105 protein-coding genes (1 of these 105 only partly in view) are annotated in these 111,876 nt (G+C 68.4%); 59 read left to right on the top strand and 46 right to left on the bottom strand.

The features are described from left to right. The 8 genes from recX to BDO18943_RS09180 all read left to right on the top strand — a co-directional run. Window positions 1-311, top strand: the 3' end of a protein-coding gene (gene recX, locus BDO18943_RS09215) for a recombination regulator RecX (protein WP_175022042.1). 562 nt of this gene lie to the left of the window's left edge; 311 of the gene's 873 nt are visible here — the last part of the coding sequence; its start codon lies off the left edge, out of view; its stop codon occupies window positions 309-311. Between the two features lie 146 nt (window positions 312-457). After that, window positions 458-1,066: a DUF2889 domain-containing protein gene (locus tag BDO18943_RS09210; RefSeq protein ID WP_175022041.1), complete on the top strand. Its 609-nt coding sequence runs from the start codon at window positions 458-460 to the stop codon at window positions 1,064-1,066. 68 nt (window positions 1,067-1,134) lie between these two features. After that, complete coding sequence (gene sucC, locus BDO18943_RS09205; protein WP_043190750.1) at window positions 1,135-2,301, top strand: ADP-forming succinate--CoA ligase subunit beta; 1,167 nt, start codon at window positions 1,135-1,137, stop codon at window positions 2,299-2,301. Window positions 2,302-2,370: 69 nt separating this feature from the next. After that, on the top strand, window positions 2,371-3,252 hold the full coding sequence (gene sucD, locus BDO18943_RS09200) for a succinate--CoA ligase subunit alpha (RefSeq protein WP_006477916.1): 882 nt from the start codon (window positions 2,371-2,373) through the stop codon (window positions 3,250-3,252). 156 nt (window positions 3,253-3,408) lie between these two features. After that, entirely contained in the window at window positions 3,409-4,113 is a 705-nt protein-coding gene (locus BDO18943_RS09195; RefSeq protein ID WP_175022040.1) for a TerC family protein, read from the top strand. Window positions 4,114-4,211: 98 nt separating this feature from the next. Further along, on the top strand, window positions 4,212-4,808 hold the full coding sequence (locus BDO18943_RS09190) for a pilin (protein ID WP_043190753.1): 597 nt from the start codon (window positions 4,212-4,214) through the stop codon (window positions 4,806-4,808). Window positions 4,809-4,961: 153 nt separating this feature from the next. Beyond that, window positions 4,962-6,740 carry a PglL family O-oligosaccharyltransferase gene (locus tag BDO18943_RS09185; protein ID WP_175022039.1) on the top strand — a complete coding sequence of 593 codons (1,779 nt, stop codon included), beginning with the start codon at window positions 4,962-4,964 and terminating at the stop codon, window positions 6,738-6,740. A gap of 454 nt (window positions 6,741-7,194) precedes the next feature. Then, window positions 7,195-7,545, top strand: a complete 351-nt coding sequence (locus BDO18943_RS09180; protein WP_089451216.1) for a TonB family protein — start codon at window positions 7,195-7,197, stop codon at window positions 7,543-7,545. A 118-nt stretch (window positions 7,546-7,663) separates the two neighbouring features. Here BDO18943_RS09180 and BDO18943_RS09175 read toward each other — a convergent pair whose 3' ends face one another. Together BDO18943_RS09175 and moaC are read right to left on the bottom strand one after the other, a co-directional pair. Further along, window positions 7,664-8,872: a hypothetical protein gene (locus tag BDO18943_RS09175; protein WP_175022038.1), complete on the bottom strand. Its 1,209-nt coding sequence runs from the start codon at window positions 8,870-8,872 to the stop codon at window positions 7,664-7,666. A 97-nt stretch (window positions 8,873-8,969) separates the two neighbouring features. Continuing rightward, window positions 8,970-9,458, bottom strand: a complete 489-nt coding sequence (moaC, locus tag BDO18943_RS09170) for a cyclic pyranopterin monophosphate synthase MoaC (RefSeq protein WP_043190762.1) — start codon at window positions 9,456-9,458, stop codon at window positions 8,970-8,972. A 270-nt stretch (window positions 9,459-9,728) separates the two neighbouring features. Between moaC and BDO18943_RS09165 the strand changes: the two genes are divergently transcribed. Further along, the gene (locus BDO18943_RS09165; protein WP_175022037.1) at window positions 9,729-11,423 is read left to right on the top strand and encodes a M48 family metalloprotease; all 1,695 of its coding nucleotides are present in this window, start codon (window positions 9,729-9,731) and stop codon (window positions 11,421-11,423) included. Window positions 11,424-11,462: 39 nt separating this feature from the next. On the opposite strand, the gene BDO18943_RS09160 is transcribed toward BDO18943_RS09165, so the two are convergent. The 6 genes from BDO18943_RS09160 to BDO18943_RS09135 all read right to left on the bottom strand — a co-directional run bounded on the left by BDO18943_RS09160 (window position 11,463) and on the right by BDO18943_RS09135 (window position 16,023). Continuing rightward, a complete protein-coding gene (locus tag BDO18943_RS09160; RefSeq protein ID WP_175022036.1) occupies window positions 11,463-12,050 on the bottom strand; it encodes a DUF2946 family protein in 588 nt (195 codons plus the stop codon). Further along, window positions 12,043-13,080, bottom strand: a complete 1,038-nt coding sequence (locus BDO18943_RS09155; RefSeq protein ID WP_043190246.1) for a hydrolase — start codon at window positions 13,078-13,080, stop codon at window positions 12,043-12,045. The genes BDO18943_RS09160 and BDO18943_RS09155 overlap by 8 nt, the downstream gene beginning before the upstream one ends. Window positions 13,081-13,114: 34 nt before the next feature. Next, window positions 13,115-13,561: a nuclear transport factor 2 family protein gene (locus tag BDO18943_RS09150; protein ID WP_006749968.1), complete on the bottom strand. Its 447-nt coding sequence runs from the start codon at window positions 13,559-13,561 to the stop codon at window positions 13,115-13,117. 115 nt (window positions 13,562-13,676) lie between these two features. Then, complete coding sequence (gene waaF / locus BDO18943_RS09145; protein ID WP_043190244.1) at window positions 13,677-14,714, bottom strand: lipopolysaccharide heptosyltransferase II; 1,038 nt, start codon at window positions 14,712-14,714, stop codon at window positions 13,677-13,679. Between the two features lie 140 nt (window positions 14,715-14,854). Next, the gene (locus BDO18943_RS09140; RefSeq protein ID WP_009694969.1) at window positions 14,855-15,049 is read right to left on the bottom strand and encodes a zinc-finger domain-containing protein; all 195 of its coding nucleotides are present in this window, start codon (window positions 15,047-15,049) and stop codon (window positions 14,855-14,857) included. Window positions 15,050-15,099: 50 nt separating this feature from the next. Then, window positions 15,100-16,023: a branched-chain amino acid transaminase gene (locus tag BDO18943_RS09135; protein ID WP_089451211.1), complete on the bottom strand. Its 924-nt coding sequence runs from the start codon at window positions 16,021-16,023 to the stop codon at window positions 15,100-15,102. A 206-nt stretch (window positions 16,024-16,229) separates the two neighbouring features. Here BDO18943_RS09135 and BDO18943_RS09130 point away from each other — a divergent pair, with 206 nt between their 5' ends. From BDO18943_RS09130 to BDO18943_RS09120, 3 genes are all read left to right on the top strand, one after another. Beyond that, a complete protein-coding gene (locus BDO18943_RS09130; RefSeq protein WP_043190241.1) occupies window positions 16,230-16,985 on the top strand; it encodes an AzlC family ABC transporter permease in 756 nt (251 codons plus the stop codon). Continuing rightward, the gene (locus BDO18943_RS09125; RefSeq protein WP_043190239.1) at window positions 16,982-17,305 is read left to right on the top strand and encodes an AzlD domain-containing protein; all 324 of its coding nucleotides are present in this window, start codon (window positions 16,982-16,984) and stop codon (window positions 17,303-17,305) included. The genes BDO18943_RS09130 and BDO18943_RS09125 overlap by 4 nt, the downstream gene beginning before the upstream one ends. A gap of 280 nt (window positions 17,306-17,585) precedes the next feature. Then, on the top strand, window positions 17,586-18,782 hold the full coding sequence (locus tag BDO18943_RS09120; protein ID WP_011353068.1) for a phosphoglycerate kinase: 1,197 nt from the start codon (window positions 17,586-17,588) through the stop codon (window positions 18,780-18,782). A gap of 157 nt (window positions 18,783-18,939) precedes the next feature. Here BDO18943_RS09120 and BDO18943_RS42955 read toward each other — a convergent pair whose 3' ends face one another. Beyond that, entirely contained in the window at window positions 18,940-19,068 is a 129-nt protein-coding gene (locus tag BDO18943_RS42955) for a hypothetical protein (RefSeq protein WP_260865387.1), read from the bottom strand. Between BDO18943_RS42955 and pyk the strand changes: the two genes are divergently transcribed. From pyk to BDO18943_RS09090, 6 genes are all read left to right on the top strand, one after another. Beyond that, window positions 19,067-20,503 carry a pyruvate kinase gene (gene pyk / locus BDO18943_RS09115; protein WP_043190263.1) on the top strand — a complete coding sequence of 479 codons (1,437 nt, stop codon included), beginning with the start codon at window positions 19,067-19,069 and terminating at the stop codon, window positions 20,501-20,503. The genes BDO18943_RS42955 and pyk overlap by 2 nt on opposite strands. Before the next feature lie 301 nt (window positions 20,504-20,804). Continuing rightward, window positions 20,805-21,869: a class II fructose-bisphosphate aldolase gene (gene fba / locus BDO18943_RS09110; RefSeq protein ID WP_011353066.1), complete on the top strand. Its 1,065-nt coding sequence runs from the start codon at window positions 20,805-20,807 to the stop codon at window positions 21,867-21,869. Window positions 21,870-22,090: 221 nt separating this feature from the next. Continuing rightward, window positions 22,091-22,981: a phosphoribosylaminoimidazolesuccinocarboxamide synthase gene (locus BDO18943_RS09105; protein ID WP_175022035.1), complete on the top strand. Its 891-nt coding sequence runs from the start codon at window positions 22,091-22,093 to the stop codon at window positions 22,979-22,981. Window positions 22,982-22,997: 16 nt separating this feature from the next. Beyond that, complete coding sequence (gene purE / locus BDO18943_RS09100) at window positions 22,998-23,519, top strand: 5-(carboxyamino)imidazole ribonucleotide mutase (RefSeq protein ID WP_043190233.1); 522 nt, start codon at window positions 22,998-23,000, stop codon at window positions 23,517-23,519. 80 nt (window positions 23,520-23,599) lie between these two features. Then, entirely contained in the window at window positions 23,600-24,796 is a 1,197-nt protein-coding gene (locus BDO18943_RS09095; protein WP_043190230.1) for a 5-(carboxyamino)imidazole ribonucleotide synthase, read from the top strand. 11 nt (window positions 24,797-24,807) lie between these two features. Then, on the top strand, window positions 24,808-25,836 hold the full coding sequence (locus BDO18943_RS09090) for an L-threonylcarbamoyladenylate synthase (protein ID WP_175022034.1): 1,029 nt from the start codon (window positions 24,808-24,810) through the stop codon (window positions 25,834-25,836). Between the two features lie 110 nt (window positions 25,837-25,946). On the opposite strand, the gene BDO18943_RS09085 is transcribed toward BDO18943_RS09090, so the two are convergent. The 3 genes from BDO18943_RS09085 to dacB all read right to left on the bottom strand — a co-directional run bounded on the left by BDO18943_RS09085 (window position 25,947) and on the right by dacB (window position 30,014). Further along, entirely contained in the window at window positions 25,947-27,074 is a 1,128-nt protein-coding gene (locus BDO18943_RS09085; RefSeq protein WP_175022033.1) for an SGNH/GDSL hydrolase family protein, read from the bottom strand. A 95-nt stretch (window positions 27,075-27,169) separates the two neighbouring features. After that, window positions 27,170-28,084, bottom strand: a complete 915-nt coding sequence (locus tag BDO18943_RS09080) for a sterol desaturase family protein (RefSeq protein WP_175022032.1) — start codon at window positions 28,082-28,084, stop codon at window positions 27,170-27,172. Window positions 28,085-28,481: 397 nt separating this feature from the next. Further along, window positions 28,482-30,014, bottom strand: a complete 1,533-nt coding sequence (dacB, locus tag BDO18943_RS09075; RefSeq protein ID WP_175022031.1) for a D-alanyl-D-alanine carboxypeptidase/D-alanyl-D-alanine endopeptidase — start codon at window positions 30,012-30,014, stop codon at window positions 28,482-28,484. Between the two features lie 186 nt (window positions 30,015-30,200). Here dacB and BDO18943_RS09070 point away from each other — a divergent pair, with 186 nt between their 5' ends. The 6 genes from BDO18943_RS09070 to BDO18943_RS09045 all read left to right on the top strand — a co-directional run bounded on the left by BDO18943_RS09070 (window position 30,201) and on the right by BDO18943_RS09045 (window position 35,571). Next, window positions 30,201-30,863 (top strand): response regulator, encoded by a 663-nt coding sequence (locus tag BDO18943_RS09070; protein ID WP_039360640.1) that lies wholly within the window; start codon window positions 30,201-30,203, stop codon window positions 30,861-30,863. Window positions 30,864-30,866: 3 nt separating this feature from the next. After that, on the top strand, window positions 30,867-32,213 hold the full coding sequence (locus tag BDO18943_RS09065) for an ATP-binding protein (RefSeq protein WP_175022030.1): 1,347 nt from the start codon (window positions 30,867-30,869) through the stop codon (window positions 32,211-32,213). Window positions 32,214-32,313: 100 nt separating this feature from the next. Beyond that, window positions 32,314-33,801, top strand: a complete 1,488-nt coding sequence (locus BDO18943_RS09060) for a DegQ family serine endoprotease (RefSeq protein WP_175022029.1) — start codon at window positions 32,314-32,316, stop codon at window positions 33,799-33,801. Between the two features lie 104 nt (window positions 33,802-33,905). Then, window positions 33,906-34,343, top strand: a complete 438-nt coding sequence (locus BDO18943_RS09055; protein ID WP_043190209.1) for a carboxypeptidase-like regulatory domain-containing protein — start codon at window positions 33,906-33,908, stop codon at window positions 34,341-34,343. Between the two features lie 132 nt (window positions 34,344-34,475). After that, entirely contained in the window at window positions 34,476-34,835 is a 360-nt protein-coding gene (locus tag BDO18943_RS09050; RefSeq protein WP_089451204.1) for a DUF427 domain-containing protein, read from the top strand. Window positions 34,836-34,863: 28 nt separating this feature from the next. Beyond that, window positions 34,864-35,571, top strand: coding sequence for a CoxG family protein (locus BDO18943_RS09045; RefSeq protein ID WP_175022028.1), 708 nt, complete (start codon window positions 34,864-34,866; stop codon window positions 35,569-35,571). Window positions 35,572-35,613: 42 nt separating this feature from the next. Here the strand turns inward: BDO18943_RS09045 and BDO18943_RS09040 are convergent, their stop codons facing one another. After that, on the bottom strand, window positions 35,614-36,627 hold the full coding sequence (locus BDO18943_RS09040) for a helix-turn-helix domain-containing protein (protein WP_175022027.1): 1,014 nt from the start codon (window positions 36,625-36,627) through the stop codon (window positions 35,614-35,616). Between the two features lie 152 nt (window positions 36,628-36,779). On the opposite strand from BDO18943_RS09040, the gene BDO18943_RS09035 reads away from it, so the two are divergent. Further along, complete coding sequence (locus BDO18943_RS09035; RefSeq protein ID WP_175022026.1) at window positions 36,780-37,457, top strand: cysteine hydrolase family protein; 678 nt, start codon at window positions 36,780-36,782, stop codon at window positions 37,455-37,457. Between the two features lie 91 nt (window positions 37,458-37,548). Here BDO18943_RS09035 and BDO18943_RS09030 read toward each other — a convergent pair whose 3' ends face one another. Continuing rightward, window positions 37,549-38,190: a TetR family transcriptional regulator gene (locus BDO18943_RS09030; protein ID WP_043190193.1), complete on the bottom strand. Its 642-nt coding sequence runs from the start codon at window positions 38,188-38,190 to the stop codon at window positions 37,549-37,551. A gap of 401 nt (window positions 38,191-38,591) precedes the next feature. Here BDO18943_RS09030 and BDO18943_RS09025 point away from each other — a divergent pair, with 401 nt between their 5' ends. Genes BDO18943_RS09025 through BDO18943_RS09015 form a run of 3 tightly spaced genes read left to right on the top strand, consistent with a single transcriptional unit; the run spans window position 38,592 to window position 44,608 of the window. Then, entirely contained in the window at window positions 38,592-39,869 is a 1,278-nt protein-coding gene (locus tag BDO18943_RS09025) for an efflux RND transporter periplasmic adaptor subunit (protein ID WP_175022025.1), read from the top strand. Between the two features lie 15 nt (window positions 39,870-39,884). Beyond that, entirely contained in the window at window positions 39,885-43,085 is a 3,201-nt protein-coding gene (bpeB, locus tag BDO18943_RS09020) for an efflux RND transporter permease BpeB (RefSeq protein WP_175022024.1), read from the top strand. Beyond that, a complete protein-coding gene (locus tag BDO18943_RS09015) occupies window positions 43,085-44,608 on the top strand; it encodes an efflux transporter outer membrane subunit (RefSeq protein WP_175022023.1) in 1,524 nt (507 codons plus the stop codon). Before bpeB ends, BDO18943_RS09015 begins: the two co-directional genes overlap by 1 nt. Before the next feature lie 401 nt (window positions 44,609-45,009). Here BDO18943_RS09015 and BDO18943_RS09010 read toward each other — a convergent pair whose 3' ends face one another. After that, the gene (locus BDO18943_RS09010) at window positions 45,010-46,386 is read right to left on the bottom strand and encodes a nucleobase:cation symporter-2 family protein (RefSeq protein ID WP_043190182.1); all 1,377 of its coding nucleotides are present in this window, start codon (window positions 46,384-46,386) and stop codon (window positions 45,010-45,012) included. Between the two features lie 439 nt (window positions 46,387-46,825). Here BDO18943_RS09010 and BDO18943_RS09005 point away from each other — a divergent pair, with 439 nt between their 5' ends. The 3 genes from BDO18943_RS09005 (at window position 46,826) to fghA (ending at window position 50,541) form a co-directional block, all read left to right on the top strand. Beyond that, window positions 46,826-48,292: a xylulokinase gene (locus tag BDO18943_RS09005; protein ID WP_175022022.1), complete on the top strand. Its 1,467-nt coding sequence runs from the start codon at window positions 46,826-46,828 to the stop codon at window positions 48,290-48,292. Window positions 48,293-48,569: 277 nt separating this feature from the next. Further along, window positions 48,570-49,676: an S-(hydroxymethyl)glutathione dehydrogenase/class III alcohol dehydrogenase gene (locus tag BDO18943_RS09000; protein ID WP_011353045.1), complete on the top strand. Its 1,107-nt coding sequence runs from the start codon at window positions 48,570-48,572 to the stop codon at window positions 49,674-49,676. A gap of 16 nt (window positions 49,677-49,692) precedes the next feature. Continuing rightward, the gene (gene fghA, locus BDO18943_RS08995; RefSeq protein ID WP_175022021.1) at window positions 49,693-50,541 is read left to right on the top strand and encodes an S-formylglutathione hydrolase; all 849 of its coding nucleotides are present in this window, start codon (window positions 49,693-49,695) and stop codon (window positions 50,539-50,541) included. Between the two features lie 112 nt (window positions 50,542-50,653). On the opposite strand, the gene BDO18943_RS08990 is transcribed toward fghA, so the two are convergent. Genes BDO18943_RS08990 through BDO18943_RS08975 form a run of 4 tightly spaced genes read right to left on the bottom strand, consistent with a single transcriptional unit; the run spans window position 50,654 to window position 53,756 of the window. Then, entirely contained in the window at window positions 50,654-51,436 is a 783-nt protein-coding gene (locus BDO18943_RS08990; RefSeq protein WP_027789245.1) for a metal ABC transporter permease, read from the bottom strand. After that, entirely contained in the window at window positions 51,429-52,319 is an 891-nt protein-coding gene (locus BDO18943_RS08985) for an ABC transporter ATP-binding protein (protein ID WP_175022020.1), read from the bottom strand. The genes BDO18943_RS08990 and BDO18943_RS08985 overlap by 8 nt, the downstream gene beginning before the upstream one ends. A gap of 14 nt (window positions 52,320-52,333) precedes the next feature. Further along, entirely contained in the window at window positions 52,334-53,248 is a 915-nt protein-coding gene (locus tag BDO18943_RS08980; RefSeq protein WP_175022019.1) for a metal ABC transporter solute-binding protein, read from the bottom strand. A 46-nt stretch (window positions 53,249-53,294) separates the two neighbouring features. Then, on the bottom strand, window positions 53,295-53,756 hold the full coding sequence (locus tag BDO18943_RS08975) for a Fur family transcriptional regulator (protein WP_011353040.1): 462 nt from the start codon (window positions 53,754-53,756) through the stop codon (window positions 53,295-53,297). 329 nt (window positions 53,757-54,085) lie between these two features. On the opposite strand from BDO18943_RS08975, the gene BDO18943_RS08970 reads away from it, so the two are divergent. From BDO18943_RS08970 to BDO18943_RS08935, 8 genes are all read left to right on the top strand, one after another. Next, complete coding sequence (locus BDO18943_RS08970) at window positions 54,086-54,862, top strand: L-iditol 2-dehydrogenase (RefSeq protein WP_043190168.1); 777 nt, start codon at window positions 54,086-54,088, stop codon at window positions 54,860-54,862. 96 nt (window positions 54,863-54,958) lie between these two features. After that, a complete protein-coding gene (locus tag BDO18943_RS08965; RefSeq protein ID WP_175022018.1) occupies window positions 54,959-55,915 on the top strand; it encodes a sugar kinase in 957 nt (318 codons plus the stop codon). Next, window positions 55,903-57,255 carry a D-tagatose-bisphosphate aldolase, class II, non-catalytic subunit gene (locus BDO18943_RS08960; protein WP_175022017.1) on the top strand — a complete coding sequence of 451 codons (1,353 nt, stop codon included), beginning with the start codon at window positions 55,903-55,905 and terminating at the stop codon, window positions 57,253-57,255. Before BDO18943_RS08965 ends, BDO18943_RS08960 begins: the two co-directional genes overlap by 13 nt. Before the next feature lie 58 nt (window positions 57,256-57,313). Then, window positions 57,314-58,639: an ABC transporter substrate-binding protein gene (locus BDO18943_RS08955; RefSeq protein WP_175022016.1), complete on the top strand. Its 1,326-nt coding sequence runs from the start codon at window positions 57,314-57,316 to the stop codon at window positions 58,637-58,639. Between the two features lie 99 nt (window positions 58,640-58,738). Continuing rightward, window positions 58,739-59,692 (top strand): carbohydrate ABC transporter permease, encoded by a 954-nt coding sequence (locus BDO18943_RS08950; protein ID WP_175022015.1) that lies wholly within the window; start codon window positions 58,739-58,741, stop codon window positions 59,690-59,692. After that, window positions 59,689-60,540, top strand: a complete 852-nt coding sequence (locus BDO18943_RS08945) for a carbohydrate ABC transporter permease (RefSeq protein WP_011353034.1) — start codon at window positions 59,689-59,691, stop codon at window positions 60,538-60,540. Before BDO18943_RS08950 ends, BDO18943_RS08945 begins: the two co-directional genes overlap by 4 nt. Beyond that, window positions 60,537-61,223, top strand: coding sequence for an HAD family hydrolase (locus tag BDO18943_RS08940; RefSeq protein WP_043190153.1), 687 nt, complete (start codon window positions 60,537-60,539; stop codon window positions 61,221-61,223). Before BDO18943_RS08945 ends, BDO18943_RS08940 begins: the two co-directional genes overlap by 4 nt. Before the next feature lie 58 nt (window positions 61,224-61,281). After that, a complete protein-coding gene (locus BDO18943_RS08935) occupies window positions 61,282-62,391 on the top strand; it encodes an ABC transporter ATP-binding protein (protein ID WP_175022014.1) in 1,110 nt (369 codons plus the stop codon). Between the two features lie 13 nt (window positions 62,392-62,404). Here BDO18943_RS08935 and BDO18943_RS08930 read toward each other — a convergent pair whose 3' ends face one another. Further along, entirely contained in the window at window positions 62,405-63,289 is an 885-nt protein-coding gene (locus tag BDO18943_RS08930) for a LysR family transcriptional regulator (protein ID WP_175022013.1), read from the bottom strand. A 114-nt stretch (window positions 63,290-63,403) separates the two neighbouring features. Here BDO18943_RS08930 and BDO18943_RS08925 point away from each other — a divergent pair, with 114 nt between their 5' ends. Both BDO18943_RS08925 and BDO18943_RS08920 read left to right on the top strand, forming a co-directional pair. Next, window positions 63,404-64,600, top strand: a complete 1,197-nt coding sequence (locus tag BDO18943_RS08925; protein WP_175022012.1) for a serine hydrolase domain-containing protein — start codon at window positions 63,404-63,406, stop codon at window positions 64,598-64,600. Further along, window positions 64,597-65,808: an MFS transporter gene (locus BDO18943_RS08920; protein ID WP_175022011.1), complete on the top strand. Its 1,212-nt coding sequence runs from the start codon at window positions 64,597-64,599 to the stop codon at window positions 65,806-65,808. The genes BDO18943_RS08925 and BDO18943_RS08920 overlap by 4 nt, the downstream gene beginning before the upstream one ends. A gap of 35 nt (window positions 65,809-65,843) precedes the next feature. Here BDO18943_RS08920 and BDO18943_RS08915 read toward each other — a convergent pair whose 3' ends face one another. The 4 genes from BDO18943_RS08915 to BDO18943_RS08900 form a co-directional block, all read right to left on the bottom strand. Beyond that, window positions 65,844-66,857 (bottom strand): sugar-binding transcriptional regulator, encoded by a 1,014-nt coding sequence (locus tag BDO18943_RS08915; protein ID WP_175022010.1) that lies wholly within the window; start codon window positions 66,855-66,857, stop codon window positions 65,844-65,846. Between the two features lie 44 nt (window positions 66,858-66,901). Then, window positions 66,902-68,383, bottom strand: coding sequence for a xylulokinase (gene xylB, locus BDO18943_RS08910; protein ID WP_175022009.1), 1,482 nt, complete (start codon window positions 68,381-68,383; stop codon window positions 66,902-66,904). 83 nt (window positions 68,384-68,466) lie between these two features. Then, a complete protein-coding gene (gene dalD, locus BDO18943_RS08905; RefSeq protein WP_175022008.1) occupies window positions 68,467-69,861 on the bottom strand; it encodes a D-arabinitol 4-dehydrogenase in 1,395 nt (464 codons plus the stop codon). 222 nt (window positions 69,862-70,083) lie between these two features. Continuing rightward, window positions 70,084-70,995: a LysR family transcriptional regulator gene (locus tag BDO18943_RS08900; protein ID WP_175022007.1), complete on the bottom strand. Its 912-nt coding sequence runs from the start codon at window positions 70,993-70,995 to the stop codon at window positions 70,084-70,086. A gap of 97 nt (window positions 70,996-71,092) precedes the next feature. On the opposite strand from BDO18943_RS08900, the gene mdlC reads away from it, so the two are divergent. The 4 genes from mdlC to BDO18943_RS08880 all read left to right on the top strand — a co-directional run bounded on the left by mdlC (window position 71,093) and on the right by BDO18943_RS08880 (window position 76,805). Beyond that, complete coding sequence (gene mdlC / locus BDO18943_RS08895) at window positions 71,093-72,700, top strand: benzoylformate decarboxylase (RefSeq protein ID WP_175022006.1); 1,608 nt, start codon at window positions 71,093-71,095, stop codon at window positions 72,698-72,700. 29 nt (window positions 72,701-72,729) lie between these two features. Further along, window positions 72,730-74,181, top strand: a complete 1,452-nt coding sequence (locus BDO18943_RS08890) for an aldehyde dehydrogenase (RefSeq protein WP_175022005.1) — start codon at window positions 72,730-72,732, stop codon at window positions 74,179-74,181. A 14-nt stretch (window positions 74,182-74,195) separates the two neighbouring features. Beyond that, complete coding sequence (locus BDO18943_RS08885) at window positions 74,196-75,140, top strand: ketopantoate reductase family protein (protein ID WP_175022004.1); 945 nt, start codon at window positions 74,196-74,198, stop codon at window positions 75,138-75,140. Between the two features lie 267 nt (window positions 75,141-75,407). Continuing rightward, the gene (locus BDO18943_RS08880) at window positions 75,408-76,805 is read left to right on the top strand and encodes an MFS transporter (protein WP_175022003.1); all 1,398 of its coding nucleotides are present in this window, start codon (window positions 75,408-75,410) and stop codon (window positions 76,803-76,805) included. Window positions 76,806-76,835: 30 nt separating this feature from the next. On the opposite strand, the gene kynA is transcribed toward BDO18943_RS08880, so the two are convergent. From kynA to kynB, 3 genes are all read right to left on the bottom strand, one after another. After that, window positions 76,836-77,768 carry a tryptophan 2,3-dioxygenase gene (kynA, locus tag BDO18943_RS08875; protein WP_175022074.1) on the bottom strand — a complete coding sequence of 311 codons (933 nt, stop codon included), beginning with the start codon at window positions 77,766-77,768 and terminating at the stop codon, window positions 76,836-76,838. 78 nt (window positions 77,769-77,846) lie between these two features. Next, window positions 77,847-79,100, bottom strand: coding sequence for a kynureninase (gene kynU / locus BDO18943_RS08870; protein ID WP_241017885.1), 1,254 nt, complete (start codon window positions 79,098-79,100; stop codon window positions 77,847-77,849). A 24-nt stretch (window positions 79,101-79,124) separates the two neighbouring features. Further along, window positions 79,125-79,766, bottom strand: a complete 642-nt coding sequence (gene kynB, locus BDO18943_RS08865; RefSeq protein WP_043190116.1) for an arylformamidase — start codon at window positions 79,764-79,766, stop codon at window positions 79,125-79,127. A gap of 130 nt (window positions 79,767-79,896) precedes the next feature. Here kynB and BDO18943_RS08860 point away from each other — a divergent pair, with 130 nt between their 5' ends. Then, on the top strand, window positions 79,897-80,397 hold the full coding sequence (locus BDO18943_RS08860; RefSeq protein WP_006477992.1) for an Lrp/AsnC family transcriptional regulator: 501 nt from the start codon (window positions 79,897-79,899) through the stop codon (window positions 80,395-80,397). On the opposite strand, the gene BDO18943_RS08855 is transcribed toward BDO18943_RS08860, so the two are convergent. The 3 genes from BDO18943_RS08855 to BDO18943_RS08845 form a co-directional block, all read right to left on the bottom strand. Next, window positions 80,384-80,890 (bottom strand): flavin reductase family protein, encoded by a 507-nt coding sequence (locus BDO18943_RS08855; RefSeq protein WP_043190113.1) that lies wholly within the window; start codon window positions 80,888-80,890, stop codon window positions 80,384-80,386. The genes BDO18943_RS08860 and BDO18943_RS08855 overlap by 14 nt on opposite strands. 302 nt (window positions 80,891-81,192) lie before the next feature. Beyond that, window positions 81,193-81,858 (bottom strand): hypothetical protein, encoded by a 666-nt coding sequence (locus BDO18943_RS08850; protein ID WP_175022002.1) that lies wholly within the window; start codon window positions 81,856-81,858, stop codon window positions 81,193-81,195. Further along, on the bottom strand, window positions 81,855-83,261 hold the full coding sequence (locus tag BDO18943_RS08845) for a selenium-binding family protein (protein WP_175022001.1): 1,407 nt from the start codon (window positions 83,259-83,261) through the stop codon (window positions 81,855-81,857). Before BDO18943_RS08845 ends, BDO18943_RS08850 begins: the two co-directional genes overlap by 4 nt. A gap of 582 nt (window positions 83,262-83,843) precedes the next feature. On the opposite strand from BDO18943_RS08845, the gene msrA reads away from it, so the two are divergent. Beyond that, window positions 83,844-84,404 (top strand): peptide-methionine (S)-S-oxide reductase MsrA, encoded by a 561-nt coding sequence (msrA, locus tag BDO18943_RS08840; protein WP_043190104.1) that lies wholly within the window; start codon window positions 83,844-83,846, stop codon window positions 84,402-84,404. Between the two features lie 22 nt (window positions 84,405-84,426). Here msrA and BDO18943_RS08835 read toward each other — a convergent pair whose 3' ends face one another. The 3 genes from BDO18943_RS08835 to pdxH form a co-directional block, all read right to left on the bottom strand. After that, the gene (locus BDO18943_RS08835) at window positions 84,427-85,716 is read right to left on the bottom strand and encodes a DUF72 domain-containing protein (RefSeq protein WP_175022000.1); all 1,290 of its coding nucleotides are present in this window, start codon (window positions 85,714-85,716) and stop codon (window positions 84,427-84,429) included. 23 nt (window positions 85,717-85,739) lie between these two features. After that, entirely contained in the window at window positions 85,740-86,960 is a 1,221-nt protein-coding gene (locus BDO18943_RS08830; RefSeq protein WP_175021999.1) for an SAM-dependent methyltransferase, read from the bottom strand. Between the two features lie 121 nt (window positions 86,961-87,081). Then, window positions 87,082-87,726 (bottom strand): pyridoxamine 5'-phosphate oxidase, encoded by a 645-nt coding sequence (gene pdxH, locus BDO18943_RS08825; RefSeq protein ID WP_175021998.1) that lies wholly within the window; start codon window positions 87,724-87,726, stop codon window positions 87,082-87,084. 128 nt (window positions 87,727-87,854) lie between these two features. Here pdxH and BDO18943_RS08820 point away from each other — a divergent pair, with 128 nt between their 5' ends. Continuing rightward, window positions 87,855-88,712: a tRNA threonylcarbamoyladenosine dehydratase gene (locus tag BDO18943_RS08820; RefSeq protein ID WP_175021997.1), complete on the top strand. Its 858-nt coding sequence runs from the start codon at window positions 87,855-87,857 to the stop codon at window positions 88,710-88,712. 115 nt (window positions 88,713-88,827) lie between these two features. On the opposite strand, the gene trxA is transcribed toward BDO18943_RS08820, so the two are convergent. After that, window positions 88,828-89,676, bottom strand: coding sequence for a thioredoxin (trxA, locus tag BDO18943_RS08815; RefSeq protein ID WP_043190090.1), 849 nt, complete (start codon window positions 89,674-89,676; stop codon window positions 88,828-88,830). Between the two features lie 52 nt (window positions 89,677-89,728). After that, a complete protein-coding gene (locus tag BDO18943_RS08810) occupies window positions 89,729-90,610 on the bottom strand; it encodes a pirin family protein (protein ID WP_175021996.1) in 882 nt (293 codons plus the stop codon). Between the two features lie 260 nt (window positions 90,611-90,870). Between BDO18943_RS08810 and BDO18943_RS08805 the strand changes: the two genes are divergently transcribed. Then, window positions 90,871-91,749 carry an EamA family transporter gene (locus BDO18943_RS08805; RefSeq protein WP_175021995.1) on the top strand — a complete coding sequence of 293 codons (879 nt, stop codon included), beginning with the start codon at window positions 90,871-90,873 and terminating at the stop codon, window positions 91,747-91,749. Between the two features lie 54 nt (window positions 91,750-91,803). Here the strand turns inward: BDO18943_RS08805 and BDO18943_RS08800 are convergent, their stop codons facing one another. Both BDO18943_RS08800 and tsaE read right to left on the bottom strand, forming a co-directional pair. Further along, entirely contained in the window at window positions 91,804-93,330 is a 1,527-nt protein-coding gene (locus BDO18943_RS08800; RefSeq protein WP_043190086.1) for an N-acetylmuramoyl-L-alanine amidase, read from the bottom strand. Then, on the bottom strand, window positions 93,312-93,866 hold the full coding sequence (gene tsaE / locus BDO18943_RS08795) for a tRNA (adenosine(37)-N6)-threonylcarbamoyltransferase complex ATPase subunit type 1 TsaE (RefSeq protein WP_175021994.1): 555 nt from the start codon (window positions 93,864-93,866) through the stop codon (window positions 93,312-93,314). Before tsaE ends, BDO18943_RS08800 begins: the two co-directional genes overlap by 19 nt. 17 nt (window positions 93,867-93,883) lie before the next feature. On the opposite strand from tsaE, the gene queG reads away from it, so the two are divergent. From queG to xerD, 3 genes are all read left to right on the top strand, one after another. After that, entirely contained in the window at window positions 93,884-95,119 is a 1,236-nt protein-coding gene (gene queG / locus BDO18943_RS08790) for a tRNA epoxyqueuosine(34) reductase QueG (protein WP_175021993.1), read from the top strand. A 64-nt stretch (window positions 95,120-95,183) separates the two neighbouring features. Next, complete coding sequence (locus BDO18943_RS08785) at window positions 95,184-95,651, top strand: methylated-DNA--[protein]-cysteine S-methyltransferase (RefSeq protein ID WP_175021992.1); 468 nt, start codon at window positions 95,184-95,186, stop codon at window positions 95,649-95,651. Further along, window positions 95,651-96,601 carry a site-specific tyrosine recombinase XerD gene (xerD, locus tag BDO18943_RS08780; protein ID WP_043190077.1) on the top strand — a complete coding sequence of 317 codons (951 nt, stop codon included), beginning with the start codon at window positions 95,651-95,653 and terminating at the stop codon, window positions 96,599-96,601. Before BDO18943_RS08785 ends, xerD begins: the two co-directional genes overlap by 1 nt. Before the next feature lie 48 nt (window positions 96,602-96,649). Here the strand turns inward: xerD and BDO18943_RS08775 are convergent, their stop codons facing one another. Next, a complete protein-coding gene (locus BDO18943_RS08775; RefSeq protein ID WP_175021991.1) occupies window positions 96,650-98,212 on the bottom strand; it encodes a class I adenylate-forming enzyme family protein in 1,563 nt (520 codons plus the stop codon). A 241-nt stretch (window positions 98,213-98,453) separates the two neighbouring features. On the opposite strand from BDO18943_RS08775, the gene ybaK reads away from it, so the two are divergent. Both ybaK and plsY read left to right on the top strand, forming a co-directional pair. Further along, window positions 98,454-98,945, top strand: a complete 492-nt coding sequence (ybaK, locus tag BDO18943_RS08770) for a Cys-tRNA(Pro) deacylase (protein WP_175021990.1) — start codon at window positions 98,454-98,456, stop codon at window positions 98,943-98,945. A gap of 108 nt (window positions 98,946-99,053) precedes the next feature. After that, the gene (gene plsY, locus BDO18943_RS08765) at window positions 99,054-99,692 is read left to right on the top strand and encodes a glycerol-3-phosphate 1-O-acyltransferase PlsY (RefSeq protein ID WP_043190071.1); all 639 of its coding nucleotides are present in this window, start codon (window positions 99,054-99,056) and stop codon (window positions 99,690-99,692) included. An 80-nt stretch (window positions 99,693-99,772) separates the two neighbouring features. On the opposite strand, the gene BDO18943_RS08760 is transcribed toward plsY, so the two are convergent. Next, window positions 99,773-100,258 (bottom strand): YajQ family cyclic di-GMP-binding protein, encoded by a 486-nt coding sequence (locus tag BDO18943_RS08760; RefSeq protein ID WP_043190069.1) that lies wholly within the window; start codon window positions 100,256-100,258, stop codon window positions 99,773-99,775. 137 nt (window positions 100,259-100,395) lie between these two features. Here BDO18943_RS08760 and murB point away from each other — a divergent pair, with 137 nt between their 5' ends. Beyond that, a complete protein-coding gene (murB, locus tag BDO18943_RS08755; protein ID WP_175021989.1) occupies window positions 100,396-101,445 on the top strand; it encodes a UDP-N-acetylmuramate dehydrogenase in 1,050 nt (349 codons plus the stop codon). An 89-nt stretch (window positions 101,446-101,534) separates the two neighbouring features. On the opposite strand, the gene argF is transcribed toward murB, so the two are convergent. Continuing rightward, the gene (gene argF / locus BDO18943_RS08750) at window positions 101,535-102,464 is read right to left on the bottom strand and encodes an ornithine carbamoyltransferase (RefSeq protein WP_043190066.1); all 930 of its coding nucleotides are present in this window, start codon (window positions 102,462-102,464) and stop codon (window positions 101,535-101,537) included. Window positions 102,465-102,878: 414 nt separating this feature from the next. On the opposite strand from argF, the gene BDO18943_RS08745 reads away from it, so the two are divergent. Then, window positions 102,879-103,199: a DUF3579 domain-containing protein gene (locus BDO18943_RS08745; protein WP_043190063.1), complete on the top strand. Its 321-nt coding sequence runs from the start codon at window positions 102,879-102,881 to the stop codon at window positions 103,197-103,199. A 153-nt stretch (window positions 103,200-103,352) separates the two neighbouring features. Here the strand turns inward: BDO18943_RS08745 and rpsT are convergent, their stop codons facing one another. Then, complete coding sequence (gene rpsT, locus BDO18943_RS08740; protein WP_011352994.1) at window positions 103,353-103,625, bottom strand: 30S ribosomal protein S20; 273 nt, start codon at window positions 103,623-103,625, stop codon at window positions 103,353-103,355. A gap of 304 nt (window positions 103,626-103,929) precedes the next feature. Between rpsT and murJ the strand changes: the two genes are divergently transcribed. Both murJ and BDO18943_RS08730 read left to right on the top strand, forming a co-directional pair. Further along, window positions 103,930-105,480: a murein biosynthesis integral membrane protein MurJ gene (gene murJ / locus BDO18943_RS08735; protein WP_222106656.1), complete on the top strand. Its 1,551-nt coding sequence runs from the start codon at window positions 103,930-103,932 to the stop codon at window positions 105,478-105,480. Window positions 105,481-105,488: 8 nt separating this feature from the next. After that, window positions 105,489-106,331: a SirB1 family protein gene (locus BDO18943_RS08730; RefSeq protein ID WP_175021987.1), complete on the top strand. Its 843-nt coding sequence runs from the start codon at window positions 105,489-105,491 to the stop codon at window positions 106,329-106,331. A gap of 65 nt (window positions 106,332-106,396) precedes the next feature. Here BDO18943_RS08730 and BDO18943_RS08725 read toward each other — a convergent pair whose 3' ends face one another. From BDO18943_RS08725 to lpxK, 5 genes are all read right to left on the bottom strand, one after another. After that, window positions 106,397-107,155 (bottom strand): SDR family NAD(P)-dependent oxidoreductase, encoded by a 759-nt coding sequence (locus BDO18943_RS08725; protein WP_175021986.1) that lies wholly within the window; start codon window positions 107,153-107,155, stop codon window positions 106,397-106,399. Window positions 107,156-107,584: 429 nt separating this feature from the next. Beyond that, a complete protein-coding gene (gene adk, locus BDO18943_RS08720; protein WP_043190056.1) occupies window positions 107,585-108,247 on the bottom strand; it encodes an adenylate kinase in 663 nt (220 codons plus the stop codon). Window positions 108,248-108,455: 208 nt separating this feature from the next. Next, a complete protein-coding gene (kdsB, locus tag BDO18943_RS08715; protein ID WP_059665170.1) occupies window positions 108,456-109,247 on the bottom strand; it encodes a 3-deoxy-manno-octulosonate cytidylyltransferase in 792 nt (263 codons plus the stop codon). A 111-nt stretch (window positions 109,248-109,358) separates the two neighbouring features. Continuing rightward, window positions 109,359-109,553 (bottom strand): Trm112 family protein, encoded by a 195-nt coding sequence (locus BDO18943_RS08710; protein WP_010090898.1) that lies wholly within the window; start codon window positions 109,551-109,553, stop codon window positions 109,359-109,361. Continuing rightward, on the bottom strand, window positions 109,534-110,562 hold the full coding sequence (gene lpxK, locus BDO18943_RS08705) for a tetraacyldisaccharide 4'-kinase (protein ID WP_043190050.1): 1,029 nt from the start codon (window positions 110,560-110,562) through the stop codon (window positions 109,534-109,536). Before lpxK ends, BDO18943_RS08710 begins: the two co-directional genes overlap by 20 nt. A gap of 450 nt (window positions 110,563-111,012) precedes the next feature. Between lpxK and xseA the strand changes: the two genes are divergently transcribed. Then, window positions 111,013-111,876 (top strand): exodeoxyribonuclease VII large subunit (gene xseA, locus BDO18943_RS08700; protein ID WP_175021985.1); only part of this gene is annotated, 864 nt, incomplete at its 3' end.

The raw sequence follows: 111,876 nt of genomic DNA, 5'->3' as shown, positions 1-111,876 counted from the left end.
GCTGGCTGTCCGACGCGCGCTTTGCCGAGAGCCTCGTGCATCGTCGCGCGTCGCGCGTTGGTGTCGCACGCATCGTCAGCGAGCTGAAGCGTCATGCGGTGGGCGACACGCTCGTCGAGGAAGTGAACGCGCAACTCCGCGAGACCGAATGGGCGCGTGCGCAGGCAGTCTGGCGCAAGAAATTCGGTGCACTGCCGCAAACGCCGGCCGAGCGTGCGAAGCAGGCGCGCTTTCTCGCCGCACGCGGCTTCTCGAGCGCGACCATCGTGAAGTTGCTGAAGGTCGGCGACGATTTCCTGATCGACGACTGACCGCGCCGATCGCGCGCATGGCGCGCGATTTTGCTGCAACGCAACCACTTCCGGACAGGCGGGAATACCCGCCGTCGCGTCAAGCTGTCTCAAATACCCAATATGCTAAAATCCACGGGTTTTCCTCTTCGGCCTCAACCTCCAGCATGCCGCTATCCGAGCCCGTGCCCCGTCAGTTGCGACATCAACGCGCAATCCGAGCGGAAGCTTACGAGCGCGGCGACGGCTTGTGGGACATCGAAGCCTGCCTGACCGACCACAAGCCGCGCGATGTCGCGCTTGCGTCGGGCATCCGGCCCCAGGGCCTGCCGATCCACGAACTCTGGCTGCGCGTGACTATCGATCGTGACCTCAATGTCGTCGACGCCGAAGCGTCTTCGGAATGGGTTCCCTATCCCGGTCACTGTCAATCCGCCCCTCCCGCCTATCGGGCCCTCATCGGGCTCAATCTCTTCCGCAATTTCCGCCGCAACGCGAACCGGCTGCTCGCCGGCGTCGCAGGCTGCTCCCATCTCACCGAACTGTGCGCCGTGCTGCCGACGGCAGCGATCCAGGCGTTCGCCGGTGATGTGTGGAACGTGCGCGAAGAGGGCGGCGAAGGGCCGGATCATGACGGCGCACACGACGAAGCGCCTTTCCAGCTCGGCCGCTGCCGGGCGTTGCGGTTCGACGGTGAGGTCGTGCGGCAGTACTACCCGCGCTGGTATGGCGCGAGCCGGCCGGACGTGCCCGGTGATGGCAGCACGAAGGAATGAACGGAAATCATTCGAAGAAGCGTCTAAAGCGACTTTTCATCCAACTCTCAGACTGAAGGGAATCACGCATGAAGATTCACGAGTACCAGGGTAAGGAAATCCTGCGGAAATTCGGAGTCGCGGTACCGCGCGGCAAGCCGGCGTTCTCGGTTGACGAGGCCGTCAAGGTGGCAGAAGAGCTCGGCGGCCCGGTTTGGGTCGTGAAGGCTCAGATTCACGCGGGTGGCCGTGGCAAGGGCGGCGGCGTGAAGGTGGCGAAGTCGATCGAGCAGGTTCGTGAATACGCGAACCAGATCCTCGGCATGCAGCTCGTCACGCACCAGACCGGTCCGGAAGGCCAGAAGGTCAACCGTCTGATGATCGAAGAAGGCGCTGACATCAAGCAGGAACTGTATGTCAGCCTCGTCGTCGATCGCGTGTCGCAAAAGATCGTTCTGATGGGTTCGAGCGAAGGCGGCATGGACATCGAGGAAGTCGCCGAAAAGCACCCGGAACTGATCCACAAGGTCATCGTCGAGCCGTCGACGGGCCTGCTCGACGCTCAGGCCGACGATCTCGCCGCGAAGATCGGCGTGCCGGCTGCTTCGATTCCGCAAGCGCGCGCGATCCTGCAAGGCCTGTACAAGGCATTCTGGGAAACCGACGCATCGCTGGCCGAAATCAACCCGCTGAACGTCTCGGGCGACGGCAAGGTCACCGCACTCGACGCGAAGTTCAACTTCGACGCGAACGCGCTGTTCCGCCACCCGGAAATCGTCGCTTACCGCGACCTGGACGAAGAAGATCCGGCTGAAATCGAAGCGTCGAAGTTCGACCTCGCGTACATCTCGCTCGACGGCAACATCGGCTGTCTCGTGAACGGCGCAGGCCTGGCAATGGCGACGATGGACACCATCAAGCTGTTCGGCGGCGAGCCGGCGAACTTCCTGGACGTCGGCGGTGGCGCGACGACCGAGAAGGTCACCGAAGCGTTCAAGCTGATGCTGAAGAACCCGGATCTGAAGGCGATCCTCGTGAACATCTTCGGCGGCATCATGCGCTGCGACGTGATCGCGGAAGGCGTGATCGCCGGTTCGAAGGCCGTGAACCTGAACGTGCCGCTCGTCGTGCGCATGAAGGGCACGAACGAGGACCTCGGCAAGAAGATGCTGGCCGATTCGGGCCTGCCGATCATCTCGGCGGACAGCATGGAAGAAGCTGCGCAGAAGGTCGTCGCGGCTGCCGCAGGCAAGTAAGCGCGCGCTAATGAACACGCATGGCGGCGCGGTTCGCTCGCGACGCCAATCGAACAGAGGTCAAAATACATGTCGATTCTGATCAACAAGGACACGAAGGTCATCACGCAGGGCATTACCGGCAAAACCGGTCAGTTCCATACGCGCGCCTGCCGTGAATACGCAAACGGCCGCGAAGCATTCGTCGCGGGCGTGAACCCGAAGAAGGCCGGCGAAGACTTCGAAGGCATTCCGATCTACGCAAGCGTCAAGGAAGCGAAGGCAGAAACCGGCGCGACCGTGTCGGTCATCTACGTTCCGCCGGCAGGCGCAGCGGCTGCGATCTGGGAAGCGGTCGAAGCCGATCTGGATCTCGCGATCTGTATCACGGAAGGCATCCCCGTCCGCGACATGATCGAAGTGAAGGACCGCATGCGCCGTGAAGGCCGCAAGACGCTGCTGCTCGGGCCGAACTGCCCGGGCACGATCACGCCGGACGAGCTGAAGATCGGCATCATGCCGGGTCACATCCACCGCAAGGGCCGCATCGGCGTCGTGTCGCGTTCGGGCACGCTGACGTATGAAGCGGTTGCTCAGCTGACGGCACTCGGCCTCGGCCAGTCGTCGGCAGTCGGTATCGGCGGCGACCCGATCAACGGTCTGAAGCACATCGACGTGATGAAGATGTTCAACGACGATCCGGACACGGATGCGGTCGTGATGATCGGCGAAATCGGTGGTCCGGACGAAGCCAATGCGGCAGAGTGGATCAAGGACAACATGAAGAAGCCGGTCGTCGGCTTCATCGCTGGCGTCACGGCGCCTCCGGGCAAGCGCATGGGCCACGCCGGCGCGCTGATCTCGGGCGGTGCGGATACGGCCGAAGCGAAGCTGGAAATCATGGAAGCGTGCGGCATCACCGTCACGCGCAACCCGTCGGAAATGGGCCGTCTGCTGAAGAAGGCGCTGTAATATTTCCCCTGGGTTCGTCCTGCAGAAAACGCCGGCTTTGCCGGCGTTTTTTGTTATGCTCGCGCAATGAATTCGTAAGCACCGGGCATGCATCGCGCATGTGCCGGCGATGAACCGGGCCGCCTGCAAGGCGGCCGCCGTCCTGCCCGTCACGCCATGCTCGAATTCCTGACGTCGCTCCACTGGGGCGCCGTACTCCAGATCGTCATCATCGATATCCTGCTCGGCGGCGACAACGCGGTCGTGATCGCGCTCGCCTGCCGCAACCTGCCCGCGAACCAGCGGCTGCGCGGTGTCATCTGGGGCACCGCGGGGGCGATCCTGCTGCGCGTCGCGCTGATCACGTTCGCGGTCGCGCTGCTCGACGTGCCGTTCCTGAAGCTCGGCGGCGGGTTGCTGCTGCTGTGGATCGGCATCAAGCTGATGGCGCCGGCCGCCGACGCGCACGACGACATCAAGCCGGCCAGCCGGCTGTGGGACGCGGTGAAGACGATCGTGATCGCCGATGCGGTGATGAGCCTCGACAACGTGATCGCGATCGCCGGCGCGGCCGAGCAGGCCGACCCGTCGCACCGGATCGCGCTGGTGATCTTCGGGCTCGTCGTCAGCGTGCCGATCATCGTGTGGGGCAGCACGCTGGTGCTGAAACTGCTCGACCGTTTCCCGATCGTCGTGGCGTTCGGTGCCGGGCTGCTCGGCTGGATCGCGGGCGGGCTGATCGTGAACGACCCGGTCGGCGACCGCTGGCCGGTGCTCGACACGCCGGAGGTCCTCTACGGCGCGAGCATCGCAGGCGCGCTGTTCGTCGTGGCGATCGGTTACACGCTCAGGAAGCGCCGCGACGTACCGCACGCGCACTGACTATTGGCCGTCCGGCCGACTGCCGGATTCACGGCCCGCTGGCTACGATCGAGACGCCTGCCTTTACCGGCAGGCGTTTTTCGTTTCCGGAGCCTGCCATGTTCGAAGCCTTTTCCATTTCCCTGTTCCGTCGCGTGGCCGCCGATCTGCGGCGCGCGAACCGGCCGTCGCCGCGCTGGCGGCCGGCCGGCTTCACGCTGATCGAACTGATGATCGTGCTGGCGATCGTCGGCGTGATCGCAGCCTATGCGATTCCCGCGTACCAGGATTACCTGGCGCGCTCGCGCGTCGGCGAGGGGCTCGCGCTCGCGTCGTCCGCGCGGCTTGCCGTCGCCGACAACGCGGCAAGCGGCACGAGCCTCGATGGCGGCTACAGCCCGCCGGCCGCGACCCGCAATGTCGAATCCGTCGCGATCGACGGCGCGACCGGCCAGATCACGGTCGCATTCACCACGCGCGTCGCCGCGGCCGGCGCCAATACGCTGGTGCTCGTGCCGTCGGCGCCCGACAAGGCCGATGCGCCCACCGCGCGCGTGCCGCTTAAAAAGGGCGCGATGCAGGCCGGTGCGATCGCGTGGGAGTGCTTCGCCGCCGGCAAGGATGCGTCGTCGTTGCCGGCGCCGGGGGCCGGGCCGTTGCCGGGCGACGCCGCGACGCTGCCTGCGAAATATGCGCCGGCGGAGTGTCGCGCGTAGTGCCGGCGGCGGGGCAGGGCGGCGCGGGCAGCATGCCGGCCGCCGCTTCCGCCGGCCCGGGCGGTCATCCCGCGTCGGGTCGCGGCGCGAAGGCCCCGCACAGAGGGGGGAAAGTTTTGTATAGTGCGCCGGTTGCTGACATCCGGTTCGCTCATGCCCTCCACTTTTTCCCGTTCGTTGCCGCTCGTTGCACTGGCTGTCGCCCTGATCGTGCCGTACGCAATCACGAATCACACGTATCCGATCCCGACCTTCTATTCCGAGTTTTCCGCGCTGGTGCTGTATCTGCTGGTGGGGGTGTCCGTCGTGCTGCTCGCGCGCACGGGTCGCCCGGCCGAGCCGTTTGCGGCGCCGGCCGCGTTCGTCGCGCCGCTCGGGTTCGCCGTGGTGCTCATCGCGCAGGTCGCGCTGATCCCGCTCAAGGTGCCGTCGATGAACTGGCTGGCGGTCGGCTATCTTGCCGCCGCGCTGGTCGCGATGCAGGCCGGCTATGCGCTCGCGCGCGACGGGCTGGCCGAGGCCGTGTCGCGGATGATGGCCGGTGCGCTGCTCATCGGCGGCGTGTTCGCGGTCGGAACCCAGATCGCGCAGTTGTTCCACCTCGAGTCGGCGCTGTCGCCGTTCGTCGTGATGTACAACGTCGCGGTCGATCGCCGTCCGTACGGCAACATGGCGCAGGCGAACCATCTGGCCAGCTACATCGCGTTCGCGCTCGCCGGCGCCCTGTATCTCGTGCAGACGCGCCGGCTCGCGGTATGGGCGTGGTTCGCGCTGTCGATCGTGCTGTCGGTCGGTCTCGCGCTGACGGTGTCGCGCGGGCCGTGGCTGCAGGTCGGGGTCATGGTCGTCGCAGGCTTCTGGATGGCGTGGCTCGAATCGCGTCGTGCGCCGGGCAATGCGCGCGCGTGGCTGATCCCGGTCGTGCTCGCGGTGGCATTCATCGCGGTGAACGTCGCGGTGCGCTGGGCCAACGTGCACTATCACCTGAATCTCGCGGAATCCGCGGCCGACCGGATGCGCGACGCGGGGCAGATTGCGCCGCGTCTCGCGCTGTGGAAGTACGGGCTCGCGATGTTCCGCGAGCATCCGCTGCTCGGCGTCGGCTGGGGCGAGTTCCCGTCGCACCAGTTCGCGCTCGTGCGTTCGCTCGGCGGCGTCGAGATTGCGAACAACTCGCACGACATCTTCATCGACCTGCTCGCGAAGTCCGGCCTCGTCGGCTTGGGCGTGCTCGTCGTCACGCTCGTGACGTGGTTTGTGCGTGCGGTGCGCGCGCCGCAGTCGAGCATGCGCGTGTTCGGCTTTGCGCTGATCGGCATCCTGTTGATGCACGCGCTGGTCGAGTATCCGCAGCAGTACATGTTCTTCCTGTTGCCGGCGATGTTCGTGATCGGGCTGCTCGACGTGAAGCCGCTGCGCATCCTGCCGGGGCGCGCAGCGTTCGGGTTGTTCGCGGTGCTGTCGGTCGGCGGCGTGCTGGCGGCGGTGCCCGTGCTGCGCGACTACCAGCGCGCGGAAGTGCTGTATTACGGCAGCGATCCGGCCGCGCAGTACCGCGATGCACCGTCGCTGCTGTTCGGCGCGTGGGGTGAATACGGCGCGGCCACGCTGCTGCCGATTTCGGCGGACGACCTGCCGGCCAAGCTCGCCGCGCATGAACGCGCGATCGCGCTGCTGCCCGGCGAGACGGTGCTGCGCCGCTATGCGGCGCTGCAGGCGCTGGCGGGCCGCAACACCGATGCGCTCGACACCGTCGCGCGCCTGCACGTGTTTGCGAAGGAGTTGAAGGACTGGCCGCAGCAACTGGCGGCGCTGTACAAGCTGTGCGATCAGCAGCCGGCGCTGAAGCCGTTCAAGGCGGCGGTCGTCGCGAAATACGGCGAAGTGCCGGCCGATGCGGCCGACGACGAGGACGACGACGATTCGGATTGATGCGTGCCGCGCCTGCCGGACGGGGAATGCCGGCATGTGCCGCGCGGTGAGGAAGTCGTAGTGTGCGTCGGGCCGAACTGCCGGGCGCGAACCCGGCGAATCCGGCCGCGTAGCGATTACCTCGCGGATTGCGCGGATTCTGGCTGAACGCGCGGCGATTCGCGTCAACCATTGTCAAATCACCGCCGCTTTCCGGGTGGCGCGTGCACAATGCGCGAAAGCGCGTGCGTACCGGCTCGCATAGGGCCTGGGCCGGCGTCAGCACAAGCAGTACCCCGGCCATCCGGGAGGTTCACCACGCAGGATCGCGGCCGGGCATCGATCGGCTGTGCGGCCGTAACGGGGCGCCGGTCCGAAGGCCGCGGCGCAGTGTGACGCACGCGGTGCGGCCGGGCGATGTTCCCCGGTGCGCGGCGCGTGTGTCCGGAACAGTGCTCAAGAACGATATTCGACCATGGCTATTCGCTCGACCTACCTGATCCTGCCCGCCGTCGCGATGCTGTTTTCCGGCTGCGCGATGCTGTCGTCGTCGCAGGAAAGCAAGCTGACCTGCCACATTCCGCGTGCCGTCTATCCGGATACCGCGAAGCCGCTCACGCGCCCGGCGACCGTACTCGTGCGCGCGCTGATGACGACGTCCGGCGAGGCGCAGAACGTCACGGTGACCACGAGCAGCCGCAATGCGGCGGCCGATCGCGCGGCCATCGACGCGATGACGCACGCGACCTGCGTGCAGACGGGCGCGACCGCGAACCCGTTCATGCTGACCCAACCGTTCGTGTTCGAGCCGCAGCGCGGCCAGTGATGGGCAGGCGGTGCGGCCTGCGTGCGGGTTGCCGTCCGGCTTCGCCGCGGCCACCCGCACCGTTTCGCTCGGCCGCCGACAGTCGATGCGCGCGGCCGTTGTGGCGCGCGCCCGACGTTCAGTGCTGCGGCATCAGGTTCGCGCCGCGGCAAGCCGGCTCGGCCGCCGTGCTCAGCCCGAGCAGCGTGAACCCGTTGCGCTCCTGGCGAATCAGCGCATAGTGCCGCGCGACCGTTTCTCCGGTGTTGCCCGTCAGATCGAGTTCGACCTGAAAGCGGTCCTTGCTGTCCGAGCAACTGCGCACCGGGCCGTACGCGAACCCCCTGTCGGCAGTCTTGCTGGCCTTTTCGAACACCTGTCGGCCTTTCAGCGCGGCCGCTGCGGCGGCGGGCTCGCTCCATTCGCGCGCCAGCGCATCGTCCGCCTTCAGCCATTCGTCGACGAAATCGCGGCCGTTGAGCGCAACGGGCTGTACGCGCTGCACGGTGCCGCCGTCGACGCGATAGCGGAAGACGCCCGGCCGCGTCATCACATCGCTGTCCTTCGAGCCGACCGTCGCCCGCACCTCGAAGCCGTCGGGGCGCACCTTGAAGCGGATCGGGTTTTCGTCGAGCACGTAGCTGTTCTCGGAATGGAACACCGTGCGCTGCACGGCCGAGCCGTTGGCCGGCGCGACCACGTCCACGGCGAACTGGCTCCAGCGCGACGCGCACCACGGCGTGCCGTGGACGACCGCGACCTGCCCGCCGGGTAGCGCCGAGAACCAGAAGCCGGCGCCGTACGCGCCGCCGATGTCCTTGTAGTCGCCGGCCTGCCAGCGCAGCACGCGCCGCCAAGCACCGTTTTCCCAGGCGTACGCGGTCAGCACGTTGTCGTCGCCGCATGCGATGTCGAAACCGGCGCGCACGAAAAGCAACGGGCGCGACGTGCCGCCGCGTTCGACGCCGACGTCCGGATTGCGGCCGAATGCCGATTCGCCATCTTTAAACTGGGTAGTGGGTTGGGCGGGCACGCCGAGCGTGGTCGCGAGCGTGCGTTTCAGCGCGGCCGGGTCGACCTGTTCGTCGCTGCACGCGAGCCGCGCGTCGATCGCGCCGACGAGCGCCTGCTTGTACGCACGCAGCGCGTCGCGCAGCGGTGGTGCAATGTCGACGCCGCCGCCGTCGCTCGGCGGAACGCGGATCTGCTGGACGCGATGCTGCGTGTCGATGGCCGCGCGCGCGGCGGTGTCGGCGGCGGGGCAGGTGCCGGCGGCCGATGCGGCGGCCGGCAGCAGGGCGAGCGCGCACAGCAGTGCCGCGCCGTATTTCAGCGTGTGGGTCTTCATTTGTGATGTGTTTTTCTGGCTCTTTATCGTTCGAACGGGACATCGTTACGGCCGACGATGCCCCGTGAATGGCTGCTGCTGCGGCCGCCGCTGGCATTCAACCCGCCGTGTCTTCCGCCTTCCAGTCCCCCGACTTCCCGCCGCGCTTCTCGCGCACGCTCACGTCGGTGATCACCATCCCGCGATCGACGGCCTTGCACATGTCGTAGACGGTCAGCAGCCCGACCTGCACGGCGGTCAGCGCTTCCATCTCGACGCCGGTCCGGCCGAACGTCTCGACCTGCGCGACGCAATGGACGCCCGGCAGCGCGTCGTCGAGTTCGAAGTCGACGGCTACGCGCGTCAGCGCGAGCGGGTGGCACAGCGGGATCAGGTCGGCCGTGCGCTTGGCGCCCTGGATGGCCGCGATGCGCGCGACGCCGAGCACGTCGCCTTTCTTCGCCTTGCCGTCGCGGATCAGCGCGAAGGTGGCCGGCAGCATCCGGATCGTGCCGCGCGCGATCGCGATGCGTTGCGTTTCCTGCTTGCCGCCGACGTCGACCATGTGGGCGTGGCCGGCGGCGTCGAAATGGGTGAGTCCTGACATGTCTTCCTCTAGTGGAACGGAGTGCGCGAGCACGTCCCTCGATCCGGCGTCGCGATCGGGCGGGGCATCGAATCTCGTCTCTGCGCCGCGAGTCGATCCAACGTTTCAACGGGCGCCTATCATAGCAGTGGCATTCGCGGCGCCGGGTGCGCAGATGGCACCCATGCCGCACGGGACAGTCACGCTGCCGCCGGTACAATGACCCGAATATTCAGACCAAACGCCGCGATGCGCGCCCGGCGCGCGGGACGGCGTCGTTTTCATCCTGCCATGCGTGTCAAACAGTTGCTTGCCGTGTCGCTGTCGGCGGTGCTCGCGTTGCCGCCGAGCGGCCATGCGCAGCGCGCGTCCGCGCCGCCGCTCGAATCGGCGGCCGACGGCGCCCGGTCGATTTCCACCGTGCCCTCCGGCATCGCGCCCGGCGTGTTCGGTACGTACGGCGGCGCGGAGAGCCGGTTTTCGGACACGGGCGGCACATCGGCGCCGGCCGCGAGCCTGCGCGCGCCGCTTCGCGCGCTCGAACTGCCCGATCTCGGCGACGGCTCCGGCGGGTCGCTGACGCCGCAGGCCGAGCGCCGGCTCGGCGAGCGTGTGATGCGCGAAGTGCGGCGCGATCCCGACTATCTCGACGACTGGCTCGTGCGCGACTACCTGAACGCGATGGCGGCGCGGCTCGCGGCCGCCGCGGCCGCGCGCTTCATCGGCGGCTACACGCCGGACTTCGACCTGTTCCCGGTGCGCGATCCGCAGATCAACGCGTTCTCGATGCCGGGCGGCTTCATCGGAATCAACAGCGGGCTCGTCGTCACGACGCAGACGGAGTCGGAGCTTGCGTCGGTGGTCGGCCACGAGATGGGGCACGTGCTGCAACGGCACATCGCGCGGATGATCGGTGCGAGCGAGAAGACCGGCTATACGGCGCTCGCGACGATGCTGCTCGGCGTGCTGGCCGGCGTGCTCGCGAGAAGCGGCGACCTCGGCAGCGCGATCGCGGTGGGCGGGCAGGCGTATGCGGTGGACAACCAGCTGCGCTTCTCGCGTTCGGCCGAGCGCGAGGCCGATCGCGTCGGCTTCCAGTTGCTTGCGGGCGCGGGCTACGACCCGTACGGGATGCCGGGCTTCTTCGAGCGGCTCGACCGCGCGTCGATGGGCGATGCGGGCGTGCCGGCGTATGCGCGCACGCACCCGCTGACCGGCGAGCGGATCGCCGACATGGAGGATCGCGCGCGTCGCGCGCCGTACCGGCAGCCGCGCCAGTCGCCCGAATACGGGTTCGTGCGTGCGCGGCTGCGGGTCCTGCAGAACCGCGCGCCGACCGACATCGCGGCCGAGGCGCGCCGGATGCAGTTCGAGATCGACGATCGCACGGCGCCGAACGTCGCGGCGAACTGGTACGGCATCGCACTCGCGAACGCGCAGCTCGGCGAGTATGACGCGGCCGGCAAGGCGCTCGCGTCGGCACGCACCGCGTTCGACGCGCGCGAGCGGCGCGAGGGCGATCCGGCGACGGGTTCGCCGAGCCTCGACGTGCTGGCCGCCGACATCGCGCGCCGCGCGGGGCGCGCCGACGACGCGGTGCGGCTTGCTGCGCTCGCGCAGCGGCGCTGGCCGGCGTCGCACGCCGCGATCGTCGTGCATCTTCAGGCATTGATCGCCGCGCGCCGTTTCGCCGAAGCGCAGGCGCAGGCACGCGCGCAGGCAAATGCCGACCCCGAGCAGCCGGACTGGTGGGACTATCTCGCGAAGGCGAGCGATGGCAAGGGCGACGTGCTGGCGCGGCGCCGCGCGCTAGCGGAGAAGCTCGCGCTCGACGGCGCATGGCCGTCGGCGATTCGCCAGCTGAAGGATGCGCGCGACGCGAAGGACGTGTCGTTCTACGAGCAGTCGATGATCGGCGCGCGGCTGCTGGAATTCGAGGCGCGCTACAAGGAAGAGCGCGAGGACGAGAAGAACGGCCGCGGGTAGCGGCCGCGACGCGGCAAACGCGGGCGAAGCCGCCGCGGGTCAGGTACTTGCGCCGGCCTCGCCGCGTGCCTGTTGCGCCGGGCTTGCGACGTAGCCGAACCGGGCGGGGACGTCCGCGCAGACAATGCTGCCGAGCGGCAGCGTGCGGCTGTCGCGCCAGCGCAGCACGGGCGGCGCGGTATCGAAATCCGCGTGATCGGCGAACAGCCCGAGATCATGATCGTGCAGCGCCGCGATGCGCGGCGGCGTACCGGCCGCGCGAAACAGTACGCCACCCGCGTCGTCGAGCCAGGCCTCGTCCGGTTCGAACGGCGTGCCGGTCTGGTCGGCGAGCGTGAGCTGCCCGTCGCGCTCGGCGAGCCGGACGACCCACGGCGTATAGGCGAGCTCGACGTACACGCGCTGCGGCCCGTTCTGGAAGAACCACTGGCCTTGCGCATCGCATTCGTAGTTGCGGCCAATGAACGCGTTCAGCGCCGCATGGCGGATCGGCGAGCCGAGCTCGCCGGCCGCCTGCGCCGCGTCGTCGCGCAGCCGCCATTCGCCGCGCCGGTCGAGCAGCAGCCAGCCGGTACAGTGCGGCACGTTCGGCCATTTGGCGAGGGCCTGCCGGACGATGTCATCCATGGTCGACGAATTTGGAGCAATAGCCGAACACCCGCGCCGACAGCCAGTCGAGGCGGCCGGGGAACGGCCCGGTCATGAATCCCGCGTGCCCGCCGGCCGCGGGCTGGTCGAGTTCGACGGCCGGCGATACGTCGGCCGGGCCGGGCAGCGCCGATTCAGGCAGGAACGGGTCGTTGCGGGCGTTGAGGAGCAGCGTCGGTACGTCGATCGCGGGCAGCAGCGGCCGTGTCGTCGCCTTGGTCCAGTAGTCGTCCGCATCCGCGAAACCGTGCAGCGGCGCGGTCACGATCTCGTCGAAGTCGCGCATCGTCACGGCCTGCAGCATCGCTTCGCGGTCGAACAGCCCCGGATACTGGTCGAGCTTCGCGAGCGCCTTGCGCTTGAGCGTCTTCAGGAAGCTGCGCGTGTAGATCATCGCAAAGCCTTGCGACAACGCGCGCCCGCCGGCGTGCACGTCGATCGGCGTCGAGATCGCGGCGGCCGCTCGCAGGATCGACGTGTCGCTGCGATGCTCGCCGAGCCAGCGCAACAGCACGTTGCCGCCGAGCGACACGCCGGCCGCGACCAGCGGCCCGCGATGCTGCGCGGCGAGCCGGCGCAGGATCCAGTCGACTTCGGCGCTGTCAGCGAGATGGTAGAAGCGCGGCTGGCGGTTGATCTCGCCGCTGCAACTGCGGAAGTGCGGCACGACGGCGTGCCAGCCCTTCGCACGCGCGGCGGCCATCATCGCGAGCGCGTAGTGCGAGCCGGAGCTGCCTTCGAGGCCGTGGAACAGCACGAACAGCGGCGCATCGGGCGCCGGCGCCGCGCTGTCGAGATGCGCGACCCAGTCGAGATCGATGAAATCGTGGTCGGGGGTTTCCCATCGCTCTCGTCGGTAAGCGACGACGGGGCGTCGCGCGAACAGCGCGGGCACGATGGTTTGCGCATGGCTGTTGGGCAGCCAGCGTGGTGCGCGATAGCGCAGTGTGTCGTCGTCGGGGGCCGGGGCCCCGGTCAGCGGCGAGGTGGGCGGAGAAGCCGTACTCATGATCGCCCCGCGTATGCGTTGCTTCGTCTTTTCGTCAGTGCAGCGGACCCTGCCCGTGACGGATCTTCGCGGCGAATTGTCCGGCCGCTTGTTCAGGAATCGGGCTCGCGTGAATATGCGCGATGCGCCACTCGCCGCGTTCGTGAATCATCACGTACGTGGCGAAAACCATGTCGGGTTCGGCCGTCAGGTCGGCCTGCTGATGCGCTTCGGCGATCGTATAGACGACCGTGCCGAGGCTGTCGTACACGCGGATGTCGAGCGGCTCGATCGTCACGGGGCGCGTGGCGAGCCGGTTGGCGAGCCCGCTGCGGATCTGGTCGAGGCCGTGCAGATGCTCGCCGTCCGCCCATACGCAGCTGGCGAAATCCTCGTCGATCCACAATCCCAGCAGCGCGTCGAGATTGGCATCGGCGACGGCCTGGTAGTAGGCGTTCAGCGTATCGGCGGCGGCTTCGAAGAGGCGGGCAAAACGTGGCATCGGGGTTATCTCTCGCGCGCGTCGCGCGCCGTATTCAGCACGGCGGCCCGGATGGAGCCGCCGTACACCGGTGAATCGGATTGCCCGGCGCGTCGTGCGACGCTGCCGGCCAGGGTCAGCGTTGCCCGACGAGCATGCCGCGCAAATCGCCGAATACCTGCTCGGGACCGAGTTCGCGCAGGCACTTCAGGTGGCCGAGCGGGCACTCGCGTTCGAAGCAGGGACTGCATTCGAGATGAAGCCATTGTACCTTCGCCAGATCCGACAGCGGAGGGGTGTGGCGCGGATCGGTCGATCCGTACAGCGCGACGAGCGGCCGGCGTAGCGCGGCCGCCACGTGCATCAGCCCCGAATCGTTGGTGACGACCGCGTTCGCGCGCGCGATCAGCGCGCACGCTTCCGACAGCGACGTCTGCCCGCACAGGTTGCGCACGTTCGGCGCGTGGTCGGCGATGGCCTGCGCGGCCGCCGCATCCTTCTGCGAGCCGAGCGCGACGATCTGCGTGTACGGGAACGACTGGTGGACGATGTTGGCGAGCGACGCGAAGTGCTCCGGCGGCCAGCGCTTGGCCGGGCCGTATTCCGCACCGGGGCAGAACACGACGAGCGGCTTGCGCGTGTCGAGATTGAAGCGCGCGGACACGCGCGCCGTCTCGTTCAGGTCGGCGTCGAGGCGCGGCGGCGGCAGCGTCTTCATCGACTCGGGCAGCTTCGCGCCCGGCGCGTATGCGAGCGCCGCGTAGTGGGCCGTCATCGGCGGCCGCTCGCCCGACTTGTCGGGGTTCGCGTGCCGCACGTTCAGCAGCCCGTAGCGGTGCTCGCCCGTGTAGCCGACCCGCAGCGGGATGTTCGCGAGCCACGGGATCACCGCGGATTTCAGCGAATTCGGCAGCACGTACGCCGCGTCGTAGCCGACGTCGCGCAGGTCGCTCGCGAGTTGCCAGCGGCGCAGCATCTGCAGCTTGCCGTGCGCGAGATCGGTCGCGTAGACATCGTGGATCTCCGGCATCCGCTCGAGCACGGGCGCGACCCACGAGGGCGCGACGGCATCGATTGCGATGCGGGGATGGTTTTTCTTCAGCAGCGCAAAAAGCGGCTGCGCCATCAATGCGTCACCGATCCAGTTCGGTGCGATAACCAGCGCTCGACGCATCAGGTCGACTTCCGATGTCGTAATGAAGCACGGCGCTCAGGCGCCGCGTTCGGGTTGCCAGAATGGAGAAGGGCGGCGCGCCGGGGATCCGGCTGCGCCGCCTTGCGGGTCGGCGGGCCTGCAAGCCCGGCCGCCGGGGCTCAGTGGCCCTTGACGACCTCGCCGTCGCGCAGCTTGTAGCGCGTGCCGCAGTACGGGCAGCGCGCCTCGCCGTGCGAGACGTCGATGAAGACGCGCGGGTGCGCGCTCCAGCGTGTCATGGCCGGGTTCGGGCAGTACGCGGGAAGATCCTTGGCCGTCAGCTCGACCAGCGGCATTTCCTTGATTTCACTCATGAGACTTTCTCTTATCACTCTTTTGTGGGGCGGTCGGTGGCGCGGCGCGCTCAGACCTTCGTCAGCCAGTGCGCGTACTTCGCGTTCTTGCCCGACACGATATCGAAAAACGCCGACTGGAGCTTTTCGGTGATCGGGCCGCGCGCGCCGCTGCCGATCGTGCGGTTGTCGAGCTCGCGGATCGGCGTGACTTCGGCGGCCGTACCGGTGAAGAACGCTTCGTCTGCCGTGTAGACCTCGTCGCGCGTGATGCGTTTCTCGATCACCTCGATGCCGGCGTCGCGCGCGAGCGTGATGATCGTGTCGCGGGTGATGCCGTCCAGGCACGACGCGAGATCGGGCGTGTACAGCTTGCCGTTGTTCACGAGGAAGAAGTTCTCGCCGGAGCCTTCCGACACGTAGCCGTCGACGTCGAGCAGCAGTGCCTCGTCGTAGCCGTCGGCGGTTGCTTCCTGGTTCGCGAGGATCGAGTTCACGTACCAGCCCGACGCCTTCGCGCGCACCATCGACACGTTCACGTGGTGGCGCGTGAACGACGACGTCTTCACGCGGATGCCCTTCGCGAGCCCGTCCTCGCCGAGGTATGCGCCCCACGGCCACGCGGCGATCGCGACGTGGATCGTGTTGCCCTTGGCCGACACACCGAGCTTTTCCGAACCGACCCAGATGATCGGGCGCAGGTAGCACGACTCGAGCTTGTTCTCGCGCACGACTTCGAGTTGTGCGGCTTCGAGCGTTTCCTGGTCGAACGGCACGTCCATCTGGAAGATCTTCGCCGAATTCAGCAGACGTTTCGTGTGCTCGCGCAGGCGGAAGATCGCGGTGCTGCCGTCGGCCGTCTTGTATGCGCGCACGCCTTCGAAGACGCCCATGCCGTAGTGCAGCGTGTGGGTCAGGACGTGGATCGTGGCATCGCGCCAGTCGATCAGCTTGCCGTCCTTCCAGATCTTGCCGTCGCGGTCGGCCATTGACATAGGATTCTCCTGGAAGCAGTGAGGTGCAGCGGGTTATGTGCAGCGTTGAGCCGGAAAGACGCTTATTTTAGCGTCATTTGGCGTCGACCCGGTCGGCCGGCGCAGGGCCGGCGCTATAATCGCCCGGTACCGATTCCAATAATGACGGGCCGTGCCGGCAGGAGGCGCCGCCGCCCCGACGAACCGCCCGCTGCGGCCCGTTTCCCATGCTCGCTCGATTGTCCGCCACCGACCGCTTCGCGCTGATCCAGGGCGCACGCGACTATTCCCCGACGTTGATGGCGATTTTCTCGTGGGGGCTCGTCACGGGCATCGCGATGAGCAAGTCGGTGATGACGCTCGGGCAGGCGAGCGCGATGTCGCTGCTGGTCTACGCGGGCTCGTCGCAGCTCGCGGTGCTGCCGCTGCTCGCCGCGAAGCTGCCGATCTGGACCATCCTGCTCACGGCCGCGATGGTCAACACGCGCTTCGTGATCTTCAGCGCCGGGCTCGCCCCCCATTTCTCCTACCTGCCGCTGTGGCGGCGCCTCGCAATCGGCTATTTCAACGGCGACGTGATCTACCTGCTGTTCCAGAAGCAGGGCTTCGCGAACGGCTACGTGCCGGGCAAGGAAGCGTACTTCTGGGGGATGGCGCTCGCGAGCTGGGCGTCGTGGCAGGTGTCGTCGCTCGCCGGCATCCTGCTCGCGAGCTTCTTTCCCGCGAGCTGGGGGCTGGAGCTGGCCGGCACGCTCGCGCTGATCCCGATCATGGTGTCGGCGGTCGCGAACCGCTCGACGCTCGCGGCCGTCGCGGTGGCCGGCGTCGTGTCGCTCGTCGCGTTCGACCTGCCGTACCGGCTCGCGCTGCCGCTCGCGGTGCTCGCCGCGCTCGCGGCCGGCAGCATGGCCGACTTCTTCGTCGAGCGGGCCGACTGGCGGCGCATCCGCACCGAAACCGTGCATGACAAGGAAATCGAATGAGCGCGACCGACATCTGGATCGTCATCATCGGGATGACGATCGTCACGGCGGTCACGCGCGCGTTATTCCTGATCGGCGGCGAGCGCACCGTGCTGCCCGAGCGCGCGCAGCGCGCGATGCGCTACGCGCCGGCGGCGGCGCTAGTCGCCGTCGTGCTGCCCGACGTGCTCGAAACGCCGGCCGGGCTGTCGTTCGCGCTGTCCAACCATCCGTTCTACGCGGCGCTCGCCGGCCTCGGCTGGTTCTTGTGGCGGCGCAGCATGCTCGGCACGATCGTCGTCGGGATGCTCGTGTTCACTGTACTGCGCCTGATCTTCTGATGAGCCGCCCGGGCAGGCCCGCCGGGCACCGGCCGCTCGCGCGGATGCATTGCTGCGTTGCGGCAATGTGTCCGTTCCCGCGCGCGATCCCAAATAGGCGGAATTCGCCGCCCGCGGGGCAGTCTGCCGGGTGGATCGGCTAGAATGCCCGTTCGAGATTTTTTACCCGTGCGCGTCATGCGAACCGCCAGCCACGGCCGCATCCGGCGCCCTTTCGCGGCAGCCCGCGCACGTCCAGCGTGAACCCCCTTTCCCCATCCACTACTTCAATCTGTTCAACATGAGCCAAGTCAAGCGTCTTACCGACCTGATCGCCGCCGGCCAGCTCGCCGGCAAGCGGGTATTCATCCGCGCCGACCTGAACGTCCCGCAGGACGACCAGGGCAACATCACCGAAGACACGCGCGTGCGCGCGTCCGTGCCGGCCATCCAGGCCGCGCTCGACGCCGGCGCGGCCGTGATGGTCACGTCGCACCTCGGCCGCCCGACCGAGGGCGAATTCAAGCCGGAAGATTCGCTCGCGCCGGTCGCGAAGCGCCTCGCCGAGCTGCTCGGCCGCGACGTGCCGCTCGTCTCGAACTGGGTCGAGAACGGCGTGAACGTCGCGCCGGGCCAGGTCGTGCTGCTCGAGAACTGCCGCGTGAACAAGGGCGAGAAGAAGAATTCGGACGAGCTCGCTCAAAAGATGGCGAAGCTCTGCGACGTGTACGTGAACGACGCGTTCGGCACCGCGCACCGCGCGGAAGCGACCACCCACGGGATCGCGAAGTACGCGCCGGTCGCGTGCGCGGGCCCGCTGCTGGCCGCCGAACTCGACGCGCTCGGCAAGGCGCTCGGCAACCCGGCCCGCCCGCTGGTGGCGATCGTCGCCGGCTCGAAGGTGTCGACCAAGCTCACGATCCTGAAGTCGCTGGCCGGCAAGGTCGACCAGCTGATCGTCGGCGGCGGCATCGCGAACACGTTCATGCTCGCGGCCGGCCTGTCGATCGGCAAGTCGCTCGCGGAAGCCGACCTCGTCAACGAGGCGAAGGCGATCATCGACGAAGCGCGCGAGCGCGGCGCATCGGTGCCGATCCCGACCGACGTCGTGACGGCCAAGGAATTCTCGCCGACGGCCGTGGCCACGGTGAAGCAGGTCGCCGACATCGAAGCGGACGACATGATCCTCGACATCGGCCCGGATACCGCCAAGGCGCTCGCGAGCCAGCTCGAGAAGGCCGGCACGATCGTGTGGAACGGCCCGGTCGGCGTGTTCGAGTTCGACCAGTTCGGCAACGGCACCAAGACGCTCGCGGAAGCGATCGCCAAATCGTCCGCGTTCTCGATCGCGGGCGGCGGCGACACGCTCGCGGCCATCGCGAAGTACGGCATCCATGACCAGGTCAGCTACATCTCGACGGGCGGCGGTGCCTTCCTCGAGTTCCTCGAGGGGAAGAAGCTGCCGGCAGTGGAAGTGCTGGAAACGCGGGCGGCCTGAGCGTGGCGGCGCGCGCAGGGGTGACGAAGGCCGCGCGCTCCGCGAAAGCGGAGCAGCCGGCCGGCGCGGGCAAGCGCAAACGCGCGCCCGCGCGGGCGAACACCGCCCCGCGCGCACCGGCGGCCGCCGGCGACGCGGCCGAGCAGCACCACGAGATTCAGAACAAAGCGATGCCGGGCGCAAGCACCGGCACGCCCCCCGGAACGGCCGCCGCTGGGCCCGCCGTTTCCGGCTCTCGCAGCGTTTCACCCAGCGCATCCACCTTGATCCAGATGAGGAGTTTCATGCAGCGCGCCACCAAGATAGTCGCCACGATCGGCCCGGCTTCCAGTTCGCCGGAGATTCTGCTGCAGATGATGCAGGCGGGCCTCGACGTCGTGCGGCTCAATTTTTCGCACGGCACGGCCGACGATCACCGCCAGCGCGCCGAGATGGTGCGCGAGGCCGCCCGCAGGGTCGGCCGCGAGATCGCGATCATGGCCGACCTCCAGGGCCCGAAGATTCGCGTCGGCAAGTTCGAGAACGGCAAGACGACGCTCGAGCCGGGCCAGTCCTTCATCCTCGACGCGGGCTGCGAGATGGGCAACGACGAGCGCGTCGGGCTCGACTACAAGGAACTGCCGCGTGACCTGCGCACGGGCGACCTGCTGCTGCTGAACGACGGCCTGATCGTGCTGACCGTCGAGCGCGTGCTCGGCGACGAGATCCACACGATCGTCAAGGTGGGCGGCGAGCTGTCGAACAACAAGGGCATCAACCGCCAGGGCGGCGGCCTGTCGGCGCCCGCGCTGACCGCGAAGGACATGGAAGACATCCGCACCGCGATGTCGCTCGGCGCGGACCTGGTGGCCGTGTCGTTCCCGAAGAACGCGACCGACATGGAAATGGCGCGCCAGCTCGCGAACATCGCGGGCGCGCCGTACGGCATCAAGCCGAAGATGATCGCGAAGATCGAGCGCGCGGAAGCGATTCCGGCGCTGCAGAGCATTCTCGACGCGTCCGACGGCATCATGGTCGCGCGCGGCGACCTCGCGGTGGAAGTGGGCAACGCGGCCGTGCCGGCGCTGCAGAAGCGCATGATCCGGATGGCGCGCGAGTCGAACAAGCTCGTGATCACCGCGACGCAGATGATGGAATCGATGATCCACGCGCCGGTGCCGACGCGCGCGGAAGTGTCGGACGTCGCGAACGCGGTGCTCGACGGCACCGACGCGGTGATGCTGTCGGCCGAGACGGCCGCCGGCAAGTATCCGGTCGTCACGATCGAAACGATGGCGGCCGTGTGCGTCGAGGCGGAAAAGTCGGAACACGTCGAGCTGGACAAGGATTTCCTCGATCGCACGTTCACGCGGATCGACCAGTCGATCGCGATGGGCGCGCTGTTCACCGCGTACCACCTGGGTGCGAAGGCGATCGTCGCGCTGACCGAATCGGGCGCGACCGCGCTGTGGATGTCGCGCCACTACACGCACGTGCCGATCTTCGCGCTGACGCCGCGCGTCGGCAGCGAGCGCACGATGGCGCTGTACCGCAACGTGACGCCGCTGCACGTCGACTTCAACAGCGACCGCGATTCGGCGCTGCAGGCGGCGCTCGAAATCGTCGTCAAGCAGGGCTACGTGCAGCACGGCGACATGGTCGTGCTGACCGTCGGCGAGCCGATGGGGCAGGCGGGCGGCACCAACACGCTGAAGATCGTGCGGGTCGGCGAGCACTATTGAGCACCGGCCGGGCAGCTGCCCGGCCCAAAAACCGGCGGCCGAGGCAATCGGGCCCCGATTTTTGACGAAAGCCGCGCGGGGTCGCATGCCCCGCGCGGTTTTTTTTCTTTTTTGCCCGCTTTGTGCCGTGCGAACGTAACAAATTGCGAGTGGGCGCCACCGGGCGGTCGGAATCGGAGGCGCTTCGCGATAAAATGCGGCTATTCGACGCTCAGCCGCGCCGCGCCACCCCGGGTTCGAACGGGAGCGAGCGCCGCGCCGGCGTCAGGGCGCACCGGTTTTCATTCCAAGGAGTTCCACAATGCCTCTCGTATCAATGCGTCAATTGCTGGACCACGCGGCAGAGCACGGTTACGGCCTGCCGGCCTTCAACGTGAACAACCTGGAGCAGGTCCAGGCGATCATGGCGGCGGCGGACCAGGTCGGCGCACCCGTGATCATGCAGGCATCGGCCGGCGCGCGTAAGTATGCGGGCGAGCCGTTCCTGCGCCACCTGATCGAAGCAGCGGTCGAGTCGTATCCGCACATCCCGGTCGTGATGCACCAGGATCACGGCCAGTCGCCGGCGGTCTGCATGGCCGCGATCCGCAGCGGCTTCACCAGCGTGATGATGGACGGTTCGCTCGAAGCCGACGGCAAGACGGTCGCGTCGTATGAATACAACGTCGACGTGTCGCGCAAGGTCGTCGAGATGGCGCACTCGATCGGCGTGACGGTCGAAGCCGAACTCGGCGTGCTCGGCTCGCTCGAGACGATGAAGGGCGACAAGGAAGACGGCCACGGCGCGGAAGGCACGATGACCCGCGAGCAGTTGCTGACCGATCCGGAGCAGGCCGCCGACTTCGTGAAGCTCACGCAGTGCGATGCACTCGCGATCGCGATCGGTACGTCGCACGGCGCGTACAAGTTCTCGAAGAAGCCGACGGGCGACATCCTGTCGATCCAGCGCATCAAGGAAATCCACGCGCGCATCCCGAACACCCACCTCGTGATGCACGGTTCGTCGTCGGTGCCGCAGGAACTGCTGGCCGAGATCCGCGAATTCGGCGGCGACATGAAGGAAACCTACGGCGTGCCGGTCGAGGAAATCCAGGAAGGCATCAAGCACGGCGTGCGCAAGATCAACATCGACACCGACCTGCGTCTCGCGATCACCGGTGCGATCCGCCGCTACCTGTTCGAGAACCCGGGCAAGTTCGATCCGCGCGACTACCTGAAGCCCGCGCGCGAAGCGGCGAAGCAGGTGTGCGTCGACCGCTACCTCGCGTTCGGCTGCGAAGGCCAGGCCGGCAAGATCAAGCCGGTGTCGCTCGACAAGATCGCCGAGCAGTACAAGTCCGGTGCGCTCGCACAGGTCGTGCGCTAAGACTGTAGTACGATTGCCGCGCCGAAAGGCAACGGCAAGGCTGTCCGGCCGGATCTGATCCGGCCCCGCAGCCGTTCCGTCCGGCCGAACGAGGGCCGGCCGGCAATCGCCCGGGCGCTGTCGCCCGGCCGGTTCGCCGACGTATTGCAAGACCGCCGTTCCCGCCTGCCGCGGGGAACGGCGTTTCCCTTTTTGTTTGGCTCCTTATCTGCGAAAAGACGATGTCTACCCTCTACGAATCCACGCTCCGCTCGCTGCCGCTCCTCGGTCGCGGCAAGGTCCGCGATAACTACGCGGTCGGCAACGACAAGCTCCTGATCGTCACGACCGACCGCCTGTCGGCATTCGACGTGGTGATGGGCGAGCCGATTCCGAACAAGGGCCGCGTGCTGAACCAGATGGCGAACTTCTGGTTCGACAAGCTCGCGCACATCGTGCCGAACCACCTGACGGGCGACGCGCCGGAAGCGGTCGTCGCGGCCGACGAGGTCGAGCAGGTCAAGGGCCGCGGCGTGGTCGTCAAGCGACTCGAGCCGATCATGATCGAAGCGGTCGTGCGCGGCTACCTGGCCGGCAGCGGCTGGAAGGAATACCAGGCGTCGGGCGCCGTGTGCGGCGTGCAGCTGCCGGAAGGCCTGCAGAACGCGCAGAAGCTGCCCGAGCCGATCTTCACGCCGGCCGCGAAGGCCGAGATGGGCGAGCACGACGAGAACATCACGTTCGAGGAAACCGAGCGCCGCATCGGCACCGAGCTGGCCGCGACGATCCGCGACATCTCGATCAAGCTGTACAAGGAAGCGGCCGACTACGCGGCGACGCGCGGCATCATCATCGCCGACACGAAGTTCGAATTCGGCCTCGACAACCACGGCAAGCTGTACCTGATGGACGAAGCGCTGACGGCCGATTCGTCGCGCTTCTGGCCGGCCGACCAGTACCAGGTCGGCACGAACCCGCCGTCGTTCGACAAGCAGTTCGTGCGCGACTGGCTCGAGGCGCAGCCGTGGGGCAAGACGGCGCCGGCGCCGGCGCTGCCGGCCGACGTCGTCGAGAAGACGGCCGCGAAGTATCAGGAAGCGCTCGAGCGCATCACGGGCCAGGCGCTCGTCTGAGCGGGGAACAGAACACATGAGTGAAGTCCAGACTGCCCACACGCACAGCGCGCCGCTCGTCGGCGTGCTGATGGGTTCGAGTTCCGACTGGGACGTGATGAAGCATGCAGTTGCCATCCTGCAGGAATTCGGCGTGCCGTACGAAGCGAAGGTCGTGTCCGCGCACCGGATGCCCGACGAGATGTTCGACTATGCGGAGAAAGCGCGTGAGCGCGGGCTGCGCGCGATCATCGCGGGCGCCGGCGGCGCCGCGCACCTGCCCGGCATGCTGGCCGCGAAAACCACGGTGCCGGTGCTCGGCGTGCCGGTCGCGAGCAAGTACCTGAAGGGTGTCGATTCGCTGCACTCGATCGTGCAGATGCCGAAAGGCGTGCCGGTCGCGACGTTCGCGATCGGCGAGGCCGGCGCCGCGAATGCCGCGCTGTTCGCGGTGTCGATCCTGTCCGGCAATTCGGTCGATTTCGCGAACCGGCTCGCCGCGTTCCGCGTGCGCCAGAACGAAGCCGCGCACGCGATGGTGCTGCCGCCGCTGGAATGACGGCGCACCGGCGGCCGCGCGTCGTGGCTGCCTGACCTCCCCACTGCGGCGGGCAGCGCCCGCCGCGACCGACCACTGACATGACCGCAACTCCTGATTCCGTTTCCCCGATCCTGCCCGGCGCGTGGCTGGGCATGGTCGGCGGTGGCCAGCTCGGCCGCATGTTCTGCTTTGCCGCCCAGTCGATGGGCTATCGCGTCGCCGTGCTCGATCCCGATCCGACGAGCCCTGCCGGCGCGGTCGCCGACCGCCACCTGCGCGCCGCGTATGACGACGAAGCCGCGCTCGCCGAACTGGCCGACCTGTGCGAGGCTGTTTCGACGGAGTTCGAGAACGTGCCGGCCGCGAGCCTCGATTGCCTCGCGCGCACGACCTTCGTCGCGCCGGCCGGCCGCTGCGTCGCGGTCGCGCAGGACCGGATCGCGGAGAAGCGCTTCATCGAAGCGTCGGGCGTGCCCGTTGCACCGCACGTCGTGATCGAATCGTCGGCCGCGCTCGCCGCGCTCGACGATGCCGCGCTCGACGCGGTGCTGCCGGGCATCCTGAAGACGGCGCGCCTCGGCTACGACGGCAAGGGCCAGGTGCGCGTGAGTACCGCGCAGGAAGCGCGCGACGCGCATGCGGCGCTGAACGGCGTGCCGTGCGTGCTCGAGAAGCGCCTGCCGCTGAAATACGAAGTGTCGGCGCTGATCGCGCGCGGCGCGGACGGCCGCTCGGCCGCGTTCCCGCTCGCGCAGAACGTGCATCACAACGGCATTCTCGCGCTGACGGTCGTTCCGGCGCCGGCGGCCGATGCCGCGCGCGTCGAAGAGGCGCAGCAGGCGGCCGTGCGGATCGCCGATACGCTCGGCTACGTCGGCGTGCTGTGCGTCGAATTCTTCGTGCTGGAAGACGGCTCGTTCGTCGCGAACGAAATGGCGCCGCGCCCGCACAACTCCGGCCACTACACGGTCGACGCGTGCGCCACGAGCCAGTTCGAGCAGCAGGTGCGCGCGATGACGCGCATGCCGCTCGGCAACCCGCGCCAGCATTCGCCGGCCGCGATGCTGAACATCCTCGGCGACGTGTGGTTCCCGAACGGTGCGGCGGCCGATGCCGTCACGCCGCCGTGGGACACGGTCGCGGCGATGCCGGCCGCGCACCTGCACCTGTACGGCAAGGAAGACGCACGCGTCGGCCGCAAGATGGGCCATGTGAACTTCACGGCCGAAACGCGCGACGAAGCCGTTGCCGCGGCCACCGCGTGCGCGCAGCTGCTGCGCGTGCCGCTCGACTGAGGCGCCAGCCGATGTCCATCGATCTCCCGAACTCCGTGACGGCCGCGCAGATCGACGCGGCCGCCGCGCTGCTCGACGCGGGCCAGCTCGTCGCCTTTCCGACCGAAACCGTCTACGGGCTCGGCGGCGACGCGGCGAATCCCGAGGCCGTCGCGCGCATCTATGCGGCGAAAGGGCGGCCCGCGAACCATCCGGTGATCGTGCACCTGCCGCCGGGCGGCGATCCCGGCTACTGGGCCGACGCGCTGCCGGCCGACGCGCAGGCGTTGATCGATGCGTTCTGGCCGGGCCCGCTGACGCTGATCCTGAAGCGCCATGCGCGCATTCCGGACGCCGTGAGCGGCGGGCAGGATTCGGTCGGGCTGCGCTGCCCGTCGCATCCGGTTGCGCAGGCGCTGCTGGCCGCGTTCAGCGCGCGGCGCGGCGGACATGGCGGCGTGGCCGCGCCGTCCGCGAACCGGTTCGGCCATGTGAGCCCGACCACCGCGCAGCACGTGCGCGACGAATTCGGCGACACCGTGCACGTGCTCGACGGCGGCGCATCGGAAGTCGGTATCGAGTCGACGATTCTCGACCTGTCGCGCGGCTTCCCGGCGCTGCTGCGTCCGGGCCACGTGACGCCGCAGCAGATCGCCGACGTGCTCGGTCGCGCGCCGCGGCTGCCGGACGGCAGCGATGCGACCGCACCGCGTGCGTCGGGCACGCTGAAAGCGCATTACGCGCCGCGCACGCCGCTCGCGCTGCTGCCGTTCGATGCGCTCGAGCCGTTGCTCGCGGCCGCGCAGACCGGCGGCGAACGCGTCGCGCTCGTTGCACGCGCATCGCGCGCGGGACGCTGGGCGCAGGCCGACGGCGTGCATTTCGTCGCGGCGCCGGAAGATCCGTCCGCGTATGCGCGTGAGCTGTACGGGATGCTGCGTGCGCTCGACCGCGCGCAGGTCGCGCGGATTCTCGTCGAGAAGCTGCCCGAGACCGTCGAATGGATCGCGGTCAACGACCGGCTCGGCCGTGCGGCCGCGGCGTTCGAAGCGACCGAATGACGAAGGGGCGCGGCTGATGCGACCGTCGCCGCGCCGATTGCCCCGCGCATGAAAAAACGCCCGACCGGCGAACCGGTCGGGCGTTTTCGTTTGGGCGCGTGGCCGGCGGCTTACTTGCCGACGCCCGACGCCGCGATCTTCGACTGGACGAACTGCGCGAACAGCGCGTACAGGTGCGTGGTCGGGTGGACCGTGTCGGCGAACATGTAGGTCTGGTCCGCGTTGGCGGCCGTGTAGGTCTGCGGCGAGCAGAACAGCGACGAGCCGAATGCGGTTGCGTTCGCGACGCCGTATTGCGTTGCTGCCGCGACCATCGCCTTCAGGTTGCACCCGGTATCGGTGTTCGATACGGTGAAGCCGTTCGCCTGGTAGTTCGCGAGGATGCCGTCCTGCCACGTGAACGTGTCCATCAGCACAAACTTGGTCGTATCGACCTTGAGCGCCTGCAGCGTCGCGGCGAGCGTGCCGTTGAACAGCATCGACAGTTGCGTGAGGGTCGTCTGCGTGCCGCCTTGCAGCGCGAGCGGCGTGCCGCCGATGTCCGGCACGTTCGACACGAACACGTGGGTCGCGCCGGCGGCGACGATCTGCTGGACGATGCCGGCAAGCTGCTGCGCGGCCAGCCCGATGTTCTGCTGCAGTTGCGTCGGCGTGATCGCGCCCGCCTGCAGCGCCGCGACCTGATAGAAGATGTCGTTCGCGCCGCCGTTGAGCAGTACGATCTGGCCGGCGTTGAAGCTGCCGTGCTGCGACACGTATTGCTTGACCTGGTCGGCGATCGGCATCGTGGTCGCCTGTGCGTAGTCCGCGTTCGGCACGCTCGCGTCCGCGTGGCCGAGGCCCGGCTGCTGCGTCACGCGTGCGCCGCCCTGAGCGTAGCCGAGGCCGCCGGTGGCCTGCAGCGGCACGCCGAAACCGCCCTGGTTGGCCGGCTGCAGCGTGTCGCCGTAATACTGCGCGACGTCCTGCGTCCACACCTGGCCGGGGTTCGTCGTGAAGCGGCCGCCGCCGAAGCCGAGCTTGATCTGCGAGTAGGTGCCGGCGTCGGACAGGCTGTCACCGAACGACACGATCTGCATTTTCACGCCCGACGGCGGCGTGTTCGACGCGCTGTTGTTGTCGTCACCGCCGCCACCGCACGCGGCGAGCAGCGCGAGCGCGGCGCCGGCGATCGCGACTTGCGCGGTGCGCAGCATGCGTTGCCGGGTGCGGGTAGGTGCGTGTTGTTGTGTCTGCATCGTTCGATCTCCTCGTAGATATGGCCTGATGTGTTTCTCATCTGCCGTGTGCCTGCTCGGTTCCGGGCTGCACGGCGGCCGTTGGCTGAAACGGTTTATTGGTCGCGCGCAGCCGCAAGCGGCACGGTGCGCGGATCGGGGTTCGCGGCCTCGGCAATCTGCGCATGATAAGCGCTCGCCCATTCAGGCGGGCCGAAAATCGCGCGCAGCTTGTTGCGCCAGCCGTCGACGCGCAACGCGTCGCCGGCCATCGATACCCACTCGTGGAACGTCGCGACGAGCGGGTTGTTCGAGCCGAGCCGTTCGACGATCCCGTACTGCGGCGGATCGTCGGGCGTTTCCTCGACATAGCTGCCGAACAGGCGATCCCAGATCACAAGGACGCCTGCGTAATTGCGGTCGATGTAGCGCGGATTGCGCGCATGATGCGCGCGGTGGATCGACGGCGTGTTCAGCACGTATTCGAGCCAGCCGAGCTTGCCGATCGCCTGCGTGTGCACGAAGAACTGGAACGCGAGGTTGATCAGCACGATGCCGACGACCTGTTGCGGCGGAAAGCCGGCGAACGCGAGCGGCAGCCAGAACACCCACATCCCCGCGACCGGGTACATCAGGCTCTGGCGGAACGCGGTCGAGAAATTCATTCGCTCCGACGAGTGGTGCACGACGTGCGCGGCCCACAGCCAGCGCACGCGATGGCTCGCGCGATGAAACACGTAGTAGAGGAAATCCTGCGCGACGAACAGCACTGCGAATGACAGCCAGCCGTCGTGCCACGTGACCAGCCGATAGTGCCGGTAGCAGTACGCATAAACGGGGATCACGAACAGCCATGCGAGCTTGTCGGCGCCCTGGTGCATCAGCGCGAGCGCTGCGTTGCACAGCGTGTCGCGCCACGCATAGACATGGTCCTGCGCACGAGTGCGGGCGAGGTGCCAGGCCTCCCACGCGATGCAGAGCAGGAAGACGGGCGCCAGCGCGAGCAGAAGCAATTCGACGTCGAATCGCATGGGCGTGTCTCCTTCTTTCCCCTGCAAGCCGTGAGGCCGGGCGTGTGGCCCGTTGTAGATATCAGTCAGGCCAACAGCCTACGCAATCGCCACGCGCTAGGCGAGGGGGGAGCGTAGAGGGTTCCCTCTGAGGACAGGGTTTCTACGGAAACCGCGCGGCGCGGGGCCGGGCGGTGCGGCCCTGTTTTGTGGGCGCGGTTGGCGTGCGGTGCGTTGCGCACCGGTGGCGGCTACCGTTTCAAACCGGGGAGAGCGGAATTCCGTGTGCGGCGGCCCCGGCAGGCCGTGCCGCCCGCCTGCAGGGGCGACCCGCTGCGCGGTGCCGCCCCGTGGCCGGCGCAGGTCGGCGCGAGCGGGCCGCCGGCGCCGCCGCATCGTGTCGCTGCGCGCTGAAACGTCAGTGCGCGCCCGCGTAGATCCACTCGAGCAGCGTGTCGTGCGCGGCGCGCGCGGCTTCCGCGTGATCGTTGTTGATGAAGCTGACGACGATGTAGCTCTGGCCGTCGGCGCCGGCGACGTAGCCGGCGATCGCGCGCACGTCGCGCAGCGTGCCGGTCTTGATGTGCGCGTTGCCGAGCACGCCGGCGTTGGTGAGGCGGTTCTTCATCGTGCCGTCGATGCCCGCGATCGGCAGCGAATCGATGAAGGTCTGCGCAACAGGGCTTGCGTTCGCGGCCTGCAGCAGTGCGGCGAGCGACAGCGCGCTCATGTGCTCTTCGCGCGACAGGCCCGAGCCGTTTTCGAGCAAGAGGTCAGGCATCGCGATGCCGTTCTTCTGCAGGAACGCCTGGATCACGCGGCTCGACTGTTCGGGCGTCGCGGGCGGCTTGCCGCTGACCGCGCCGATCGTCAGGAACAGGTTGCGCGCCATCACGTTGTTGCTGAACTTGTTGATGTCGTAGACGATGCTGCCGAGCACCGGGCTGTGATGCACGGCGAGGGGCCGCGCGGTGGTCGGCACCTTGCCTTCGCTCACCGGCCCGGCGATCGTGCCGCCGTCCTGCTGCCACAGCGCAAGGAAGCCGCGCGCGAAGAACGTCGTGTGATCGAGGATCGCGAGGTTGGTCGTGTGCGCGCCGCAGCGCAGCGGATAGTCGCCGGCGAACGAGGCGGTCATGATCCCGCTGCCAGCCGTCAGCGTCGGGCGCGCGGCCGCGGCGGCCGCGCTGCACGAGCCCGAGCCTTCGACCAGCTGGTTGTCGATCGACAGGTCGGCGAGTGGCGGCAGCACGTCGACGGCCACCTTGCCGTCGTCGCCCGGCGTGACGGTGAACGATATGGCCTTGAATGCGTACAGCAACGGATCGGGGCCGACGTTGTACGGCGCGCTTGCGTCGTCGTCGAACGAAGGGAGATCGCGCGTCGACGCCGCGAAGTAGCTCTTGTCGAGCACGAGGCCGCCGGCCACGCGCTTGACGCCGGCCTTGCGGAGCTTGTCGACGAGGTCGATCAGCTCTTCGGGCACGAGCTTCGGATCGCCGGTGCCCTTGATGTACAGGTTGCCCTGCAGCGTGCCGTCAGGGTCGATCGTGCCGTCCGTGTAGGCGGTCGTGCGCCAGCGGTAGTCGGGGCCGAGGATCGACAGGCCCGAGAAGGTCGTCACGAGCTTCATCGTCGAGGCGGGCATCATCGGCCGGCTCGCGTTCCACGCGATCAGCGGCTCCGGATCGCCGACGCGCTCGACGACGACGCTCATCGCCGACGCCGGCACCTTCGCGCGCTGCAGCGCGACGAGCACGGACGCCGGCAGGCCGGCCGCACGCGCGGCGGGCGACACGACCGGGGTCTTGCGCGCTTCCTTGTGGGATTTCTTGCGGGCCTGCGCGGACGGCGCGAACGCGAGGGCCGTGCAGGTGGCGACGACGGCGGCGGCCCGCAGGCAGACGCGGGCGCGGGGGGCGAACCGGGTGGACAGATCGGAAATCGGCATGGGCGAATACGGGAGAAGCACGACGTTCGGGCAGGGCGCGCGCGGCGCCAAAGCGCACATTGTAGAGACAAGTCCGGACAGGCCCCTTGCAATCCGCCTTTCTGTTGCATTGCACCGTGCCGCGCACGCGATTCGCGGCGCTACAATGGTCGCCGTGTTTCACTCGCCCGATGGATGCCTGTCCCGATGCGGATTCTGCTTGTCGAAGATGATCGAATGATTGCCGAAGGCGTGCGCAAGGCGCTGCGCTCGGACGGCTTTGCGGTCGACTGGGTGCAGGACGGCGACGCCGCGCTGACGGCGCTCGGCGGCGAGACGTACGACCTGCTGCTGCTCGATCTCGGCTTGCCGAAGCGCGACGGCATCGATGTGCTGCGCACGCTGCGCGCGCGCGGGCTGGCGCTGCCGGTGCTGATCGTCACCGCGCGCGACGCGGTGGCCGATCGCGTGAAAGGGCTCGACGCGGGCGCCGACGATTACCTCGTCAAGCCGTTCGACCTCGATGAACTGGGCGCGCGGATGCGCGCGCTGATCCGCCGCCAGGCCGGGCGCAGCGAATCGCTGATCCGCCACGGCGCGCTGACGCTCGATCCCGCTTCGCACCAGGTGACGCTCGACGGCGTGCCCGTCGCGCTGTCCGCGCGCGAGTTCGCGCTGCTCGAAGCGCTGCTCGCACGGCCCGGCGCGGTGCTGTCGAAGAGCCAGCTCGAGGAGAAGATGTACGGCTGGGGCGAGGAGATTGGCAGCAACACGGTCGAGGTCTACATCCACGCGCTGCGCAAGAAGCTCGGCTCGGACCTGATCCGCAACGTGCGCGGGCTCGGCTACATGGTCGTCAAGGAAAGCTGACGCGTGAGGTCGATTCGTCATCAATTGCTGATCTGGCTGCTCGCGATCGTCGTCGCGGGCGTGGGTATCGCGGGCTGGCTCATCTACCGGCAGGCGCTCGCCGAGGCGAACGAGCTGTTCGACTACCAGTTGCAGGAAATCGCCGCGGCCTTGCCGTCCGAGCCGTTCTCGCAGGTGTTCGGCTCGCGCACCAACGGCGACGAAGGCATCGTGATCCAGATCTGGAACCGCAACGGCGTGCTGATGTACTTCTCGCATCCGCGTGCGCCGATCGCGCCGCGCGCGGAGCTCGGCTTCTCGACCGAGCGCACCGACCGCGGCGAATGGCGCGTGTACGGTGCGATCGTCGGCGACAACGTCGTGCAGCTCGCGCAGCCGCTGTCGGTGCGCAACCGGCTCGCGGCGAACGTCGCGCTGCGCACGCTGTGGCCGCTGATCGTGCTGCTGCCGTTCCTCGGCGCGGCCGTGTGGGTGATCGTCGGGCGCGGGCTCGCGCCGCTTGGCCGCGTGACGCGCGCCGTCGAGGCACGCCGGCCGGAAGCGCTCGATCCGCTGCCCGATGCGCGCCTGCCGCTCGAGGTGCAGCCGCTCGTACGGGCGCTGAACGGGCTGCTCGCGCGGCTGTCGGCCGCGCTCGACACGCAGAAGGCCTTCGTGGCCGACGCCGCGCACGAACTGCGCACGCCGCTCGCGGCGGTGCAGATCCAGGCGCAGCTCGTCGCCCGTGCGAAGGACGATGCATCGCGCCGCGAGGCGGTCGCGGATCTCCAGGATGGCGTATCGCGTGCGACGCGTCTCACGGAGCAGCTGCTTGCGCTCGCACGCGCCGAGCCGGATGGCGCGACGATGCGTGAGCCGGTCGACCTGCAGGGGCTGCTCGCCGAATGCGTGGCCGCGCTTGCGCCGCTCGCGCAGCGGCGCGACATCGATCTCGGCTTCGAGGAAACGCGCGCGGCGAGCGTCGTCGCGGACGTCGGCGCGCTGCGCGTGATGTTCGGCAACCTGCTCGACAACGCGGTGAAGTACACGCCGGACGGCGGCCGCATCGACGTGTCGCTGACCCGCGACGCGGCCGGCCGCGCATGCGTGCAGATCGGCGACAGCGGGCCCGGCATTCCGGCCGACGAGCGCGAGCGCGTGTTCGACCGCTTCTATCGCGACAGCTCCGCGCGAGCGCGCACCGACGTGTCGGGCAGCGGGCTCGGGCTCGCGATCGTCAAGCGCGTGGCCGCTCAGCAGGGCGCGACGGTGTCGCTCGGCGACGCGGCCGCGGGCGGCCTGCTCGTCAGCGTCGTGTTCCGCGACGCGGAGATGCGGGCCGAGGCGCCACAGCCGTCCGAATCCGTGTGAAGAACGGTGCCGGAAGGGCGTCGGCAGCCGCTTAGGGCTGATTAAGCCTCCTTTAAGTCAGGGTCGTTACGCTGCGTCCTAACAAAGAGGAGGTCCTACGATGAACACCCGATTCCTTGCGCGCGGCGCCGTCGCGGTCGCCGTGGCGGCCGCCCTGTCCGCCGCTTATGTCGCCGGCACCCACCGTGCCGATCCGCAGATCATCACGCCGGCGCAGGCCGCCGCGCTGATGCCGGCCGAAGCGGCCGCCAAGACCGGCATCCCCGATTTCTCCGGGCTCGTCGAGACCTACGGCCCCGCGGTCGTGAACATCAGCGCGAAGCATGTCGTGAAGCAGGTGTCGCGACGCGTGCAGCAGCAGCCGCAACTGCCGATCGATCCGAGCGACCCGTTCTACCAGTTCTTCAAGCACTTCTACGGCCAGGTGCCGGGCATGGGCGGCGACGCGCAGCCGGACGACCAGCCGAGCGCGAGCCTCGGTTCCGGGTTCGTCATCAGCTCCGACGGGTACATCCTCACCAATGCGCACGTGATCGACGGCGCGAACGTCGTCACGGTCAAGCTGACCGACAAGCGCGAATACAAGGCGAAGGTCGTCGGCGCGGACAAGCAGTCCGACGTCGCGGTGCTGAAGATCGACGCGAGCGGCCTGCCGACCGTGAAGATCGGCGACCCGGCGCAGAGCAAGGTCGGCCAGTGGGTCGTCGCGATCGGTTCGCCGTACGGCTTCGACAACACGGTCACGTCGGGCATCATCAGCGCGAAGTCGCGCGCGCTGCCGGACGAGAACTACACGCCGTTCATTCAGACCGACGTGCCGGTGAACCCCGGCAACTCGGGCGGCCCGCTGTTCAACCTGCAGGGCGAGGTGATTGGCATCAACTCGATGATCTACTCGCAGACGGGCGGCTTCCAGGGCCTGTCGTTCGCGATCCCGATCAACGAGGCGATCAAGGTCAAGGACGAGCTCGTGAAGACGGGCCACGTGAGCCGCGGCCGCCTCGGCGTCGCCGTGCAGGGGCTGAACCAGACGCTCGCGAGCTCGTTCGGCCTGCAGAAGCCGGACGGCGCGCTCGTCAGCTCGGTCGATTCGAACGGCCCGGCCGCGAAGGCCGGCCTGCAGCCGGGCGACGTGATCCTGTCGGTCAACGGCTCGCCGGTTGCCGATTCGACGTCGCTGCCCGCGCAGATCGCGAACCTGAAGCCGGGTTCGAAGGCCGACCTGCAGATCTGGCGCGACAAGTCGAAGAAGACGATCAGCGTGACGCTCGGCGCGATGGCCGACGCGAAGCTCGCGTCGAATGACGGCGGTCCGGTCGAACAGGGGCGCCTGGGTGTCGCGGTACGTCCGCTGTCGCCGCAGGAGCGCAGCGCCGACAACCTGTCGCACGGCCTGATCGTGCAGCAGGCCGGCGGGCCGGCCGCCAACGCGGGCATCCAGCCCGGCGACGTGATCCTCGCGGTCAACGGCCGCCCGGTCACGAGCCCCGAGCAGTTGCGCGACGCGGTCAAGGGCGCGGGCAACAGTCTTGCTCTACTGATCCAGCGCGATAATGCACAGATCTTCGTGCCGGTCGACCTGAGCTGACCGGCCACGGCCGACGGCCGGCCAGGCCGGCCGCGGCGGGCGCCGCCGCCGTTCGAACGCGTGACGCTGCGCCCTGTATGTGTTCCGACCCCAAGGAGGGAGCCATGCAATATCTACGCAACGTGTCCCGATTTGCCGTCGCCGCGGCGCTGGTCGCCGGCCTCGCAGCCGGTGCGACCGGCGCGTACGCGCAGTCGGACGGCTTGCCCGCCGCGCGCCAGCAGGGCGACGTCACCTTCGTGTCCGGCGGCGTCGGGCAGGACGAATCGACGGCGTTCCAGCGCAACGAGCCGATGTGGCCGCTGGCGCTGCGGTTCACCGGCAAAGGCGGCGAGTTCCTGGCCGACGTCCATGTGCGGATCGTCGACGGCAAGGGCGATGAGGTGCTGAAGACCGACGCGCGCGGGCCGTACATGCTCGTGAAGGTGCCGCCGGGCCGCTATACCGTGCATGCGTCGTACCAGGGCAATGAGGAATCCCGCGCCGTCACGGTCGGCGCGAAGGGCGGCGCGAAAACCGCATTCCAGTGGAGCGCCCAGTAGCCCGCCGCGCGCGGCCCCGGGCGGGGTCGCGCATTCGGCAGCGGTTTCGCCCATAATGAAAGCCACGGCACGCGTGCCGTGGCTTTTTCGTTTCCTGAGTCCGGTCTGGCCGGGCCGCCCCAAGGAGAAACGATGTCCGATGCAGCCGACCCTCGTCTCGAAATCGTGCCGAACCGCCATCGCGTGCGCGTGATCCATCGCGGCATCACGTACGCCGATTCGCACGGCGCGCTGACCGTGCGCGAAACGGGCCTGCCGGACACCCACTACCTGCCGCGCGGCGACGTCAACATGCGCCGGCTCGTGAAATCGGGCGTCACGTCGGCCTGTCCGTTCAGGGGCCAGGCCGTGCACTTCGACTTGCAGACGGAAGACGGCGTGATCGAAAACGCCGCATGGAGTTACGAGGAACCGGAGGAGGCCGCGTCGGCGCTCGCGCACTACGTCGCCTTCGACGCCGCACGGATCGACAGTCTCGTCGAGACGTCCTGATGCGGCGCGCGTTCATCGGGGAGGCGTCATGGAACTGAACGACACATTACGCGTACCGCTCGCGCCGCCTGTCGTACAGGAGGCGTTCGAGGATCTCGCGTTGCTGCGCGCGAGCTTCGAGCATTGCGAATCCTTCGAGAAGCATGCGCATGGCGAGTTCGCGCTGACGATCACGGTGCCGCTCGGCCCGCTGCGTGCCCGCTACGACGTGCGGGCGCATGCGGCCGCCGAGCAGGGCGACGCGGAAGGGCAGCCGCGCCGCGTGCTCAACTTCAAGGCGCGGGCCGACGGGCTCGGCGCGCTGCGCGGTCAGGTCGAACTCGTGCTGATGCCGGATGACGACGCGAACGCCACGCGCATCGAGTACGTGGTCTGGGTGACAGCGAGCGGCCCGCTCACCGAGCTGCCGGGGCGGCAGATCGAAAATACGCTGCGCGAATGGACCGACGATTTCTTCCGCGAATTCTGCGCGGTCGTCCAGGCGAAGCACGGCCTCGCACCGAATCGCGCACGCTCGGCCGCGCCGCGGCGCCAGCATGTGTTCCTGCGGCCGGCGGCGCTGGTGGCCGCGACGAAGCGTGCGTTGCCGCCGCACCTCGGTGGCGCGCTGACCGGGCGCGCCGCCAGCGCGCTCCCGCATCGCGGCTCCGGCACGGTGCCCGTCTGGGGTTGGGCCGCGATGATCGTCTTCGTCGCGCTGCTGCTTTACGCGGCGCGCTGGATCAACGGCGGCTGAACGGCCGGACGGTTCCGCGGCAAGGCCCGCCCGCCGCGCGCGTTACCGCACGACATCGGCGCCGGCTCCGGCGCCGCGAAATTCCCTTCGATACGCGGACGGCGAGGTGCCGAGCGCGCCCGCGAAATGCTGGCGCAGCGACACGCTCGACCCGTAGCCGGCCGCCTGCGCGATCGCATCGATCGACTGCCCGGTGGTTTCCAGCAGATGCTGCGCGCGCGCGAGCCGCTCGGCCTGCAGCCACGCGGTGACGGTCGTACCGGTTGCCTGGCGGAAGTGGCGCGTGAACGTGCGCCGGCTCATCAACACGCGTTCGGCGAGCGAATCGACGCTGTGCGCGGCGTCGAGGTGGGCGCGTACCCAGTCGAGCAGGCCCGCGAGCCGCGCGTCGCGCGGGTGCGCGGCGACCGGTTGCGGCACGTATTGCGCCTGCCCGCCCTGGCGGTGCGGCGGGATTACGAGGCGGCGCGCGATCTGGTTCGCGGCGTCCGAGCCGAAGCGCCGCCGCACGACGTGCAGGCAGCAGTCGAGCCCCGCGGCCGTGCCGGCCGACGTCATCAGGTTGCCGTCGTCCACGTACAGCACGTCCGGATCGAGCTTCACGCGTGGAAAGCGTTGCGCGAAGTCGTCGGCCCATGCCCAGTGCGTGGTGGCCGGGCGGCCGTCGAGCAGGCCGGCCGCGGCGAGCACGTAGGCGCCGAGGCACAGCCCGACGAGCTGCGCGCCACGCGCGGCGACCGCGCGGACCGCGTCGACCAGCACGTCGGGTGGCGCTTCGTCCGGATCGCGCCACGCCGGCACGATGACGATGTCCGCGTCGTCGAGCCCGTCGAGCCCGTATGGCGCGGTGATCGTGAAGCCGCCGGTCGTCGACAGCGGGCCGCGTTCGGCCGAGCAGACACGGAACTCGAATACGGGCGACGCGGCCGCATCGCGTTCCTTGCCGAACACGACGGACGGCACCGACAGGTGGAACGGGCTGATGCCGTCGTACGCGATCACGGCAACGACGGTCGGAACCGGCGGGGCGGGCCGGGTGGACGAGGCGGCGGTCATGGCGGGCTCCGGAATGGCGATGGCCCGATTTTATCGAAGAATGGCTATCGGGCCACTGTCCGCGCGAGCGATGCGCGCCGACAATGCATCGCATCGCGCCGCTGGCCGTCCCGTTCCGGGGCGGGGCCGCGCCCCCGGACCAGGAGCCCGCCATGTCGAACGCCGTCCCGCATTCCGCTGCCCATTCCGTTTCCCGCCCGACTTCCCGCCGCGCGCTGATCGTGATCGACGTCCAGAACGAGTACGTGACGGGCAACCTGCCGATCGAATACCCGCCGCTCGACGTGTCGCTCGCGAACATCGGCCGCGCGATCGATGCCGCGCATGCGGCCGGCGTGCCGGTGATCGTCGTCCAGCACGTCGCGCCGACCGGTGCGCCGATCTTCGCGCCCGGCTCCGACGGCGTCGCACTGCACGCGGTGGTCGCCGGCCGGCCGTACGCGCACCTGATCGAGAAGCAGCAGGCCAGCTCGTTTGCCGGGACCGACCTTGCCGAATGGCTCGAGGCGCACGGGATCGACACGCTCGCGGTGGCCGGCTACATGACGCACAACTGCAATGCGGCGACGGTCTATCACGCGGCGCACGCGGGGCTGAATGTCGAGTACCTCGATGACGCGACGGGCGCACTGCCGTACGAGAACGAAGCGGGCGCGGCGAGCGCCGAGGAGATTCACCGCGCGTACGGGGTGGTGTTTCAGTCGAATTTCGCGGCCGTGATGTCGACCGACGCGTGGATCGCCGGACTGGCCGGCGTACCGATGCCGAAGCGCGATTCGGTCGTTGCGTCGAATCGGCGGGCCCGCGCGCAGCGCGCGAAGGCGGCCTGAACCGGACGGGGAGGAGGAGGGGGCGGCGCGTTGGCGAGGTTGCCGCGCCGCCCGATGAAACGAAAGCCGCGGGCGAACGCGCGTCACGCGGTCAGTCGTCGTCCTTCAGCATCGCCGGGCTGTAGCGCAGCATGTCGAAACAGCCGTCGACGAGCTTTTCCGCATGCCGCTCGCCATCGATCTCGTCGGGCAGCATCAGCGTGTCGCGCACGAAACCGCTGACGAGCGTGTGCAGCATCAGCGTCGCACGCCACGTATCGAGCCGCTCGGGCAGCAGCTTGAGCCGCACGGCCGCCGCGAGATCGGCGTCGATCGCGTGCAGCGCCTCGCTCATCCCCGCGCGGTTGCGCTGCAGCAGCGGCTCCAGATCCGCGACGTACTCGCACTTCATGAACAGGATGCTGAACACGCGGCGCAACTGCGCGTCGCGCTGCACGCCGAGCAGGCACCAGATCAGGATCTGGCGGATCTTCTCCAGCGGATTGCCGCCCGGTGCGTCGAGCGGCATCCGCTTCAGTTCGTCGATCGGCAGAAACACGCGGTCGAACATCGCGTCGAACAGTTCGCTCTTGTTCGCGAAATGCCAGTAGATTGCGCCACGCGTCACGCCGGCGTGCTGGGCGATGTCCGCGAGCGACGTGTGCGACACGCCCTTCTCGAAGAACACGTGTTCGGCGGCGTCGAGAATGCGATTGCGCGTCTCGAGCGCCTCCTCCTTGGTACGTCTGACCATGTGCAGGCCTGATTGGATCGATCGTAGGTGAATATAGGGTCTGCAACCCTCGTCGCCGTCTGGGAGACGGGCTATGCTTGCGACTGGTAACAATTCGTAAGACTGGACAGTCGGCTGGGCATAAACGGGCTTTTTACATACATTCATGAATGTATATACAATACCACCCTACGATCGAATGACCCAAGTGGCAATCAGTTAATATCCCACTCTGCTGATTCCCGCCAAAGTACCAGTCCGCAGTGCGGGGCAACCTGTTGGCACGGAGGTTTCGTGCCGCTTGCTGTATCTAGCAGTCCAGTAATTCAGGTGTTCGATCTGCGCCGTGAGGCGCATCCGTGTTGCGCTCCCTCCGGTCGGGTGCGGCACTTATTCCATTGGTTATACACAGAGGTCGCTCCATGCGCGTCGAACGGGTTCCATACCGCTTAATCACTGTCGCGACGGCCGCCGTTTTCCTGGCCGCGTGCGGGAAGAAAGAATCGGCACCGCCGCCGCAAACGCCGGAAGTTGGCGTCGTCACTGTCCAGCCGCAAACCGTACCGGTCTTCACCGACCTGCCGGGCCGCACCAGTGCGTTCCTCGTCGCGCAGGTCCGCGCACGGGTCGACGGCATCGTGCTGCGCCGTGAATTCACCGAAGGCACCGACGTCAAGGCCGGTCAGCGCCTCTACAAGATCGACCCGGCGCCGTACGTCGCCGCGCTGAACAGCGCGAAGGCGACGCTCGCGAAGGCGCAGGCGAACCTCGTCACGCAGAATGCGCTGGTCGCGCGCTACAAGGTGCTGGTGGCCGCGAACGCGGTCAGCAAGCAGGACTACGACAACGCGGTGGCCACGCAAGGCCAGGCCGCGGCGGACGTCGCGGCAGGCAAGGCAGCGGTCGATACCGCGCAGATCAACCTCGGCTATACCGATGTCGTGTCGCCGATCACCGGCCGCGTCGGCATCTCGCAGGTGACGCCGGGCGCGTACGTGCAGGCAAGCCAGGCGACGCTGATGTCGACGGTGCAGCAGCTCGACCCGGTGTATGTGGACCTCACGCAGTCGAGCCTCGAGGGCCTGAAGCTGCGCCAGGACGTGCAGAGCGGCCGCCTGAAGACGAGCGGCCCGGGCGCCGCGAAGGTGTCGCTGATCCTGGAAGACGGCAAGACCTATTCGGAGCCGGGCAAGCTGCAGTTCTCGGACGTGACGGTCGACCAGACCACCGGTTCGGTGACGATCCGCGCGGTGTTCCCGAACCCGGGCCGCGTGCTGCTGCCGGGCATGTTCGTGCGTGCACGGATCGAGGAAGGCGTGAACGAGAACGCGTTCCTGGTGCCGCAGATCGGCGTCACGCATGACCAGAAGGGCCAGGCGATCGCGATGGTGGTGAACGCCGGCAACAAGGTCGAGCCGCGCCCGCTGAAGACGACGGGCATGCAAGGCGCGAACTGGATCGTCGAAGGCGGTCTGGAAGCCGGCGATCACGTGATCGTGCAGGGTGTCGACAAGGTGCGCCCGGGTGCGACCGTGAAGACGGTCCCCGCGCAGCTCGCCCCGGCGGCCAATGCCGCACCGGGTGCGGCTGCCGCCACCGCCGCGCCGGCTGCCGCCGGTTCCGGCGCCGCTGCCGCTTCCGGTGCTGCCGCATCGGGCGCTGCGCCGGCGAGTGCTGCCGCTGCTTCGAGCGCGCAATAACAGGGAGCCTGTTTCATGGCAAAGTTTTTTATCGATCGCCCGATCTTCGCGTGGGTGATCGCCATCATCCTGATGCTGGCCGGGGTTGCGGCGATCTTCACGCTGCCGATCTCGCAGTATCCGACGATCGCGCCGCCATCGATCCAGATCACCGCGAACTACCCGGGCGCTTCCGCGAAGACGGTGGAAGACACGGTGACGCAGGTGATCGAGCAGCAGATGAGCGGTCTCGACAACTTCCTGTACATGTCGTCGACCAGCGATGACTCGGGCAACGCGACGATCACGCTGACCTTCGCGCCGGGTACCAACGCCGACATCGCGCAGGTTCAGGTGCAGAACAAGCTGTCGCTCGCGACGCCGATTCTGCCGCAGGTCGTGCAGCAGCTCGGTCTTTCGGTGACGAAGTCGAGCAGCAGCTTCTTGCTGGTGCTCGCCTTCAACTCCGAAGACGGCAGCATGAACAAGTACGACCTCGCGAACTTCGTGGCGTCGCACGTGAAGGATCCGATCAGCCGGTTGAACGGCGTCGGTACCGTCACGCTGTTCGGCTCGCAGTACGCGATGCGGGTCTGGCTCGATTCGAACCGCCTGACGAACTACGGCCTCACGCCGGTCGACGTGTCGACCGCGATCGCCGCACAGAACGTGCAGATCGCAGGCGGCCAGATCGGCGGCACGCCGGCCACGCCGGGCACCATGCTGCAGGCGACGATCACCGAATCGACGCTGCTGCAGACGCCCGAGCAGTTCGGCAACATCCTGCTGAAGGTCAACCAGGACGGCTCGCAGGTTCGCCTGAAGGATGTCGCGAAGATCGAACTCGGCGGCGAAAACTACAACTTCGACACGAAGTACAACGGTCAGCCGACCGCGGCACTCGGTATCCAGCTCGCAACCAACGCGAACGCGCTCGCAACCGCGAAGGCCGTGCGCGCGAAGATCGACGAACTGGCACCGTTCTTCCCGCACGGCCTCGTCGTGAAGTACCCGTACGACACGACGCCGTTCGTGAAGCTGTCGATCGAGGAAGTGGTCAAGACGCTGCTCGAAGGTATCGTGCTGGTGTTCCTCGTGATGTATCTGTTCCTGCAGAACCTGCGGGCGACGATCATCCCGACGATCGCGGTGCCGGTCGTGTTGCTCGGCACGTTCGCGATCATGTCGATGGTGGGCTTCTCGATCAACACGCTGTCGATGTTCGGCCTCGTGCTCGCGATCGGCCTGCTGGTGGACGATGCGATCGTGGTGGTGGAGAACGTCGAGCGGGTGATGGCGGAAGAAGGCCTGTCACCGAAGGAGGCGACCCGCAAGGCGATGGGCCAGATCACCGGCGCACTCGTCGGCGTGGCGCTCGTGCTGTCGGCGGTGTTCGTGCCGGTGGCGTTCTCCGGCGGGTCGGTCGGCGCGATCTATCGTCAGTTCTCGCTGACGATCGTGTCGGCGATGGTGCTGTCGGTGCTCGTCGCGTTGATTCTGACGCCGGCACTGTGCGCGACGATCCTCAAGCCGATCCCGCAAGGGCATCACGAAGAGAAGAAGGGCTTCTTCGGCTGGTTCAACCGCACGTTCAACAACAGCCGCGACAAGTACCACGTCGGCGTGCACCACGTGATCAAGCGGTCGGGCCGCTGGCTCATCATCTACCTGGTCGTGATCGTCGCGGTCGGCCTGCTGTTCGTGCGCCTGCCGAAGTCGTTCCTGCCGGATGAAGACCAGGGCCTGATGTTCGTGATCGTGCAGACGCCGTCGGGCTCGACGCAGGAAACGACCGCGAAGACGCTCGCGAACATTTCCGACTACCTGCTGAAGGACGAGAAGGAAATCGTCGAATCGGCGTTCACGGTCAACGGCTTCAGCTTCGCGGGCCGCGGCCAGAACTCCGGTCTCGTGTTCGTGCGCCTGAAGGACTACTCGCAGCGTCAGCATGCGAACCAGAAGGTGCAGGCGCTGATCGGCCGGATGTTCGGGCGCTACGCGGGCTACAAGGACGCGATCGTGATCCCGTTCAACCCGCCGTCGATTCCTGAACTCGGTACGGCTGCCGGCTTCGACTTCGAGCTGACGGACAACGCGGGTCTCGGCCACGATGCACTGATGGCCGCGCGTAACCAGCTGCTCGGGATGGCCTCGAAGGATCCGACGCTGCAGGGCGTGCGTCCGAACGGCCTGAACGATACGCCGCAGTACAAGGTCGACATCGATCGCGAGAAGGCGAACGCGCTCGGCGTGACGGCGGATGCGATCGATCAGACGTTCTCGATCGCATGGGCGTCGAAGTACGTGAACAACTTCCTGGATACCGACGGCCGGATCAAGAAGGTCTACGTGCAGGCAGACGCACCGTTCCGGATGACGCCGGAAGACCTGAACATCTGGTACGTGCGCAACGGGTCGGGCGGGATGGTGCCGTTCAGCTCGTTCGCGACCGGTCACTGGACGTACGGTTCGCCGAAGCTCGAGCGCTACAACGGTGTGTCGGCGATGGAAATCCAGGGTCAGGCCGCACCGGGCAAGTCGACCGGTCAGGCGATGGCCGCGATGGAAGGGCTCGCGAAGAAGCTGCCGGTCGGTATCGGCTATTCGTGGACCGGCCTGTCGTTCCAGGAAATCCAGTCCGGCTCGCAGGCGCCGATCCTGTACGCGATCTCGATCCTCGTCGTGTTCCTGTGTCTCGCGGCGCTGTATGAAAGCTGGTCGATCCCGTTCTCGGTGATCATGGTGGTGCCGCTCGGCGTGATCGGTGCACTGCTGGCGGCAACGATGCGCGGCCTCGAGAACGACGTGTTCTTCCAGGTCGGCCTGCTGACCACCGTGGGCTTGTCCGCGAAGAACGCGATTCTGATCGTGGAGTTCGCGCGCGAACTGCAGGTGACGGAGAAGATGGGGCCGATCGAGGCCGCGCTGGAAGCAGCGCGCCTGCGGCTGCGTCCGATTCTGATGACGTCGCTCGCGTTCATTCTCGGCGTGATGCCGCTCGCGATCAGCAATGGCGCGGGTTCGGCCAGCCAGCACGCGATCGGTACGGGCGTGATCGGCGGGATGATCACGGCGACGTTCCTCGCGATCTTCATGATCCCGATGTTCTTCGTGAAGATCCGCGCGATCTTCAGCGGCGAGAAGGAAGACGTCGACGAGGCGCTGCGCCTGGCTCAGGAGCACTCGCACCACGAAGAGAAGCCGGGCAACGGCGACGAAGGCAACAAGGGACAGTGATGATGCAAAAACACGCTTTGACTGCAATCGCGGTCGCGCTCTTCGCCACGGGCTGCACGATGGCGCCGCATTACAAGCGGCCCGATGCACCCGTCGCGCAGGCGTACCCGGCCGGCGGCGTCTACGCGACGCAGCCGGGTGCGGCCGGCGCGCGCAGCGCGAACGGCCAGGCGGCGACCGCCATCGGCTGGCGCGAGTTCTTCGTCGATCCGCGCCTGCAGCGGCTGATCGAGATCGCGCTGAAGAACAACCGCGACCTGCGCGTGTCGGTGCTGAACATCGAGGCGGCGCGCGCGCAGTACCAGATCACGCGCGCGGGCCTGTTCCCGACGCTCGATGCGACAGGTACCGGTAATCGTCAGCGCCTGCCGAATGCGCTGTCGGTGGCGCCGGGCCGGAACATCACGACGACCTACAACGTCGGCCTGTCGGCGTCGTGGGAACTCGACCTGTTCGGCCGCGTGCAGAGCCTGAAGGATCAGGCGCTCGCGCAGTATCTGGCGACCGCGTATGCGCGGCAGGCGTCGGAGATCTCGCTGGTGTCGCAGGTGGCCGATCAATACCTGACGCTGCTGTCGACCGACGATCTGCTGAAGGTCACGGAAGACACGCTGAAGACGGCGCAGGCGTCGTACGATCTGACGAAGCTGCAGTTCGACAACGGCACGGGCTCCGAGCTCGAGCTGCGTCAGGCGCAGACGGTGGTCGAGCAGGCGCTCGCTAACCAGCAGGCGCAGGCGCGTGCGCGTGCGCAGGCGCTGAACTATCTGGTGCTGCTGATCGGCGAGCCGCTGCCGGACGATCTGCCGGCGGGCATGCCGCTCGACGCGCAGAACCTGCTGACGGACGTGCCGGCTGGCCTGCCGTCCGACCTGCTGACGCGTCGCCCCGACGTGATGCAGGCCGAGCAGTCGCTGCTGGCCGCGAACGCGAACATCGGCGCGGCACGCGCGGCGTTCTTCCCGAAGATCTCGCTGACGGCCGCGTTCGGCACGGCGAGCCCGACGCTGGGCGGTCTGTTCAAGGCCGGCACGGCGGCCTGGTCGTTCGCGCCGAACATCGCGCTGCCGATCTTCGAGGGCGGTGCGAACATCGCGAACCTCGATCTTGCACACGTGCAGAAGCGCATCGAGATCGCGAACTACGAGAAGGCGATCCAGTCGGCGTTCCGCGACGTGGCGGACGGGCTGGCCGCACGCGGCACGTACGACCAGCAGATCGCGGCGCTGGAGCGCAACGAGCACGCGCAGCAGCGACGTTTCGACCTGTCGGACCTGCGTTACAAGAACGGTGTCGACAGCTACCTGTCGGTGCTGACCGCGCAGACGGACCTGTACACCGCGCAGCAGTCGTTGATCAACGCGCGTCTGGCACGCTGGACCAACCTGGTCAACCTGTACCGTTCGCTGGGCGGCGGGTGGATCGAGCGGGCCGGCGAGACGCCGCGCGCGCCGGATGCACCGGTCGACTACGACAAGGCGGCCGCTCCGGCGCCTGCGTCGGCGGCGGCGACGAACGGGTAAGCAAGTGCAAGGAAAGGGCAGGCGCGGTTTACCGCGCTTGTCCTTCGAACCGGCGGTATGCGGAAACGAAAACGCCACGGATGAAAATCCGTGGCGTTTTCTTTTGTGCGCTCGAGTCATGAGGGGCAAACACGGGCGGGGTGGCGATGCGTGCATCGAACGCCGGTGCAGCCCGTTGCGTCGGGCACGTCGCGCCGCGCGACCATCCGGCATCCGGCATCCGGCATCCGGCATCCGGCATCCGGCATCCGGCATCCGGTGCCGCGCCGTCGGCGGCAACCCTTCAAGCGCGATGGCGGACCGTCCGATCGCCGAGCGTCGTCCGCACCCCAAAGCAAAACGCCACGGCATGCCGTGGCGTTTTTCGTTACCGCTTCGCGCCGTCGTCCGGCGCGTGGCGATCAGTGATGCACGTCGGCCGGGCGGCCGTCGAAGTCGTGTCCGGTGCGGCGGATGTCGCAGCGCGCGTCCTTTTCGCCTTTCACGCCGTTGAACACGATGTTCAGGATCACGGCCGTCGCCGATGCCAGCAGGATGCCGCTGTGCAGGATCGGGGCGAGTGCCGGCGGCAGCTTCGAGAAGAAGTGCGGCGACACGACCGGCACGAGACCCATGCCGACGCTCACGGCGACGATGAACAGGTTGTGCGTGTTGTTCACGAAGTCGACCTTCGACAGCACCTTGATGCCGTTCGCCGCGACCATCCCGAACATCACGATGCCCGCGCCGCCGAGCACGAACGGCGGCACCGATGCGACGACCTGCGCCATCTTCGGGAACAGGCCGAGCAGCACGAGGATCACGCCGCCGGTGGCGCACACGAAACGGCTCTTCACGCCCGTCACGCCGATCAGGCCGACGTTCTGCGAGAACGACGTATGCGGGAACGAGTTGAAGATGCCGCCGATCAGCGTGCCGAGGCCATCGACGCGCAGGCCGCGCACGAGGCGCTCCTGGTTGACCGGACGATCGACCATGTCGCCGACCGCGAGGAACATGCCGGTCGATTCGATGAACGTGACGAACATTACCGTGACCATCGTCGCGATCGACAGCGGGTCGAAGTGCGGCAGGCCGAAGTGGAACGGCATCACGAAGCCGACCCACGGCGCGTGCGCCACGCCGTCGGTGTTCACGCGGCCGATCGCGAAGGCGATCGCGAAGCCGGCGACGATGCCGAGCAGCACCGAGATGTTCGCGAGGAAGCCGCGGCCGTACTTGTTGATCAGCAGGATCAGCGTGAGCACGAGCAGCGACAGGCCGAGATAGACGGGGCTGCCGTATTCGGGGTTGCCGACGCCGCCGGCCGCCCAGTTGATGCCCACTTCCATCAGCGACAGCCCGATCACGGCGATCACGGTGCCGACGACGACTGGCGGGAAGAACCGCAACAGCTTGCCGATCATCGGCGCGAGCACGATGCCGATGATGCCGGCCGCGATGGTCGAGCCGAAGATATCGAGGATGCCGAGGCCGGGGTTGGTGCCGATCGCGATCATCGGGCCGACGGCCGCGAACGTGCAGCCCATGATGACGGGCAGGCGGATCCCGAAGATCCACAGGCCGAGCGTCTGGATCAGCGTGGCGATGCCGCACGAAAACAGATCGGCGCTGATCAGGAACGCGATCTGGTCTTTCGGCAGCTTGAGCGCGCCGCCGACGATAAGCGGCACGGCGACAGCGCCGGCGTACATGACGAGGACGTGTTGCAGGCCAAGCGTTACCAGCTTGCCGGTCGGCAGCACCTCATCGCACGGATGGACCGTGTTCGATTGCATCTGTCTCACTCCATGATCTTGTTTTCGGGGTGATACGAAATTATTCGGAATGAATCCATGCAACAAGAGTGCTGGGTTCTATTCCGTTCTTTGCTGGTTCGATATGCCAATTCGGCATGGAGCAGGGTGTCGATCATCGGGAAACTGCCGCAGGAGTGAGGTTTCCCGGTTTTATAGCCCTTCAAAATAGCGCGGGCCCCCATGTCAAATATAGGCCGCCTTATGGTGTGTATCGGGCGGGTGGCATAGTGGCAAAAAGTGCCTGGGAAAAATCGTGCCGGGTTAACCCGCGAACGGCCGCTTTTGCACGCAAGGTGCAGCCGGGTGGAACCCGGCCGGCGACCGCACTTTCGACCTGCTTCGACGACGGCAAAAAACGGGGCGCGCATCGCGATCCCGTTATCATCGACATCCGTTCATTCGAATTCGCTCTCACGTCATGCGCCTGCTCGGAATCGACCTCGGCACCGGCTCCGTCAAACTCGTCACGCTCGATGCCGACGGTGTCGAGCGCGCGGTCGCGAGCGAACCTTATGCGCTGTCGTCGCCGCAGCCCGGCTGGGCCGAGATCGCGCCCGATACGTGGTGGCAGGCGCTCGTGCGCGCGGCCGCGCGGCTGCCGGCCGACGAGCGCGCGCAAGTGGCGGCGATCGGGTTTTCGGGGCAGATGCATGGCGTCGTGCTGATCGATGCGGCCGGGCAACCGGTGCGGCCCGCGCTGCTGTGGCCCGACACGCGCGCGGTGCGCGAAGCGGATACGGCCAGCTGGCCCGATGCCGGTTTGCCGGTCGCCGGACTGCCCGTCGCACCGAATCCCGTCGCACCCGGCATGGCCGGCCCGCTGTTGCGCTGGCTGGCCGCGCACGAACCCGATGCGCTGCGCGCCGCCCGCTGGGCCGTGCAGCCGAAGGACTGGTTGCGCATCGCGCTGGGCGGCGACGTTGCGGCCGATCCGAGCGATGCGTGCGCGACCGCGCTCGCGACGCCCGACGGTGCATGGGATCTCGCGCTGATCGACGCGCTCGGCTTGCCGGCGGACCGCTTCGCACCGGTCCATCCGTCGACCGCGCGCTGCGGCGTGCTCGGTGCACCGGCTGCCGCGGCACTCGGCCTGCCGGCCGGCGTGCCGTTGGCGACCGGCGCGGCCGACACCGCCTGCGCGGCGCTCGGCAGCGGGCTTGCCACCGCCGGCGATGCGCTGCTGACGACCGGCAGCGGCGGCCAGATCGTCGTGCTCGCGGATGCGCTGCCGCCCGCGCGACGCGGGCTGCATCGCTATCGCGCGGCGGCCGGCGGCGGCTATTACACGATGGCCGCGATGCAGAACGTCGGGCTCGCGCTCGAAGCCGTGCGCGGCTGGCTCGGCTACCCGCAGTGGGCCGATGCGTATGACGATGCGTTTGCCCAGGCCGCGTCGGAACGCCTGTGCTTCCTGCCGTACCTGACGGGCGAGCGTTCGCCGTGGATGAATCCCGATGCGCGTGGCGGCTGGCTCGGCCTCGGGCTCGGCGACACGCGCGGCGCGATGATGCGCGCCGCGTTCGAAGGTGTCGCGTTCGCGTTGCGCGCCGGGCTCGATGCGATCCGCGACGCCGATCGCAGCGATCCGGTGACGACGCTGCGTCTCGCGGGCGGCGGCTCGGTCGATCCGCGCTGGCGCCAGTTGCTGGCCGACGCACTGGGCGCGTCGCTCCACGCGATCGACTGCCCGAACGCCGCGACGCGCGGCGCCGCGCTGCTCGCGGGCGTCGCGATCGGGCACTGGCGGGAAGACGCGCTGCACGCGCTGGCGCCGGCCGCGTCGCCGGTTGCCGCGCCGCGCGACGATCGCTTGCTGGTCGCACGCCACGCGCGCTTCGTCGATCTGTATGCGCGAACGGATGCCTGGTTCACGACGGGCGTTTAAACTCGAATACTTGTTCTTTTGCGTCAGCGATGACGCATCGTGGCAAGCCGGCGACCGTTTCCCGCACGCGATGCGCGGCGGGACCGGCCATCATGGCGAGCACGAGATTCTTTCGCCGTGCCGCGCGCGATCGACGCGCGGCACGGCTTCGACAGCTTTGCATGGAACCCGGTGCGAAGCATGAAGCCGGCACGCTCGTGGTCGAGCGCCACGCTGGTCGACATGAGCGCTGACGCGCGAACCCGGGCCGACCTCACACACAGACAGGAGTCACACGATGAAGACGAAAGCAGCGATTGCATGGAAGGCGGGCGCGCCGCTGACGATCGAGGAAGTCGATCTGGAAGGGCCGCGCGCAGGTGAAGTGCTGATCGAGGTGAAGGCGACGGGCATCTGTCACACCGATTACTACACGCTGTCGGGAGCCGATCCGGAAGGGATCTTCCCGGCGATCCTCGGCCATGAAGGCGCGGGCGTCGTGGTCGACGTCGGCCCCGGCGTCGGCACCCTGCGCAAGGGCGATCACGTGATTCCGCTCTACACGCCCGAATGCCGCGAGTGCAAGTTCTGCCTGTCGCGCAAGACCAACCTGTGCCAGAAGATCCGCGCGACGCAGGGCAAGGGGCTGATGCCCGACGCGACGTCGCGCTTCTCGCTCGACGGCAAGCCGCTGTTCCACTACATGGGCACGTCGACTTTCTCGAACTACATCGTCGTGCCGGAAATCGCGGTCGCGAAGGTGCGTGAGGACGCGCCGTTCGACAAGATCTGCTACATCGGCTGCGGCGTGACGACGGGTGTCGGCGCGGTCGTGTACTCGGCGAAGGTCGAGGCGGGCGCGAACGTCGTCGTGTTCGGCCTCGGCGGGATCGGCCTGAACGTGATCCAGGGCGCGAAGATGGTCGGCGCGGACAAGATCATCGGCGTCGACATCAACCCGAAGCGCGTCGAGCTCGCGAAGAAGTTCGGGATGACGCACTTCATCAACCCGAACGAAGTCGAGAACGTGGTCGACCACATCGTGCAGCTGACCGATGGCGGCGCCGACTACTCGTTCGAGTGCGTGGGCAACGTGAAGCTGATGCGCCAGGCGCTCGAGTGCACGCACAAGGGCTGGGGCCAGTCGTTCATCATCGGCGTGGCGGCAGCCGGCGAGGAAATCAGCACGCGTCCGTTCCAGCTCGTGACGGGTCGCGAGTGGAAGGGCTCGGCGTTCGGCGGCGCACGCGGCCGCACCGACGTGCCGAAGATCGTCGACTGGTACATGGAAGGCAAGATCAACATCGACGACCTGATCACGCACACGCTGCCGCTCGAGCGGATCAACGAAGGCTTCGACCTGATGAAGGCCGGCGAGTCGATCCGCTCGGTCGTGCTGTACTGACCGGGAGCGCACCGCGATGCTCGAACTCGTTTCCTCGCATGCGTGCCACGGCGGCGAGCAGCGTTTCTACCGTCACGATTCGGCGGCCATCGGCCTGCCGATGAAGTTCTCGGTGTACCTGCCGCCGCAGGCCGCGCACGGCCGCGTGCCGGCGCTGTTCTATCTCGCGGGGCTCACCTGCACCGACGAGACGTTCGCGATCAAGGCTGGCGCGCAACAATACGCGGCGCAGCACGGCCTCGCACTCGTGATGCCCGACACGAGCCCGCGCGGTGCGGGTGTGCCGGGCGAGACCGACGCGTGGGACTTCGGCGTCGGCGCGGGCTTCTATGTCGATGCGACCGAAGCGCCGTGGTCCGCGCATTACCGGATGGAGTCGTACGTGACGGGCGAGCTGCGCGAACTCGTCGCGGCCGAGCTGCCGATCGACGGCGCGCGGCTCGGGATCTTCGGGCACTCGATGGGCGGGCACGGCGCGCTGACGCTTGCGCTGCGCCATCCGGGCCTGTACCGGTCGGTGTCGGCGTTCGCGCCGATCGCCGCGCCGACGCGCTGCCCGTGGGGCGAGAAGGCGTTCTCTGGCTATCTCGGCGCCGATCGCGAAGCGTGGAAGGCACACGACGCGAGCGAGCTCGTCGCGCGCGCCGATGCGCCGAAGTTCGCGGACGGCATCCTCGTCGATCAGGGTCTCGCCGATCAGTTCCTTGCGAACCAGCTCAACCCTGACGTGTTCGAAGCCGCGTGCGCGAAGGCCGGCCAGCCGCTGACGCTGCGTCGTCATGCAGGCTACGACCACGGGTATTACTTCATCTCGACGTTCATCGCCGATCACATCGCGCATCACGCGCGCGTGCTCGCACGGTGAGCGGGCCGGGAAGCAGGTAACGCACACGGCGTGCCGCGGGATCGCGGGCGCATGAAAAAACGCCGGCGCTGCCCTCGGGCACGCCGGCGTTTTTATTTCCGACAAGCGGCGATCAGTGGCGCCGCAACAGGCTCGCGCCGTACACGAGCGCCGACAGCGCGGTGATCCAGAAGCTCGTCGGCCAGTCGGTGTGATACGCGAGCACGATGCCGAGCCACGCTTCGAACAGCGCGAACAGTGCGGCGAGCAGCACGCCGGTCGACAGCCGCGTCGTCACGTTCTGCGCGGCGGCAGCCGGCCCGACCAGCAGCGTGAACACCAGCAGCACGCCGACGATCTGCGTCGCCGCGGCCACCGCGAGCGCGCACACCGCGAGGAACAGCATCGACACGGTGCGCAGCGACACGCCCTTGGCTTCGGCCAGTTCGGGCTGCAGCGACGCGAACAGCAGCGGCCGCGCGATCAGCGCGAGCGCGAGCAGGCTCACCGCGCCGATGCCGGCGAGTACCGCGAGCGTGTCGTGGCTCACCGCGAGCACGTTGCCGAACAGCAGCGCGGTGACCTGCGTCGCGAACGACGTGTAGAAATGCAGGAACAGCAGGCCGAAGCCGAGCGCGCCCGACAGGATCACGCCGATTGCGACGTCGCGGCCCGCGAGCTTTTCGCCGAGCGCGCCCATCCCGATCCCGGCCGCGAGCGTGAAGCCGACCATCCCCCAGATCGGCGAGATGCCGAGCAGCACCGCGCCCGTCGCGCCGGTGAAGCCGACGTGCGACAGCGCATGGCCGGCGAAGGTCTGCCCGCGCAGCACCAGGAAGTAGCCGACGATGCCCGCGAGCACCGCGACGATCCCCGACGCCGCGAAGGCGTTGATCATGAAGTCGTATTCAAACATCTTGCGAATGCCCGGGATGAGCGTGTCCGTGGTGGTGATGGCCGTGGCCGCCGCCACTGTCGTGCGAGTGACCGTCGTCGTCCTCGTGTTCGTGGTCGTGCTTCTCGATCTCGACGTCGCCCGACATCACGAAGATCTTGCCGTTCACGCGCATCACGTCGATCGGCGACCCGTAGAGCCGCGACAGCACGGGCTTCGTGATCACCTCGTCGACGGTGCCGAGCGCCGCGACGCCGTTGCCGAGATACAGCACGCGGTCGAGCGCGTTCAGCAGCGGATTCAGTTCGTGCGCGGAGAACAGCACGGTGATGCCGAGTTCGCGCTGCACGTTGCGCACGAGTTCGACGACGCCGCGCTGGTGGTTCGGGTCGAGGCTGATCAGCGGCTCGTCGAGCAGCAGCAGCTTCGGGCTGCCGAGCAGGCACTGCGCGAGCAGCAGGCGCTGCCGTTCGCCGCCGGACAGTTCCGACAGCGGCCGGCGTGCGAGCGTCGGGCCGCCGACGAGATCGAGCACGCGGTCGACGTCGCGGCGCGTTGCCGCGTTCGTGTGCGGCAGCCCCCAGCGGTGGCCGTCGGCAGCCATCGCGACGAAGTCGTAGCCGCGCATCCGGCGGTTCGCGAGGCCGCTTCTGATCTGCGGCATGTAGCCGATCGACGGATTGCCGCGCACGACCGGCACGCCGCCGACGGACAGCGTGCCGGCCGACACGGGCACGAGGCCGAGCACCGCGCGCATCAGCGTGGTCTTGCCCGCACCGTTCGGCCCGAGCACGCCGACGAATTCGCCGGGTTCGATCGAGAAGCTGACGTCGCGCAGGATCGTGCGTCCGCCCAGTTCGAGCGTGACGCGATCGACGGCGAGTGCGTGAGGAGTTGCGGTCATTTCGTTACGGTTGTTTATTTCTTGCCGGCGGCCAGCGCGGTCGAGAGCGCGTCGAGCTGGCCGGCCATCCATTGCTGGAAGGTCTTGCCAGCCGGCTGCGTCTCGGTGACGCTGACGGTCGGCACGCCGCCGTCGCGCGCGATCTTCAGCATGCGCTTGGTCATCGGTTCTTCAGCCTGGCTGTTGTAGATCAGCACGCGCACCTGCTTCTTGCGCAGGTCGTTCTCGAACGCGGCGACATCCTGCGCGCTCGCCTCGGTGTCGTTCATCGTCGCGAGCTGGAAGCGCTGGTTGCGCATGTCGAGGCCGATCGCGTCGGACATGTAGCCGAACACGGGCTCGGTGGCCGTGACCGGCAGCCCCTTGTACTGCGCGCGCAGCGCGGCGACCTTGTCGTCGACGGGCTTCATCGACGCGACGAACTTCTGCAGGTTCGCGTCGTATTCGGCCTTGTTCGCCGGGTCGGCGCGGCCGAGCTCGGCCGCGATCGCACGCGCGGCGGCCGGCATCGTCGCCGGGTCGTACCACAGGTGCGGGTTGTCGCCGGCCTTCTTGCCGACCAGATCGGCGACGACGATCGTCGCGCGCTTCGCCTGCTTCGACGCGCCGAGCAGCTTGCTCATCCACGGATCGTAGTTCGCGCCGTTGTAGATCACGACCTGCGCGTGCTGAAGCGCGCGGGCCGTTTTCGGGCTCGCCTCGAACAGGTGCGGATCCTGGTCGGGATTGCTGAGGATGCTCGTCACCGCGACATGGCTGCCGCCGATCTGCGACGCGACATCGCCGTAGAAATTCTCGGCGGCGACGACGTTGACGGTCGCGGCCTGCGCGAACGCGGGCGCCGCGAGCGACAGCGCGGTGACGGCGGCGGCGAGCCAGCGGACAGGCGACAGGGCACGCCGCGGCGCGCGCTTCAGGGCAATGGACATGGAACTCCTCGTTGGAAGGGGCGGCGCGGGCGCCGCGCGAGATGCGTCAGCGTTGCACGGGCTTGTGCTTGCAGTGCCCGCACAGGCCGCTCAGCTCGACGACCTGGTGGTGGACTTCGAAACCGTGCGCGGGCTCGCTCGCGGACAACTGCTTCGCGAGGTCGCCGCCGGGAATCTCGACGGTGTCGCCGCACGAATCGCAGATCAGGAACTGGCCTTCGTGCGGCACGCCGATCTCGCAGCACGCGAAGAACGCGTTCTTCGATTCGATCCGGTGAATGAAGCCGTGCTCGACGAGGAAATCCAGCGCGCGATAGACGGTCGTGGGCGGCACGCGGCCGCGCTGCGGTTCGAGTTCGGCGAGCAGGTCGTACGCGCCGATCGGGCGCTGCGCGGCCAGCACGCGTTCGTAGACCTGACGGCGCAGCGGCGTCCACGCGAGCCCGTGCTCGGCGGCGAATGCGTCGGCCCGGGACAGCCGGGCGTCAATGGACGAGGAGGTAGCCATGGCGTGAGGCAGGGCGATGAAACAAAGTACAGCGATGATATAACGTATCGCCGCGCCGTGCAGCGCGATTTCCCCTTTCCGTCCTCGCTCCGTCCCCTTCATCGCCGACCCGGCCGCACCGCACCGTGCGGGCTGCGCCTTGCCGGGCGTGCGCGACGGGCCGCCACGCTGCGCCATCGTGCCGCAGTGCGTCATAGAAAGCCGTCACGTCGTCTTGACAGCGCGAATCGCCTATCCGATCATTCGATCACCAACAGAGCAATTGATCGGTTAGCGAGCGTTAGCTCACCTCGCAGCCGTCGTAACGCAGAACGAACCGGAGGCAGCCAGTGAGACTGGAAGACAAGGTCGCGATCCTGACGGGCGCCGCAAGCGGCATCGGCGAGGCGGTCGCGCAACGCTATCTGGACGAGGGCGCGCGCTGCGTGCTCGTCGACGTGAAGCCGGCAGGCGGCTCGCTCGCGCGGCTCATCGAGGCACACCCTGGCCGCGCGGTGGCCGTCACCGCGGACGTGACGCGCCGCGACGACATCGAGCGCATCGTCGCCACGGCGGTCGAGCGCTTCGGCGGTGTCGACATCCTGTTCAACAATGCGGCGCTGTTCGACATGCGGCCGATCCTCGACGAATCGTGGGACGTGTTCGACCGGCTGTTCTCGGTCAACGTGAAAGGGCTGTTCTTCCTGATGCAGGCCGTCGCGCAGCGGATGGTCGAGCAGGGGCGCGGCGGCAAGATCGTCAACATGTCGTCGCAGGCCGGGCGTCGTGGCGAGGCACTCGTTTCGCACTACTGTGCGACCAAGGCCGCGGTGATCAGCTATACGCAGTCGGCCGCGCTCGCGCTCGCGCCGCACCGGATCAACGTGAACGGCATCGCGCCGGGCGTCGTCGACACGCCGATGTGGGAGCAGGTCGATGCGCTGTTCGCGCGCTACGAGAACCGGCCGCTCGGCGAGAAGAAGCGGCTGGTCGGCGAAGCCGTGCCGCTCGGCCGCATGGGCGTGCCGGGCGACCTGACGGGCGCCGCGCTGTTTCTCGCGTCGTCCGACGCCGATTACATCACCGCCCAGACGCTGAACGTCGACGGCGGTAACTGGATGAGCTGACGTGGCGCCCCGCGCACGCGCCACCTGCCGGCCTGCCTGCGATGCAGCAGCATTGCTGCGCATCGTGGCCGCCGTCGAACGAGGAGGGCACGCCTGATGGCCGAGATCGTCGTTGCCGGCGAACTGCTGGCGGAATTCGTTGCCGCCGAGCGCGGCCAGGATTTCGAGACGCCGGGCCTGTTCGCAGGGCCGTTCCCGAGCGGCGCACCCGCGATATTTGCCGACCAGGCCGCGCGGCTCGGCGCGCGCGTCGCGTATGCGGGTTGCGTCGGCCGCGATGCGTTTGGTGACGCGATCGTCGCGCGGCTCGAACGCGATGGGGTGGACGTCGCGCGGATCCGCCGCGTCGCACGCCCGACCGGCACCGCGTTCGTCGCGTATCGCGACGACGGCTCGCGCAGCTTCGTGTTCGCGTTGTCCACCAGTGCGGCCGCGTGCGTCGACGCGTCCGATGTCGATACCGCGATGTTCGACGGCTGCCGTTACTTCCACGTGATGGGCTCGTCGCTGACGAGTGAAGCGGCGATCGCGGCGGTGCAGCGCGGCGTGATCGAGGCCGCGCGCGCCGGCGCGAAGGTGTCGTTCGATCCGAACGTGCGGCCCGAAATGCTGAGCTTTCGCCCGATGCGCGCGGCGCTCGACGCGATGCTCGCCGCGTGCCACCTGTTCCTGCCGAGCGAAGCCGACCTGCCGTTCTTCTGCGGGCCGCAGCCGGCCGAGCGCGCGATCGCGGGGCTGCTCGCGACGCATCCGCTGCTCGAGCGTGTCGTGCTGAAGCGTGGCGCGCAAGGCAGCGTCGCGTTCGACCGCGCGAACCGTGCGGAAGCGCCGGCGTTTCAGGTCGACGAAGTCGACCCGACCGGCGCGGGCGACTGCTTCGGCGGCACGCTGGTCGCGAGCCTCGTCGCCGGCGTGCCGATCGAGGCCGCGCTGCGCCGCGCGAACGCGGCCGGGGCGATCGCGGTCACGCGGCGCGGCCCGATGGAGGGCAACAGCAGCGCGGCCGAGATCGACCGCTTCCTGACCGAACGAGGTATGGCATGTCCGGCTTGACGACCTTCGCCGAACGTACACGTCCCGCGCACGCGGATGCCGTGCTGCGGATGATCTTCGACGCGAACCGCGCGGACGCGCAGCGCGGCATCTATTCGATCTGCAGCGCGCACCGGCTCGTGCTGGAGGCCGCGTGCGAAGCGGCGCGTGCGGACGGTTCGCCGCTGCTGATCGAGGCGACCTGCAACCAGGTGAACCATCTCGGCGGCTATACGGGCATGACGCCCGCCGATTTCCGCCGCGATGTCGACGCGATCGCGCAACGTTGCGGGCTTGCACCGTCGGCGCTCGTGCTCGGCGGCGACCATCTCGGGCCGAACCCGTGGCGGCATCGCCGCGCGGCCGATGCGATGCGCGAGGCAGGCACGATGGTTGCCGCGTACGTCGAAGCGGGCTTCGAAAAGATCCACCTCGACGCGAGCATGGCGTGCGCGGACGATCCGGTGCGGCTCGACGATCGCACGATCGCCGCGCGCGCGGCCGAACTGTGCCGCGCGGCGGAAGACGCGGCAGCGCGCGCCGGCATCGCGCCCGTTTACGTGATCGGCACCGAGGTGCCGACGCCGGGCGGCGAAGTGAGCGGTAACGACAGCGATGCGGCGATCGCACAGATCGCGGTCACGCGCAGCGACAGCATTGCGGCGACGCTCGATGCGCATCGCCGCGCGTTCGCGGCGGCCGGGCTCGACGATGCGTGGACGCGGGTCGTCGCGATCGTTGCGCAGCCGGGCGTCGACTTCGACGATCGTCACGTGCTCGACTACGACAGCGCGAAGGCGGCGTCGCTCGGCGCGAGTATCCTGCAGACACCGGGCCTCGTGTTCGAGGCGCATTCGACCGACTACCAGACCGAGGGCGCGCTCGCCGCGCTCGTGCGCGACCACTTCGCGGTACTGAAGGTCGGCCCCGCGCTGACGTTTGCGCTGCGCGAGGCGCTGTTCGCGCTGACCTTCATCGAGGATGCGCTGATCGGCGAGCCCGCGCAGCGCTCGCGGTTGCGCGACGTCGTCGACGCCGCGATGCGCGCGCAGCCCGAGCACTGGGCACCGTATTACCGCGGCGACGAAACCGAGCAGCGGCTCGCGCGCCAGTTCAGCTACAGCGACCGGATCCGCTATTACTGGCTGCAGCCGGCCGTCGCGGCCGCGGTCGAGCAGCTGTTCGACAACCTCGCGCGGCAGCCGGTGCCTGAGACACTCGTCGCGCAGTGGTTGCCGGACGTGTATGCGGCCTGCCGCGCGGGCGGGCTCGCGAAGGAGCCGCGCGCCTGGGTGCGCCACCGGATACGCGACGTGATCGCGCACTATGCGCGCGCGTGCGGAATGCAGCGGCCGGCATGACGGGCCGCGAAGTCAACGCAGTACCGACGACACTTCGAACAAACACAGGAGACATGCCATGCAACGAAAGATGCTCGACGCCGCCGCACGCTGCTTCGCCGGAGCCGCGCTCGCGACGGCGGCCTGCGCCGCGTCCGCCGGCACGGTGACGATCGCGACGCTGAACAATCCCGACATGATCGAGCTGAAGAAGCTGTCGCCGGCCTTCGAGAAGGCGAACCCGGACATCAAGCTGAACTGGGTGATCCTCGAGGAGAACGTGCTGCGCCAGCGCGCGACGACCGACATCACGACCGGCAGCGGCCAGTTCGACGTGATGGCGATCGGCACCTACGAGGCGCCGCAGTGGGGCAAGCGCGGCTGGCTCGCGCCGATGACGGGCCTGCCCGCCGACTACGACCTGAACGACATCGTGAAGACCGCGCGCGACAGCCTGTCGTACAACGGCCAGCTGTACGCGCTGCCGTTCTACGTCGAGAGCTCGATGACGTTCTACCGCAAGGACCTGTTCGCGGCGAAGGGGCTGAAGATGCCCGACCAGCCGACCTACGACCAGATCGCCGAATTCGCGGACAAGCTCACCGACAAGGCGAAGGGCACCTACGGGATCTGCCTGCGCGGCAAGGCCGGGTGGGGCGAGAACATGGCGTACGTGTCGACGGTCGTGAACACGTTCGGCGGGCGCTGGTTCGACGAGAACTGGAATGCGCAGCTCACGTCGCCGGAGTGGAAGAAGGCAATCACGTTCTACGTGAACCTGCTGAAGAAAGACGGCCCGCCGGGAGCGAGCTCGAACGGTTTCAACGAGAACCTGACCCTGACCGCATCGGGCAAGTGCGCGATGTGGATCGACGCGACGGTCGCGGCCGGGATGCTCTATAACAAACAGCAGTCGCAGGTGGCTGACAGGATCGGCTTCGCGGCCGCGCCGGTCGCCGCCACGCCGAAGGGTTCGCACTGGCTGTGGGCATGGGCGCTGGCCGTGCCGAAGACGTCGAAGCAGCAGGATGCCGCGCGCAAGTTCATCGCGTGGGCGACGTCGAAGCAGTACATCGAGATGGTCGGCAAGGACGAGGGCTGGGCGTCGGTGCCGCCGGGCACGCGCACGTCGACCTATCAGCGCCCCGAGTACAAGGCCGCCGCGCCGTTCTCGGACTTCGTGCTGAAGGCGATCGAGACGGCCGACCCGAACGATCCGTCGCTGAAGAAGGTGCCGTACACGGGCGTGCAGTACGTCGGGATACCTGAATTCCAGTCGTTCGGCACGGTGGTCGGCCAGTCGATCGCCGGTGCGGTGGCGGGCCAGATGACGGTCGACCAGGCGCTTGCCGCCGGGCAGGCCGCCGCCGACCGCGCGGTGCGGCAGGCCGGCTACAAGAAGTAACGCGGCCCGCACCGTGCGCGGTGGCGCACGGTGCGCGTCGTCGAAGCTGACAGGCGGGCTGACCTTCGCGCCCGCGCATCAACCGGAGGGACTCCGATCATGCGTCACCTGCGTCTTCCCCTGAGCCACGCTCACGCGCCGTCGGTCGGCGACGCGTCGTCGCCGCCCGGCGCGCCGCGCCGCGCGCGCGGCGGTGCGAGCTGGCTCGTCTCGCCGTCCGTCGCGGTACTGCTGCTGTGGATGTCGATTCCGCTCGCGATGACGATCTGGTATTCGTTCTCGCGCTACAACCTGCTGAACCCGGACGTGAAGGGTTTCGCGGGCATCGACAACTATCGCTTCCTCGCGACCGATCCGTCGTTCCTGCCCGCGATCTGGCACACGCTCGTGCTGATCGGCGCGGTGCTCGCGATCACGGTGATCGGCGGCGTGCTGATGGCCGTGCTGTTCGACCGCAAGTTCTACGGGCAGGGCGTCGCGCGCCTGCTCGCGATCGCGCCGTTCTTCGTGATGCCGACGGTGTCCGCGCTGATCTGGAAGAACATGATCCTGCACCCGGTCTACGGGCTCGTCGCGAACGCGATGCGCGCGCTCGGGATGACGCCGATCGACTGGTTCGCCGATTACCCGCTCACCGCCGTGATCATCATCGTCGCGTGGCAGTGGCTGCCGTTCGCGTTCCTGATCCTGTTCACCGCGATCCAGTCGCTCGACCAGGAGCAGAAGGAAGCCGCGCGCATCGACGGCGCCGGCCCGATCGCGATGTTCTTCTACATCACGCTGCCGCACCTGAAGCGCGCGATCGCCGTGGTCGTGATGATGGAGACGATCTTCCTGCTGTCGATCTTCGCGGAGATCTACACGACGACCGGCGGCGGCCCCGGCGACGCGACGACCAACCTGTCGTACCTGATCTACGCGCTCGGCCTGCAGCAGTTCGACGTCGGCCTCGCGTCCGCCGGCGGCATCATCGCCGTCGTGGTCGCGAACGTCGTGTCGTTCTTCCTCGTGCGGATGCTCGCGCGCAACCTGAAGGGAGAGTACGAGAAATGAGCGACCTGACCTTCGAAGGCCGGCGCGTGCCGGCCGTGTTCGACCTCGTGCGGCGCGCGCTGCCCGGCACGCTCGCGTGGCTGATCGCGCTGCTGCTGTTCTTCCCGATCTTCTGGATGGCGATCACCGCGTTCAAGACCGAGCAGCAGGCATATGCGTCGACGCTGTTCTTCATCCCGACGCTCGACAGCTTCCGCGAGGTGTTCGCGCGCAGCAACTACTTCGCGTTCGCGTGGAATTCGGTGCTGATCTCGGCGGGCGTCACGGTGATCTCGCTGCTGTTCGCGGTGCCGGCCGCGTACGCGATGGCGTTTTTCCCGAACCACCGCACGCAGAAGGTGCTGCTGTGGATGCTGTCGACGAAGATGATGCCGTCGGTCGGCGTGCTGGTGCCGATCTACCTGCTGTGGAAGAACGCGGGGCTGCTCGACACCGTGTCGGGCCTCGTGATCGTCTACACGCTGATCAACCTGCCGATCGCGGTGTGGATGACCTTCACGTACTTCAACGAGATCCCGAAGGACATTCTCGAAGCCGGGCGTATCGACGGCGCGTCGACGTGGCAGGAGATCGTCTACCTGCTGATGCCGATGGCGCTGCCGGGGCTCGCGTCCACCGCGCTGCTGCTCGTGATCCTGTCGTGGAACGAGGCGTTCTGGAGCATCAACCTGTCGAGCTCGAACGCGGCGCCGCTGACCGTGTTCATCGCGTCGTATTCGAGCCCCGAAGGGCTGTTCTGGGCGAAGCTGTCCGCGGCTTCGTTGCTCGCGGTCGCGCCGATCCTGATCGTCGGCTGGCTGTCGCAGAAGCAGCTCGTGCGCGGGCTCACGTTCGGAGCCGTCAAATGACCGGGACGAACGTCTTGATCTGCGATTGCGACGGCGTGCTGATCGACAGCGAGGCCGTGGCGGCCGACGTGATCGTGCGCGAACTCGATGCGCGCTGGCCGGGCGTCGATGCGCGGCCGGCCGTGATGCCGCTGCTCGGGCTGCGCATCGAGCGCGTGCTGGCCGGCGCGGGCGAGGCCGTCGGGCGCACGCTGTCGGCCGACGATGTCGACGCGATCCGCCGTGCGGTCGAGGCGGCGGCCGTCAATGCGCCGATGGTCGACGGCATCGATGCGGCGCTGGCCGCGATCCGGCTGACGACGGCCTGCGCGAGCAACAGCTATCGCGCATACGTCGAGGCGGCACTGGCACGCACGGGCCTCGCGCGCTTCTTCGGCGACCGGCTGTTCTGCGCGGACGCCGTCGCGCGGCCGAAGCCGGCACCGGACGTGTATCTCGCGGCCGCGCGTACGCTCGGTGTCGCGCCGGCCCAGTGCCTCGTGGTCGAGGACAGTGCGACCGGCATCACCGCGGCCGCCGCGGCCGGCATGACCGTGCTCGGCTTCGTCGGCGGCGGGCATGCGTCGGCCGCGCAGATCGACGCGCTGCGCGGGATCGGCGCGCGTCACGTATTCGACGACATGCACGAGCTGCCCGGCTACGTCGCGCGCTGGCAGGCGACGGGCGCGGTGCTGCCGAACTAGCAACAACGATTGCGCGCCGCGTTCGACGCGGCGCATCACGAACGAACGGAGACAGATCATGGCAAGCGTGCTCCTGCGCAACATCGCGAAGCGCTACGACGACACCGAAGTGCTGCGCAACGTGAACCTCGACATCGCCGACGGCGAATTCGTCGTGTTCGTCGGCCCGAGCGGCTGCGGAAAATCCACGCTGATGCGGATGATCGCCGGGCTCGAGGACATCTCGAGCGGCGACCTGCTGATCGACGGCGCGAAAGTCAACGATGTGCCGAGCGCGAAGCGCGGCATCGCGATGGTGTTCCAGTCGTATGCGCTGTACCCGCACATGACGCTGTACGACAACATGGCGTTCGGCCTGAAACTCGCGGGCGCGAAGAAGCCGGAGATCGACCAGGCCGTGAAGCAGGCCGCGAAGATCCTGCACATCGACCATCTGCTCGACCGCAAGCCGAAGCAGCTGTCGGGCGGTCAGCGGCAGCGCGTCGCGATCGGCCGCGCGATCACGCGCAAGCCGAAGGTGTTCCTGTTCGACGAACCGCTGTCGAACCTCGATGCGGCGCTGCGCGTGAAGATGCGGCTGGAATTCGCGCGGCTGCACGACGAGCTGAAGACGACGATGATCTACGTGACGCACGACCAGGTCGAGGCGATGACGCTCGCCGACAAGATCGTCGTGCTGTCGGGCGGCGCGGTGCAGCAGGTCGGTACGCCGAACGAGTTGTATCACGCGCCGGCGAACCAGTTCGTCGCGGGCTTCATCGGCTCGCCGAAGATGAACTTCCTGAAGGGCACCGTCGATTCGGCCGATGCGGGTGGCGTGCTCGTGCGCTTCGACAGCGGCGAGACGCAGCGCGTTGCAGTCGAAGCGGCGGGGCTGCAGCGCGGTGCGGCGGTGACGGTCGGCGTGCGGCCCGAGCACCTGAAAGTCGAAGCCGCGGCCACCGGCGTGGCCGCGCGGACGATGGCCGTCGAATCGCTTGGCGATGCCGCGTATCTGTACGCGGAGTCGGCCGTCGCGCCGGACGGGTTGATCGCGCGGATTCCGCCGCTCGACACGTACCGCACCGGCGCGGCGCTGCACGTGCAGGCGGAAGCCGAGCACTGCCACCTGTTCGACGAGCACGGGCAGGCGTTCCGCCGGCTGAGCGTGCACGCGAAGGCCGCATGACGGCTGGCCGCGCTCACACCGGCAGGTGCGACGCCATGTAGTCGACGAACGCGCGCAGTTTTGGCGTCGGGTGGCGGCCTGACGGCCACAGCACGTAGATTGGCGTGCAGCTCGCGACGTGCTCGTCGAGCACCGCGCGCAGCGTGCCGTCTTCGAGCGCATCGCGCACGAAGAAGATGGGCAGGCACGCGATGCCGAGCCCCCGCAGTGCGAAGCATAAGCGCGCTTCCGCGCTGTTGCTGACCATCGCGACCGGCACCTCGGGCGGCGTGCCCGCGCGCGGCACGCGCAACGGCCAGGTCTCGAGCTTGCCGCTGGTCGGGAAACGGTAGTGCAGGCAGCGGTGCTGCGCGAGATCGGCCGGCGTGCTCGGCGTGCCGTGCCGGTCGAGATAGGCGGGCGATGCGACGAGGTGCTGGCGGAAGTGGCCGAGCAGCCGCGACGACAGTCGTGAATCCGACGGCTGGCCGGTGCGCAGCACCGCGTCGAAGCCTTCGTCGACGACGTCGACGAGCCGGTCGCTGAAATCGATGTCGAGCTCGATCTCCGGATACGCGGCCATGAAATCGGCGAGCACCGGCAGCAGCAGCGTGCCGATCGTCGGCAGGCTCACGCGCAAGCGCCCGCGCGGCGCTTCGGCGCTTTGCGTCAGTTCCTGCTCGGCCGCGTCGAGCTCGGCGAGCACGCGCCGGCACCGTTCGAGAAAGCGCGTGCCCTCGGCCGTCAGCGCGATGCTGCGCGTGCTGCGGTGAAAGAGCCGCACGTTCAGGCGCGCCTCGAGCCGCGCGATGCGCTTGCCGATCGCCGACGCCGACAGCCCGAGCGCGCGGCCGGCCGCGACGAAGCTGCGCGTTTCCGCGACCTGAACGAACACGACGAAGCCGCCGAGGTTTTCCATGCGAGTTTCCGATTGCGGACGCCAACGTCCGGATTGTCCGGAACTCTACCCCGGTTTTTCTTCTTGCGTCGGCTCCCTACGATGAGCGCTCGTTCACTGTTGAGAGGTCACGTCATGTCATCCCTGCCTGTCTCCGCTTTGCGCGTGGAACCGGACGTCGCGCTGCGCGACCGGCTCGACGACGCGCTCGATCGCGCGCTTGCCGACGCGTGCATGGTCGGTGCGGTCGTGCTGGTCGCGCAGGACGGCGAGCTGCGCTATGCGCGCGCCGTCGGGCTCGCCGATCGCGAAGCCGGCACGCCGATGCGGGAAGACGCGCTGTTCCGTCTGTCGTCGGTCACGAAGCCGATCGTGGCGGCCGCCGCGATGCGGCTGGTCGCGGCCGGAAGCATCGCGCTCGACGAACCGGTCACGCGCTGGTTGCCCGAATTCCGTCCGACGTTGCCCGACGGTACGCCCGCCGTCATCACGTTGCGCCATCTGCTGTCGCATACGGCCGGCCTCGGCTACCGGTTCCTCGAAGCGGACGGCGACGGCCCGTATGCGCGCGCCGGCGTGTCCGACGGAATGGATCGCTCGGGCCTCTCACTCGCCGAGAACCTGCGACGCATCGCCGGCGTGCCGCTGCAGTTCGCGCCGGGCACGTCGTGGGGCTATTCGCTCGCGCTCGACGTGGTTGGCGCGCTGATCGAGGCGGTCGACGGGCGGCCGCTCGCCGACGCGGTGGCCGCGCTCGTCACGACACCGCTCGGGATGACCGACACCGCGTTCGTCGCGCACGATGCCGCACGCTTCGCGACGCCTTACGTGGGTACGCCGGGCGCCCCGCGCCGGATGGCGGACGTCGATCTCGTGCCGGTGTTCGACGGCACGATCGGCATCCGCTTCGAGCCGGCGCGCGTGTTCGATGCCGATGCGTGGGCGTCGGGCGGCGCGGGGATGATCGGCACCGCGCGCGATTGCGTGACGCTGCTCGACGCGCTGCGCACGGGCCGCGACGGCTGGCTCGGTCGCGAATGGGGAGACGAGATGGCGCGCCTCCAGCCGGGTGCGCGCGAACTGCGGGATATGCCCGGTTTCGGCTTCGGGCTTGGCTTTTCGGTGCTGCGCGATCCGGTGGCCGCGCAGTCGCCGGAGTCGGTCGGCACTTGGCGCGGCGGCGGCGCGTACGGGCATACGTGGTTCGTCGACCGCGCGGCCGGGCTGACGGTCGTCGCGTTTTCCAACACGCTGTACGAGGGCCTCGATGGGCGGATCGTGACCTGTGTGCGCGATGCGGTCTACGGCGTCGAAACCGGGAGCGCGGCATGAGCGACTGCACGTCGATCGATGACGAGGTTGCCGTTCTTCCGGTGCAGGCCGACGCGCGCCTGCCGGTCGCGAACCTGCTGGCGCTCGCGACGGCCGCCTTCATCACGATTCTCACCGAGGCGTTGCCGGCCGGCCTGCTGCCGCTGATGAGCGTCGACCTGCGCGTGCCCGAGGCGCTGATCGGCCAGCTCGTGACCGTGTATGCGCTCGGCTCGATCGTCGCGGCGATTCCGCTCGTCGCCGCGACGCGCGCGATGCGCCGGCGCAGCCTGCTGCTCGCCGCGCTGGCCGGCTTCGTCGTGTCGAATGCGCTCACGGCCGTGTCGCCGTACTACGCGCTCACGCTCGCCGCGCGCTTCGTCGCGGGGATGGCGGCCGGGCTGCTGTGGGCGCTGCTGGCCGGCTACGCGAGCCGGATGGTCGATGCGTCGCAGCGCGGCCGCGCGATCGCGGTCGCGATGCTCGGCGCGCCGGTCGCGATGTCGATCGGCATTCCGGCCGGCACCGCGCTCGGCGCGGCGCTCGGGTGGCGCGTCGCGTTTGCGGGCATCACGCTCGCGGCGCTCGTGCTGATCGGTTGGATCCGCTGGCGCGTGCCCGATTATCCGGGGCAGCAGGCCGGCGCGCGCGAGCCCGTGCTCGGCGTGATGACGCTGCCGGGCGTGCGGCCGGTGCTGACCGTGATGTTTGCCTACGTGCTCGCGCACAACATGCTGTACACGTACGTCGCACCGTTCCTCGCGGGCGTGCGGATGGGTGCGCAGGTCGATGCGGTGCTGCTCGTGTTCGGTATCGCGTCGCTGGTCGGCATCGCGCTGACGGGCGCCTGGATCGGCGCCGCGCAGCGACGCCTGACGCTCGCCAGCATCGCGATGTTCGCAATTGCGGCGGCGATGCTCGGCGCCGGTTCCGGAATGGTGATCGTGTACGCGGGCGTCGCGTTGTGGGGGCTGGCGTTCGGCGGTGCGCCGACACTGTTCCAGACGGCCACCGCGAATGCGGCGGGGGACGCGGCCGACGTCGCGCAGTCGATGCTCGTGACGGTGTGGAACCTCGCGATCGCGGGCGGCGGCATCGCGGGCGGAATGCTGCTCGGCGCAACGGGCGCCGGGGCGATTCCGTGGGTGCTCGTCGTGCTGCTGGCTGCTGCGTGGGTCGGCGCGTGGCGTGCTCGACGGCATGCGTTTCCGGCGCCGCACACGGCTTGAGCGTTTGCTGCCGCGCGCCGTGCGCGGCTTCGACGTCAGGCCGCCTTCGCGTCGAGCGCGGCGCGCGCGCAGGTCTCGTCGGTGACGAGCCCCGACAGCCAGCCGCCGCGCAATGCGGCGATCACCGCATCGCGTTTCTTCGGGCCGCCGGCGAACGCGATCGTCGGGCGCTTCGGCGGCGTGGCGAGCGACACGCTCGTCACGCGCGCGCTCGTCGATACGGCGATCTGCGTGCCCTGCGCATCGATCGGCACGCCGAGCAGCTCGGCCACCGCGCCGAGCGCGGTCATCTCGTCGCGTTCCTGTTCGGTGATGAAGCCGTCCTCGTAGAGCGGGCAGTGCGGGCCGATGTTGCCGATCCCGACGAACGCGACATCGGCCTTGCCCGACAGCGCCTCGACGATCCGGTACAGCCGGTGATTGCACCACTGCGCGCGCTCGACGTCGCTGTCGGCGAACAGCGGCGCGGGCAGCAGGAAGTGCTTGCTGCCGGTTTTCTCGGAGATGTACTGCGCGACGTCGTAGCGGTTCGACGAACCGTCGGCCGCGATCGCGCCGACCATCGACACGAGCCGGTGCTGCGGCCGGTCGATCTGCGCGATCTGCGCGACCGCGGCTTTCAGCGTCCGGCCGCTGCTGACCGCGATGACCATCGGCCGCGTTTCGTTCAGGTAGCGCTCCATCACCTGCGCGCCGGCGACTGCGAGCTTGCGGTCGATCGCGTCGGGTGCATCGGCATCGACGGGCACGACTTCGCACATCGCGAGGCCGTAGCGCTTCGACAGCTGCGCGCCGAGATCGAGACAGTCGGCGAGCTGGTGGTCGACACGCACGCGGATCAGGTTCTTCTCGACTGCGAATGCGACGAGGCGCTGCGCGACCGGGCGCGACACCTGCAGCTTTTCCGCGATTTCGTTCTGCGTGTCGCCCGCGACGTAGTAGAGCCACGCGGCACGCGTGGCGAGATCGAGTTTTTCTGAGGACTTGGACACGATAGCGATTCGGTTTGGATCTGGGCGGGCCGCATGACGGCATCCACTGTACCGCATGTCGCGCACCTGGCCGCCGGCCGGCGCGCGTGACCTGCGGGCGCTTACGCGAGCCGTGCGCGCGACGGTTCGTACAGCGGCCGCACGTGGCGGTACAGCGCGCGGAACGCATCGAGGCGTTCGCGCAGCAGCGCATGGCGGGCGGCATCCGGCGCGTATTCGGCACGCACCGGCGGCTTGGTCAGCACCGCATGCGGATCGCCGCCGACGGCCAGCCAGCCGAGCCGCGCCGCGCCGAGTGCCGCGCCCGTTTCGCCGCCGCCGTGCTGGCGCGTGCGCACGTTCAGCGCATCGGCGATCAGTTGCGCCCAGAACGCGCTGCGCGCGCCGCCGCCGATCAGCGACAGCTGGTCGGTTTCGACGCCGGCCGCATGCAGCGCGTCGAGGCCGTCGGCGAGGCCGAGCGTCACGCCTTCGAGCACCGCGTAGCCGAGATGCGCGCGTTCGGTCGCATGCGTCATCCCGAAGAACACGCCCTGCGCGTACGGATCGTTGTGCGGCGTGCGCTCGCCGGACAGGTAGGGCAGGAACAGCGGGGCCGTCGCGAGTGAGTCGGCGTCGAGCGCTTCGACTTCGGCGAGCAGCGCGGGCTCGTCGGTGCCGGTCAGCTTGCAGACCCAGCGCAGGCAGCTCGCGGCCGACAGCACGACGCTCATCAATTGCCAGCGATCGGGAATCGCGTGGCAGAACGCATGCACGGCCGATGCGGAGTTCGGCATGAAGCGGTCGCCGACCACGCTCAGCACGCCCGACGTACCGAGCGACACGAAGCCGTCGCCCGCGTGGATCGCGCCGATGCCGAGCGCGCTCGTCGCGTTGTCGCCGCCGCCGCCGGCCACCACGACGGCTTCCGACAGCCCGAGTTCGCGTGCGACATCCGCGCGCAGCGTGCCGGACGGCGCATTGCCTTCGACGATGCGGGGCATCTGGTCGCGCGTCATCCCGCACGCGGCGAGCAGCGCGTCGGACCAGTCGCGGCGCGCGACGTCGAGCCACAGCGTGCCGGCCGCGTCGGAGGGATCGGACACCTTCGCGCCGGTCAGCCGGAACCGCAGGTAGTCCTTCGGCATCAGCACGCAGGCGGTCGCCGCGAACACGGCGGGTTCGTGCTTCGCGACCCACAGCAGTTTCGGCGCGGTGAAGCCCGGCATCGCGAGATTGCCCGCCAGTGCGTGGAGATCGGGCGCGCGTTCGGTGAGCAGCGCGCATTCGTCGGCGCAGCGCATGTCGTTCCACAGGATCGCGGGGCGCAGCACGCGATCGTCGCGGCCGAGCAGCACGGCGCCGTGCATCTGGCCCGACAGGCCGATGCCGCGCACGGCCGCGAATTCGTGCGGATGCCGCTCGCGCAGGGCGGCGAGCGCGGCGAGCGTACCTTGCCACCAGTCGTCCGGATGCTGTTCGGCCCAGCGCGGATGCGGTCGCGACACGGTGAACGGCGAGCCGGCGGTGCCGACGACCGTGCCGTCCGGGGCGAGCAGCAACACCTTCACTTCCGAGGTGCCGAGGTCGATGCCGAGATACATGAGCGATCCGTTCCGTCAGTGGGGAGTCGCTACTTTAGCCGCGCCGCCGCGCACGTGCCAAGGCAGGTTCGCCCGGATGTGCGTCAGCGAGCCGCGAGCCATGCGTCGACGCGCCAGAGTCCGCCGCGCAGCGCCTCGAACAGCGCCGCGTTGCCGGCGAGCGAGCCCCACAGCGCGCGGCTCGCGCACAGCGCGACGACCGGGTCGTCGGCCCCGACGATCGCCCGCGCGGCGCTTTCGTCCATCACGCCGTCCTGGTACGCGTACGGCAAGGTGCCGCTCGCCCAGCGTTCGAGAAAGCGCAGGAACAGCGCGGGCAATACGGCGGTGGCGACCGGCGCCGCGCCGCGTGCGAACGATTCGACGAGCGTCGGCGCGATGAAGCCTGGGATCTTCGAGAAGCCGTCGGCCGCGACGCGCTGGTTCGTGTCGAGCACGTACGGGTTGCCGAAGCGTTCGAGCACGACGTCCCGGTAGCGCGCGAGATCGAGCGGGCTCGGCGTGAGGCACGGGATCACGTCCTGCGTCACGTAGTCGTGCGCGAAGCGGCGGATCGCCGCGTCATGCGTGCCTTCGTGGATATAGGTGTGGCCCGCGAGCGTGCCGGCCCACGCGATGCAGCTGTGCGTAGCGTTGAGGATGCGGATCTTCGCTTCCTCGTACGGATGTACATCGTCGACGAGTTCGGCGCCCGCCAGCTCCCAGCGCGGCCGGCCGGCCGCGAAGCGGTCCTCGATCACCCACTGGATGAACGATTCGCCCATCACGGGGCACGCGTCGTCGATGCCGGTGGCCGCCAGCACGCGCTCGCGCACGTCGGCGGTCGGGCGTGGCGTGATGCGGTCGACCATCGCGCTCGGCGTGGCAACGTTCGCATCGAACCACGCGAGCAGGTCGGTCAGCCCGCGCCGTTCGAGGAACTCGCGCATCCCCGCGCGAAAGCGCGCGCCGTTGTTGCGCAGGTTGTCGCAGCTCTGCAGCGTGAGCGGGCCCGCGCCGCGCTTCACGCGTTCGGCGAGCAGCGCGGCGAGCGCACCGTACAGCGTCGTGCGCGCGCCCTGCAGGTCGGCCGCGAGATCGGCGTTCGCGAGGTCGAGCCGGTTGTGTTCGTCGAGGTAGTAGCCGCCTTCGGTAACGGTGAACGACACGATCCGGCACGCCGGATCGGCGCCGGCGTCGATCAGTGCGGCGAGATCGATCGACCACGGCAGCACGCGCGTGATCGCGCGGATCGTCTCGTACGCGCGCTCGCCTTGCGGCGTGACGGTTTCGAGCGTGTAGGCGCCGTGCTGCGCGGCGAGCGCGTCCATCGTCGCGTGCATGTCGTCGCGGATGTTGCCGACGGTCAGCGACCAGCGCTCGTCGGCCGGGACGGCCGCGTTCACGCGATGCAGATACCACGCCTGGTGCGCGCGGTGAAACGAGCCCGCGCCGATGTGCAGCAGCACGGGCGTGCGGGCGGAGGGCGATGCGCTCATCCGGTGTCTCCTGTTCGTGCCTGACTCTTTCCTGTCGAATGAGACCGACGTGCTCGACGTATTTGACGAATACGATCATTTGCTCTTTGCGTGAGCGAATGATCGTATTCGGACGAGCGAAAGTCAAGGCGGGGAAACGGCATTTCGATGGTGCGCTGCGGCGGCGCCCGGGCAGGGCAGTGCGGGGAGGGCGCGAACAGGCGGCCGGCGCGGAAAGTGCCGTCAGCGTCCTTTACGCGTCAACGCGACGAGTTCCTCGAGCAGTTTGCCGGCCGGCCCCGGCAGGATGCCGTGACGGCGCCGGAACGCGGTGAGCGTGCGCACCGCGACGACCTCGCGCACGGGCAGCGTGTCGATCGTGCCGGCCCGCTGCTCGGCGCCGTACATCGGCTCGGCCATCCAGCTCAGGAAGCCGGCATGCGCGACGAGGCTCTTCAATGTCGTGACCGAGCGTGTCTCGACCGCGATGTCGGGCAGCGCGAGCCCGTGCGCGTCGAAGGTCGCGCGCATGTGGTCGAACGGCGCCGTGCCGCGCGGCGGAATCGCCCAGCGCGCGTGCAGCGTATCGGCGAGCGTCGGCGCGCGGCCGAGCGCACGCAGCGGATGGTGCGGCGCCGCAACGATATGGCTGCGATCTTCCCAGCGGCACTCGGGAATCGCGACGATCTCGCCGGTGTCGGGCCCGTGCGCGGACAGCGCGAGATCGATCTCGTGCTTGTTCAGCCCTTCGGCGAGCCGGTCCCACACGCCTTCGATGATCTCGACGCGCAGGTTCGGCCAGCGGTCGAGCACGCGGCCCACCGCGACCGGCAGCACGAGGCTCGCGATGCTGCCCACGGTACCGACCTTGATCGTGCCCTTCGCGAACCCGCGCATCGCGTCGAGTTCCTCGCGCGCGTGCTCGGCTTCGTGCTGCAGCAGCGTCGCGTGCGGCAGCAGGGCCTCGCCGAACGCGGTGAGCTGGACGCCCTTCGAGTGACGCTCGAACAAGGGCGCACCGACCTGGTCCTCGAGCCGCTTCAGGATCCGGCTCAGCGCCGGTTGCGTCACGTGCAGCGCTTCGGCGGCGCGGCCGAGGCTGCCGCACGCGACGATCGTCGTGAAGGCGCGCAATTGTCGGAGATCGAAAGTCATGCCGGAATGTAATGGCTTATCGCAGAAAATACAGTATCCGAGAATGGGTTGCGCTTCGATACTGTGGAAACCGCCAAGCCACCGAGGAGCGCCGAGCATGTCCGGCCATTCGTCCCCTTCCGCCGCATCGATCACCGTTCGCGATGCGGTGATCGACCTGCTTCGCCAGTTCGGCATCGACCGCGTGTTCGGCAACCCCGGCTCGACCGAGCTGCCGATGTTCCGCGACTTCCCCGACGATTTCCGCTACGTGCTCGGTTTGCATGAAGCCGTCGTGGTCGGGATGGCCGACGGCCATGCGCAGGCCACCGGCAATGCGGCGGTCGTCAACCTGCATTCGGCGGCCGGCGTCGGCAACGCGATGGGCAATCTCTTCACCGCCTTCAAGAACCGCACGCCGCTGATCGTCACCGCGGGCCAGCAGGCGCGCGCGATCCTGCCGTTCGACCCGTTTCTTGGCGCGACGCAGGCCGCCGAGCTGCCGAAGCCGTACGTGAAGTGGAGCATCGAGCCCGCGCGCGCGCAGGACGTGCCGGCCGCGATCGCGCGTGCGTATCGCATTGCGATGCAGGAACCGCGCGGCCCCGTGTTCGTGTCGATCCCGGTCGACGACTGGGATCAACCGGCCGAGCTGCTGCCGCACCGCGACGTCAGCAGCGTCGTGCGGCCCGATCCCGATGCGCTCGCGCGGCTCGGCGACGCGCTCGACGCCGCGCGGCGTCCCGCGTTCGTGGTCGGTGCGGCGGTCGATCGCGCCGGTGCGTGGGACGAGGTCGTGCGGCTCGCCGAGCGGCACCGTGCACGCGTGTACGTCGCGCCGATGTCGGGGCGCTGCAGTTTCCCCGAGGACCATCCGCTCTTCGCCGGTTTCCTGCCCGCGATCCGCGAGAAGATCGTCGCGCGGCTCGACGGGCACGACCTCGTGTTTGCGTTCGGCGCGCCTGCGTTCACCTATCACATCGAGGGCTTCGGCCCGCACGTGCCGCCCGGTGCGACGCTCGTGCAGCTCGTCGACGATCCGGGCGTCGCCGCGTGGACGCCGTCGGGCGACGCGGTCGTCGGCAACCTGCGGCTCGCCGCGCGCGACCTGCTCGCGCGCCCGGCGCCGCCCGAGCGGCCGATGCCCGCGCCGCGGCCGCCGCGTGCGCGTGTCGAGCCACCCGCCGCCGGCGAGCGCATATCGGTTGCGTTCGCGTTGCAGACGCTCGCCGACGTGCGCGACGCGCACGACATCGTCGTCGAGGAAGCGCCGAGCGCGCGGCCGGTGATGCAGGAACACCTGCCGTTCACGCACAGCGGCACGTTCTACACGATGGACAGCGGCGGGCTCGGCTACGGGATGCCGGCCGCCGTCGGCGTCGCGCTCGCGCAGCCGGGCCGGCGCGTGATCGGGCTGATCGGCGACGGTTCGAGCCTGTATTCGATTCAGGCGTTGTGGAGCGCCGCGCAACTGAAGCTGCCGATCACGTTCGTGATCCTGAACAATCGCCGTTACGCGGCACTGCAGGATTTCGCGCCGGTGTTCGGCTTCGGCCCGGACGACCCCGTGCAGGGCACCGATCTGCCGAACCTGGATTTCGTCGCGCTTGCGCAAGGGATGGGCTGCCGCGGCGTGCGCGTGACCGCTGCCGCGCACCTGCGCGACGCGCTGGCCGACGCACTGCGCGCCGCGACGCCGGTCGTCGTCGAGGTCGAGATTGCCTGACGCGCGCTGCGCGTCTTTCCGGAGAAGTCATGCAAACCGTAGCGATGCTGATCGGCGGCGAACGCCGCCATTCATCCAGTGGCGCGACCTTCGTGCGCCGCAACCCGCTCGATGGCGAAGTCGCGTCCGAAGCGCCCGCGTGTACCGTCGACGACGCGCGCGCGGCGGCCGATGCGGCCGCCCGCGCATTTCCCGACTGGGCCGCGCTCGGCCCCGGCGCACGCCGCGCGCTGCTGCTGAAGGCGGCCGCCGCGCTCGAAGCGAAGCACGAGCAGTTCGTCGCCGCGATGGCGGCGGAGACGGGCGCCTCCGCGCTGTGGGCCGGCTTCAACGTGCACCTTGCCGCGAGCGGGCTCATCGAGGCCGCGTCGCTGACCACGCAGGTCGGCGGCGAGCTGATCCCGTCCGACGTGCCCGGTTCGCTCGCGATGGGCGTCCGGCAGCCGGCCGGCGTCGTGCTCGGCATCGCGCCGTGGAACGCGCCGGTGATCCTCGCGACGCGCGCGCTCGCGCTGCCGCTCGCGTGCGGCAACACGGTCGTGCTGAAGGGCTCGGAGCTGTGTCCCGTCACGCACGGGCTGATCGTCGAGGCGCTGCAGGAGGCCGGCCTGCCGCCGGGCGTCGTCAACTTCGTGACGAACGCACCCGAGGATGCGGGCGCCATCGTCGATGCATTGATCGCGCATCCTGCCGTGCGTCGCGTGAATTTCACGGGCTCGACGCGCGTCGGCCGGATCGTCGCCGAAGCGTGCGCGCGCCACCTGAAGCCGTCAGTGCTGGAACTCGGCGGCAAGGCGCCGTTCGTCGTGCTCGACGACGCCGATCTCGACGCGGCGGTCGCGGCGGCCGCGTTCGGCGCGTTCGCGAATTCCGGGCAGATCTGCATGTCGACCGAACGCATCGTGGTCGACGCATCGATTGCCGACGCGTTCGTCGCGAAGCTCGCCGACAAGGCCGCGTCGTTGCCGCTCGGCGACCCGCGCAACGGGCCCGTCGTGCTCGGTTCGCTGATCGACCTGAAGGCCGTCGAGCGCTGCAACGCGCTGATCGACGATGCGCTCGCGCACGGCGCGACGCTCGTGTGCGGCGGCAAGGCCGACAGCACGCTGTTCCCGGCCACGCTGCTCGATCATGTCACACCGGCGATGCGCATTTACGCGGAAGAGTCGTTCGGCCCGGTGAAGGGCATCGTGCGCGTCGACGGCGAGGCGGCCGCGATCCGTTGCGCGAACGACAACGCGTTCGGGCTGTCGTCGGCCGTGTTCAGCCGCGACGTCGCGCGTGCGATGCGCGTCGCGGCACGCATCGAATCGGGCATCTGCCACGTGAACGGCCCGACCGTGCACGACGAGGCACAGATGCCGTTCGGCGGCGTGAAGGACAGCGGCTTCGGCCACTTCGGCGGCAAGGCCGGCATCGCGGCGTTCACGGACCTGCGCTGGATCACGGTGCAGACCGCACCGCGCCACTATCCGTTCTGACGAGGCCGCCGACGATGAAGATTGCGATTCTGGGCGCCGGCGCGATGGGCTCGCTGTTCGGCGGGCTGCTGGCCGAAAGCGGCGAGGCCGTCACGCTGATCGACGTGAACGACGCGCATCTCGATGCGATCCGCCGTGACGGGCTGCGCATCGATGACGATCGTGGTGAACGCACCATCCGTACGTTGCAGGCCGTGCGGCCGGAAGCCGCGAATGCGGACGCAGCCGCGTCGCCCGACACACCGTTCGACCTGCTGATCGTTTTCACGAAGTCGCTGCACACGCGCCACGCGCTGGACGGCGTGCGCGCGCTGCTGAGCCCCTACACGTACGTGCTGACGCTGCAGAACGGGCTTGGCAACGTCGAGACGTTGAATGCGTTCGTGCCGATCGAGCGCATTCTCGTCGGTGTCACGACCTGGCCCGCCGATCTTGCCGGGCCAGGCCACGTGCATTCGCACGGTGCCGGCATCATCAAGATGATGACGGCCGACGGCGCGGAGCGCACGTTCGCGGCCGCCGTCGCCGATGCACTGTCGCGCGCGGGGCTCGCGTGCTCGCTCGATGACGACGTGTGGGCTGCGATCTGGGAGAAGGTCGCGTTCAATGCGGCGCTCAACACGCTGTGCGCGGTGACACGTTGCACGGTCGACCAGCTCGGCGAACACCACGACGGGCTGCGGCTCGCGCAGACGATCGCCGCCGAGACGGCGGCGGTCGCGCGCGCGAAGGGCATCGCGGTCGACGGCGAGCGCATCGCGCGCAACGTCGAGCATGCGATCCGCGAGCATCGCGGCCATCGCCCGTCGATGCTGCAGGACGTGCTCGCGGGCCGTCGCACGGAAATCGACGCGATCAGCGGCAAGGTCGTCGCGGCCGCGCGCGAAGCGGGCGTCGCGGTGCCGCATGCGGAAACGCTGCTCGCACTGGTCAGGCTGATCGACGCGCGGATGAACTGAGCATCAGGCTGGCGGCGCTGCCTGCGCCGCACGACGATACGGGCGCGTCGCGCGCAGACGACGGCACCGGATCGGGACAGGTTGGACGAGACACCGGGGCCGCCGCCGATGCGTCGACACCGGCCGACTGCGCAGCACGAGATCCGGCACGCGCCACAGCGCGGCAGCCCGGACAACCGGAGACGCCATGAAAGCCATCGAACGCCGTTGTCTTGTCGCGCGCCGTGCGCGCATGTTGCCGCGTCAGCGCGGCGCACGGGAGGCCGCATGAGCACGCGCGACGGATTGCAGTCGCCGTCCGTCGACATCGGCGCGACGCTCGACGACGGGCCGTTCACGACGATGCAGCGCTGCGTGGTGCTGCTCGCCGCGCTCGCGATCGTGCTCGACGGCTTCGACGGCCAGCTGATCGGCTTCGCGATTCCGGTGCTGATCCGCGAATGGGGCATCACGCGTGGCGCGTTCGCGCCGGCGGTGGCGGCCGGGCTGATCGGGATGGGGATCGGCAGCGCGTGCGCGGGGATCGTCGCGGATCGCTTCGGCCGTCGCCAGGCCGTGATCGGCAGCGTGTTCCTGTTCGGCATCGCGACCTGCGCGATCGGCTTCGCACCGGACGTCACGGCGATCGCGATGCTGCGCTTCGTCGCGGGGCTCGGCATCGGCGGTGCATTGCCGACGGCCACGACGATGACGGCCGAATACACGCCCGCGCGGCGCCGCACGATGATGGTGACCGCGACGATCGTCTGCGTGCCGCTCGGCGGAATGCTGGCCGGCCTGTTCGCGCACGAGGTGCTGCCGCGCTACGGCTGGCGCGGGCTGTTCTTCGCGGGCGGTGCGTTGCCGCTCGTGCTCGGCTTCGTGCTCGTGCGCGCGCTGCCCGAATCGCCGCGCTATCTCGCGCGGCGCCCTGCGCGCTGGCCGGAACTCGGCGCGCTGCTTGCCAGGATGCAGCGGCCGGTCGCGGCGGGCACAGTGTTCACCGATCTGAAAGATGCACGCGCGGCAGGCGGCCGCGGCGGCTTCGGCGCGCTGTTCGCGAGCGGTCAGGCGCGCGACACGATCGCCCTGTGGGGCGCGTTCTTCATGTGTCTGCTCGCCGTCTATGCGGCGTTCAGCTGGCTGCCGACGATGCTGGCGGCGAGCGGGCTGAGCGTGTCGGTCGCGGGTACCGGGCTCACCGCGTACAACCTCGGCGGCGTGATCGGCGCGCTGCTGTGCGCATGGACGATCGCGCACGCCGGGTCGCGCTGGCCGCTCGTGCTGTGCAGCATCGGCGGCGCGGCGAGCGCGGTGTGGCTGATGGGCGTCGATGCCGGCCGCCACACGGGCTGGCTGATCGTCGGGCTCGGTCTGCACGGATTGTTCGTCAACGCGGTGCAGTCGACGATGTATGCGCTCTGCGCGTACATCTACCCGACAGCGGTGCGCGCGACGGGCACCGCGAGCGCGCTCGCGTTCGGCCGGCTCGGCGCGATCCTCAGCGCGTTCGCGGGCGCGGTCGTGATCACCACGGGCGGCGCCACGGCCTATCTGACGATGCTGGCGATCGCGATGGGGGTGGTCTGCGTCGCGCTGCTCGTCGTGCGACGGCATATTCCGCGACTGTCGCGCGCGGCGGTGCAGCCGCGCGAAGGGGAGGAACTGGCCCGCACGTCGTCGTGACGGCGCGCGGGCCCAGGGGCGAGTCGTGCGTTACAGCGTGGTGCGCACGTGCCAGAGCTCGGGGAACAGGACGACGTCGAGCATCTTGCGCAGGTACGGCGCACCGCTGGTGCCGCCCGTGCCTTGCTTGAAGCCGATGATGCGCTCGACGGTCGTCACGTGACGGAAGCGCCACTGGCGGAACGCATCCTCGAGATCGACGAGCTCCTCGGCCATCTCGTAGAGCTCCCAGTGCTGCTGCGGATGACGGTACACCTCGAGCCACGCGGCTTCGACGGTTTCGTCATGTCGGGTCGGCTGCGTCCAGTCGCGTTCGAGCCGCTCCGCCGCGATCGGGAAGCCGCGCCGCGCGAGCAGGCGCACGACTTCATCGTAGAACGACGGCGCTTCGAGCGTCGCACGCACTTGCTCGAGGATGTCGGGCCGGTGCGCATGCGGCTGCAGCATCTGCACGTTCTTGTTGCCGAGCAGGAATTCGAGCTGCCGATACTGGTACGACTGGAAGCCCGACGACTGCCCGAGATACGGCCGCATCGCCGAATATTCGGACGGCGTCATCGTCGACAGCACGTTCCACGCCTGCACGAGCTGTTCGAGGATGCGCGACACGCGCGCGAGCATCTTGAACGCGGGCGGCAGCGCGTCGGTGCGCACCGCATCGAGTGCGCCGCGCAACTCGAACAGCGCGAGCTTCATCCACAGCTCGCTCGTCTGATGCTGGATGATGAACAGCATCTCGTTGTGATCGGGCGACAGCGGATGCTGCGCGTCGAGGATCGAATTCAGCGACAGGTAGTCGCCATAGCTCATCGACTTCGAGAAATCGAGCTGCGCGTTGTGCCAGCCGGCATCGCCGGGCACGTGCGACGCTTCGTGCGCGGCCTGGGCCGGTTGCGCCGTATGCGCGGCGCGTGCGCCCGAGAACGGGCAGCCCGCCGGCGCGTCGTTGCCGGGTGGCTGCATATGACCAGAATTCACGACTATCTCCAGATTTGAATGACGGGGCGCGGCGCGCGGCTTGCGCACGCCGGGCGAGGCCGATCAGGTCACCGCGCCGCGTTCGGCGAACTCGGGCGCCTTCCACGCGTCGGTGGCGAGGATGTCGCGCAGCGTCTCGACGGCATCCCACACGTCGGCGAAGCGCGTATAGAGCGGCGTGAAGCCGAAGCGCAGCACGTACGGCTCGCGGTAGTCGCCGATCACGCCGCGCGCGATCAGCGCCTGCATCACTTCGTAGCCGTGCGGATGTTCGAAGCTCGCCTGCGAGCCGCGCTGGTGATGCGCGCGCGGCGTGACGAGCTTCAGCGACAGGCCCGCGCAGCGCGCTTCGACGAGCGCGATGAATGCGTCGGTCAGCGCGAGCGACTTGCGGCGGATCGCGTGCATGTCGGTCTGCAGGAACACGTCGAGCCCACATTCGACCATCGACATCGACACGATCGGCTGCGTGCCGCACAGGAAGCGCGCGATGCCCGGATCGGGCGCGAAGCCCGGCTGCATCGCGAACGGTGCGCGGTGGCCCCACCAGCCGGACAGCGGCTGCGAGAAATGCGCGTGATGGCGCTGCGGCACCCACACGAAGGCGGGAGAGCCGGGGCCGCCGTTCAGGTACTTGTACGTGCAGCCGACCGCGCCGTCCGCGCGCGCGCCGTTCAGGTCGACCGGCACCGCGCCGGCCGAGTGCGCGAGATCCCACAGCATCAGCCCACCCGCGTCGTGCACGAGCTGCGTGACGGCCGGCATGTCGTGCATGTAGCCGGTGCGGTAGTTCACGTGCGTGATCATCGCGACGGCCGTGTCCGCGCCGAGTGCGTCGGGCAGGTCGGCCGGGTCGTCGATCAGGCGCAGTTCGTAGTCGCCGCCGAGCTGTTCGATCAGCCCCTGCGCGATATACAGGTCGGTCGGGAAGTTCGAGCGTTCCGACACGATCACGCGGCGCTCGGGCGCGCGCTCGGCCTGATGGCGCACCATCGCCGACAGCAGCTTGAACAGGTTGATCGAGATCGTGTCGGTCACGACCGTCTCGCCGGGGGCGCCGCCGATCAGCGTCGCGAGCTTGTCGCCGAGACGGCGCGGCAGCGCGAACCAGCCAGCCGTGTTCCAGCTGCGGATCAGGCCTTCGCCCCATTCGGCGCCGATTACCTGCTGTGCGCGGGCGGCCGACGCGCTCGGCTGCGCGCCGAGCGAGTTGCCGTCGAGGTAGATCACGCCGTCGGGCAGGGAGAACTGGTCGCGCAGCGGGGCGAGCGGATCGTCGCGGTCGAGCGCGAGTGCGTCTTCACGGGTCTTGATCATGATGTGGGTCGTCAGTCGGGGTAATCAGGAGGCACGCGCGGGCAGCGCGCGCAGCACCGCGCGCACGGGGCTCGCGTCGAGCGTCGCGAATTTCAGCGGCAGTGCGATCAGTTCGTAGTCGCCGGGCGGCACGTCGTCGAGCACGATGCCTTCGAGAATCGCCATCCGGTGCGCGCGCACGCGGTGATGCGCATCCATCGTCTTCGATTCCTGCGGGTCGAGCGACGGCGTATCGATGCCGATCAGCTTTACGCCGTGCGCGGCCAGCAGGTCGATGGTGTCCGGCGCGACCGCGCAGAAGCCGGTGTCCCATTGCGCGAGCGGCGCCTGCGCATAGGTGCGCAGCAACACGCGCGGCGGTACGCCATCGAGCGCGGCCGCGACATCGGCCGGCTGCACGACCGGCGATGCGCCGATGCAATGGATCACGCGGCACGGGCCGAGGTAGGTGTCGAGCGGCACGGCGCCGATCGGCGCGCCGTCGGCGTCGTAGTGCAGCGGCGCGTCGCAGTGCGCGCCCGTGTGCGGCGACAGTGTCAGGCGCGCGACGTTGACCGGCGAGCCGGCCTCCATCCGCCACACGCGTTCGACGGAAACCGGCGTATCGCCCGGCCACACGGGGGTGGCGGGGCTGACAGGCGGCGAGATGTCCCAGAGGGTGTCCATGGCATGACGATTCGGTGAGTCGATCCTTCGAATGATAGGTGGACGCTCGTCGAAAGTGCTTGCGAAATAAACATGGACAATCCGCCGGATTGGCAGATAATTCGACTCAGAGGGAAAACGGGGACCAAAAATGCACGCGATCACGCTCGATGCCACCGACTGCCGGATTCTGGCGGTGCTGCAGGAAGAGGGCAGAATCAGCAATCTCGATCTGGCGGAACGGATTTCGCTTTCGCCATCCGCCTGTCTGCGCCGCATGCGCCTGCTCGAGGAGCAGGGCGTGATCGAGCACTATCGTGCGTGCCTGAGCCGCGAGAAGCTCGGCTTCGAACTCGAGGCGTTCGTTCAGGTGTCGATGCGCAACGAAGAAAATCAATGGCACGAGCGCTTCGCGGAAGCGCTGCGCGAATGGCCGGAGGTCGTCGGCGCGTTCGTCGTGACCGGCGAAAGCCACTATCTGCTGCGCGTGCTCGCGCACAACCTCAAGCACTATTCGGATTTCGTGCTGAACCGGCTCTACAAGGCGCCGGGCGTGATGGACATCCGTTCGAACATCGTGCTGCAGACGCTGAAGGATGAAGCCGGCGCGCCGGTCGGGCTGGCGCGCACGGGGGCGATCAAAGCGGTGTAAGGCCGTGGAAGCCGCCGCCGTGGAACACGAGCGGCGCTTCGGCGTTCGGCACGCGGACGCCGCAGCGCTCCACTTCGCCGACGAAGATCACGTGATCGCCTTCGTCGTAGCGGCTGCGGTTGTGGCACTCGAACCACGCGAGCGCGCCGTCGAGCACCGGCATCCCGGAGTTACCGGCCGCATGCGCGATCCCTTCGAAGCGGTCGCCCTTGTAGCTTGAGAAGCGCTTGCACAGGTCGAGCTGCGACGCGGCGAGCACGTTCACCACGTAATGGCTGTTGCCGCGGAACACCGGTGTCGATGCCGATTTGTGCGCGAGGCTCCATAGCACGAGCGGCGGATCGAGCGACACCGAGTTGAACGAACTCGCGGTGATGCCGATCAGTTGCCCGGACGGCGCCTGTGTCGTGATGACGGTTACGCCCGTCGCGAACTGGCCGAGTGCCTGGCGGAACGCGGTCACGTCGAAATCCGGCGGAGTGGCGCGGCTCATCGGGCGGCCATCCGGAACGAAACGGGCGGGCACGGCGCGCGGCGGGTGCAACGGGCGGGGTGGACGAAAGGCGACAAGGCGGTCGGAGCGGAAGTGGTGCGCATGGCCCGATTTTAGCGGAATCGGGGCCGCCGGGCCCGGCCAGGCGGCGCAATGCGGGGATAGGGTGACGTAGCGAACACTGCGGCGCGCTGCCGGATGCGCGATTGGGTGCGTCCGCCCCGGCCGTTCTGTCGCGTTTTTTGTGCGGTGTCGCTGCGCTGGCCGGTACGGCGGCGTCACCCCTGGCATCGATACCCGCGCTATCGCGCCGCCGCCAGTCCGAGCGACAGCGCGCCCGTCACGATCAGGCTCGACGCCCACACGGCATCGAGATTGAACCAGCTCCGCGACACGAATTTCAGCCCGAGATAGCGGTACACGAGCCATGCGAGCCCGCCGCCGGCGCTGATCATCGCGATCGCATGCACGGCCGCGACGACCAGCGCCATCCCGAGATGCGCATCGACGAGCGTGGCCGCCGCGCGGTGGCCGGCGTCCCGGTCGAGCCCGCACAACCCGAGGTAGATCGGCACCAGCATCAGCCCCGCGCCATGCGCGATCGCGACCGCGAACGACCACAGGCCGAGCCGGGCGGGCGGAATCCGCGCGAGCGCGCGCGGATGCCGGCGCCGGATCAGCAGCACGGCGCCGAAGCCGATCACGAGCGCGCTCGCGCCGATCCGGATCGCCGTTTGCCACGCGAGCAGCGCGGCGAGCAGCCCGAACGGCAGCATCACCGTGAAGACCGCGAGCGCATGGCCGAGCGCGAGATAGCCGAGCGCCGCGACGAGCGCGCTGCCGCGGCGCGTCATCAGCGCGTTCGATACCGCGAGCGGCCAGCCCATCGCGGGGTTGAGCCCGTGATACACCCCGCTCGCGAGCACGGCCGCCCACAGCGCGAGCGGGGCGTGAAGGCTGGCGTTCAACGCTTGACCGACGGATAGCAGAACGAGTCGGTCGAGCAGTCGCCGCCTTCGAGCCGGATCTGGTGCGCGCGATAGCCGTCGGGGAACTCGACCCAGTAGTCGTCGGCGAGCGTCAGCCCGCCTTCCGGCCCCACATGCGCGAGCACCTGCGCGGCTGGCACGCCGTCGGGGTAGAACTGGTCGTCCCACGTCGAATAGAGCGAGTTGGTCCAGTACACGCGCTTCCCGTCGCGGCTGATCTCGACCATCTGCGGGCCGCCGGCGAACGCGCGGCCGTTCGCGTGCGGCGCGCGGCGCACGATGCCGCCGATGCGCACCGACCCCGCGAGCACCGGGTGGTGCGGATCCGACACGTCGTACTGGCGCATCTCGCCGGTGCCCCAGCACGACACGTAAAGGAAGCGGTCGTCGAGCGACAGGTCGATGTCGGTCACGAGCGGCGGCACGGCGCCGAATCCCTTGAGCAGCGGCGGCAGTTCGTCGGCCGCGGCCGGCTCGGCCGGGATCGTCGCGGTCTTCTTCACATGGAACTGGCCGCCTTCGCGCCACCAGGTCCAGATCGAGCCTTCGAGATTCGTCGTGTCGACCACCACGCCGACGAACCCGTATTCGCGCACCGGGTCGTGCGCGGGCCGCACCTCGAGCGCCATCTGGTGATTCGCGCCGAGATCGATCGTCTGCACGTTGCGCCGCGCGCGCAGGTCCCAGAAATGCAGCCGGTGCCCGTACTTGTTCGCGAGCAGGTCCTCGGGGACGATGCCGTTTTCGAACTGCGGCGGCAGCGCCCATTCGCTCGACACCATGTAGTCGCGCGGCAGGTTCCACCAGAAGTCGTAATGCTTGTCCTGCGGGCCGCGGTCGATCTCCCAGCGGCCGAGCACGTCGAAGGTTTCGCAATCCATGATGAAGATGCCGGGCGCGCCGTCGGTGCCGTCCTTGCCCGCGCCGCCAAGCGTGCTCACGTAGATGCCCTCTGGGCCGCAGTGCACTGTGTGCGGGCGCGAGTAGCCGGTCTTTGCGAAGATCTCGCCGGGTTCGACGATCTTGTGGATGCGCGCCTGAGTCGGGTGCGGCTTCGTGTCGATCACGTAGATGCGCGACGAGCGCAGGCCCGGGATGATCAGGAAGCGGCGCTCGAGAAACGCGTGGCCCGTGAGCGGCGACAGGGACGACGAACAGGCATTCCAGCCGAAGTGGTGAAACTCGTCGCCGGTGTTCGGCATCGTGACCGTGTGCACGATTTTTCCGTAGGTCGACGAGCCGGGCTTCACGTCGATCACGGCGAGCGCGTCGGGTCTGGAAAAATCGGGGCTCAGCAACAACGTATAGGCAAACTCTTCCGCCGGCGCCTGCATCGCAAGCTCGGGCGAAGCGTGAAACGTCGGGTCAGGCCGCATGCTCATGGTGATGCCCTCTCGATGGTGTCGGATCGTGGCCGCACGGCCGTTCGTTGCGGACGTGCGGGCCGGGGTGGCCCCGCGGCGCGCGACACGCCGGCGGGAGCGATCGGCTGGCGGATGCACGCGTCGGCGACACGTGCGGCGCCGTGCATCAGATCGTGAAAGCGGATAAAGGCGATGGGCCGGCTCGCCGCACCTGGCGCAACACGGGGGCACGGCAGGGCGATGGCGCAGTCGAAGCGACAGCCCGCGACGCGGCAACGGCGGGGCGGGTGACGTGGGTGATTTCTGTTGAGGCGTGCATATCGATGTTCCGGCAGATGATGTTTGCATCAGGGTCGGGCATGCATCGGACGCGATGCGCGGCGCGACGGGTTTGCCGTCGGGTTCGCGCGTGCCTTAGTGTAGACGAGAAAAGGGTGTGCCGTTCGCGCGCGGTACCTGCCCAATCGGCCGGGTTCGCACGCGAGTGAGATACTTGTCGAAGTGCCGCTGCGCCCCGCATCCTGCGCGGGCAGCGGCGATGCGTAACGATGGCGCCGGCGCATGCGTGCCGGCTGCCGTCATCAACGAGGGGCTGATTTCATGGGGAACGAAATGCTTGAAACCGCGACTGTGGGCGGCGGGTGCTTCTGGTGCACGGAGGCGGTGTTCCTCGACGTCGACGGCGTGACGGCCGTCCAGTCGGGCTACGCGGGCGGCCATACGCGCAATCCCGGCTATCGTGACATCTGCGAAGGCGACACGGGCCACGCGGAAGTCGTCAACGTGACGTTCGATCCGGCGCGCATCGGCTATCGCGAGATCCTCGAGATCTTCTTCGCGACGCACGATCCGACCCAGTTGAACCGGCAGGGCAACGACGTCGGCACGCAGTACCGTTCGGTCGTGTTCACGCATTCGGATGCGCAGCGCGACACGGCGCTCGACGTGATCCGCGAGCTGGAGCGCGAGCAGGTGTTCGGGCAGCCGATCGTCACGCAGGTCGTGCCGCTCGACGACAACTACTGGCCGGCCGAGGACTATCACCAGAACTATTACGCGCGTAACCCGGGGCAGGGCTACTGCTCGGTCGTGATCGGGCCGAAGCTCGCGAAATTCCGGCAGAAGTTCTCGCACCGGCTGAAGTCGCTGCGCGGCGCGTAAGCGCGGCCGGCGCAAGCTGGTATCAAGCCGCCTCGTTGCGCCACTGCGCGCACGCGGCGGCGATCTCGCGCGCGAGCGCGATGCACGACAGCGGCGCGGAGCCTTCCGCCTTGTTGTTGATCGTGATGATCACCGGCTGCCCGGCCAGCGCATAGCGCGCGGCCAGTTCGGCGAGCGCCGAGCGCGTGGCCGGATCCTCGTCGACGAGCTTGTCGAACGGCTCGTACTTTGCTTTCGCCTGTTCATACTTGAAGCCGCCGTGCAGGCTCCAGCGCACGATCAGCGGGCCCGGCGCATCGCCGTCGAGCAGCGCGAGCGCGGCCGCCTGGCGCAGCGGGTCGGGCATCCGCGCGTGCAGGCCGACGCAGTAGCGCACGCCGAGCGCGGCGAGCGCGCGGATGAAGCGCGGCGTGAGCAGACTCGCGTCGCGAATCTCGATCGCATAGCGGGTGCCGTCGGCTTCCGGCGGCAGCGGCGGCAGCGCCGCGAAGAACGCGGCGAGCCGGTCGATCAGCGCGGCCGGCTGGGCGAGCAGCTGATCGGGCAGCGGCGAGAACTGGAACACGAGCACGCCGGCTTTCCGGCCGAGCCCTTCGAGGCAAGGCTGCACGAATTCGCGGGTGGCGAGCGCCGCGTCGAGGAAGGTCGGGTTCGGCCCCGACGGTTCGCCGCGCCGGCCGCGGATCACCGCATCGGTCACGGAGGCCGGCGCCTTCACGACGAAGCGGAAATCGTCGGGCACCTGCTGCGCATAGCGCAGGTAGTCGGCCACCGACAGCGGGCCGTAGAACGACCGGTCGAGGCTCACGCTCTTCAGCAGCGGATGCGCGCCGTACGCTTCGAGCCCTTCGCGCGACAGCTTGGTCTGCGCGAAGTCGCCGTCGTAGACGATGCCGTCCCAACCGGGGAAGTACCACGACGACGTGCCGAGCCGGACGTTCGGCGGCAGGCCGGCCGCTGCGTCGGCCACCTCCGGCGCGATCGGCGCGGGCAGCACGCCGCGCCGGCGCCGGCCTTTCTTCGGCGGTGCGGCTGGCGGGGACGGTTCGTCCCACAGCTGGCCGGAAGCGGCAGGCGGGGTTTCGTCTGAAGAACGGGAGTGGGCGCGCGGAGCCGGCTGCGGATCGTCGGGCGCGTCCGGTGTCACGTGCTCGTCGGTGTTGGCAGGCCGGCCATCGTCCTCCGGCGACGCGCGTGCAGCGTCGGCCGGCACGCCGAACAGGTCGAATTGCCCGTCGGCGTGCGGCGCATCCGCGTCGTCGTGCTGCTGTCGTTCCGGCGGCGCCTTGCGCCGCGTCCTGCCGTCACCCATGCATGCCCAGCGTGAAGCGCCGCCTAGCGCGGCAGCGCGTGTTCGTACATATAGCGCCGCGACCACGGCAGCGTTTTCGCGCTCTGCCCGGCCTTGCGGCATACGATCTGGAAGATCGACACGTCGTCGTGCTCGAACGCATACGCGCAGCCGGCGAGATACACGCGCCAGATGCGGAATTTTTCGTCGTCGACGAGTTGTCGCGCGGCTTCCGCTTTCGCCTCGAAGTTTTCCGTCCAGATGTCGAGCGTGCGCGCATAGTGCCGTCGCAGGCTTTCGACGTCAATCGCTTCCAGCCCGCCGCGCTGCGCGGCTTCGAGCGCGAGGCTGATGTGCGGCAGCTCGCCGTCCGGGAACACGTAGCGGTCGATGAACTCGCCGCCGCCGAGCGCCGTCTCGCCGCTTTCCGCGTCGGTCGACGTGATCCCGTGGTTCATCGCGATGCCGTCGTCGGTGAGCAGGTCGTGCACGCGCGAGAAATAGAGCGGCAGGTTCTTGCGCCCGACGTGCTCGAACATTCCGACGCTCGTGATGCGGTCGAACTGGCCGTCGATCTCGCGGTAGTCCTGCAGCCGGATCTCGATCCTGTCCTCCAGCCCGGCGGCCTTCACGCGCGCGGTCGCGAGGTCGAACTGGTTCTGCGACAGCGTGACGCCGAGGCACTGCGCGCCGAACTTCTGCGCGGCGCGCAGCACGAGCGCGCCCCAGCCGCAGCCGATGTCGAGCAGGCGCTGGCCCGGCTGGAGCCGGATCTTCGTCAGGATGTGGTCGATCTTCTTGATCTGCGCGGTGGCGAGATCCTCGTCGCCGTTCTCGAAGTACGCGCACGAGTACACCATGTTCTCGTCGAGCCACAGCTGGTAGAACTCGTTCGAGACGTCGTAGTGATACTGGATCGCCTTCTTGTCGGTGCTCTTCGAGTGATTGAAGTAGCGCTTCACGCGCGCCAGCTTGCTCGCGCTCGTCACCGTGTTGCGCGCGAGCGAGTAGCCGATGTTGATGATGTCCGACAGCTTGCCTTCGATGTCGATCTTGCCCTTCACGTACGCCTCGCCGAGATTGTCGAGGCTTGGTTCGAGCAACAGCGGCAACGCCGACGCACTGTTGACCTTCAACGTGACCTGCGGCGCGCTGAAGGTGCCGAAATCGAGTTGATCGCCGTTCCACAGCACGAGGCGCGCCGGTATGTTCGCTTTCGCCCGTACTTCGTCCGCCCACTGTGCCAGCTTCTTTTCCCAGAACATTTGGATTCTCCGTTTGTTCGTTGAATCGAATACAGCCAAGTATCTTGACCGGCGCCCGCCGCTTGCGACGCGGGCGCCCGGATGTAACTCGAGACACGACCGGCTTGCGCCGGCGCCGCGCTTAAGGCGACAGGCGCGAGATCGACCAGTCCGGCGACGTATCGGCGTCGCGCGTATAGAGCAGGCGGTCGTGCAGCCGCGACGGGCGGCCCTGCCAGAACTCGATCGAGTCGGGCACGAGGCGGTAGCCGCCCCAGTGCGGCGGGCGCGGCGGGTTGTCGCCGTAGCGTTCGCTGACGGCCTTTTCCTGCGCTTCGAGCGTGGCGCGGCTGTCGATCACGGCGCTCTGCTCGGACGCCCATGCGCCGATGCGCGAGCCGAGCGGGCGCGACGCGAAATAGCGGTCGCTTTCCTCGGCGCTGGTTTTCTCGATCCGGCCTTCGATGCGCACCTGGCGCTCGAGCTCGATCCAGTAGAACAGCAGTGCGGCCTGCGGATGCGCGGCAAGATCGCGCCCCTTGCGGCTTTCGTAATTGGTAAAGAAGACGAACCCGCGTTCGTCGACGCCCTTGATGAGCACGATGCGTGCCGACGGCCGGCCGTCGTCGCCGACGGTCGCGAGCGTCATCGTGTTCGGCTCGGGCAGCTTGGCGGCGAGCGCCTCCTTGAACCAGCGGTCGAACTGGGCGAAGGGGTCGGGGGCGACATCGGCTTCGTCGAGCGAAGCACGTGAATAGTTGATGCGGAGATCGGCGAGAGTCGTCATGTTATGCAAACGCTTCAATCTGGAACCATTGTAGCCAACGCGCGAGAAACGTGCGTGTACAGTGGCGCGTGCGAGCGGGGAGTTCAGGCAAAATAGAGGGCTGCACGACTTACATTTTCCTTGCTGCCATGTCCGCCGCCGACGCTGCCCCGCCCAGTTCCTCTGATCTTACCCCGACCCCGGAAATCCAGCTTGACGTGGATCGCGCGCGGCGCTTTGGCGGCGTCGCGCGGCTGTACGGCGCGCCGGCGGCCGCCGCATTCGAGCGAGCGCACGTCGCGGTGATCGGCATCGGCGGCGTCGGGTCGTGGGTGGCCGAGGCGCTTGCGCGCAACGCGGTCGGCACGCTGACGCTGATCGACCTCGACAACGTTGCGGAAAGCAATACGAACCGGCAGATCCACGCGCTCGACGGCAATTACGGCAAACCGAAGGTCGACGCGATGGCCGAGCGGATCGCGCTGATCGATCCCGCGTGCCGCGTGAACCGGATCGAGGATTTCGTCGAGGCCGACAACTTCGACGCGCTGCTCGGCGGCGGTTTCGACTACGTGATCGACGCGATCGACAGCGTGCGCACGAAGGTCGCGCTGATCGCCTGGTGCGTCGCGAAGCGCCAGCCGCTCGTCGTGGTCGGCGGCGCGGGCGGCCAGCTCGACCCGACGCGCATCCGGATCGACGATCTCGCGCTGACGATCCAGGATCCACTGCTGTCGAAGGTGCGCGCGCAGCTGCGCAAGCAGCACGGCTTTCCGCGCGGGCCGAAGGCGCGTTTCAAGGTCAGCGCCGTGTATTCGGACGAGCCGCTGATCTATCCGGAAGCGGCCGCCTGCGATCTCGAGGACGGCGCCGAGCCGTCCGCGGCCGCGCACGTCGCCGGGCTCAACTGTGCGGGATTCGGTTCGAGCGTGTGCGTGACCGCGAGCTTCGGGTTCGCGGCCGCCGCGCATGCGCTGCGCGCGATCGCGGCGCAGGCCGCCGGCTGAGCCGCCGTGAAGCGCGGTCGTTGAGGGATGCTGCGGTGCGTGACACGCGCCGCCGTATGTCATGCGGGGCGATCCCGCAGCCGGGCCGTTGCGGCCCGGCCGGTCACCCATCCGTTCAGTTGAGCGCCATGCTCAGCCTGCGCCGCCACCCGGCGACGAGATCCGGCCGATCGCCGGCCAGCTCGAACACCGAGATCAGCGTGCGGCGGCCGAGATCGTCGCCGTACGCGCGGTCGCGCGTGACGATTTCCAGCAACTGCTCCACCGCGCCTTCGTACGCGCGCCGCGCGATCAGACTCTGCGCGAGGTCGAAGCGCGCGTCGAGGTCGGCCGGGTTCGCCGCGATGCGTGCTTCGAGCGCGTCGGTCGGCGGCAGGTCGGCCGTGGCTTCGAGCGCGTCGAACCGGGTCTTGATCGCCTGGTAGCGCGGATCGCCGTTTTGCAGCGTTTGCGGCGACAGCCGCTCGGTCTCGGCGCGCGCGGCGTCGACCTGGTTGCTCGCGAGCAGCAGTTCGATCAGGTCGAGGCGTGCGTCGTCGAAGCCCGGGTTCAGCGCGAGCGCCGCTTCGAGGTGCGTGAGCGCGTCGTCGTAGCGCTCCTCGGCCATCGCGTACTGCGCGGCACGCCGTTCGGCTTCCTCGGGGGCCGGCAGCAGCCGGTCGAGGAAGGCGCGCAGCTGGCCTTCGGGCAGCACGCCCACGAACTGGTCGACCGGGCGCCCGTCGGCGAACGCGATCACGTGCGGAATGCTGCGCGTCTGGAAGTGCGCGGCGAGCTCCTGGTTCTCGTCGACGTTGACCTTCACGAGTTTCCAGCGGCCTTCGTAGTCGCCTTCGAGCTTTTCCAGCAGCGGGCCGAGCGTCTTGCAGGGGCCGCACCACGGCGCCCAGAAGTCGACCAGCACGGGTGCGTCCAGCGACGCCTCGATGACGTCTTTCTCGAATGTGGCAAGCGTGGTGTCCATGTCGTTCTCTTCCGTTCGAATGTCGTCAGGATGGGGGCGGCGCGCCCTTTTTTCAACGCGGCTTCGACTCGGGCAGCGGAATCCATTCGGTCTCGCCCGGCACCTTGCCCATTTCCTGGCGCGTCCAGGCTTCTTTCGCGCGCTCGATCGCGTCGCGGCTGCTGGCGACGAAATTCCATTCGATGAAGCGCTCGCCGTCGATCTTGTCGCCGCCGAGCAGCATCGCGCGCGCGCCGCTGCCACTCGTCAGCGTGACCGCGGCCCCGGGCGCGAGCACGGCCATCCGCTCCGCCGGCACCGGCGTGCCGTCGATCGCGAGCTCGCCGTCGACCACATAGACCGCGCGCTCCTCGTGTGACGCGTCGAGCTCGACACGGCCGCCGGCCGCGAATTCGGCTGCGACGTACAGCGTGCGCGAGAACGTCGTGACCGGCGAGCGCAGCCCGAACGCATCGCCGGCGATCACCGTCAGTTCGACGCCGTTTTCGTTGCGTCGCGGCAGCGTCGCGGCCGGATGGTGCTCGAACGACGGCTCGGTGGTTTCGTGCGCGCGCGGCAGCGCGACCCAGGTCTGGATCCCGTGCACGGTGTGGCCGTTTTCGCGCTGCGCGTCGGGCGTGCGTTCGGAGTGGACGATCCCGCGGCCGGCTGTCATCCAGTTCACGTCGCCCGGCACGATTTCCTGCAGCGAGCCGAGGCTGTCGCGGTGCAGGATCGCGCCGTCGAACAGGTAGGTGACGGTGGCGAGGCCGATATGCGGATGCGGGCGCACGTCGAGCCCCGTGCCGGGCGGCAGCGTGGCGGGCCCCATGTGATCGAAGAAGATGAACGGGCCGACGAGGCGTGCGGCGAGTGCGGGCAGCGTGCGGCGCACCTGCAGGTTGCCGATGTCGCGCACGTGCGGCTTCAGCAGGGCTTTGATCGGATCGGTCATGGCGGGTCCTGTAGGGCGGCGGGGGATGCCGGTCATTGTACTGGCCGTCCGCCGCCGATTCCATGTGCACCGCGCGGGTATCGGGCCGGGGGCCGAAACCCGGTAGACTGACCGGTTTCTCAGGAAAACGCCGGGCCGCCCCGGGTTTTCACCCCAAAGGAAGTCCCGTTCGGGGATGACCGCCTCGGGGAGCCCGGCGCAAAGCGACAGGGCCCGAGCGCACCTTGCACAACAATTCGACAATCGAGGAGACACCGAAGATGGCCCCGAAGGACTTGCTGCTTGCGCTGGTCGTGATCCTGGCGTGGGGCGTGAACTTCGTCGTAATCAAGGTCGGGCTGCACGGCATGCCGCCGATGCTGCTCGGCGCGCTGCGCTTCACGCTCGCGGCCGTGCCCGCGGTGTTCTTCGTGCGCCGGCCGCAGATTCCGTGGCGCCTGCTGGTGCTGTACGGCGCGACGATCCAGCTCGGCCAGTTCGTGTTCCTGTTCACCGGCATGTACGTCGGCATGCCGGCCGGCCTCGCGTCGCTCGTGCTGCAGTCGCAGGCATTCTTCACGCTCGTGTTCGCGATGCTGTTCCTCGGTGAGCAGTTGCGCATTCAGAACCTGTTCGGGCTCGCGATCGCCGCGGGCGGGCTCGTCGTGATCGCGGCGCAGGGCGGCCGCGAGATGACGCTCGCGGGCTTCCTGCTGACGATCTGCTCGGCCGCGATGTGGGCGTTCGGCAACATCGTCACGAAGAAGGTCGGCCGTGCCGACCTGGTGTCGCTCGTCGTGTGGGCAAGCCTGGTGCCGCCCGTGCCGTTCTTCCTGCTGTCGCTGTGGTTCGAAGGACCGCAGCGGATCGCGACCGCGCTCGCCGGGCTGAACGGCGCATCGATCTTCGCGGTCGTCTATCTCGCGTTCGTCGCGACGCTGCTCGGCTATGGGCTGTGGAGCCGCCTGCTGTCGCGCTATCCGGCCGCGCAGGTCGCGCAGTTCTCGCTGCTGGTGCCGATCGTCGGCCTCGCGTCGTCGGCGCTGCTGCTCGACGAGCATCTGACGCGCACGCAATTGATCGGCACGGCGCTCGTGATGGGCGGGCTCGCGGTGAACGTCTTCGGCGGGAAACTGATGCGCCGCTTCGCGGCATCGTGACGCGCCGGCACGCACTGCGTGCCGGCGGCGGGGCGGGGTGGCCGGGGATGGCCGTCAGGCCATCCGGTTCTTCGCGAGCGGCGGATTCGCCGCGAAATAGCGCTTGATGCCGCGGAAGATCGCGTCGGCCATCTGGTCGCGATAGCTGTCGTCGTTCAGGCGGCTCTCCTCTTCCGGGTTGCTGATGAACGCGGTCTCGACGAGGATCGACGGAATGTCGGGCGCCTTCAGCACCGCGAACCCGGCCTGCTCGACCGAGCCCTTGTGCAGCTTGTTGATGCCGCCGACTTCCTTCAGCACGTAGTTGCCGTAGCGCAGCGAATCGCGGATCTGCGCGGTGGTCGACATGTCGAACAGCGCGCGGTTCACGGCCGCGTCAGCCGTCTTGATGTTGATGCCGCCGATCAGGTCGGACGAATTCTCCTTGTTCGCCATCCAGCGCGCTGCGGCGCTCGTCGCGCCGTGATCGGACAGCGCGAACACCGACGAACCGCGCGCCGACGGCGTCGTGAATGCATCGGCGTGGATCGATACGAACAGGTCGGCGCCCACGCGGCGCGCCTTTTGCACGCGCACGTTCAGCGGCACGAAGAAGTCGGCGTCGCGCGTCATCATCGCGCGCATGTTCGGCGCGCCGTCGATCTTCGCGCGCAGCTTCTTCGCGATGTCGAGTGCGATGTGCTTCTCGTACGTGCCGCCGCCGCCGATCGCGCCCGGATCCTCGCCGCCGTGGCCCGGATCGATGGCAACCGTCAGCAGGCGCACGGTGCCGCCCTTGCCGGATTTCGGCGCGGTGAACTTGTAGGTGTCGCCATCGTCGTCGCTGTCGTCGCGGCGTGCGATGACGGGCGGCGGCTTGACGGCCGGCTTCGCGGGCGTCGAAGGGGTGGCGGGCGGCGTGTGCGGCGTCGCCGGCGTGTTCTGCGCGAAGCGCTGGAAGAACGCATCGCTGTTGTCGCCCGCGGCGGGCGGCGGCGGGGGCGTACCCGGGCCGGCCAGCGTGGTCGGCGGCTGCATCTGCTGCGCGCGCGCGGTGTCGTTGAGCGCCTGTTCCTTGCGTTCCGTCTGCGCGATCAGGTCGGTCAGCGGATCGGGCGCGACGGCCGGATACAGGTCGAACACGAGCCGGTACTTGTAAGCGCCGACCGGCGGCAGCGTGAACACCTGCGGTTTCACCGAACCTTTCAGGTCGAACACCATCCGCACGACGTGCGGCTGATACTGGCCGACGCGCACCGACTGGATCTGCGGATCGTTCGGCGCGATCTTCGACACGAGGTCGCGCAGCGCCTGGTCGAGATCGAGGCCGGTCAGGTCGACGACGAGACGGTCGGGACCCTGCAGCAGCTGTTGGGTATTCTGCAGCGGCTGGTCGGATTCGATCGTGACGCGCGTGTAATCGCGTGCGGGCCACACGCGCACGCCGAGCACCGACGACGCGTGCGCGAGCCGCGGCGCGACGAGACCGAGCACCAGCGTCGACGCGCCCGCGCACAGGATCTGACGGCGCCGCCAGTTGTGCGTCGCGGTGGCCGCCGATTCGATCGAGCGGAACGGTTTGATCAACATCTTTCGAGACATGCCTTTCCTGAAGCGCTGTACGCCCGGACGGTGAGGGCGCGGCCGTCGCCATCCACGTCGAGCGAGAAAACCAGATCGGGTACGCCGAGCAGCGTGCCCGCCTGTTGTGGCCATTCGACGAGGCAGATCGCGCTGGAATTGAAATATTCGCGAAAGCCTGCGTCGGACCATTCGGCCGGATCGTTGAAACGATACAGATCGAAGTGATAGACCTCGAGTTCCTCGTCGTCGCGTTCGAGTGCGTACGGCTCGACGAGCGTATAGGTCGGACTGCGCACGCGCCCCGTGTGGCCGAGGCCCCGCAGGATCGCGCGGACGAGGGACGTCTTGCCCGCGCCGAGATCGCCGACCAGCTGGATCTGCAGCCCGTCGAACGCATGCGCGCGGGCGAGTTCGACGCGTGCCGCGTCGAGCGCGTGCGCGAAGCGGGTGCCGAAAGCCTCGGTCGCCGCTTCGTCGGCGAGCGCGATCACGCGCTGCTCGAGCGGGGCAGGCAACGTGACGGCATGAGGCGGGTGGCTGGACGTGGCTGACATTCTCGTAAAATAGTGCGATGAACCGATTACCGGAACTCGCCGCATCCGACAGGCCTTCGACTCGTGCCGAAGGCGCGGCACCGTGCGCGCTCGACGATGCGGCGTTGACTGCGCTCGCCGCGCGCATCAGGGCGTGGGGGCGCGAATTGGGTTTCGGGGCGATCGGCATCAGCGATACCGATCTCTCGGATGCCGAAGCAGGCCTCGCCGCCTGGCTGGAAGCCGGATACCACGGCGAAATGGATTATATGGCGAAACATGGGATGAAACGCGCGCGTCCGGCCGAACTTGTGGCCGGTACGCGACGCGTGATTTCCGTGCGGCTCGCCTATTTGCCGGCCGAAACGCTCACCGGCGACGCGCCTGAAAGCGAGCCGGGCGCGCTCGTGCCGCACGACTGGCGCGCGCGCGAACGGGCCCGGCTCGACGATCCGCAGGCGGCCGTCGTGTCGATCTACGCCCGCGGCCGCGACTATCACAAGGTGCTGCGCAACCGGCTGCAGACGCTCGCCGAGCGCATCGAGCAAGAGATCGGCGCGTTCGGCTACCGCGTGTTCACCGATTCGGCGCCCGTGCTCGAGGTCGAACTTGCGCAGAAGGCCGGCGTCGGCTGGCGCGGCAAGCACACGCTGCTGCTGCAGCGCGACGCGGGTTCGCTGTTCTTCCTCGGCGAAATCTACGTCGACGTGCCGCTGCCGACCGACGCGCACACGTCGCCCGACACCGCGCCCGAGACACCCGGCGCGCACTGCGGCAGCTGCACGCGCTGCATCGGCGCCTGCCCGACCGGCGCGATCGTCGAGCCGTACCGCGTCGACGCGCGCCGCTGCATCTCGTACCTGACGATCGAACTGAAAGGCAGCATCCCCGAGCCGCTGCGGCCGATGATCGGCAATCGCGTGTACGGCTGCGACGACTGCCAGCTCGTGTGTCCGTGGAACAAGTTTGCGCAGGCCGCGCCCGTCGCCGATTTCGACGTGCGGCACGGCCTCGATCGCGCGACGCTCGTCGAGCTGTTTGCGTGGGATGCGGACACGTTCGATACGCGGATGCAGGGCAGTGCGATCCGGCGCATCGGCTACGAAAGCTGGCTGCGCAATCTCGCGGTCGGGCTCGGCAATGCGCTGCGCGCGGACGCGGGCCGGCTCGCACCGGCCGCGCGCGACGCGATCGTCGCCGCGTTGCGCGCGCGGGCCGACGACCCGTCGCCGGTCGTGCGCGAGCATGTCGAATGGGCGCTGCGTGCCGCGTGAAGGCGGCGTAAAGTGTCGTCGGCGCGCGGCGGTGCCGCGTGCATCCATCGGTCAGGAGAGGGCCATGTTCAATGCAGTCATCGACGCGCCGTTCGGCAAGGTCGGCATCCGCACGGACGCCGCGGTGGTGCGCGAGATCGTCTACCTGCCCGAATCGGTGAAGTCGCTCGAACCGGATTCGCCGCTCGCGAAGCGTGCGGTCAAGCAGATCGAACGTTATTTCGAGCGCGCGTCGGCGCGCTTCGACCTGCCGCTTGCCGAAGTCGGCAGCGCGTTCCAGCACCGCGTGTGGGACGTGATCAGCGATATCCCGCCCGGCACGGTGCTGACCTACGGACAGGTCGCGAAGCGGATCGGCAGCGCGCCGCGCGCGGTCGGCCAGGCGTGCGGCGCGAACTACTTCCCGCTCGTGATCCCGTGCCATCGCGTCGTCGCGGCGGGCGGCCTCGGCGGCTTCGCGAACCACGACGACAACGGCTATTACCAGAAAGTGAAGCGCTGGCTGCTGGCGCACGAGGGCGTGCCGTACTGATGAGTGAATCGCTGATTTCCCCCGAAGCCGACGGCGATGCCGCCGCGGCGTCCCCCGCGCTACTGGCGAGCCGCGCGTCGATCGACGTGTTTTGCGATGCGTTGTGGCTCGAGCATGGGCTCGCGCGCAATACGCTCGACGCGTACCGGCGCGATCTGGTGCTGTTTTCCCAATGGCTGGCAGAGACGCACGACGCGCCACTCGATTCGGTCGACGAAACGATGGTGACGGGCTACATCGCCGCGCGCAGCGACGGCAAGGCGACGTCGTCGAACCGGCGGTTGTCCGTGTTCCGGCGTTATTACGGCTGGGCCGTGCGCGAGCATCGCGCGAGCGCCGACCCGACGTTGCGGATCACGTCCGCGAAGCAGGCCGCCCGGTTTCCGTCGACGTTGTCGGAGGCGCAGGTCGAGGCGCTGCTCGGCGCGCCCGACATCGACACGCCGCTCGGCCTGCGCGATCGCACGATGCTCGAGCTGATGTATGCGAGCGGGCTGCGCGTGAGCGAGCTCGTGATGCTGAAGACCGTCGAGGTCGGGCTCAACGAGGGCGTCGTGCGCGTGATGGGCAAGGGCTCGAAGGAGCGGCTCGTGCCGTTCGGCGAAGTCGCGCACGGCTGGATCGAGCGCTATCTGCGCGATGCGCGGCCGGCGCTGCTCGGCGCGCGCGCGGCCGATGCGCTGTTCGTGACCGCGCGCGGCGACGGGATGACGCGCCAGCAGTTCTGGAACATCATCAAGCGCCACGCGCAGCACGCGGACGTGCGTGCGCACCTGTCGCCGCACACGCTGCGGCACGCATTCGCGACGCACCTGCTGAACCACGGCGCCGACCTGCGCGTCGTGCAATTGCTGCTCGGTCACAGCGACATCTCGACCACGCAGATCTATACGCACGTCGCGCGCGAGCGGCTGAAGACGCTGCACGCGGAACACCACCCGCGCGGTTAGCGCACGCTTCGCTGCGCGGGCGTTGGCGGGCGAAGCGGCCCGCCTGGGTCAGACCAGCTCGCGCAGCTTGTGCTTCAGCACCTTGCCCGTCGACGCGGCCGGCAGCGCGTCGAGCACGCGCAGGTGCGCGGGGCGCTTGTAAGGCGCGAGCCGTTCCGCACACCATGCGAGCAATGCCGCTTCGTCCGCTGTCGCGCCGGGCACCAGCTCGACGAACGCGAGCACTTCCTCGTTGCCTTCGACCGCGCGGCCGATGACGGCCGCCTGCACGACGTCCGGATGTGCGTTCAGCACCTGTTCGACTTCGACCGGATAGACGTTGAAGCCCGACCGGATGATCAGCTCCTTGCTGCGGCCCGCGATGGTCACCGCGCCGTCCGCTTCCTGCCGCGCGAGATCGCCGGTGCTCAGCCAGCCGTCCGGCGACACGGCCGCGCGCGTGGCGTCCGCGTTGCGGTAGTAGCCGAGCATCACGTTCGGCCCGCGCACGCGGATCTCGCCGACTTCACCCGGCGGCACGTCGGTGCCGTCCGGCGCGACGATCCGCATCTCCACACCGGGAATCGGCACGCCGACCGAGCTGTCGGTGCGCGGCGCGTCGAGCGGCGTCTGCGTGATCGTCGGGCTGCTTTCGGTCATCCCGTAGCCGTTGTGCAGCGGCACGCCGTACAGGCGCTCGACACGTGCCTTCAGGTTCGCGTCGAGCGGCGAGCCGCCCGAATACGCGAAGCGCAGGCGCGGTGCGCGCCATGCGTGGCCGTGCGTGTGCAGGTGTTCGAGCAGCTTCGCGTGCATCGCGGGCACGCCCTGGAAGATCGTGACGCCTTCGTCGGCGAGCGCGACGCGCACGGCTTCCGGCGAGAAGCGCGGGACGAGCCGCAGCGTCGCGCCCGCGTACAGGCTGCCGAGGCAGACCGACGCGAGCCCGTACACGTGCGACACGGGCAGCACCGTGTAGACGACGTCGTCGGGCGACACGCGACGCAGCGTGCTCGACGTGGCCGCGATGAACAGCAGGTTGCGATGCGACAGCATCACGCCTTTCGGCGTGCCGGTCGTGCCGGTCGTGTAGATCAGCGCCGCGCATTGCGCGGCACCGTCGGCAGCGACCGGTTCGCCCGGCGCGCTCGTGTCGACGCGATACGACCACGCGCCGATGTCGACCGGCAGCGCGCCGGCAGGCGTCGCGCCGTGCCGTGCGGCATGGGTACGCGCGTCGGGCGATGCGTCGGTGGTGAACGCGATCAGTTTCGGGCGCGCGTGCGCGGCGATCGCGTCGAGTTCGCTGGCCGACAGCCGCGCGTTCGACATGAGGGCCCATGCGTCGAGGCGTGCGACCGCGAACAGCAGCACGATCTGCGCGACGCAGTTTTCGGCGACGATCATCACGCGGTCGCCGCCTTGCACGCCGAGGTTGGCGAGCCGAGCGGCCGCCGCATCGACGGCCTGCGACAGCTCGCCGTACGACAGGCGGCGAGCGTCCTCGATCAGCGCCGGATGCGCGGGCTCCTGCGCGGCCCAGCGTGCGGGCACGTCGGCGATGCGGCGGGGCAGCGCGGCGAGCAGTGCATCGACGTCGAGCGGCTCGGATGAGCGGGAGGGCGAGGTCATGGCGTCTCCAGAAGAGGGGCCGGGCGGCGGCGCGTTGAAGTTTGCGAACGATCGTGCCATGACGGCACGCGCGCCACAATCGGCCATTCGGGCAATAGCGCTTCGCGATGTCCGCAATGATGATGGATGGAATCGTTGCGGCGACGCAGCGGGCCGCCCGTTGAAAAACGGGCCGCGAGTATACCGCCGGTGCGGGCGCGCCATTGCGCGCCCGACGGTCGTTCACCATTAAAATGCCATCATGAGCAAATCCAAGCATGTGTCCGAAACCCCTGCAACCCAATTGCTGCGCCGCAACGGTATTGTGTTCGGCGAGCATCCGTACGACTACGTCGAGCACGGCGGCACCGGTGAATCGGCGCGCCAGCTCGGCGTCGACGAGCACAGCGTCGTGAAGACGCTCGTGATGGAAGATGAGCATGCGAAGCCGCTGATCGTGCTGATGCACGGCGACCGCACCGTATCGACGAAGAACCTCGCGCGGCAGATCGGCGTGAAGCGCGTCGAGCCGTGCAAGCCCGAGGTCGCGAACCGCCATTCCGGCTATCTCGTCGGCGGCACGTCGCCGTTCGGCACGCGCAAGACGATGCCCGTCTACGTCGAGGCGACAATCCTGGAGCTGCCGACGATCTACCTGAACGGCGGCCGTCGCGGCTACCTCGTCAGTCTCGCGCCGGCGGTGCTCACGTCAGTGCTCGGCGCGCAGCCCGTGCAGTGCGCGAGCGTCGACTGAGGGTTTCACCTTCGTGGCAGGCTGCGCGCGTTCGGTAGAATGGGCGCCGTTTCGGCCTGCCACGCGCAGCCGTCCCTTTACCGATACGTTGAAAGAAGAGTCCTCCGCATGCAGATCCTGCTCGCCGCCCTCATTGCCTACCTGATCGGTTCGGTGTCGTTCGCCGTCGTCGTCAGTGGCGCGATGGGCCTGGCCGACCCGCGTTCGTACGGGTCGAAGAATCCCGGCGCGACCAACGTGCTGCGCAGCGGCAACAAGAAGGCCGCGATCCTGACGCTCGTCGGCGACGCGTTCAAGGGCTGGATTGCCGTCTGGCTCGCGCGGCACTTCGGCCTGCCCGAGGTTGCGGTCGCCTGGGTCGCGATCGCCGTGTTCCTCGGCCACCTGTACCCGGTGTTCTTCCGCTTCCAGGGCGGCAAGGGCGTCGCGACCGCGGCCGGCGTGCTGCTCGCGGTGCACCCCGTGCTCGGGCTCGCGACCGCGCTGACCTGGCTGATCGTCGCGTTCTTCTTCCGCTATTCGTCGCTCGCGGCGCTGGTGGCGGCCGTGTTCGCGCCGGTGTTCGACGTATTCCTGTTCGGCACGGGCCACAACCCGGTCGCGTGGGCCGTGCTCGCGATGAGCGTGCTGCTCGTGTGGCGTCACCGCGGCAACATTTCGAAGCTGCTGGCGGGGCAGGAGAGCCGGATCGGCGACAAGAAGAAGGCGGCCGCGGACGGCGGCGCGCAGGGCGGCGGGAAGGCCTGAGGAGGCGCGGCGCTTGCCGCATGCCGGGCGCGCCGCGTGTGCGGGGCCCCGGCAGGATGACGTGACGGATCGTCTGGCGATCAGTCGCGGAAGTTGTTGAAGTCGAGCGGCGTGTCGGTCACGTCCTTGCGCAGCATTGCGATCACGCTTTGCAGGTCGTCGCGCTTCGTGCCGTTCACGCGCACCGCGTCGCCCTGGATGCTCGCCTGCACCTTGATCTTGCTGTCCTTCACGAGCCGCACGATCTTCTTCGCGAGATCGCCGGTCACGCCTTTCTTCACGGTGACGATCTGCTTGACCTTGTCGCCGCCGATCTTCTCGACCTTGCCGTAATCGAGGAAGCGCACGTCGACGTTGCGCTTGGCCAGCTTGCTGATCAGCACGTCCTTGACCTGGCCGAGCTTGAAATCGTCATCGGCGAACAGCGTCAGCTCGCGCTCCTTTTGCTCGACGCGCGCGTCGGAGCCCTTGAAGTCGAAGCGCGTCGAAATTTCCTTGTTCGACTGCTCGATGGCATTCTTCACTTCAATCATGTTCGCTTCGGAAACGACGTCGAACGATGGCATGGCATTCCTCCCTTGAGATGCGGGCACCCGGCTCGCGCGCGGGCACTCGCTATAATTGCGGACTGTTTGCCATTTTACCGATGCCCCTCCGTTTGCCCAAGGCCGGCCATGCGCCCCCCGGGCGGACGTGACCGCGAATGCCGATGCCTCCTGACGATTCCGCCCTGTCGCTGCTTCCCGACCATCCGCTCACCGCGCACAACACGTTCGGCATCGCCGCGACCGCGCGCTTTGCCGCGTGCGTCACGCATGCGTCGCAGTTCGAGGCGCTCCACCGCGACCCGCGCATCGCGAACCTGCCGCAGCTCGTACTCGGCGGCGGCAGTAACGTCGTGTTCACGCGCGATTTCGACGGCGTCGTGCTGCTCGACGAGATCGCGGGCCGCCGCGTCGTGCGCGAGGACGACGACGCGTGGTACGTCGAGGCCGGCGGCGGCGAGAACTGGCACGCCTTCGTCGCCTGGACGCTCGAGCACGGGATGCCGGGCCTCGAGAACCTCGCGCTGATTCCGGGCACGGTCGGCGCCGCGCCGATCCAGAACATCGGCGCATACGGCCTCGAGATGAAGGCGTATTTCGACTCCCTGGTCGCGGTCGAGCTGGCGACGGGTCGCAGCGAGCACTTTGACGCCGCGCGCTGCGCGTTCGGCTATCGCGACAGCTTTTTCAAGCGGGAAGGGCGCGGCCGGTTCGCGATCGTATCGGTGACGTTCCGGCTGCCGAAGCAATGGGCGTCGCGGCTCGGCTACGCGGACGTCACGCGCGAACTCGACGCGCACGGCATCGCACCCGAGGCGGCCACGCCGCGCGACGTGTTCGACGCGGTCGTCGCGATCCGCCGCGCGAAGCTGCCCGATCCGCTCGTGCTCGGCAACGCGGGCAGTTTCTTCAAGAACCCGGTGATCGATGCCGCGCAGTTCGACGCGCTGCGCGGGCGCGCACCCGAGGTCGTGTCGTATCCGCAGCCGGACGGGCAGGTCAAGCTCGCGGCCGGCTGGCTGATCGACCGCTGCGGCTGGAAGGGGCGCGCGCTGGGCGCGGCGGCCGTGCACGACCGCCAGGCGCTCGTGCTCGTCAATCGCGGCGGCGCGACGGGCGCCGACGTGCTCGCGCTGGCACGGGCGATCCAGGCCGACGTGCGTGCGCAATTCGGCGTCGAGCTCGAGCCGGAACCGGTCTGCCTGTAACACGGGTTTCACGCAGCGTTTCGCGCGCCCAAACAAAAAGCGCCGATCGTCGATCGGCGCTTTTTCATGGATTGCCCGGTGCCGGCGCGTCAGTGCTTGAGGCGGCCGAGCAGCAGGAACTCCATCAGTGCCTTCTGCACGTGCAGGCGGTTTTCCGCTTCGTCCCACACGACGCTCTGCGGGCCGTCGATCACGCCGGCCGTCACTTCCTCGCCGCGGTGGGCGGGCAGGCAGTGCATGAAGAGGGCGTCCGGATTCGCGTGGCCCATCATTTCCTCGTCGACGCACCAGTCGGCGAACGCCTGCATGCGGGCCTCGTTCTCGGCTTCAAAGCCCATGCTCGTCCACACGTCGGTGGTGACGAGATCGGCGCCCTTGCACGCTTCGTTCGGATCGTCGAACACCTCGTAGAACGGTGCGCTGTCGGGCGACACGAGCTTCATGTCGAGCGCGTAGCCGGGCGGCGTGGACAGGCGCAGCTTGAAGCCGAGGATCTGCGCGGCTTCGATCCACGTGTAGAGCATGTTGTTCGCATCGCCGACCCACGCGACGGTCTTGCCGGCGATCGGGCCGCGGTGCTCGTAGTACGTGAAGATGTCGGCGAGCACCTGGCACGGGTGGTACTCGTTCGTCAGGCCGTTGATCACCGGTACGCGGGAATTGTCCGCGAAACGCTTGATGACCTCCTGCTCGAACGTGCGGATCATGATGATGTCGACCATCCGCGAGATGACCTGCGCGGAATCCTCGACGGGTTCGCCGCGGCCGAGCTGCGTGTCGCGCGTGCTCATGAAGACGGCATGGCCGCCGAGCTGGAAGATCCCGGCCTCGAACGACAGGCGCGTGCGCGTCGAGCTCTTCTCGAAGATCATCGCGAGCGTGCGGTCGTGCAGCGGGTGGTAGGTCTCGTAGTTCTTGAACTTGCGCTTCAGGATACCCGTGCGCTCCAGCACGTACTCGTAGTCTTCCAGCGAGAAATCCTTGAACTGCAGGTAGTGACGAATGGTTTTGGCGGTCATGAAGCAGGATACGGCGGGATGTCACCCGGCAGCGAGGCCGGACGGCGCCGCCGTCGGGTGTGGATAACTCAAAGCAGCATAAAGGATTTTCTGTGCTTTGACGAGCCGGGGAGAGAAGCGGGGCACGATCGCCGCACGCGGCTGGCGGTGCAGGAGGAGGGGTGTCGGGACGGCGCGCGATGGCGCGCTGCGGTATAATTCGAAAGTTTTCTCCAGCCCGGCAGGCAAGCCTCCTCGCGCTCTGCCGGACACAAGCCGTGCGCTGCACAAATTCGGTGCAGTCTACCGGCGGCGCGCGTCGACGTCCCGTTTTCGGGATATCGGAATGCTCGTGCCGCCGTCCGTTTCAGCTTTGTGTTCGCGTATCCAGGCGCCGTTGCCTGGACATCGCCGGGCCGTCACTTGGGTAACCACATGGCTGAAACCCCTCCGACCGAATTCTTCATCCAGGGCATCACGAAAGACGGGAAAAAGTTTCGCCCGAGCGACTGGTCGGAACGTCTGGCCGGTGTGATGGCCTGCTTCGGGCCGGGGGCGAGCGGGCGGAACGCGCGTCTCCAGTATTCGCTCTACGTGCGTCCGACGATGCTCGGCGACCTGAAATGCGTGATCCTCGATTCCCGGTTGCGCGACGTCGAGCCGATGGCGTTCGATTTCGTGCTGAATTTCGCGAAGGACAACAACCTCGTCGTCACCGAGGCGTGCGAACTGCCGGACTACAGCGAGAAGAAGTAAGAAGCGGACGGGCGGGGGCGCGCGCAGCGCCGGGCCCCGGTTGTTCGCCTGCATCGTTGCCGATCTCGGCGACACAGGCAAAAAAGCCCGCCTAGGCGGGCTTTTTTGCGATCGCAGGAAACAGGAACGCCCGCGGAAGCGGGCGCGCCGGATTTACGCTGCTGCCTGCAGGCCTTTGACGGCTGCGGCGAGGCGGCTCTTGCTGCGAGCGGCCTTGTTCTTGTGAACGATCTTCTTGTCAGCGATCGTGTCGATCGTCTTCACGGCAGCCTTGAACAGATCGGCAGCCTTTGCTTGATCGCCGGCATCGACAGCCTTGCGAACAGCCTTGATTGCGGTACGGAATTTCGAGCGCAGCGCCGAGTTGTGCGAATTTGCCTTCGCGGCCTGGCGGGCGCGCTTGCGTGCTTGTGCGGAGTTAGCCATGACGGTTCCTTATCCTGTCCTGTTTCCAGAGCTTGGAGCCTAGACGGCCAAGCGCTGCTTTTCGATCCGTCCCCTGAGAGCGATTGCCCAGGGGCGCATAAAAAACGGTGATTTTAACCGAGGCCGGGACATGAAAACGGCAGTTGCCGTGCATGTACGAGCCCAGAAACCGGCGATTATAGCAACAAAATCAAGCGCGTGGCAAGTTCGACGTGACATCTGCCGGACGGGGCGCCATCGGCGTGCGTGCTTTTCGGCATCGGCCGCTGGCCGGGTCGCGCAACGTCCGTATAATAAGCGCCCCATGAATCTATTCCGAGCCCTGCTGACGGTCAGCGGCTTCACGCTGCTGTCGCGCGTGACCGGACTGGCCCGCGAGACACTGATCGCCCGTGCGTTCGGTGCCAGTCAATACACCGACGCGTTCTACGTCGCCTTCCGTATCCCGAACCTGCTGCGCCGCCTGTCTGCCGAAGGCGCGTTCTCGCAGGCGTTCGTGCCGATCCTCGCCGAGTTCAAGAACCAGCAGGGGCATGACGCCACGAAAGCGCTTGTCGACGCGATGTCGACCGTGCTCGCGTGGGCGCTTGCCGTGCTGTCGGTCTTCGGGATCGCCGGCGCGTCGTGGGTCGTGTTCGCGGTCGCGTCCGGCCTGCATACCGACGGGCAGGCGTTTCCGCTCGCGGTCACGATGACGCGGATCATGTTCCCGTACATCGTATTCATCTCGCTGACGACGCTCGCCTCCGGCGTGCTGAACACGTACAAGAGCTTCTCGTTGCCCGCGTTCGCGCCGGTGCTGCTCAACGTCGCGTTCATCGCCGCGGCCGTGTTCGTCGCGCCGCACCTGAAGGTGCCGGTGTTCGCGCTCGCATGGGCCGTGATCGTCGGCGGCGTGCTGCAGTTCCTCGTGCAGCTGCCGGGCCTGAAGAAGATCGACATGGTGCCGCTGATCGGCTTCAACCCGCTGCGCGCGCTGCGCCACCCGGGCGTGAAGCGCGTGCTCGCGAAGATGGTGCCCGCGACGTTCGCGGTGTCGGTCGCGCAACTGTCGCTGATCATCAACACGAACATCGCGTCGCGGCTCGGGCAGGGCGCCGTGTCGTGGATCAACTACGCCGACCGCCTGATGGAATTCCCGACGGCGCTGCTCGGCGTCGCGCTCGGGACGATCCTGCTGCCTAGCCTGTCGAAGGCGCACGTCGACGCCGATTCGCACGAGTATTCGGCGCTGCTCGACTGGGGGCTGCGCGTCACGTTCCTGCTCGCGGCACCGAGCGCGCTCGCGCTGTTCTTCTTCGCGACGCCGCTCACCGCGACCCTGTTCAACTACGGCAAGTTCGACGCGCATACCGTGACGATGGTCGCGCGCGCGCTGGCGACCTACGGGATCGGCCTTGTCGGCATCATCCTGATCAAGATCCTCGCGCCAGGCTTCTACGCGAAGCAGGACATCAAGACGCCCGTGAAGATCGCGATCGGCGTGCTGATCGTCACGCAGATCTCGAACTACGTGTTCGTGCCGCTGATCGGCCACGCGGGCCTGACGCTGAGCATCGGCGTCGGCGCGTGCCTGAACTCGCTGCTGCTGTTCATCGGGCTGCGCAAGCGCGGCATCTACCAGCCGTCGCCGGGCTGGCTGCGCTTCTTCGTGCAGTTGATCGGTGCGGCGCTCGTGCTCGCGGGCCTGATGCACTGGCTGTCGATCAGCTTCGACTGGACCGGGATGCGCGCGCAGCCGCTCGATCGCATCGCGCTGATGGCCGCGTGCCTCGTGCTGTTCGCTGCACTATATTTCGGTATGTTGTGGGTGATGGGCTTCAAATACGCTTACTTCAGAAGGCGCGCCAAGTGACGACCGCAATGACCCGCGTCCTCGACTACTTCAGCACGCTCGTGGCGGACGACGACAGCCTGCCCGTCACGGAAGCGGCGCTGTCGCTGGCGCAGGACGCGTATCCCGACCTCGACCTGCAGGGCACGCTGGCCGAACTCGACATGCTGGCGGCGCGGCTGCGCCGGCGGTTCGCCGACGAGACGGACTTGAAGGGCCGCGTCGCCGCGCTGAACGATTTCTTCTTCCGCGAGCTCGGCTTCGCGTGCAACCACAACGATTACTACGACCCCGATAACAGCCACCTGAACGCCGTGCTGAAGCGGCGGCGCGGGATTCCGATTTCGCTGTCGGTGCTGTACCTGGAACTCGCCGAGCAGATCGGCGTGCCGGCGCGGGGCGTATCGTTCCCCGGTCATTTCCTGCTGCGCGTCACGCTGCCGGACGGCGACCTGATCATCGATCCGGCCAACGGTCATTCGTTGTCTGAAGCCGAGATGGTCGAGATGCTCGAGCCGTACGTCGCGCGTGCGGCCGGTGCGGTCGACAGCGCGTTGCGCGCGCTACTGCAGCCGGCGACGAGCCGCGAGATCATCGCGCGGATGCTGCGCAACCTGAAGACGATCTATCTTCAGACGGAACGCTGGCAGCGGCTGCTCGCGGTGCAGCAGCGGCTCGTGATCCTGTTGCCCGAGCACCTCGACGAAGTCCGCGACCGCGGTTTTGCGTATGCGCGGCTCGATTACCTGCGGCCCGCGCTCGAGGATCTCGAGCAGTATCTCGGCGAGCGGCCGGACGCGGACGACGCCACTGTCGTCGAGTCGCAGGTGACCGAATTGCGGCAGCGGATGCAGCGCGACGGCGAGGACTGAGCCGCCGCCGTGCTTTGCCGGCACCCTGAATGAAAAACGCCCGCGCTGCGGGCGTTTTTTTGTGCTTATTTCGGCTGCATCCGGATCGCGCCGTCGAGGCGGATCACTTCGCCGTTGAGCATCGGATTCTCGACGATCTGGCGCACCAGCAGCGCGTATTCGGCCGGTTTGCCGAGCCGCGGCGGGAACGGCACCATCGCGCCGAGCGCGTCCTGCACGTCCTGCGGCATGCCGAGCAGCATCGGCGTCTCGAACAGGCCGGGCGCGATCGTCATCACGCGAATGCCGCTGCGCGACAGGTCGCGCGCGATCGGCAGCGTCATGCCTGCGACGCCGGCTTTCGATGCCGCGTACGCGGCCTGGCCGATCTGTCCGTCGAATGCGGCAACCGACGCGGTACTCACGATCACGCCGCGCTCGCCTTCCGCGGTCGGCGCAGTGGCGGCCATCGCGGCGGCGGCGAGCCGGATCATGTTGAACGTGCCGACGAGGTTCACGTTGATCGTTTTTGCGAACACGTCGAGCGGATGCGCGCCGTCCTTGCCGACGGTCTTCGCGGCGGGCGCGATGCCTGCGCAGTTCACGAGGCCGCGCAGCGTGCCCGCGCGCGTTGCCGCGTCGACGGCTGCCTGCGCGTCGGCCTCGCTCGACACGTCGCAATGCACGAAGATGCCGCCGAGCTCGGTCGCGAGCGCCGTGCCCGCCGCGTCGTTCAGGTCGGCGAGCACGACCGTGCCGCCTGCCTGCGCGAGCATCCGCGCCGTGCCGGCGCCGAGGCCCGATGCACCGCCCGTGATCAGAAATACGTTGCCGCGAATTTCCATGACTGTCTCCGGTGTCGACCGCCCTTGGCGCTTTAGCGCCTAGGGAGGTCCCATGCAAGGCGGTCGACCGCCCTTGGCGCTTTAGCGCCTAGGGAGGTCCCATGCAAAGCGGTCGACCGCCCTTGGCGCTTTAGCGCCTAGGGAGGTCCCATGCAAGGCGGTCGACCGCCCTTGGCGTTTTGGCGCCTAGGGAGGTCCCATGCAAAGCGGTAGACCGCCCCCTTGGCGTTCCGTTGCCTGTTGCGGTTCCGCGCAAAGCCGTTGCCTGGTTCGATGCCGCACGATTGGTTGAATGCCGGCACGTCCGGCACTCGACCGATTGTACGGGGCACTCTCCGGCGGCGGCGAGACCTGAACGGTCGTGCGAATTCCGTCCGGGCAAAAAAAAGCCGCCCGGAAAGGGCGGCTCGCGGGTGCGCGACGCGCTGCTTACTTCAGTGCGCCAAACGCGCGCTCACGGATCTCGTCGACGCCGCCGAGGCCCGAGATCTTGCGATACTGCGGGGCCTTCAGGCCGTTTTCCTCGCCGCGTTGCGCCCAGTCGCCGTAGTACGTGATCAGCGGCTTGGTCTGCGCTTCGTACACTTCGAGACGCTTCTTGACGGTTTCTTCCTTGTCGTCGTCGCGCTGGATCAGCGGCTCGCCCGTCACGTCGTCATGGCCTTCGACCTTCGGCGGGTTGAACTTGACGTGGTACGTGCGGCCCGATGCCGGGTGCGTGCGGCGGCCGCTCATGCGCTCGATGATTTCCGAGAACGGCACGTCGATCTCGAGCACGTAGTCGATCGCGACGCCGGCTTCCTTCATCGCGTCAGCCTGCGCGATCGTGCGCGGGAAACCGTCGAACAGATAGCCGTTCGCGCAGTCGGATTCCTTCAGGCGCTCCTTGACGAGGCCGATGATCAGCGCGTCCGGCACGAGCTTGCCGGCGTCCATGTAGCCCTTCGCCTCGACGCCGAGCGGCGTGCCAGCCTTCACGGCCGCGCGCAGCATGTCGCCCGTCGAGATTTGCGGGATGCCGAACTTTTCCTTGATGAAGTTTGCCTGGGTGCCCTTTCCCGCGCCGGGCGCGCCCAACAGGATCAAACGCATGGTGATATCTCCAGTATGTAGATTCGTGTGGCGAGACGCAAAAAGCGCCGGCGACGGCGTGCGCGGGGCTTGCCTGGCGCGTGGCGGACCGGTCTGATGCGGCGCGTCGGGTTGAGCGACGCGCGGCTGCCGGCAGGGCCGCGGGCGGGGTCAAGCGAGGACGCGCTGGTCGCGGACGGCTCGCACAATCGCCTGATTATGCCACGGGTTATTTTGATCCCGGCTGAAAAAGGGCCTGCACGCGTGCGAGATCGGCCGGCGTGTCGATTCCGGCTTCGGGCGCGGACTCGGTGATCAGCACTGCGATACGCTCGCCGTGCCACAGCGCGCGCAACTGTTCGAGCTGCTCGGCCTGTTCGATCGGCGCCTGCGCAAGCGTCGGATACGTGCGCAGGAAACGCGCGCGATACGCATAGAGGCCGATGTGCCGGTAGACCGGAAAAGCCGGCGCAGGCATGGCTGCGACGTCGGGCCAGTGCGGCTGGTACGCGTCCCGGCTCCACGGAATCGGCGCGCGCGAGAAGTACAGCGCGACGCTCTGCGCATCGAGCGCGACCTTCACGACATTCGGGTTGAACACGTCGGCCGCGTCGTGGATCGGGTGGGCGGCCGTCGCAATCGCGCAGGCCGGATGCGCGGCGAGGTGCGACGCTACGTCGCGCACGAGCACGGGGTCGATCAGCGGCTCGTCGCCCTGTACGTTGACGACGACGGTGTCGTCGCTCCATCCGAACGTCGCCGCGACTTCCGCGAGCCGGTCGGTGCCGGACGGATGGTCGGCTCGCGTCAGCACCGCTTCGAAGCCGTGATCGCGCGCCGCATCGAGCACGCTCTGCGCGTCGGACGCGACCAGCACCTGTTGCGCGCCCGCTTCGCGCGCGCGCTCGGCGACGCGCACGACCATCGGCTTGCCGCCGAGATCGGCGAGCGGCTTGTTCGGGAGCCGCGTCGACGCGAGCCGGGCGGGAATGACGGCGATGAAGGGTTGCGGGTGAGTCATCGGGGAAGCGCGGTGAAAAGAGCGGAGCGGGCGGCGCGTCTGGCGCGGGTCGCCCGGCGGAGTTCGGCGCCTGGCCGCGGACGGGCCGCGGCTCGGGCGGGGATGGGCGGCTTAGCGGCCGGCCGGGTCGACCGGTGTGCCTTCGACGGTCTGGCGCGCTTCGTCGACCAGCATCACGGGGATGCCGTCGCGGATCGGGTAGGCGAGCTTGTCCGCGTTGCAGATCAGCTCCTGCGCGGCACGGTCATAGTGGAGCGGGCCTTTGCAGATAGGGCACACAAGGATTTCAAGCAGGCGAGCGTCCACGGAGTTTCTCCACAACGAGGGCAATGAGGCGAGGATCGAGCGCGGCTTCGACGGGGACGACCCACAGTCGAGCGTCGCGCCAGGAAGCGCCCAATTTTACTGCATCCTTCTCGGTGATCAGGATCGCATCGACGGCGTCGTCGACGAACGGATTGTCGGCGAACGCGTAGTGGTCGGGCAGCGCGCGGGTTGCGGGCGCGAGACCGGCCGCGCGCAGCGTCGCGAAGAAGCGTTCCGGCGCGCCGATGCCGGCCGCGGCGAGCACGCGCTCGTGCGCGAATTGCGACAGCGGGCGGCGCAGCGCGGGCTGGTCGAGGTGCCATGCGGCGCCCGGCGTGAGCGCGAGCGAATAGGTATCGGGCCACGGCGGCAGCGCGCCGCTGTACGGATCGTTGACGAGCGTGGCGTCGCGGTGCCGCGACAGCGGCTCGCGCAACGGCCCGGCCGGCAGCAGGAAGCCATTGCCGCCGAGCCGGTGGTCGAACACGACGAGTTCGACCGTGCGCGCGAGGCGGTAGTGCTGCAGGCCGTCGTCGCTGACGATCACGTCGACGTCCGGATGCGCGGCGCGCAGCGCCTGCGCGGCCGCGACGCGATCGGGGCAGACCCAGACGGGCGCGCCGGTGCGGCGCGCGATCAGGAGCGGTTCGTCGCCGCCCGCGCTGGCGCGCGACGCGGGCGTGACCGCGGTCGGCGCCTTCACGTTCGCGCCGTAGCCGCGCGACACGATGCCGGGCGTGAAGCCGGCCGCGCGCAACGCGTCGACGAGTGCGATCACGGTCGGCGTCTTGCCGGTGCCGCCGACGGTCACGTTGCCGACCACGACGACGGGCACGCCGACGTCGACCGGCTGCTTCCAGCCCTGCGTGTAGGCGGTGCGGCGCAGCGCCGCGCACAGGCCGAACACGCACGCGAACGGCGTGAGCGCCCACGCGAGTGCGCCGCGGCGCTGCCATTCGCGCGTCAGGCGCGCTTCGAGCCGGGCGAGCGGGCCGTCGGGCGCGCTCATCGGGCCGGGCGCGGCATGTCGTGCGCCGCGGCGTGGGACGGATTCGTCAAGGCGGATTCTCCGTTGGGCGGCGCATGCCGCGGGGTCTGCGGAAGGCGGCACTCTAGCGCGCCGCAGGCGGGCGCGGCAAGCGCGACCGGCCGACGCAGCGCACGGGGACGGATCGCGACGGCTTGTGGATAACTCTGTGAAAAACCCCCCGTTCGATTGCGTCAAACGCCCGCCGGGCGGGCTTCGAATCGGATGAGAATCGTTTCGAAAGTTTTAAAAATATATAAAAATCAATGCGTTACCGGGAATCGTCTGGTTTTTTTAGCGGTTTTCACGTGTTTTAAGCCGACGATTGCCAAAGTGTGGACACCTTCCGCGCGTCACCGCGCATGCGGCCGGTGCTGGACGTCGCGCGCGTGTCGGACTATCGTGTCGCCGCCAGCATTCATCCGACCGTCCATGCCTTCCGACTCCCCATTTGCCGCACCGGGCGCGACCCGCGGCGGCGACGAAGTGATTCCCGTTTCGGCGCTCAATCGTGCGATTTCGACGATGCTCGAGCGCTCGTTTCCGCTGCTGTGGATTTCGGGCGAAGTGTCGAATTTCACGCGCGCCGCGAGCGGCCACTGGTATTTCTCGATCAAGGACCAGCAGGCGCAGATGCGCTGCGTGATGTTCCGCGGCCGCGCGCAATACGCGGAGTTCACGCCGCGCGAAGGCGATCGCATCGAGGTGCGCGCGGTCGTCACGATGTACGAGCCGCGCGGCGAGGTGCAGCTGAACGTCGAGGCCGTGCGGCGCACGGGTCAGGGGCGGCTTTACGAGGCGTTCCTGCGCCTGAAGGCGCAGCTCGAGAGCGAGGGGCTGTTCGCGCCCGAGCGCAAGCGGCCGCTGCCGGCCCACCCGCGCGCGATCGGCATCGTCACGTCGCTGCAGGCGGCCGCGCTGCGCGACGTGCTGACCACGCTCGGCCGCCGCGCGCCGCACATCCCGGTGATCGTCTATCCGGCCCCCGTGCAGGGCGCCGGTTCCGCCGAAAAGCTCGTCGCGGCCGTCGAGACCGCGAATGCACGCCGCGAGGTCGACGTGCTGCTGGTCTGTCGCGGCGGCGGCTCGATCGAGGATCTGTGGTCGTTCAACGACGAGGCGCTGGCACGCGCGATCGCGGCGAGCGAAGTGCCGGTCGTCAGCGGCGTCGGGCACGAAACCGATTTCACGATCGCGGACTTCGCGGCCGACGTGCGCGCGCCGACGCCGACCGGCGCGGCCGAGCTCGCGAGCCCGCAGCGCGCGCTGCTGCTGCGCGAGGTCGGCGAGCGTCAG

It is taken from the genome of Burkholderia aenigmatica (assembly GCF_902499175.1).
In the GTDB taxonomy this organism is placed as follows: domain Bacteria; phylum Pseudomonadota; class Gammaproteobacteria; order Burkholderiales; family Burkholderiaceae; genus Burkholderia; species Burkholderia aenigmatica.
Note: the sequence above shows the minus strand (reverse complement) of the source record. Positions and strands in the feature narration are given on the sequence as shown.

Coding starts and splice junctions, on each gene's coding strand:
- xylB (WP_175022009.1), bottom strand. CDS start 68,383: ATGTATCTCGGCATCGACCTCGGCACCTCGGAAGTGAAGGTGTTGCTG.
- BDO18943_RS09055 (WP_043190209.1), top strand. CDS start 33,906: ATGCAATATCTACGCAACGTGTCCCGATTTGCCGTCGCCGCGGCGCTG.
- BDO18943_RS09185 (WP_175022039.1), top strand. CDS start 4,962: ATGCCCTCCACTTTTTCCCGTTCGTTGCCGCTCGTTGCACTGGCTGTC.
- BDO18943_RS09000 (WP_011353045.1), top strand. CDS start 48,570: ATGAAGACGAAAGCAGCGATTGCATGGAAGGCGGGCGCGCCGCTGACG.
- BDO18943_RS09050 (WP_089451204.1), top strand. CDS start 34,476: ATGTCCGATGCAGCCGACCCTCGTCTCGAAATCGTGCCGAACCGCCAT.
- moaC (WP_043190762.1), bottom strand. CDS start 9,458: ATGTCAGGACTCACCCATTTCGACGCCGCCGGCCACGCCCACATGGTC.
- BDO18943_RS08860 (WP_006477992.1), top strand. CDS start 79,897: ATGCACGCGATCACGCTCGATGCCACCGACTGCCGGATTCTGGCGGTG.
- BDO18943_RS08730 (WP_175021987.1), top strand. CDS start 105,489: ATGACCCGCGTCCTCGACTACTTCAGCACGCTCGTGGCGGACGACGAC.
- BDO18943_RS08900 (WP_175022007.1), bottom strand. CDS start 70,995: ATGACTTTCGATCTCCGACAATTGCGCGCCTTCACGACGATCGTCGCG.
- kynA (WP_175022074.1), bottom strand. CDS start 77,768: ATGCAGCCACCCGGCAACGACGCGCCGGCGGGCTGCCCGTTCTCGGGC.
- BDO18943_RS08830 (WP_175021999.1), bottom strand. CDS start 86,960: ATGTTCTGGGAAAAGAAGCTGGCACAGTGGGCGGACGAAGTACGGGCG.
- BDO18943_RS09095 (WP_043190230.1), top strand. CDS start 23,600: ATGACCGCAACTCCTGATTCCGTTTCCCCGATCCTGCCCGGCGCGTGG.
- BDO18943_RS09070 (WP_039360640.1), top strand. CDS start 30,201: ATGCGGATTCTGCTTGTCGAAGATGATCGAATGATTGCCGAAGGCGTG.
- sucD (WP_006477916.1), top strand. CDS start 2,371: ATGTCGATTCTGATCAACAAGGACACGAAGGTCATCACGCAGGGCATT.
- waaF (WP_043190244.1), bottom strand. CDS start 14,714: ATGCGTCGAGCGCTGGTTATCGCACCGAACTGGATCGGTGACGCATTG.
- plsY (WP_043190071.1), top strand. CDS start 99,054: ATGCAGATCCTGCTCGCCGCCCTCATTGCCTACCTGATCGGTTCGGTG.
- BDO18943_RS09175 (WP_175022038.1), bottom strand. CDS start 8,872: ATGAAGACCCACACGCTGAAATACGGCGCGGCACTGCTGTGCGCGCTC.
- trxA (WP_043190090.1), bottom strand. CDS start 89,676: ATGGACACCACGCTTGCCACATTCGAGAAAGACGTCATCGAGGCGTCG.
- BDO18943_RS09010 (WP_043190182.1), bottom strand. CDS start 46,386: ATGCAATCGAACACGGTCCATCCGTGCGATGAGGTGCTGCCGACCGGC.
- BDO18943_RS09025 (WP_175022025.1), top strand. CDS start 38,592: ATGCGCGTCGAACGGGTTCCATACCGCTTAATCACTGTCGCGACGGCC.
- BDO18943_RS08950 (WP_175022015.1), top strand. CDS start 58,739: ATGCGTCACCTGCGTCTTCCCCTGAGCCACGCTCACGCGCCGTCGGTC.
- BDO18943_RS08745 (WP_043190063.1), top strand. CDS start 102,879: ATGGCTGAAACCCCTCCGACCGAATTCTTCATCCAGGGCATCACGAAA.
- purE (WP_043190233.1), top strand. CDS start 22,998: ATGAGTGAAGTCCAGACTGCCCACACGCACAGCGCGCCGCTCGTCGGC.
- fba (WP_011353066.1), top strand. CDS start 20,805: ATGCCTCTCGTATCAATGCGTCAATTGCTGGACCACGCGGCAGAGCAC.
- adk (WP_043190056.1), bottom strand. CDS start 108,247: ATGCGTTTGATCCTGTTGGGCGCGCCCGGCGCGGGAAAGGGCACCCAG.
- BDO18943_RS09140 (WP_009694969.1), bottom strand. CDS start 15,049: ATGAGTGAAATCAAGGAAATGCCGCTGGTCGAGCTGACGGCCAAGGAT.
- BDO18943_RS08855 (WP_043190113.1), bottom strand. CDS start 80,890: ATGAGCCGCGCCACTCCGCCGGATTTCGACGTGACCGCGTTCCGCCAG.
- BDO18943_RS08960 (WP_175022017.1), top strand. CDS start 55,903: ATGTCCGGCTTGACGACCTTCGCCGAACGTACACGTCCCGCGCACGCG.
- BDO18943_RS09035 (WP_175022026.1), top strand. CDS start 36,780: ATGTCGAACGCCGTCCCGCATTCCGCTGCCCATTCCGTTTCCCGCCCG.
- msrA (WP_043190104.1), top strand. CDS start 83,844: ATGGGGAACGAAATGCTTGAAACCGCGACTGTGGGCGGCGGGTGCTTC.
- BDO18943_RS08890 (WP_175022005.1), top strand. CDS start 72,730: ATGCAAACCGTAGCGATGCTGATCGGCGGCGAACGCCGCCATTCATCC.
- queG (WP_175021993.1), top strand. CDS start 93,884: ATGAACCGATTACCGGAACTCGCCGCATCCGACAGGCCTTCGACTCGT.
- BDO18943_RS09155 (WP_043190246.1), bottom strand. CDS start 13,080: ATGAGTACGGCTTCTCCGCCCACCTCGCCGCTGACCGGGGCCCCGGCC.
- pyk (WP_043190263.1), top strand. CDS start 19,067: ATGCAGCGCGCCACCAAGATAGTCGCCACGATCGGCCCGGCTTCCAGT.
- BDO18943_RS08725 (WP_175021986.1), bottom strand. CDS start 107,155: ATGGAAATTCGCGGCAACGTATTTCTGATCACGGGCGGTGCATCGGGC.
- rpsT (WP_011352994.1), bottom strand. CDS start 103,625: ATGGCTAACTCCGCACAAGCACGCAAGCGCGCCCGCCAGGCCGCGAAG.
- BDO18943_RS09150 (WP_006749968.1), bottom strand. CDS start 13,561: ATGCCACGTTTTGCCCGCCTCTTCGAAGCCGCCGCCGATACGCTGAAC.
- pdxH (WP_175021998.1), bottom strand. CDS start 87,726: ATGACGACTCTCGCCGATCTCCGCATCAACTATTCACGTGCTTCGCTC.
- BDO18943_RS09125 (WP_043190239.1), top strand. CDS start 16,982: ATGAGCGCGACCGACATCTGGATCGTCATCATCGGGATGACGATCGTC.
- BDO18943_RS08945 (WP_011353034.1), top strand. CDS start 59,689: ATGAGCGACCTGACCTTCGAAGGCCGGCGCGTGCCGGCCGTGTTCGAC.
- BDO18943_RS09130 (WP_043190241.1), top strand. CDS start 16,230: ATGCTCGCTCGATTGTCCGCCACCGACCGCTTCGCGCTGATCCAGGGC.
- BDO18943_RS08760 (WP_043190069.1), bottom strand. CDS start 100,258: ATGCCATCGTTCGACGTCGTTTCCGAAGCGAACATGATTGAAGTGAAG.
- BDO18943_RS08940 (WP_043190153.1), top strand. CDS start 60,537: ATGACCGGGACGAACGTCTTGATCTGCGATTGCGACGGCGTGCTGATC.
- BDO18943_RS08955 (WP_175022016.1), top strand. CDS start 57,314: ATGCAACGAAAGATGCTCGACGCCGCCGCACGCTGCTTCGCCGGAGCC.
- kdsB (WP_059665170.1), bottom strand. CDS start 109,247: ATGACTCACCCGCAACCCTTCATCGCCGTCATTCCCGCCCGGCTCGCG.
- BDO18943_RS09085 (WP_175022033.1), bottom strand. CDS start 27,074: ATGCAGACACAACAACACGCACCTACCCGCACCCGGCAACGCATGCTG.
- BDO18943_RS09080 (WP_175022032.1), bottom strand. CDS start 28,084: ATGCGATTCGACGTCGAATTGCTTCTGCTCGCGCTGGCGCCCGTCTTC.
- BDO18943_RS09135 (WP_089451211.1), bottom strand. CDS start 16,023: ATGTCAATGGCCGACCGCGACGGCAAGATCTGGAAGGACGGCAAGCTG.
- kynU (WP_241017885.1), bottom strand. CDS start 79,100: ATGATCAAGACCCGTGAAGACGCACTCGCGCTCGACCGCGACGATCCG.
- BDO18943_RS08980 (WP_175022019.1), bottom strand. CDS start 53,248: ATGTCCATTGCCCTGAAGCGCGCGCCGCGGCGTGCCCTGTCGCCTGTC.
- BDO18943_RS09040 (WP_175022027.1), bottom strand. CDS start 36,627: ATGACCGCCGCCTCGTCCACCCGGCCCGCCCCGCCGGTTCCGACCGTC.
- BDO18943_RS08845 (WP_175022001.1), bottom strand. CDS start 83,261: ATGAGCATGCGGCCTGACCCGACGTTTCACGCTTCGCCCGAGCTTGCG.
- BDO18943_RS09015 (WP_175022023.1), top strand. CDS start 43,085: ATGATGCAAAAACACGCTTTGACTGCAATCGCGGTCGCGCTCTTCGCC.
- BDO18943_RS08785 (WP_175021992.1), top strand. CDS start 95,184: ATGTTCAATGCAGTCATCGACGCGCCGTTCGGCAAGGTCGGCATCCGC.
- BDO18943_RS08820 (WP_175021997.1), top strand. CDS start 87,855: ATGTCCGCCGCCGACGCTGCCCCGCCCAGTTCCTCTGATCTTACCCCG.
- BDO18943_RS09005 (WP_175022022.1), top strand. CDS start 46,826: ATGCGCCTGCTCGGAATCGACCTCGGCACCGGCTCCGTCAAACTCGTC.
- BDO18943_RS08920 (WP_175022011.1), top strand. CDS start 64,597: ATGAGCGACTGCACGTCGATCGATGACGAGGTTGCCGTTCTTCCGGTG.
- BDO18943_RS08925 (WP_175022012.1), top strand. CDS start 63,404: ATGTCATCCCTGCCTGTCTCCGCTTTGCGCGTGGAACCGGACGTCGCG.
- BDO18943_RS09165 (WP_175022037.1), top strand. CDS start 9,729: ATGCGTGTCAAACAGTTGCTTGCCGTGTCGCTGTCGGCGGTGCTCGCG.
- sucC (WP_043190750.1), top strand. CDS start 1,135: ATGAAGATTCACGAGTACCAGGGTAAGGAAATCCTGCGGAAATTCGGA.
- ybaK (WP_175021990.1), top strand. CDS start 98,454: ATGAGCAAATCCAAGCATGTGTCCGAAACCCCTGCAACCCAATTGCTG.
- BDO18943_RS09090 (WP_175022034.1), top strand. CDS start 24,808: ATGTCCATCGATCTCCCGAACTCCGTGACGGCCGCGCAGATCGACGCG.
- BDO18943_RS08885 (WP_175022004.1), top strand. CDS start 74,196: ATGAAGATTGCGATTCTGGGCGCCGGCGCGATGGGCTCGCTGTTCGGC.
- BDO18943_RS08985 (WP_175022020.1), bottom strand. CDS start 52,319: ATGACCGCAACTCCTCACGCACTCGCCGTCGATCGCGTCACGCTCGAA.
- BDO18943_RS09160 (WP_175022036.1), bottom strand. CDS start 12,050: ATGGATGACATCGTCCGGCAGGCCCTCGCCAAATGGCCGAACGTGCCG.
- xerD (WP_043190077.1), top strand. CDS start 95,651: ATGAGTGAATCGCTGATTTCCCCCGAAGCCGACGGCGATGCCGCCGCG.
- BDO18943_RS08935 (WP_175022014.1), top strand. CDS start 61,282: ATGGCAAGCGTGCTCCTGCGCAACATCGCGAAGCGCTACGACGACACC.
- BDO18943_RS09045 (WP_175022028.1), top strand. CDS start 34,864: ATGGAACTGAACGACACATTACGCGTACCGCTCGCGCCGCCTGTCGTA.
- fghA (WP_175022021.1), top strand. CDS start 49,693: ATGCTCGAACTCGTTTCCTCGCATGCGTGCCACGGCGGCGAGCAGCGT.
- BDO18943_RS08835 (WP_175022000.1), bottom strand. CDS start 85,716: ATGGGTGACGGCAGGACGCGGCGCAAGGCGCCGCCGGAACGACAGCAG.
- BDO18943_RS42955 (WP_260865387.1), bottom strand. CDS start 19,068: ATGAAACTCCTCATCTGGATCAAGGTGGATGCGCTGGGTGAAACGCTG.
- BDO18943_RS08990 (WP_027789245.1), bottom strand. CDS start 51,436: ATGTTTGAATACGACTTCATGATCAACGCCTTCGCGGCGTCGGGGATC.
- BDO18943_RS08800 (WP_043190086.1), bottom strand. CDS start 93,330: ATGTCTCGAAAGATGTTGATCAAACCGTTCCGCTCGATCGAATCGGCG.
- mdlC (WP_175022006.1), top strand. CDS start 71,093: ATGTCCGGCCATTCGTCCCCTTCCGCCGCATCGATCACCGTTCGCGAT.
- BDO18943_RS09190 (WP_043190753.1), top strand. CDS start 4,212: ATGTTCGAAGCCTTTTCCATTTCCCTGTTCCGTCGCGTGGCCGCCGAT.
- bpeB (WP_175022024.1), top strand. CDS start 39,885: ATGGCAAAGTTTTTTATCGATCGCCCGATCTTCGCGTGGGTGATCGCC.
- tsaE (WP_175021994.1), bottom strand. CDS start 93,866: ATGTCAGCCACGTCCAGCCACCCGCCTCATGCCGTCACGTTGCCTGCC.
- BDO18943_RS09060 (WP_175022029.1), top strand. CDS start 32,314: ATGAACACCCGATTCCTTGCGCGCGGCGCCGTCGCGGTCGCCGTGGCG.
- dacB (WP_175022031.1), bottom strand. CDS start 30,014: ATGCCGATTTCCGATCTGTCCACCCGGTTCGCCCCCCGCGCCCGCGTC.
- BDO18943_RS09105 (WP_175022035.1), top strand. CDS start 22,091: ATGTCTACCCTCTACGAATCCACGCTCCGCTCGCTGCCGCTCCTCGGT.
- BDO18943_RS08975 (WP_011353040.1), bottom strand. CDS start 53,756: ATGGCTACCTCCTCGTCCATTGACGCCCGGCTGTCCCGGGCCGACGCA.
- dalD (WP_175022008.1), bottom strand. CDS start 69,861: ATGAGCGCATCGCCCTCCGCCCGCACGCCCGTGCTGCTGCACATCGGC.
- murB (WP_175021989.1), top strand. CDS start 100,396: ATGCCGATGCCTCCTGACGATTCCGCCCTGTCGCTGCTTCCCGACCAT.
- BDO18943_RS08965 (WP_175022018.1), top strand. CDS start 54,959: ATGGCCGAGATCGTCGTTGCCGGCGAACTGCTGGCGGAATTCGTTGCC.
- BDO18943_RS08930 (WP_175022013.1), bottom strand. CDS start 63,289: ATGGAAAACCTCGGCGGCTTCGTCGTGTTCGTTCAGGTCGCGGAAACG.
- BDO18943_RS08810 (WP_175021996.1), bottom strand. CDS start 90,610: ATGACCGATCCGATCAAAGCCCTGCTGAAGCCGCACGTGCGCGACATC.
- BDO18943_RS08775 (WP_175021991.1), bottom strand. CDS start 98,212: ATGACCTCGCCCTCCCGCTCATCCGAGCCGCTCGACGTCGATGCACTG.
- BDO18943_RS08880 (WP_175022003.1), top strand. CDS start 75,408: ATGAGCACGCGCGACGGATTGCAGTCGCCGTCCGTCGACATCGGCGCG.
- BDO18943_RS08915 (WP_175022010.1), bottom strand. CDS start 66,857: ATGCGGTACAGTGGATGCCGTCATGCGGCCCGCCCAGATCCAAACCGA.
- murJ (WP_222106656.1), top strand. CDS start 103,930: ATGAATCTATTCCGAGCCCTGCTGACGGTCAGCGGCTTCACGCTGCTG.
- BDO18943_RS09195 (WP_175022040.1), top strand. CDS start 3,409: ATGCTCGAATTCCTGACGTCGCTCCACTGGGGCGCCGTACTCCAGATC.
- argF (WP_043190066.1), bottom strand. CDS start 102,464: ATGACCGCCAAAACCATTCGTCACTACCTGCAGTTCAAGGATTTCTCG.
- lpxK (WP_043190050.1), bottom strand. CDS start 110,562: ATGAGCGCGCCCGACGGCCCGCTCGCCCGGCTCGAAGCGCGCCTGACG.
- kynB (WP_043190116.1), bottom strand. CDS start 79,766: ATGGACACCCTCTGGGACATCTCGCCGCCTGTCAGCCCCGCCACCCCC.
- BDO18943_RS08805 (WP_175021995.1), top strand. CDS start 90,871: ATGGCCCCGAAGGACTTGCTGCTTGCGCTGGTCGTGATCCTGGCGTGG.
- BDO18943_RS09030 (WP_043190193.1), bottom strand. CDS start 38,190: ATGGTCAGACGTACCAAGGAGGAGGCGCTCGAGACGCGCAATCGCATT.
- BDO18943_RS09210 (WP_175022041.1), top strand. CDS start 458: ATGCCGCTATCCGAGCCCGTGCCCCGTCAGTTGCGACATCAACGCGCA.
- BDO18943_RS09180 (WP_089451216.1), top strand. CDS start 7,195: ATGGCTATTCGCTCGACCTACCTGATCCTGCCCGCCGTCGCGATGCTG.
- BDO18943_RS09120 (WP_011353068.1), top strand. CDS start 17,586: ATGAGCCAAGTCAAGCGTCTTACCGACCTGATCGCCGCCGGCCAGCTC.